This is a genomic window from Vreelandella titanicae BH1 (genome assembly GCF_000336575.1).
GTDB classification, from domain to species: Bacteria; Pseudomonadota; Gammaproteobacteria; order Pseudomonadales; family Halomonadaceae; genus Vreelandella; species Vreelandella titanicae.
Genome location: NZ_AOPO01000011.1, coordinates 1 through 112,786 on the forward strand (window position 1 = coordinate 1; position 112,786 = coordinate 112,786).

A 112,786-nucleotide genomic window follows, 5' to 3' on the forward strand; every position below is an offset into this window, starting at 1 on the left:
GTGGGATTTTTTGTAGTGCTTTCATACCATGTCGCTTTTTCAGTGCTGAGGATGTTGTTCGAACAGCTCAGCTTTGGCATGGCGCATCACATCTTCGCACGCCTGCTGTTGGGCTAACTGCGTTAGCAGGCGTTGAGTTACTTCGAAGCCCTTGCCTAAGCAAGTGTCGACTTCCTGTTGGCTAACCGCTGGCGTCACCCGGTAATCGATTTTTACCGTGCGCCCACCACCTTCCAGCCGATCCGCAACTCCCCTGAGCCGCCACGCGATTTTCTCTTTCCAAGTTGCTGATTCTTCCGCGCCTTCGTTTACGCTAAACGTGCACTGCCATTCCGGTTTAAAGACCTTCATAGGAGAACCTCCAAAAATTTTGGAAAGAATGATCGATCGTGTTTCGTACCCCATCGTCTGAATGTATTGCCCCACTACTATATACCTAACGCAGCATAAATATCGAACAATAGTGATACGCGTCGGGCGACGCGCATAGGACGTATCGGTTAGGCTATAAAAGATGTGACTAACGAGCTTTTCTATGACCTCCACAACTGATCCAAGTTGCCCCTGTGGTAGCTTATTAACGCTTGATAAGTGCTGTGGCCGTTATCACCAAGGCGGGCTTGCCCCCACGCCTGAAGCTTTGATGCGCTCTCGCTATGTGGCTTTTGTGCTAGGGCGTAGCGACTACCTGTTGGCGACATGGCACCCCTCTACCCGCCCTGCAGAGCTTGCGCCTGATCCTGACGCTGAGTGGAAGTCGCTATCTATCGTCTCCGCAGAACCGCCGCTCGACAATATCGGTTACGTGCATTTTTGTGCCTGTTTTTATGAAAGGGGGCGAGTGCAAAAAGGCTGGCATGTATTAGAAGAGGTCTCCCGCTTCGTTAAAGAGCAGCAACGCTGGTGGTATATAGACGGAACACCCACGCTTACCCGCCTGAAACCACGCCGCAACGACCCGTGCCTATGTGGTAGTGGGCGTAAATTAAAGGTATGTTGCGGTGAATAGTGGCATTGTTCAGCCTCACAAAGCCGAACCGCAATGGTATCTCTATTTGCTGGAGTGCCAGCGCGGCACCTATACGGGCATTACCAATAACCTGGCAAAGCGCTATCAAGCGCACTGCACCGGTAAAGGGGCGCGTTATACCCGTGCAAATCCGCCTGTTGCGCTGCTGGGTGCCGAACCGTTTGAAGACCGCGCCGCCGCAAGCCGGGCTGAATATCAGTTAAAGCAACAAACGCCGAGCCAAAAGCGCCGCTGGGCCAAGCAGTGGCCTGTACAATTAGAAGCTAACTAGTATCTTTACCGTTAGGCGTAGATTAAGGAACCCACATGCTGACGTTTTATTCAGAGGATAGCCGTTTACGCCAAGCGTGCACGGAGTTGCACGATGGCGCTTTGGTGATCCCGTTTGAGTGCCCTGAACGCCTTGATCTAGTGCTTAAGCATCTTCGACAGTCCGGGCTTGGGGATATTCGTACTCCTAGCGCCTATGGGTTAGCGCCAGTATTAGCGGTGCACGACAAAGAGTACGTGGGGTTTCTAGCCAACTGTTGGCAAGAGTGGCAGGCGGCTGGGCATGAGGGGGAGGCGATTCCCAATATTTGGCCCGCACGAACCATGCGTGGTGACCGCATTCCGCGATCCGTTAGCGGTCAGCTAGGCTACTACGCGTTGGCGGCGGAAACGTCGATCTCAGAAGGCACCTTTGAAGCTGCCATGGCGAGTAAAGATGTGGCGTTAGGCGCGGTAGAGCATACGCTGCAAACTGGCGAACCCAGTTTTGGTTTATGCCGGCCGCCAGGCCACCACGCCGCGTTTGATCAGTTTGGCGGTTACTGCTTCTTTAACAATGCCGCCATTGCCGCCCAGCGAGCCTTAGATACAGGCAAACGCCGGGTCGCCATTCTTGACGTCGACTTTCACCACGGCAACGGCACCCAGCAGATTTTCTACCAGCGTGATGATGTGCTGTTTATCTCACTGCACGGCGACCCTGAAGTCACCTTTCCTTACTATTTGGGCTACGCTGATGAAAACGGCGAAGGGCAAGGCGAGGGCTTTAACGTCAATTACCCGTTGCCGTCGGGCACCAGCGTTACCAGGTGGATGGCCACACTTGAGCTAGCCTTGGCGAAAATTAAAGCCGCGGAGTGTGAATGCCTGATCGTATCGCTAGGGGTCGATATCTTCGAAGGTGACCCGATAAGTGCCTTCACCTTTACCAGCGAAGATTTCACAGCGTTAGGTGAGCGCCTGGCCCAAGTAGGCTTACCCAGCGTATTTCTGATGGAAGGGGGCTATGCTGTAGATGAAATAGGTGTCAATGTAGTCAACGTGTTACAAGGTTTTGAACAGGCGCTATAAAACGGTCTGGAACTGCATCTAAACAAGGGTAAAGGTTAACCGTGACAGCGGCCCCTAAATCGGGCAGGCTATTGCCCTTTAAACGGGGCAGGGAGCTCAAGCGTGGCAGTGTATGGTGGAATTCAGGCACATGAATTGGAGCGTTGGCTTAATGCGTTAACCAACGCTGCCTATGACCGACGCTGCCCGCTGGTAAAAGTACACGGTGGCAACGCCCGTGCGCGTACCGCCCGTCAAGACCTCCTTCATTTGGCGAACGACTACCGCTGCGGCGATTCTAGCCGCGAAGAGAGCGCAGCCGACCTTGGTCGCTGGTGCCAAACCTACCTTTCAGAGGCCGAGTGGTACGTGCTGGTCGGCACCCGTCAAGCACCTTCCCAGCCGCAAAGCGAAGAAGAACGAAGCCTCACCGTGCTCAAGCAGCACCGGGTGGGGTAACAGCACCCATCAGCACTAACTGCGATCAAAAGCTCCTGCGATGGGGCTTTTTTTGTGCGCGAGATGTATGTCTTAACAGGTAGCCGAATTTTTTAATGGCAGAAGAATTAGTAGGTGCTTAATAACGATGTATTGACAAAAGTTTAATAAGATGAGTAGTTTGAAAGGATATGTCTACTCGACTAACGTTTTAAAAAAACGCTATCTAAGAGCAGGGGGCAATACATCTTGTGACCATTACACCAGCGCTATCGGTTCGCTCCTTGGGCGTGAATTTTGGCTCCAACCAGGTTGTTAAAAATCTGAGTTTTGATGTTTATCCCGGTAAAACGACGGCAATCGTTGGCGAATCTGGCTCGGGTAAATCGGTGACTTCACTGGCTATTATGCGCTTGGTGGAGTACATGAATGCTGAAATTACCAGCGGCACAATACTGTTCCACCGTGACGCCAGTGGCTCTCAACCGCAAGATCTTACCCAGCTTTCGGATAAGGCGATGCGCAAGATACGTGGCAAAGAGATTGCCATGATTTTTCAGGAGCCCATGACGTCGCTGAATCCGGTTTACACCATTGGCGATCAGATTACCGAAGTGCTGGTATTGCATGAGAAGCTAACCCAAGACGCGGCGCGGGTCGAAGCAGTAAAACTGTTAAAACTGGTGCGCCTGGCCGATGCTGAAGCGCTGTTAAAACGTTACCCCCACCAGCTATCCGGCGGCATGCGCCAACGAGTGATGATAGCGATGGCGCTGGCCTGCCGACCAAAAGTGCTGGTTGCCGATGAGCCCACCACCGCATTGGATGTCACCATTCAGGCGCAGATCCTTACCATTATGCGTGACCTGCAGCAGGAGCTAGGGATGGCTGTCATCTTCATTACCCACGATATGGGGGTGGTGGCGGAGATGGCCGACCAGGTAGTGGTCATGCGCCATGGCGAAAAGGTCGAGGAAGGGGCGGTGGAGGAGATTTTCGCCCGCCCCCAACACCCCTATACCCAAGCACTGTTAGCGGCGGTGCCTAAACTTGGCAGTATGCAGGGCGAAGCTCTTCCACGCATGGATCCATTAGTGGTGCTGGATGGAAATGTTGCGCGCACTCTGGGTGAAAGTCGTCAGCAGGATACCGCTAGAATCGATGAAGCCCCGGTGGTGGAGATAGAAAATTTAGTCACCCGTTTCGATATCCGAAAAGGGTTCTTTGGGGGGGTTAGCCATCGCGTCCATGCGGTGGAAAATGTCAGTTTCAGCATTTTTCCTGGAGAGACGCTGGCGCTGGTAGGCGAGTCGGGATCTGGCAAGTCGACCATCGGGCGCACCATTCAGCAGTTGCAGGAAAGCACCAGTGGCACGATACGCTTTGGTGGCAAGGCCGTGGCCGATATGTCCCGGGCAGAAAAAATGCGCCTGCGCCAAGAAGTGCAGTACATTTTTCAAGATCCGTTTGCCTCCTTGGATCCCCGCAAAACCGTGGGCTTTTCGATAGCCGAACCCATTCGTACGCACGGCTTGTTGCACGGTGCTAAAGCAATCCGTCAGCGCGTTAATCAGTTACTTGAGCGCGTTGGTTTGAGTGCTGATCAGGCTGAGCGCTATCCCCATGAATTTTCCGGCGGCCAGCGCCAACGGGTATGTATTGCCCGCGCTCTGGCTTCCAAGCCTAAGTTGATCATTGCTGATGAAGCGCTATCCGCCCTCGATGTTTCCATCCAGGCGCAGATCATTCACCTGCTCATGGAGTTGCAGCAAGACGAAGGCTTGGCCTATCTGTTCATTAGTCACGATATGGCAGTGGTGGAAAAAATGAGCCACCGCGTAGCGGTATTACACCTTGGCCAAGTCGTTGAGTTAGGCGAGCGCCGAGCGGTGTTTGATTCGCCTCAGCACTCCTATACACGCAAGCTGTTGAGCGCTGTGCCCGTGGCCGACCCCGCACAGAGGCGGGAGCGTACATTGCTGCAGGGCGATATTCTTAGCCCCATTCGTAAGGTCGGTGATGAGCCAGAACATTGGCCATTAGTGCAGGTGGCTAGCGGTCATTTCGTTGCCCAGGAAGTAGGCAGCGCCGAGCGTTTGGCATCATAGTTAGTTTCCTGATGGTATAAAAACTGTGAGACAACAACAGGAGTAATCCCATGAAGAAAAACAAACGCGTGCTCAATGGTGCCATCGCCGGTATGGCTCTGAGCGCTGCCTTCTCTGCCTCTGCGCAGGCTGGTTCATTAACGATTGCTTCGCCGCAAGATCCGGGTAGCTGGGATCCCATCGACACTTTTTTGGTGAATTGGGCCTCGGTTGCCACCAATATTTTCGATGGTTTGACTTATCGAGGCCCTGATTTAGAGCTGGTGCCCGGTCTGGCAACCGAGTGGGAGGAACTGGATGATGGTACCCGTATCCGTTTCACTCTGCGTGAAGGCGTCACCTTCCATAATGGCGAGCCCTTCAATGCTGAAGCGGTAAAGTTTACCTTTGATCGCTTATTAGGTGAGGAAGGTGGGCAGGGGCCCCAGCGCTCCAACTACACGGCGATTGAAAGCGTGGAAGTCATCGATGAGTACACAGTTGACTTCCACCTGAATGAGCCCGACCCAGTACTGCTCACTAAGCTAGCAGGCTACGGGGCGATGATTGTGCCACCGGAGTATCTGACCGAGCATGGTGATGAACACTTCAATACCCATCCGGTAGGCACTGGGCCTTTCAAAGTAGTGGAATATAATCCTCGTGAAGACGTTCAGCTTGAGGCCTTTGCTGACCACTGGGGCGGCGCGCCGAAACTTGACGAAGTGACTTACCGCTTTATCTCCGAGCCTTCCACCGCCGTGGCTGAACTGCAGGCTGGGCGGGTTGATATCGTTATTCCGCCGACGATTCCTATCGGCATGATCGACACCATCAATAACCACGACGGCGCCAGCATCGTTAGCGTGGCTTCGCCGACGGTGGAAGCGATTCGGTTCAACACCCAATCCGGTATTACCGCCGACGAACGCGTGCGTAAAGCCTTGATCATGGCCGTGGATCGACAGGCGATTATCGACTCCATCCTGGCTGGTGAGGGAGAAATGATCGCCAGCTTCCAGGGCGCTCAGTCCTTCGGCAACGACCCTGATATGGAGCCCCTGCCGTACGATCCGCAGCAGGCTCGCAAACTGCTGGATGAAGCGGGCGTCGAGCAAGGCGCAACAGTACAGATTGATGTGCGCGGTAACGACGCCACCTTTGGTGAGGTGGCCCAGGTAGTGGCGTCTTACCTACAAGGGGTGGGGATTACCGCTTCGATCCAGCCATATGAAACCAATGTGCTACTTAACGACATTATCCCGGCAGGCCGCACTGGGGAGATGTTCCAGCAGAAATGGGGCGGTTGGACGTTCGACTTCGACAATACCGCTTACCTGATGTACCACACGGGCGAACGCTGGAATCCTTATGATAGCGACGCTGAGTTAGATGAAATGCTCGAAGCCCAGCGCAGCATTACTGATCAGGAAGAGCGAGAAACGCTGCTCCAGGCGATTGCGCAGTATACCCAGGATCGCGCCTTGGAAATGCCGCTCTATAGCATCAATGCCCTCTACGGTGTCAGTGACCGGGTGGAGAGTTTTGAACCTGCCCCGGATAACCGTATGCGTTTAACCAACGTGGACGTTAGTGAATAAACGTGACGCCATCCGGCCGCTTGAAAGGGCGGTCGGCTCTTCACACTGACACTTCACAAAAGCTTCATGTAAGCGTTTCGGGCTTGGGGTCATAGTGGCAAAATTTCTTCTTTATCGAATACTGCAGGCCGTCTTTGTAGTGATCGCCGTGACGCTGATCGTCTCTTTTGCGATCAGGTTAACCGGTGATCCGGCGGTCATGCTGGCGCAAGGGGCGGGTAGTATTACCGAGGCGGATCTGGAAAGGATTCGTGAAGCCTTGGGTTTGAATCAATCCTTCCTGGCCCAGTACATCGGTTTCCTGCGCGGTCTGGTGGTGGGTGATTTTGGGCGCAGCTTTATGGGCGGAACCCCAGTGAGTGACTTGATTGGTCGCGCGCTGCCCGCCACCTTGGCGCTGGCTTTTGCCTCGCTGTTTGTGTCTATCGTGGTATCGATACCGCTGGGTATTAAGGCCGCGGTATCGCGGGGAAGGTGGCCCGACCAGATGATCAGGATTTTTTCCCTGATCGGGCTCTCTTTTCCTAACTTCTGGCTGGCCATCATGCTGGTGCTGCTGCTCTCCATCACTTTTAATCTGCTGCCGCCCAGTGGCATGGAGGGCTTCTCCAGCTTCATTATGCCCGCGGCGACGATGGGGATCATTCTAACCGCCACCAACGTGCGCCTTGTGCGAACCACTATGCTGGATACCCTCCGCTCTCAGTACATCATGGTGGCGCGGGCAAAAGGCCTTTCCAACACGGTCGTACTCTACAAACATGCGCTGCGTAACTGCTCCATTCCGCTGATCACCTATTTTGGTTTGCAGTTCGGTGGTCTGTTGGGCGGTATCGTGGTGGTCGAGCGTGTCTTTAACTGGCCAGGACTAGGCACCTTGGCTTTCGAAGCCGTATCGGCCCGGGACTATCCCGTCTTACAAGGCGTTATTACCGTGCTCTCGTTAATGATCATCTCCATTAACCTGCTTGTTGATATCGCCTATGGCCTGGTTGACCCCAGGGTGCGCAAGGAATAACCATGACCGCAGCTATTAAAACCGACAAATTGAAACGCTTTAAAAACCTTGAATTTATCCTTGGCGTGCTGCTTGTGGGCGGTATTGGTTTAGCGGTGATCTTCTCCGGCTGGCTATTTCCCGGAGGAGGTTCAGAGCTTAACTTAGCCTACCGTTTAACGCCGCCACTGGTGGAGCCTGGCTTTCCCCTGGGCACGGATCCATTAGGCCGGGACGTGCTCGCGCGGGTGATTATCGGCGGTGAAATCTCGCTAAAAGTTGGGGTCTACTCCGCCCTTGGGGCGGTGGTGATCGGCATCATTATGGGGTTGGTATCCGGCTACTACGGCGGGTTCCTGGATATGATCGTGATGCGCTTTGCCGACGTGCAGCTCGCGCTGCCCTTTATTCTGCTGGCAATTACCTTTATCGCCGTGATTGGTGGCGGGCTAACCAATATGATTATTCTGCTGATTATCTCCCAGTGGGTGCAGTACGCGCGCTTGGTGCGCGGCTCGGTGCTATCGCTGCGCGACCGCGAATTTATTCTGGCGGCCAAAGCGATTGGGGTGAAAGATATTCGTATTCTGTTCCAGCATCTGTTGCCGAATCTGATTGGCCCCGTCATCGTGCTGATGACCCTCAATGTGGCCAATAATATTCTGCTTGAGAGCAGCCTGACCTTTTTAGGCTTGGGCGTGGATCCAGTGATTCCCAGTTGGGGCGGCATGCTGGCGGAAGGGCGTACCTATCTGCAAACGGCGTGGTGGGTTAGTGTGTTCCCTGGCTTGGCTATTCTGTTAACCGTGCTAGGGCTGAACCTGCTGGGTGACTGGCTCCGGGATGCCTTGGATCCCACCGGACGCACCTCCTTATGACCAACGATCCCCGTATCGAGATCTTGTTAGAGCGCTCGTTTCCACGCACCACGCGATCTTTGCTTGATGAGTACGCCACGCCTGCCTATCAAGGCTATCAGTTGGAGGCGTGGGTCTTCGACGATGAAAGCGAACGCCAAGCCACAGAAACGGCCTTCAAGGCTGCTGGTATTAGTGCGCGCCTGCGCAGTGCCTATAAGCCCCTGGTGCACTTCTTTTTAGAGGAGTTCTCGTGGGCGTCGCTGCGGTCGCTGGTAATTGAGTACCCGGTGTTAGCACATGCGCCGCGCCGCTTTCTGCTGGAAGCCTACCCGCTGGCGGCGCTACTTCCGCAAGGTGTAGCGCTACGCTGGGAAGAAGTTGATGCTACGCCTGCCACTATTTCAACCACTATTTCTACACCTCTTCATTATCGCGTTCGTGTGGAGCGTAGCACTGGGGAGCGGGAAACGTATTGGGTTGATGCACCTAACCGTCAACATTTAGATCATGTAGATGAAGCACAGTGCTCACCCTGTGGCTGGCTGCGGCTCACCTCTCCCAATGGCGAGGTAAGCGAGTCAATTGTTGAGACGGACTATGAAGCGCTGTTTCAAGCGGCGATGGCGACGTTATCCTCAACCCAGTGGCAGACAGCATCGCCCTACTTTGAAGAGCTCAACTTTACGGTGCAGTTGCCCTGTAGTGACCGCCGTTTAGCGTTGGACGATGAGCATATCAGCCTTGCCGAGGCGCTCCATGAAGAGCTCTATTTCTCAGCGCTGGAGTATTTTCAGCGCCGCGCAGGTTTGGCGCTGGGGGATCGATCCATTCAGCCGGGGCAGATTGTGCCGGAAGTCTCCTCTCAGGGGGAGCGAGCCTATTTAAACGTCAGCCTACGGCCTTTGGATGCCTCCCAACTGCCGCGGGCCGAGGTCGAACTGGAGAGCGCTCAGCAGGCCATCGGCGTTGAACAAATAGAGGTGTTATTGGCAGCGCTGGGTGGTCAGGCGTTACACGCCAAGACACGAGCGGGGAGAGCGGTAGAGGCGCGTTATATCGTCGGCAGTGACCGCGCCGTTATGATCAGTGCGGGGCAGCATGCCAACGAAACCACCGGCGTGGTGGGGGCGTTGCGTGCTGCGGCGCAGCTTAGCGGTGAGCCTGAGGCCCACTTCGTCATTTCGCCGCTGGAAAACCCTGATGGCTACGCATTGCAAGGCCGGCTCGTCGCCACTCAGCCACGCCATATGCACCACGCGGCGCGCTATACCGCCTTTGGTAATGACCTCCAGAGCCAGCCGCTTGGGCAGCCATTTGAACATGCTATTCGTGAACAGGCATTTGCTTTCAGTAATGCCGGACTGCATATCAATCTGCACGGCTACCCGGCCCATGAGTGGACGCGGCCGTTAAGCGGTTACGTGCCCCGCGGCTTTGAGATGTGGACGATTCCCAAGGGCTTCTTTTTGATCCTGCGCCATCAGCCAGGCTACGAAACAGCCGCCGAGCAGTTGGTGGAAGCCGTTACCCAGCAGCTTGCGCAAGTGCCTGGGCTGGTCGAATTTAATGCCGCGCAAATTGCGTTATTTGAGACTCATGCAGGAGCGTTAACCTTCCCGATGTTGAACGGCTTCCCCTACCTAATCTCGGAAGATGCCAATCAATTAACGCCATTGATGCTGATCACTGAATACCCTGATGAAACCCTAACCGGCGAGCCCTTTGTGCAGGCGCATACCGCGCAAATGGCAACGGTGGTGGCGGCCTATAAGGCCTTTCAAACGCTCTTATTGAATAGTTAATATTCCTTTATAACTAGGTGCGAGGGCAGGTTGAAGCGAGGGGCTTTCGACAGGGCCGGAAAAGGTTCCTGACAATTCCGGCATTTCCGCCATCCATGGCGGTCAGATGTCGAAAGTAGCGCCCACGGAAGGGTTCATAGCGCCCTCGCGGAAACCTGTTGTCGGCACCTGGGTTGTACGGCATCGCCAGAGCACTGTTATAATGGATAAATGAACAGTGCTTTCGCGACACCTACCGCCTCCCTTGATGACCCCTTCTATTACCTGACGAACTTTCGCTTCGTTTTGGCCTGGGTGGGGGAGCGCCACGCTGATTTGCTCGCGGCAGACGAGCTCGCTTTTCTTGAACAGTTTGAGAGCTTACCGCAAGCCTCCCAAGCGCTGCTGGTGCGCATGGTGATGCGCAAGGGCGAGCTGTTTCGGCTCAGCAAATTAAGCTACGCCGAGGTTGGCGACAGTGCCAGCGCCATGGCGCCCTTGATGTCGCTAGGTTGGGTCGATAGTGAATCGGTGCTTAGCGTTGATGAGCTGTTTAACCAGCTACGCTTGGCCGAACTGCGCCAGGCGTTGGTAGCGGAGATACGCGCTGCCGGGCTGAGCGCCTCAAGCGCTAAAACCGTGCTCTACGACACGCTGGCGAGCCAACTCAATGAACCCAAGCGGTTATGCCAGTGGTGGCCCGAGGCAAACGATCCAGTTCTGCGGCTAACAGTCATGGAAACCTGCGACCGCCTGCGCCTGATGTTTTTTGGCAACCTGCGCCAGGACTGGGCCGAGTTCGTGTTAACCGAGCTTGGCCTCCAGCGTTTTGAAAGTGTGCCCTTCACGCCAGAGTCCCGCGCTTTCCAGTCGCGCCATGAAGTGGATACGTATTTAGCGCTCCATCGTCTGCGCCAACGTCTGGACGACGGCGAGCTGCCCGCCGATCTATTCCCTGAAATGCCACCGCCTGCGGATAACCGCTGGCTAGCCACACGGCGCGCGCGGTTACTGCTCCAGTTGGGCCGTGAGGCAGAGCGTAGCGGAGACGCAGCGCTAGCGCTGAGACTGTATCGCGAGTCCGCCAGTAGCGAAGCGCGCATTCGGCAGTTACGTGTGTTGGAGCGCCAAGGCGAACACACCGCGGCCTTTGAGCTGGCGACCCAAGCCCTTAATAGCAGCCCCAACGAAACCGAGCACCAGGCGCTGGTGCGGATTCTGCCGCGCTTACAGCGGCGGCTTAAACTGCCTGCTGAGCCGAGCGACTCCGAACCCACTCATGAGCGCTGGGACTTATCATTGCCCGGGCCGCAGTGGGTCGAACGCGCCGTGGTCGAGGCACTCAGCGAGCCTGGGGCGCCGGTCTACTACGTGGAAAACTCGCTGCTGACCGGGCTGTTTGGTCTGCTTTGCTGGCCAGCGATTTTCGCTCCATTACCGGGGGCTTTCTTCCACCCCTTTCACCATGGCCCAGCTGACTTGTACCGTGAGGACTTCGTGGTGCGGCGGCGAGACACCTTCGATGCCTGCCTGGCGCACCTGGAAGATGGCAGCTACCAAGAGGTGATTCGGGCGACCTGGAGGGAGAAACACGGCCTGGCGTCTCCCTTTGTGCACTGGGCGATTGTCGATGAACCGCTGGTTGAGCTGGCGTTGACGTGCATTCCCGCCGTGCACCTACGCCTGTGCTTTGAGCGGTTGCTGGGGGATCTGAAAGCCAACCGGGCCGGGCTACCGGATTTAATTCAATTTATGCCCGATGCGCCCGCTGGCGAGCCACGCTATCGGATGATTGAGGTCAAAGGCCCCGGCGATCGGCTGCAGGATAACCAGCGCCGCTGGCTTACGTTTTTTCACCGCCATGCCATGCCCGTGGCGGTGTGTTACGTGAGCTGGTCGACTGGCGACGAGCCTGAACCATGAGCGCGACCTATCGCGTGGCAGTGCGCGCGCTGTGCGACTTCACTGCTCGGCAGGGGGATCTCGATCACCGCTTTACCCCGGCGCCCAGTGCGCGCGAAGGGATGGAAGGGCATACGCTAGTGACCAGCCGCCGGGGAGAAGACTATCTCGCTGAACTGCCCCTGTCGGGGAAGTTTGAAGGGCTGATAGTTATCGGCCGCGCCGATGGTTTCGACCCCACGGCCAACCGCCTGGAGGAGATCAAAACCCACCGTGGCAGCCTGGAGCGCATGGCGGATAATCAGCGCGCCCTCCACTGGGCGCAGGTAAAAGTCTACGGCGCGTTACTGTGTGCTGAGCGTGCGCTGGAACAGATTACCTTGACGTTGGTTTATCTGGATATTGCCAGCGGCAAAGAGACCCTGATCAGCCAGGAAGCCACTGCCGACGAACTCCAGGCGTTCTTTGCCGATCAGTGCCAACGCTTCCTTGCCTGGGCAGAACAGGAGGCCGGGCACCGTCAGGATCGCGATAGCGGTCTGCAGACCCTGCGCTTTCCCCATGCTGCGTTTCGCCCCGGCCAGCGCGAACTCGCTGAAGACGTTTACAAAGCCGCTAGCACCGGGCGCTGCCTGCTCGCCCAGGCGCCCACCGGCATCGGTAAAACCATGGGCACGCTGTTTCCGATGCTTTCGGCCATGCCCCGCCAGCAGCTCGATCGGATCGCCTTTCTGACCATGAAAACCCCTGGCCGCCGTTTGGCGCTGGATGCCCTGGCTACACTGCGCACTAGTGATGAAACACTTCCTCTGCGGGTGCTGGAACTGGTGGCGCGGGAGAAAGCCTGCGAATACCCAGATCGCGCCTGCCACGGCGAGTCGTGCCCATTGGCCGCCGGCTTTTACGATCGCCTGCCTGCAGCACGCCAGGCGGCGGTGGATCAGGGATGGCTGGATCGCGACGCGCTGCGCGAAGTGGCGTTGGCCCACGATGTTTGCCCGTATTATCTCGGCCAGGAGCTGGCGCGCTGGGCGGATGTGATCGTCGGTGACGTCAATCACTGGTTCGATAGCCACGCCCTGCTGCACGGTTTGGCCCAGGCCAACGATTGGCGAACGGGCGTGCTGGTCGACGAAGCGCATAATCTGATTGAGCGCGCCCGCGGCATGTACAGCGCCGAGCTCGATCAGCAGCGTTTCAACCGGGTTCGCCGTGCTGCGCCCAAAGCGCTCTCCCGGCCCCTGGGTCGTTTGTCCCGCCAATGGCAAGCGGTGATTAAAGAAGCAGGGCTGGAAGAGGAGGGCGACCCCAGGAAACCGGCCTACCGGCTGCTTACGGTATTGCCCGACAAGCTAGTCACCGCTGCCCAACAGGTGGGCGCCGCCATCACTGACCACCTGGGTGAGCACCCCGAAGATGCCAGCCTGGAACTACAGGAATTGTTATTTGAAGCGCTGGCATTCTGCCGCCTGGCGGAGCGCTTTGGTGAGCACTCCCTGTGTGATCTTACCCGCTATGGGCGCGGTCGGGCGGTGTTGGGGTTACGCAATCTGATACCCGCCGATTTTCTGGCCGCACGGTTTAACGCGGCCCACTCAGTGGTGCTGTTTTCGGCGACGTTAAACCCTGCCCACTACTACCGGGATCTGCTGGGCTTGCAGGAAAACACGGTATGGCGGGAAGTGGCATCGCCCTTTACCGCGTGTCAGTTGGAGGTGCGTATACGCACGGATATCTCCACGCGTTTTCGGGATCGGGACGCCTCTATCGATCCTATCGTCGCGGCCATGGCGCAGCAGTATCAGCGCAAATCAGGCCACTATTTAGCGTTCTTCAGCAGCTTTGCTTACCTGGAGGCAGCGCTGGCGCGGTTTCGCGAGGCGCACCCGGAAGTACCCGTTTTCAGCCAAACCCGCGGGATGCCGGAAGCGCAGCGCGAGGAATTTCTGGCGCGCTTTGCACCCGGTGGAGAAGGCATCGGCTTTGCGGTGTTGGGCGGTGCCTTTGCAGAAGGCATCGACCTGCCCGGCGACCGATTGATCGGAGCCTTTATCGCCACCTTGGGACTACCGCCGTTTAACGACTTTAACGAAGCGCTTAAAGCACGACTAACCGCCCGCTTCGGCCAAGGTGACGACTATACCTACCGCATTCCCGGCATGATCAAAGTGGTGCAGGCCGCAGGTCGCGTTATTCGCAGTCCAGAAGATCAAGGGGTTGTGGTATTAATGGATGATCGTTTTGCCCAGGCCAGCGTACGTGCGCTATTGCCACGCTGGTGGGGAGCTTAATAGGCCATCGCTTTTGCTGATGGAGAGCCTGGGTAACGAGCGAATCTGCAGCAAGCTATATTGGCAGCAGATACTGACTGTCCAGTTCTCATGTTGCCACTGCCAAGCGTGGGCACCCCCACCGGGAAGCAGTCGAGAAAGACGAGTGCCTAGTACATGATGGGGCGTTTTACCGCAGAGGCTATCAAGCTTGAACAACGCCTCGTGAAGTGTCCAGGCTCGATAGAACATGCTTAAAGGGGCAGTGGACGCCATTATCTCATGGCGCACATCGGCTTCAGGCAAGCACGCTACCAGTCCGCTTAGCCGGTTTCTGTGTCGGGAACGCACTTGCTCGATATCAATGCCCACTGGCACCGTGGCGATCCCAGCGATAACGCGCAGGCCGCGATGGGAGAGGCACGCCCGCCAGGGGGAGGGAAGCGCGGGATGCCGCGGTGCGCCGCATCCTCTGGGCGTCCACTCATCCACTGGGCAGTGGAAACCGTGTGCTGCCGTGAGCTGCGAGAGCAGTTCTCTTCCCAGCCGTGATAGACAAGCCCCGCTGCTATCAGCGGGAGCTTGTACTAACAACATGTCGAGACGAGGCGTCATTATTAACGCAGGGTGACCACATCGCCGCGTAAGGCGACGCCTGCCATGATGGCCCCGGCATGGCACTCGTATTCAGTATTTGATGCCATCGGCTGACGGTCGTAAAAGCTTTCTATATTGACGACCGCATTGCCACCTTCGGCTTTGATACGATCTTGCAGGCTGATTAGCGCTGATAACATGACCCATTGACAGGCTTCTTCATCAGACTTATTGAAAGCATTGGTCTTTTTGCTGGTAACGAAGTTGCCATACTCGTTGGCGACCTCGCCGTGCGGGGTATCGGCAAAGAAAAAGCGGATGTTGGGATCGAGCCGTTCCCTGGCTGCAGGCGTATTCATGGCCTCTTCAATCGACAGCATGTGGGTGGTATCCCGTGCATAGCTAGTTGTGCTCAGCAGCAGAGCCCCCAGTAACATAGTGAATAAAATCAATCCTCTGGTCATTTAGCGTTCCTTTTCGCTGGGTTGTAAGCACCTGATACCAGGCACCTTGAGTGGCACGGTGTCGTGCCTTTAGAGCCAACGCCGGAAGATCAACGAAGTGTTGATACCGCCGAAGGCAAAATTATTGCTCATGACATAGTCGCAATCGATATGACGTCCTTGACCGCTTAGGTAGTCGAGTGCTGCACAGGCGTCGTCGAGCTGGTCAAGGTTAGCAGTGCCATGGAACCACCCTTCACGCATCATCTCGATAGCGACCCAGGCCTCCAGTGCGCCACAGGCGCCCAGTGTGTGGCCGGTAAAGCTTTTGAAGGCACTAATCGGGAGTTTTGAGCCGAAAACGGCATGGGTGGCATGACTCTCGGCGATGTCCCCACGGTCGGTGGCAGTACCATGGGCACTGACGTAGCCGATCTGTTCTGGCTGCAAGCCAGCGTCATCGAGCGCCTGGCGAATAGCCTGCTCCATGATGCGGGCGTCGGGCTGAGTAACATGGCGGCCATCGCTGTTGGTGCCAAAGCCCACTAGCTCGGCGTAGATGTTGGCCCCCCGTGCCAGGGCGTGCTCAAGCTCTTCAAGGATCAAGGTGCCAGCACCTTCGCCGATCACCAGACCGTCGCGCTCGGTATCGAAGGGACGTGGGGAGGTGTGTGGCGCATCGTTGCGGGTGCTGGTGGCAAATAGTGTGTCGAAGACAGCTGCTTCAGAGGCCGATAGCTCTTCACAACCACCGGCAATCATCGCTGTCTGGCGCCCGAAGCGAATGGCTTCATAGGCGTAGCCGATGCCCTGGCTACCCGATGTGCAGGCACTCGAGGTGGTATAGATGCGTCCGCGCACACCGAGGAACACACCAATGTTGACCGGCGCGGTATGGGCCATCATGCGGATATAGGAGTTCGCATTAAGCCCATCGGTCGACTTGTTGATTAACATGTTGCCGAAGTCGGCGACGGCGTCGGGCTCTCCCGCTGACGCGCCATAGGCGATCCCCATTTGGCCACTCCCTAAGAGCGTCGAGTCAAGTAGCCCTGCATCCTCTAGTGCCAGTTCGCTGGCACGGGTCGCCATTTGTGCTCCCCGGCCCATGCTGCGCAGTGCACGGCGATGGTAATGCCCGGGTAGTGTGAAGTCGTTGACGGGAGCGCCGAGCCGAGTGTTGAGACCTTCGTAGCTATCCCAGTCATCCATATAGCGAATACCATTTTGTAGTCGCTCGAGGCGTGCACGCATACTTGGCCAGTCATTACCGATCGGTGAGAAACCGGCCATCCCTGTAACCACCACTCTGCGACCGAGCCCATCCTGGCGTAATGTGTTGTTTGGCATCAGCACATTCCTCCATTGACGGCGAAAACCTGCCGCGTGATATAGCCTGCATCGTGCGAGCACAGGAAGCTCACCGTGGCCGCCACTTCTTCACAGGTTCCGGTGCGGCGCATGGGAATCAGCTTGAGTGCTTCTTCATTTACCAATTCATCTGTCATGTCGGTATCGATCAGCCCTGGGGCGACGCAATTGACCGTAATTCGCCGTTTGGCCAGTTCCACCGCCAACGCCTTCATCGCACCGATCAGTCCGGCCTTGGAAGCGCTGTAATTGACTTGGCCACGATTGCCCATCATTCCCGAAACGGAAGACATCACGACGATACGGCCGGGTGCCCGGCGGCGAACCATCGGCATGACCAAGGGTTTAACGACGTTGTAGAAGCCATCGAGATTGGTGTGAATGACGCTATCCCAGTCTTCATCGGAGAGAGCGGGGAAGGCGCCATCGGCGGTAATGCCAGCGTTGCAGACCACTCCATAATAGGCACCATGTGCTTCAATGTCGGTCTCTATGGCATGCCGTGCGGCGGCACGGTCAGCGACATCAAAACATAGCACGCGGGCACTGCGCCCCAGTGCGCGTATATCGTTGGCGACCGCTTCGGCGTCTGCCTGGCGTTGACGGCAGTGCAGCACGATATCAAAGCCATCCCGCGCCAGGCGCAGGGCAATGGCGCTGCCGATGCCGCGGCTTGATCCGGTGACCAGGATGGTATTCGTCATAAGGTGCTCCCTTGTTGAATAACGTCCAGCGCTTGCCGCGTTTCGGGCTGAAAGACGTTGAGTGTAGCGTTGGCGATAGGCTGATTATTAGCGTCAAACAAACGCCCATGAAAAGCGCCCAGGCCATTGTCAGCACGAAAATTGAGTTCAACTTCAATACGTATCGGCTGGTCGAAACTGAAAAACGGTGCCTGGCATTGATAGCGACGAGTGCCGAGCAAAAAGCCGATTTTCGGTTTGTCGCCACCCGCCACGGCCTGAATGCCAGCCCAGGCGGCAATCGCCTGGGCAAGCCACTCCAGTCCTACCCAGCCAGGTATGCCATCGTGGGTGGCAAACAGGTCATCGCGTTGAGGCGTTACGCTGGCATGCAGGTGTTCTTCGCCCACCGCGAGTAGCGTATCCAGTAGGCACATGCCATAACGATGCGGTACGTAAGGGGCGATATCGCAAGGCAAATCAGGTAAGCAGGAGAAGCGTGAATCATTCATTAAAACGTTCCAACAGCAAGGCGATGTTGTTACCACCAAAAGCAAAGGCGTTGCTGACAGCCCGATGGCAGTCGTGTTGGGTTGCCGTGGCGTAATTCAGCGATGGTAGTTGCGGGTCGATCTCACCATCGTGAACCTGGGGTGGAAGACGACCGGCGTTGAGCGTTAACCAGCAGAACGCTGCTTCCAATGCACCGCAGGCACCTAAGGTATGTCCCGTCAACGCCTTTGTTGAGCTACATGGCAGCTTATCGCCGAAGATATGCGCGACCGCAATGGCTTCCATGCTGTCGTTCTGGCGTGTCGCAGTGCCATGTAGGTTGAGGTAATCAATGGCCGTGGCGGGTAGTTGAGCCATCTTCAAGGCGGCTTGAATGGCGCGAATAGCGCCCTGGCCGTCGGGCCGTGGCGCTGAAATATGGTGGGCGTCACTGCTCTCGCCGTAACCACTGAGCTGAATACCGCCGGTTTCGGCGGTGACCAGAAACAGCGCTGCTGCTTCTCCGAGGTTGATGCCATCACGGTTGGCTGAGAAGGGCTGGGAGGGGTGATCGCTGAGCGCCTCAAGAGAGGCGAAGCCATTGACTGTCAAGCCACAAAGGCTATCGGCGCCACCAGCGATAACTGCGTCGCAGATACCGCTCGTCAGCAAGCGTTTGGCACTGGCGAGAGACCGGGCGCTGGAGGTGCAGGCAGTGGACAGTGTGTAGGCTGGCCCCTCAAGGCCTAGCCGCTCGGCGATGAACTTGGCCGGCGAGCCGATTTCATGGCGTTGATAATGGAAATCGCTAGGCCACTTGCCTTCTTTCATTCGCTCTCCCACAGCCATTTCGGTTTCACCGATTCCCGAGGTGCTGGTACCGAGCACCACGCCGATACGCGCTTGGGGGCTGCGTTTGCGAAAGGCGTCGAGTGTCGGTGCCAGCCGCTCTAGTGCAGCGGCCAGCAGTTGGTTGTTGCGCGAGCGGTGCTCCGGTGGTAAATCGCGGGCATCGGGTAATGCAGTGGTTACCCGTCCTAGTGGCAAGGAGCGGCCTGGTGTAAACACGTCGTCATACACCAGCCCACGCCGACCGTTGAACAGGGCGTCGGTGATTGCCGCTAAGTCGTCGCCAATCGAGCAGACCAGTGCTGGCGGCAGCAGGCGGCAGGGTTGCGCCTGAAAGGAAGTCACTGGGCTGAGCATGTGGCTGCCGTCCGGTCGGTGTCATCAAGTCGTGCAATATACAATCGGTAATTAGCCTCAATGTCTTCTATTACCCGACATGAGGCGTCACCACTGATACGAGCGATGACGCGCTGATGGTAGCGAATGGTACGACCCTTTTGATCCTCTTCCAGCGACCAGGCACTGGTGTGGAAGGCTTGGGAAATAGCTGTTGAGGGCCATAGGCTCCAGCTCAAGCGACTGGCGAGCCATTCGGCCGAAAAGGGTGGCTCGAACGAGGCATCGTGAAGAAAGCGGCTCCCATCGTCATCATGTACCAAGGTCAGCAAGCGCTGGCCTTGTGGGCTGAGTATGGCCAGACGCAACGACATGTCATCGTGGCGCAGCACTCCGATCATTTCATGCCGTTGGTCGTGATGGTAAAACGTCAGGCGTTGCATCTGCGTCTCCATCTCCGGCAACGTTGATAGCCCCGGAAGCGTAGCGACCGGCCGTCCGGCGCAGCCGGCCAGTAGTGTTATAGCGATGATCAGCCATGCCTGACGCACGAAAGGGGGTAACTTCATGGCCATCAACCCTCACCCGTGGCATGGCTCGAAATGTCGCTACAGGCCTCAGCTAAGCTGTGAAGGCGACGGCGACTGGCGGCGACAAATGGGTTCTCTTCATCCCAGGCATAGCCGGCGAGTACCGAACTGATCATTTCGCGTATGCGTGGTATCTGTTGATCGTTAAAGATAATGCGTGGCAGGCGACCATCGTACCAAGCGTCGACAAACTCGCGGAAGGTGGCGATGCCACGGCGTAGTGGTTGTTCAAACTGGCTATCCCAATCGATTTTTTCGCCAGCGAGCTGCCGCTCGACCAGGGGAGCGGCACGCAGGGCTGAGTCCAAGGCAATGGTTACCCCCGAGGAAAACACCGGATCAAGGAATTCGCCCGCATTACCCAAGAGAGCAAAACCGGGGCCGTGCAGTTGCTCGACATCAGCGGAATAACCTTCCAGGCGGCCGATATCGCGTATGGCTTTAGCATTGACCAACAGTTTGTTGAGCCTGGGCTCGGCATGGAGAAAATGCCATAGGCGCTCTTTGTCGTCGACACCGGCGGCTTCCAGCGTTGCTCGGTCGCCCACCACACCGACCGACGCACGCCCTTGGCTGAAAGGAATCAGCCAGTACCAGATGCCCGAATGTTCAGGGTGCAAACCGATCAGAATCTTGTCTCGATCATAGTGCGAACAATCGATACGGTCCTCAATGTGGGTAAACAGCGCACAGCGTGATTCGAGAGTCGAAGGCCGAGCAAGACCGGTGAGACGTGCTAAAACACGCCCATAGCCGCTGGCATCAAGTACGAAGCGGGCTTGTAGCGAGCGTTGCTCGCCATTGGCATCAACCAGTGTAAGGCTGGGTCGATCGTGGTCGGCAACGAAGGCCTCGACTTGTGTTTCAAACTCGACGCTAGCACCTGCTTGACGCGCGCCGTCGATCAGGCGCTGATCGAAATCAGCACGTTCGACCTGCCAGGTGGTGCCGGGGCCAGGGCTGAACTTGTCACGAAAATCGATGGCGGCATAGCGGTCTCTCCAGGTAAAGGCAGCGCCATTCTTAAACTGAAAGTCACCTGTCTGAACGGCGTCGAGCAGGCCGCAAGCCTCAAGATGTACCATGCATTGTGGCAGCAGACTCTCGCCGATGGAAAAGCGCGGAAAGCGCTGGCGCTCGATAACCCGCACATTGATGCCTCGCCGGGCGAGCCAAGCGGCCGCAGCGGCGCCGGAGGGGCCTGCGCCGATGATGGCGACATCGGTAGTGTCATGCGTCTTCATTTGTTTTGCGGCTCCTGTCGCCATCATGGTGGATTGCAGTGGGAAGAATTGTGCCGGGTGTTCGCCCTGGCGAAAGGCACCAGGGCCCACGCCGACGCAAGCCCAACGAGGCAGGTGAGCCCCAGGTAATGCAGTGCCGGAGTAGCGCTGAACGACAATAGGCCGAAGGCCAATAGGCTCGACGCACAGGATAGGCTGATGGCCAGCCAGGCCGCAGGGCTATCTGGGTGTTCCGTGCTAAATATGCCAGCGTCGAGGCCGATACCCAGTACCAGCAGCAGGCCCAGAAGATGGAATAGCGTCAGGCCGATATTGAGCGCGCTGAACAGTGCCAGGGTCGCTAACAGCGCACCCAGCGGGGGCAGCAATACGCGCCAAGCCTGCCCACGATAGCGCCAGCCGAATACCACCGCTAATCCTGCGACGGCGACAGCCAGCCATAGGGCGATCTGATCGCGTAGCCGTGACAAATGGTCGGATAACGTGACCACCCGATCCTGGTAGAGCACATATGCCGGTGCCGCAAGACGCATGAGCGCTTGCTGGGCCATGTTGTCGGCATCGCCCAATACCACCAGCGCCGCCATGTCAGAACGTTTGTCAGTGGCGACGTCGCCTAACCAGAGCGTGCTATCGGCACTTCCTGCGGGGGTTGTAAGCCATGTTTCGATGGTCAATAGCGGCACCGATCGCAACGGCTGTTGTGCGGCTTCCAGTAAATCCAGGGGAAGACCAGCTTTGGCGATCAGCTCGGGCAGGGCGTTGTCATAGGCTTGGCGCACTCGCTCCAGGTTGGCTTGCTGGGTCGAAGGGGAGGGTACCGCTTGGGCAAGATGACGGTACTGGCTCAAGTGCCCTTGGGTCTTCAGCTCTGCCAGCGTAGCCTCCAAGGCTTCCAGCCGTTCCAATAGCTCGGCTTCATGCTTGGCGGTGACGATCAGGTAACGACTGCCCGTGGGACTTGCCAATAGGCCCTGTACACGTTGCTGCTCAGCAATCAGCGCGGTGGGTGAAGGGTTGAGCTGACGCAGGTCGTCATTGGTTGTCAGCCGTGTGGCGACGATGACCACCGCCAGGATGCCAAGCAGGGCCAGCAGCCCCCAACGCAAGGGCGCTCGGGGTGGTAGCCGCAGGTGATCCAGCCGGGCTGCAATGCGTGCCGTCGCGGCATGGGGACGAGGAGTGAACCACGGTAGCCAAAGGCGCACGGTCAACCAGGCGCCGACCAAGCCCAGCGCCGCGAAAGTCGCCATTTGGCGTAGCCCCGGCAGTGGGGTCGCAAGTTGGACAAGATAGGCGACCAGGCTGGATATCAGGCCTAGCAACAGCCCTGGCCAAAGCCGTGCCAGTGGTTGTTCGGGCGCTAATTGGCGGGCGCACTGGAAATGCAGGGCGTAATCTATCGCGATACCGATCAAGCTGGCGCCGAATGCCAGCGTCAGCAGGTTGAGCGTACCAAACAGCACCCAGGTCAGTGGCAGCGCAAACAGCATGCCACAAGCGACCGGCAGCCATAAACTGGCCAGCATCGAACCACGCCGAAACGTGACCCATAGTAGTAAGCCGATACCCAGCAGCGAGCCCAGGCCGATAGTGGAGATTTCTCGCTTGGCCTGATCGGCGCCGGCAGCAGCATGAAATACCAGACCACTGCGTAATAGCTCGGCCTGGGGATGACCCTCGCCGAAGCGCGACAGCGCTGCCATAAGGCGTTGCTGCATGGCCATGTCGTAGGGGCTGGCTGATAGCTGGCCGCTGACGACGAACCAGTGCTTGTCGCCGTCGCTGACGGCCGGCAGGCCGTCGATCAATCGTATGGGGCCAGCAAGCCGTTGGTTCAGCCAGGCATCCAGTAGACCGAAGGGATCGCGGCGAGGATCCGCTTCGCTTCCCGGCGTAAACAGTTGCCTTAGGCCGCGCTGTACCCAGGCCCCATCACTGGCATCCGCCAGTGATGGGGTCAGCAGACGATAACGGTACGCCGCCAAGTCGCTGCTGGGGCGCTGCAAGCTGTCATCGTCGAAAGCCTTGACGCTTGCCGAATCTGTTAGCCGGGTTTTGAGTTCGGCGACCAGCCTGGCTGTGGACTCACCCCGAACCAGCAGCACGAAGCGGTCCTCAAAGGTGTGGGTTAAGCGCTGTTCGGCTTGCTCAAGCAAAGCCCCCTGGTGGGTTTCCGGCAATAGTGCAGTGATGCGCGTATCCAGTGGTGCCCCTCTGCCTAGCAAACCCGCCAGCAGAATGGCGCAGCCCAGCAACAGCCCGGCCCAACCGATAGCGGCTAGACGTTCTATTCTGCTCGGGTGCGTTGCCTTGCTCACAGTGAACGGTCACCCTCTTCGAGGCTGGCGCAATCCACAGCTGCCAGAGTCAGGTTGAGGCGGTCATCGTTGGTGAACATCAGCTCGACGTGCTCCACTTGCTGGTTGCCTTGAACGAGCAGTTGCGAAAGCCGTTCGGCGATGTGTACTTCACTGGGCGTCAGTTTGGCTTGCCAGTCGTCCAGCGCACCGCTGAGCTCGATGGTGAAGTGTGATTCCAGGCGCTGCCAGTTGCCTGACAGAAGACCACCAAGCACCGGTGCGACCACTTGAAACCCCATGGGCAGTTCGTCGTCGTCCTCGCTCATAACTACACGATCTCGCACGGGGGATGTCGTCTGCCAAACCAGGCCGTTTGCTTGCTGTTCAAAGTACCCACGGCTATCCAGCTGGGCATCAAGATCGGCCAGCCAGCGCGACTGATCGAAGCGGCCGCACTGCGGGGCGTGGGCAGCTAGACGTTCGGCGAGGGCGTCACCATCAAGGCCATCACCATTGAGGGCCGCCCACGTAGCGGGACTGACCATCAGGCTAAGGGCGACATAAACAGCTACATAAACAATCGAGTGGCGAATAGAGCGTGTCACTGATTAGCCTCCTGCCAGGCGAGAAGACGTTCGACCAGAACGGGCGGCGACTCCAGGCGCATTTCGCGATCCTCAATCCCGACAGCGACCTGTACGCTCCAGGCTCGCGTCAGGCGTTTGCGCGTCTGTGCATCGCGGATGGTGTAGTCGATCTTGAGGCGATTCTCCCATTCGCTAAGGCGCGCTTCGATGGCGATACGCTGGGCGAATAGCGCCGGAGCGGCGTAGCGTAGGCGTAGATCAATGACCGGCCAGGCGTACCCCGAGTCCTGCATTTGCGGGTAGTTGTAGTCAATGGCATCAAGCAGTTCGCAGCGGGCTATTTCCAGATAGCGCACATAGTGGCCATGCCAAGCCACCTGCATCATGTCGATATCATGGAAGGGGATTGTTAGCTCGGTCTCGCAACTGGGTAATGGGCGGTCGTTAGGCGTCATATAGGCTCCAGTGACGTTGGCGAATCAGGTCACAGAGTGTGCGCAGTTCGTGCTCCAGGGCGCGATCTTCGCCGAGAGCGGGAAAGGTCTGCCGACAGTCATCGAGAAATCCTGCCAGGCGCTTGGGTAGTGGAGGGGCATCTGCGAGTTGACCGCGCAGTTCGACGGCCTGGCAGGCAGCATGCAGGGTAGCGGCAGTCACCTGTTCGACCAGTGTTAGCACACGCAGTGCATCTCGCGCGGCGATGGTGCCCATGCTGACCTTGTCCTGGTTGTGGCATTCAGTGGAGCGCGAGAACACGCTGGCCGGCATGGTCAACTTTAGTGCCTCTGCGGTCCATGCCGAGGCGCCGATCTGTACGGCCTTGTAGCCATGGTTGAGGCTGGCCCGCGCGGGTGTGGCACCACTCAGGTTGCTGGGCAGGCCGTGATTGAAGCGAGCGTCGACCAGCAGCGCCAGTTGGCGATCGAGCAGATCAGCCAAGTTGGCACAGGCTTGCTTGAGGCTATCCATTACGAAAGCGACATGCCCACCGTAGAAGTGGCCGCCGTGCATCACCTTACCTTGTTCGGCGTCGATTAACGGGTTGTCATTGGCGCTGTTGAGTTCGTTCTCAAGAAACTGGCGCCACCAAGGTAAGGCATCCTCCACCACGCCGATTACGTGCGGGGCGCAGCGGGTTGAGTATCGATCCTGGAGGCGAGGCGAGTTGCGCGGTGTTTTGGCTGCGTGAAGATCTTCGCGTAGTCGCGCGGCGACTTTATTTTGTCCCGGGTGGGGTTTGGCGGCGAACAGTTCAGCATCGAAGTGATAGGGATTACCGTCCAGTGCATGTACGGATAGGGCTGTAATACGGGTGGCCAGCTGCGCTAAATAGACAGTGCGGGCGAAGGCGAACACACTCAGTGCCGTCATTACAGCGGTGCCGTTCATTAATGCCAAGCCTTCCTTAGGCTTTAGGCGATAGGGTACGAGGCCGTGCTCGGCGAAGACCTCGGCGGTGGGACGCCGCTGGCCGCCATAAAACACGTCGCGCTCACCGCATAGGACAGCAGCTAAATAAGACAGTGGCGTCAGATCGCCGCTGGCTCCGACGGATCCTTCCTCAGGAATAACCGGGATCACATCATGCTCTAGCAACCAGGTTAGGCGTTCGAGGAGCTCGACACTGACCCCCGAAACGCCGCGGCATAGCGAGACTAGGCGTACCATGATCACTGCTCGTGCGGCTTCCTCCGACAACGCCTCGCCCAAGCCACAGCCGTGGAAGGTATATAGCTGGCGCGGTAGTTGTTCCAGATCGGACGCGGAGACTTCACGGGTGCAGGAATCGCCATAGCCGGTGGTGACGCCGTAGATGACTCCCTCTTCCTTGAGTAGGCGTTCAAGGAAGGCGTTGCCGCGTGCAATGCGTTCACGGAAGTTCGGTGCCGTTGATAGGGTGACGCGACGGCGACCTTCAGCGACGGCCAGTACCTCCTCGAGGCTGACAATCGAACCATCCAGGATGAGAGGTTCGCTGGTGATAGAACCCGCCGCCGGGTCACGGAGTATCGTCATGAAGGTATCCAGTGTCGTTGTTCCAGAACGGATAAAAATTGAACCATTGCAGAGGGTGTCGCCGAACACGCTCGGCTAGATGATTGGCATGGTTCTGCATGGCGTCGGCAATCCATGTTTCGCGCTGGCGGCGTGGCAGTTCCTGGGTATCGCCGAGGCATTCAAAGTCGATTCGAAAGTTAGCGCCATCGCGCACGCAGGCCAGCGCATATAGCGGGCAACGGAGCAGCGTGGCCAGGCGGAAAGGGCCCTCGGGGAATCTTGCTTGACCGCCGAGAAAATCAAGCGTCTGCGTGCGCTGCCCTGACAGAGGAAGGCGGTCAGCCGCGATGACCACATAGCCGCCGGCGTTAATGCGCTCTGCCAAGGTCTGGGCGGTGGCAGGGGTGACCTCGCTGACTTCGAGTACCTGGGGGCGGGCTTTACCCGTGACACGCTCAAGCAGTGCATTGAACTTGCGGGCATTGCGCGTATGCATCATCACCGTCAAATCGAGTTTCGCGTGTCTCTCAGCGAGGGCATTGACCACATCGAGATTGCCATGATGGGCGACCAGAATTAATCCACCCCGACCGCCGTCGATGGCGGCACTGAAGTGCTCAATCCCAGTGCCGACCAAACGTTCGTCGGCGATATTTCCGCACCACGCCTCTACCTTGTCCATCAGGGCTTCGCCAAAGGCCAGGAAGTGGCGATAACTGTGCCACCATCGGGCCAAAATGCGTTGCTCAAGCTGGGGGTAGAGGCGCTGCAGGAAGGCTTGTGACGAGCGCCTTGCCGTGGCATGTATCAGGAAATACCACAGCATGACTGGCCATAACGCCAGCCGAAAGGGCCAGCGCCCCAAATGGCGCTGTATCACCACCATCAGGAACATGCCCGCTACCGTGCCACGCTCGCCTATCCGCGCCCAATGATGGCTCATCGGCTCACCTCGTGTTGCCTTCGCCAGCGTCGCGCCAGCAAGCGCGGTAGGCGTAGCAGCATGCCAAAGAACAGGCGGGTGTGCATAAGAGAGATTTGGCGGTTGTCACGCCACACGGCGAAATGACTCACTCCGTCGCGCGGGTAGTGTACGCGTACCGGGCGATGCGCCATATCACCCCCCGCCCAATGCCAGCGCACTAACACTTCCGTATCAAAGGTCATGCGGTTGCCGCAGCTATACTGGGCCAGTAGTCGGTTGAGCGCCGCGACCGGATAAAGTCTGACGCCACACATCGAGTCGCGGATATCCAGCGACAAGGTGTTGATCCATACCCAGATATGGGTCGCATAACGGCCGTAAAAACGTACTCTTGGCACGCTGGCATCATAGCGGGGATAGCCAACCACCAGCGTATCGGGTGCCGTATCCAGTTCGGCGAGAAAAGCGGGCAGGTCATCGATGCCATGCTGGCCGTCGGCATCAACCTGAAGGGCATGGGTGTAACCCAGATGCTGGGCTTGCTTGAGCCCAGCACGTACCGCGGCCCCCTTGCCCTGGTTGATATCCAGGCGCAGCAGGTGATGGCCGTTTGCGGCCAGGCGGTCAAGCTCGCTCGCGCACTCATGGTCACTACCGTCATCCACCAGTAGCAGGGGGATCTCCAATACAGCGAGCTCATCGCATAGCGGGCTGATCGTCGCTGGGTGGTTATAAACGGGGATCAAGATGCAAGGATGTGGGTCAGCCATGTTTACCCCCGTGGCTGGCTTGCAGGCGAATTTGACCGGCGCAATGGCGACCTTCATGAGATTCGATGGTAAAGGCGATACCGTCGTCGCGGCGCGTCAACTGCAAAGTGAAGCGTGCGCCGGGTTGTAAAACCCGCTGAAATTTTAAGCGCTCGATGCCCTGAAATTCTCCCAGCTCAGCGAAGCAGTCGTTGGCGCACTCGATGGCCCACTGCACCATCACGACACCCGGCACCAACGGATATTCGTCGAAGTGTCCTTCGAGAAAAATCAATCGCTCCGGTACTTCCAGGGTCAATAGACAAGAGTCAGCACCTGGTCGCTGCTCACCCAGCCAGCGCGGTATCTTGTGGTTATCGAGATCGGCAAACAGGCGATTGATCAGAGCGCGATCCAGCTTGCCCTGGGCATTGCTCGGCAGTGCATCGACAAAGCGCCAGTAGCGAGGAATGGCGATGGGTTCAAGGTGGTGCGAGAGATGGGCTCGCATACGTTGCACCAAGTCATGACGAGTATCGTGCTGGTGCGGAATGAACGCATCGTAGAGGGCGACCACGACCCCCATTCGGCCATCGGTTCGACCGAGATCGACGCAGCGTGCCTCTATTACTTCTTCCGCTGCGGCGAGGACGCGTTCAACATGATTCAGCGAGACTCGTTTACCGGCAATTTTGACCAGACGATCAGCGCGCCCCAGTAGCTCAAAGCCGTCTTTTGTCGGCACCACCCGGTCGGGCTGGTGCCACCAGTGCTGTGGTGTTTCCAGAAATGGCGACCGCAGGCGCAAGCAGTCGTCAAAAAATGCTAGCTCCACCCCTGGCAAGGCCTGCCAGACGGTACCCTGCGTTTGGCGCCGCTGGGCAATTCCGCCGCTCTCGGTGCTGCCATAGATCTCGATCACAGGCGCCTGGAGTAGACGCTCGGTGTGCTGGGCATGTTCCAACGCCAGGGGCGCGCCAGACGAGAACACGCGCGTGGGGCGGGGTGTCTCGCTCCACGGTAGGTGCTCCGGTAGGCGTGATAATTGGGCAGGGGAACTCACGATCACTGGCTTCAAGCCGGCCGCGCCGGCCTCTTGCAGGCGTGCGAAAAGGCCTTCCGGATAACGACACTCATCGCCACAGAAGGGGGTGCCGGTGCATAAGGGGTGCAATACCCCGGTGAGCAAGCCATAGATATGCTGATGGCTGACCTGAGAGATGACACCGCTATCAGCTAATGGCCATAGCTTGGCATGCGCCGTCAATTCCGCATCCAACTGGTTGAAACGCTTGGTCAGATGAACGGGCTCGCCGGTGGAGCCGGACGTGTACAGGACGACTGCCGTAGCCGTTGGGTCAAGTGCCTCGGGATGTGCGAATGGCGTAATGCTTTCAAGCTCACCGGGATCGTCGGGCAGCGTACCATCAACCTTTTCAAGGAGCAGGGCCAAGGTTTCTGGGCGATTGTCAGCGGGTAATACCGCGACCCGGTCACTTTCCCATAGTGCCGCCAAGGCTGCGCAGAACTCTAGAGGTTGCTGATGGCAGAGCAGCCAGTGGCCGCTGGGTTTGTCTGCTAACCAGAGGCGCCAGGCATTGATGCGCCGAGTGAGCGACGCTGGGGCGATCCAGTGATTCGGAAGTGCGTAATGGTTCGCAATCGTGTTACGCCAGGGCAACCGAGTAAGCGGGATGAAGGTCACGACAGACTCCTCCGCAGCCGGTGGCGTAGCAGCCATTCACCGACAAACATCAAGGCGATCAGCCCATAGCTGATGACGCCGTTGTATAACGACCAGGTGGCCAGGTCAGCGTACAGCGCCGTCCAGCCAGCGATGGCCCCGTTGAAGACAAAGAAGCCGCACCATGCCCAGGTGACGCGCCGGGTATAGCGCACTCCGGCGGGGGGCAGGTCAGGCTCGCGCAGGCGTGCTAAACGTTCCACGACCGGAATGCCCCGCCACAGGCTGGATAGAAAGATGGTCAGCATGATGGCATTGACGGCGACGGGGTAGGCACGCATACCAAGCTCGGCGTGCCCCAGGCCGCCTAACGCTAGCAACACTATCGCCACCATGATGGCGAGGTAGCGAGCCTGGGGCATTCTCCAGGCGAGCAGTGCGGCACCGACGACTAAAAGTGGCCAGCTGCCTACGTGGTCGTGCAGGACGAATACCAATATCGGCCAGATCAACGCCAGTAACATGCTTGCTTGTTTCGGCATCTCTTATCGTTGCATCAATTGTTCGACGACATTGACGACATCATCGATGGTACGCACTGACTTAAAGTCATCGGGTTTGATACGTCGCCCCGTGAACTGCTTGAGTTCAACAACCAAATCCACCGCATCAATGCTGTCGATGTCGAGGTCTTCGTAGAGGCGCGCTTTGGGTTGAACGTCATCGGCACTGAGGTCAAATAACTCGACCAGTGTTTTGCGGATATGCGCCAGTATCTGTTCGTGGTTACTGTCAGCGGTTTCAATTGTCACGACGGGCCTCCACCAGTGCCTGTAGGCTTGCCAGGCTAGCAAAATGACGACGGGTTTCCTCGGCTTCGGAGTCCAGCTTGATGCCGTACTGCTTTTGAAGTGCCAAGCCGAGTTCGAGGGCATCAATGGAGTCGAGCCCGAGGCCTTCGCCAAATAAAGGGGCGTTAGGGTCGATATCGCTAGGATTGATATCTTCAAGCTCTAGCGTGTCAATGATCAGGCGCTTGAGCTCAAGCGTCAGATTGCAGGTTTCGCTCATGATGAAAGTGATCCAATTCCCGGTTGAAGTGATCGCTCAGCCGTTGTGTTAGTTGTCTAGCGAGCTGCCCGGTCGGCTGTTGGCTATCTGATGTAACGGGCAAATCGTCGAGTACGTGAAGCTCCATCCTGACTTTGGTGGCTGGGATGTGATACCAAGGTTCACCTTTGGTCAGTGTTGTTGGCGTGCAGCGTATCAGTACTGGTGTGATCGCTGTCTCTGTGCGTAATGCAATGTTTGCCCCACCGCGTCGGAATTTGATCGGACGTTGCGGGCTGGTACGGGTGCCTTCGGGAAACAGGATTAGCGAATTCCCTTTCCGTAGGCTCTCACGTGCTGCGTCGAGTACTGCTTCGGGGGTGTCGTTGGTGATATAACCTGCCGCATGAATTGGCCCCCGCGTAAAAAGGTTGCGAGCCAGCCGACCCTTAACAATGCAATTGGCATGGGGCGTATGAGCCAATAGGAAAACGACATCGATCAGTGACGGATGGTTGGCTATCACTAATAACCCAGGACGCATTAGCCGTTCCTTGTTGCCTAGGCGGTAATCGAGGACTCCAAGGCCCTGCATCATCTTGATAAAAGCTAAGAAGCAACACTGGATAAGGCGCCGTGCTAAATAATGGCGCCGCTCGGTGTCACGCACACAGAGGCTCAGCAACGGGGCAACCACTAAACCAATAAAAAGGCCACCGACTCCGAAGGCTGTGAAAGAAAGAGCGGTGCCCAATCCGCGGTACCATCTATGTATATTCATTCCTGCCTCAACTGCCAGCGACTCCTACCATCCAGGAAGGGAGCATCTCCATTAAGCCAGTTCATTACTGTGATAGGCGTTGGGTAAGCACAATGCGTTGGCTTTGTAGCTGTTAGTTGTCGTCCCTGGTTCAGCGTTAATCGCATGCCAACAACGCATGCCGTACCGGGATGCTCAGTACACCCTTGATAAGCAGAGGGCAAAGGGCTTTCTGAGAAAGCGGCAATAACGGCAGGATATCCTTCCATGAGATATCCGAATGACTCGTAAAGTAGCGCGTCAAACTCATCGCCACAGGCGCCTAGCGCCTGTAAAGGCCGGTGATGAGACTGAGAGATGGAGTGAACACCCAAAATTGCATTATGCACCGACATTGAAAAACGGGTTGGGGAGACAGGGTGGCCGCCTTGCAAGTTTTCAAGCATCGCCAACGTATCGGCAGTGCCCCCATGCCGTGAGGCATGCACTAAGGGCAAACCGGCCTCTGGATCCAATTCTCGCAGGATGTCGCAGGTGGCCCGGCCCGTGTCATCAAGACGCCGTCGCAGCATGGCCGGCATCCCTTTGCCCAACTGAGCCGAGATTCGCCAGCTTGGTTTGCTGGTGGTAATCGCCCCTTCAGGAAGCCAACCCCGCCAATCTTCGAGATATAGGGAAAAAGACACAGTTCTAACGACCCACCCAAAAAAGTCGGCCACTTTAACTTAATTGAGGGGGCTATGAAAGCAGACTTAGTTAGCATGATCAAAGTGGTGCAGGCCGCAGGTCGCGTTATTCGCAGTCCAGAAGATCAAGGGGTTGTGGTATTAATGGATGATCGTTTTGCCCAGGCCAGCGTACGTGCGCTATTGCCACGTTGGTGGACGCTGGGAGATATCCACCCCTAACTTAGGATCCTAACGCGAACCATGACAGATCTACTCTGGTACCAGTATGCGCTGATCGGGCTAATTTTTGCCTGGAGCGGTTTTGTGCGAACCAGCCTGGGCTTTGGCGGTGCCGTGCTGGCACTGCCTTTCCTACTTTTGGTCGTCAACGAGCCACTGGTATTTTTGCCGATTATTGCCATTCACCTGCTGATTTTCTCCAGTTGGATCGCCTGGAGTGGGCATCGCCAGCTACAGCAAGCGGGCGTGGGCACCACATCGCCAGAGAGTAATATCGATTGGGGTTATTTAACCAAAGCCTTGAAAATCATGATCATCCCCAAGCTGATTGGGGTAGTGGGGCTGTTAACGCTGCCCGCACAAGTCATGACCAGTATCATTTTCGGCATTGTGATCATCTATGCCATTGGCTATGTATTGAATAAGCCGTTCAAAAGCAAGAACAAGTACGTGGACTACGTGCTGCTGGCGCTTGGTGGGTATGTCAGCGGTACGTCGCTGATTGGCGCGCCGTTGATTGTGGCGGTATTCGCCACTCACGTCGCCAAAGAGCAACTGCGGGATACCATGTTTGTGCTGTGGTTTATCCTGGTGATGATCAAGATGGTCTCGTTCCTGATTGCAGGCGTGGATCTTCAGTTAATTCACCAGCTGTGGCTGCTGCCCTGTGCCTTTATCGGCCATTTGGTGGGCGAGAAAGCCCATCGCTATATGCTCAAAGCGAACACCGGGCTGTTCTTTCGTGTGCTGGGCGCGGTGCTGATTCTTGTCAGTGTCGTGGGGTTGATTCACCCGCCCGCGTAAGTGCTGATGCTCAAAGCTGGCTGTCGGCCTTTAGCGTCGTCTTGCCTAGAATGATCAGGATAACGGCCAGCAGGCCGCACACGACTGCCATGCCGGTAAACACGTTACGCAACGACTCCAGCCAGATCACCGCCGGGGCGACCACCACCGGGGAGATAAACTGGCCAAAAAAGAAGGTCGAGGTAAAACCGCCAAATACCCGGCCCCGTACTCGCTGAGGAGTGATCCGCATCAGCCACGTGGTGGTATTGGGCATGAAGGCGCCAAGGCCAAATCCGGAGATCGCCGCACCCACGATTGCCATGGCGTAACTCTGGGTGAAGCCCACCACCAAAAAACCGGCTGCCGCCAGGAAAAAGCCGAGCACATAGATTGTCATCACCGACAGGAACGGCTTGTAGTAACCATAGCAAAACGCCACGATGCTGGCCGTCAGGGCTGCCATCGAGAGCGCCACGCCGATCGCTACGCCGCTGACTTGACCCTGCTGGGAAAGCAGAAAGGGCAGCTGCGCGGGAAACATATAAAACATGGTCATGCTGATCATGGCGATCAGGTAAGCAAGACAGGTACGTCCGTAGTCCACCGTTACCGGCGCATCGCTTGTATCGCGGCTGGCACCATCACTGGATTGAGGCTCTTGGAGAATCGCCCAGGCATAGGGAAGCAGCAGCACACCAGTCATATAGAGTAAAAACGGGCCGCGCCAACTCCAGTCGGAAAGTAGCCCGCCTAGGTTAATAAAGATTACCCCGCCCAGCGCCATGCAGCTGCTTTGCAGCCCCAAAAAACGGGCGCGTTCGGAGCTGTCAAAATAATCCCCCACCAGCGTGGTACTGATACTGAGAATACCGGCTACCGCAATCCCCATCAGTGCGCGGGAGCTTAATAGCAGATCCACGCGATCAATGAAAAAGCCCGCGCCCCCCGCAAAACCGTAGATGCCCAGCATCATCAGCAGCAATTTCTTGCGCCCAAACCGGTCAGCAAGATAACCCATCAGTGGACTGAACAGCGTAATCATCAGCGCAGGCAGGGTCAGAATCAGCTGGATCACTACCTGGGGCTGGTCGGGAAAATGGCGGCTGATGCCCGGCAGTGCAGGCGCGATAATTGCCCCCGACATCACGGTCATGGTGCTGGCAAACAGTAGTACGGCCTTAATATGCGTTAATTGGCTAATAGTCTTGTCCATATCAAGAGGAGGGGAGAGAGTGAAGAGCACAAACGCTAATCGTAGCATGTTTGTTAGCGTGCTATGTTTGTGTTTTTTACCTTCTACTTCTCAAGCAGTAAGGTTCGGCTACGAACCGTTAAGCGCTATGGGAAGAACCGACGGGGTAGCGGTCATCTTCATATTTCTTGATGAGCAAGGAGAGTGCCTCAAGCTCATTAGCCTCTGGAGTACCAGCATCTGCGGCCCATAGCTCTTCTAGGCGAGCAAATGCACGATCAGGATCGGCATCGTTATGGATAGGCTGGATATTCATCATACAGTCTCCGCATTTACTTGGTCGTACTGTTGATGTGTGCCAACAAATCTAATCCAAGCAATCTGCTGCGCTTATTCTATGAACCCAGGTCGAAAGCTATTTTTCTTAGCCGTCACCCTAATCCGTATACATCTTCATCAACTCATACCAATTCGTCGTATAGCGCGGGCTTCGATTCGCGCAGCGCAGATGCCAGGGGGCATTCTTTTCCGGTAGCCCTAGGCTTACCGTTCCCTTCCCCATCTTTTCGTTTAACACATCCATGGTGACCATGAGCTTGTAGCTGAATTGGCGTTTTTCTTCCGTTTGCGGTGTGCCCGTTAGGCTGAGCTGTTGGCGGTTCTCGTCAGTCAGGTCGATCTCTTGTAGCCGTACTTGGGCCGATAGATCTTGCGCAGTTTAAAGGGGGAGGCAGGCTAGGTGTTGGGTGGTGCAGGTGAGACATTACATTGAGTAACGTTAAATTACTTGTTTGCAACTTAGCCAAACTTTGCCATATTGAAGGTGTCGCCTAATAGCACGCGTTGCGAGAACGCTTCGCCAGAATAATGCGGCAATAAAAACCCTCGGCTATTTGGAGTAGCCGGGGGTTTTGTTTTGCTTGGGTTATGCGCCTTTGCGTGCTCTGGCCAGTTCGGCCATGGCGACGCGGGAGAGAAAGCCCGAGCGGGTTTTGTCGCCGGGGTGGCTGGCCACAAAGTCGTCAATTTGCTTAACCAGTAAATCAGGTAATGTGACGTTGATCTTGTGGCTTTTGCCCAGATAGGGGGTCAGGTCGATATCCACCACCGCCCAGATCCAGCCGGCGTATTCAGGGTTGTCCATGTGGTGCTCAATAGACGTTGCTTCGGGAATGGGGTCGCCATAGTCCACGGCTACTTCCAGCCATCCTTCGATCGCTGCTTTCACATTGGCTAACGCCTCTTCAAAGGTGTCACCCGCTGAAAAGCAGCCGTTAAGATCGGGTACTACGACGCCATAGGCGTGCTGTTCGTCGCCGCGCTCAATTGCAATGGGAAACAACATACGTTGATCTCCTTTATGGGGGGCAGCAGTGGCCAACCTCATAAGAGGCCGGCGCTTTTTCTGATTGCTCTTACCAAGCCCGTTTTCAAATCCTTTTTAGGATGTGGCACGGTGACCGTGCCGGGCTTGGTAGGGTGCCTGAAGTGGTGGTGGCTGCCGTTGACTCTGACCAACTCCCAGCCATCTTTCTTCAGCAGTGTTCTGCTATCCACCTCCTGCCCCTGTGCTGTTAATTACTGGGGTTACTATAACCCCAAGTTTAAAAAGGGTCAACTTCTATAACCCTGATAACCCCAGTTTACTCAATGGGTGGTTCCGTCGATTATCCGGTGATTGTCGGTGTAAGAGATCTTTTACAAATCTTGTCGGCAATGGCTTACATCAATGGGGGCTTGAGGAGCTGGCTATGACGCTTGGATGCGCGAGCTGGAAGGAGCCAGCTTTTCTGTAAGGAGACGGATACCAAAGACCATCGGCCATTGGATGGCCGGGGATTATGTTTTTAAAACAGGGCATTGGGAAAATGAAGCGGCTGAATTGCTTAAACAGAAAGTTCGTGTTCGATAGCGGTGGTTACAAACTGATTAAGGCTTTGTCCTTTGGTCGTGGCGGCGTGTTTGTGCAGTTCTTCCGGTAGACGCACCTGAAACTTGCCAGAGTAGGACTTGGTGGGTTTAATGCCGCGCTTTTGGCATTCATCCAGAAAAATACGCAGCGAGATTTTGCCTTCGTCGCGTAGCCTGGCAACGCTATCGGCGTAGAAGTCGGCCCCGCCGCTTAGCTCAATGCATTCGCCACGGAACATTTCAATGTCGGGGTCGTACTGGATGACGGCGCGATAGCCGTCAATGATCATGATGTTATTCATGGCGTCTCTCCGTTCTCTCCTAACCATTTGCGTATGCTGGCCACTGCGCCCTTATCGGTATCCGGTGATGGGTGCGGGCGATGAAAAACACGCACTTCATCAAACAATACAACGGCTAATGCGGTCAAAGAACCGTCCTTGACGCGCTGGCTCTGCGAGCGGATTCGGATTTCAAACCAGGCGTAGTGACCACCGTTCGAGTCTTGGCGTAGGCGATAGGTAAATCGGGTTAGCTTTTGCGATGTATTAGCCATTTGCTGCTAGCCCCTAATGTTTCTGCTTGGAACCTGGAGCTACTGCAAATAAAAAAACGGCCACTTGCTATATTAGCTAAGTGGCCGTTTTTTCCGGAATTTTTGGTCGGAATAGCAGGATTCGAACCTACGACCTCTGCCTCCCGAAGGCAGCGCTCTACCAAGCTGAGCTATATTCCGAAGGTTGCCGAGCAATGCTTATCTGTGCTCAACAACGGAGGTGGATCATACTTAGCCAGAGGTGTTTTTTCAAGTCCTCGGCGGTGTGATCTAGCAATTTTTATGCTTGGCGATCAACCGCTAAGCGGGCCAATTGGGCCATGCTGTCGCGGTAGACGCTGGGCGGTAGGGCGTCCAGTTGTTGCAGGGCTTTATCGGCCATCTCTTCGGCGCGCTGGCGGGTATAGTCGAGTGCGCCGGTGGCGTGAATAATTTCCAGCACGGCGTCGAGCTGCTCAAGACCGCCATCGCGAATCACCTGACGAATCAGCTTGGCCTGTTCCGGCGTGCCTTGCTCCATGGCGTGGATCAGTGGCAGTGTTGGCTTGCCTTCGGCTAGGTCGTCGCCAACGTTTTTGCCCATGGCATCGGCGTCGCCCTGATAATCCAGCAGGTCATCGATCAACTGAAAGGCGAGACCTAAGTAGCGGCCATAATATTGGAGAGCGCGCTCCTGTTCCGGCGTTGCTTCTGCCAGCACAGCACCGCTGTGGGAAGCCGCTTCAAACAGCATGGCGGTTTTGCCCAAAATGGTCTCGAAGTAGTCCTCTTCGGAGATGCTGGGGTTGCCGATGTTGGTCAACTGCAGCACTTCCCCTTCCGCGATGATGCAGGTAGCGCCGGAAAGGATCGCCATAATGCGCATCGAGCCCACATCGACCATCATCTGAAACGAGCGGGCGTAGAGAAAGTCACCGACCAGTACCGAGGGCGCATTGCCCCAGGCGTCGTTGGCGGTTTTCTTGCCCCGGCGCATATGCGATTCATCCACCACGTCATCGTGTAGCAGCGTGGAGGTGTGCATAAACTCTATTAATGTGGCCAGCGGAATATGCTTGTCGCCGGTGTAGTCGAGGGAGCGGGCGGCTAGGAGTGCCAGTAAAGGGCGCAAGCGCTTGCCGCCGCTTTCGGTAATGTACTGGCCGATCGTTTCAACCAGTGGCACTTTAGAGTTGAGCTGCTCGACAATTGTCCGATTGACGGCTGCGAAATCATCGGCCACCACGGCATGCAGCGGTGAAGGCGTTGGGCTGTCAGGCTGGGCTGAGGAGACGTTAGCGGTCATGGGATACGTTCATCGCGGCAGATTGAGGCGGTAACTCCCGCCCATAGTGGAGGTCATGCTATGGGGCTGCCTGTTAGGCGTCAAGACACGCGCTGTGGTCACGCTATGATATGCCGTTATAAGGAGATGGTCGTGTCAATTGACAATAGCCTATGGTCTTGTGGTAAGAGAAGATAGTCGTTATAATCCGCGACCCACTCATCTTGCTCCCTGTCAGATGGCTCCAAAAGGGGCGCCACTCGCAGCAGGTCGATAAGAGCACGACTCGAAAGAGCGTAGGAGATGAGTGCCGTTTAACCGTTAGAACGGCATTAACGACAGTCCGGAGAGCGACATGTACGCAGTTATCAAAAGCGGTGGTAAGCAATACCGCGTTCAAGAAGGTCAAACCCTCAAGCTCGAGAAAATCGAAGTCGCTACCGGCGAAACGATTGAGTTTGACGAAGTGCTGATGGTCGCTGATGGCGATGACTTCAACATCGGTGCGCCGATGATCAGTGGTGCTAAAGTCTCTGCCGAAGTGGTTTCCCACGGGCGCGGCGATAAAATCACCATCATCAAGTTCCGTCGTCGTAAGCACCACATGAAGCGTCAGGGCCACCGCCAGTGGTTCACTGAAGTCAAAATTACCGGAATTTCTGCGTAAGCGGTCAATTCCCTTAGGAGGATTTTGCAATGGCACATAAAAAGGCAGCCGGCTCCACGCGTAACGGTCGCGATTCCGAGTCCAAACGCTTAGGTGTAAAACTCTTCGGTGGCCAAGCGGCGACTGCAGGTAACATCATCGTGCGTCAGCGCGGCACGCGTTTCCACGCGGGCACAGGCGTAGGCCTTGGTCGTGACCACACACTGTTCGCACTGAGCGACGGTTTTGTGAAGTTTGAGACCAAAGGCCCGAAAAACCGCAAGTTCGTTAGCATCGTTTCTGCCTAAACGGCTAGTGCTATGCTCGCGGTTGCGAGAAAAAAGGCCCCGCTATGGCGGGGCTTTTTTGTCGGTTAAATCTCTTTTCCAATACGCTTTACCAGAATGCTGGGTTTTACCAAGATACTGGTGGGAATAAAGGTTGGAGAAAAAGTAGTGCATATATTAGGGCGGCGGAAGCGGCCGGGAGAATCCAATGCAGTTCGTCGATGAAGCCTCGATTATTGTTGAGGCGGGCAAAGGCGGCAATGGCTGTCTGAGCTTTCGCCGCGAAAAATATGTGCCCAGGGGCGGCCCCGATGGGGGCGATGGCGGTCATGGTGGTAGCGTTTACCTAATTGGTGACGATGCTCTTAACACCTTGATCGATTTTAAATTCCAGCGCTTCTATAAAGCCCAGAACGGGCAGGGCGGCATGGGCCGCCAAATGAGCGGTAAGGCCGGTGAAGACCTGCACGTCAAAGTGCCGGTGGGCACCACGGTGATTGATGAAGACACCCTGGAAGTCATCGCCGATGTGACCGAAATTGGCCAGGTGGTGCTGGTGGGCGAAGGTGGTCGCCGTGGTTTGGGTAATATCCACTTTAAATCGTCTACCAACCGCGCACCGCGTCGGACGACACCGGGTACCGACGGTGACCGCCGCAACCTGCGCTTGGAAATGAAGGTAATGGCCGATGTGGGCCTGCTGGGCATGCCCAATGCGGGTAAGTCTACGCTGATTCGCTCGGTGTCCGCCGCCAAGCCCAAGGTCGCCAACTACCCGTTTACGACCTTAGTGCCCAACTTGGGCGTGGTAAAACTGGGTATGCACGAGCACTTCGTAATGGCCGATGTACCCGGCTTGATTGAAGGAGCCTCTGATGGCGCCGGTTTAGGGTTGCGCTTCCTGAAGCACTTAACCCGCACGCGGCTGCTATTCCACGTGGTCGACGTCGCACCGTTTGACGAGTCCGACCCGGTGGAAGCGGCAAAAGCCATTGTTCATGAGTTGGGGCAGTTTTCTCCGGCGCTTTCTGAGCGGCCGCGCTGGCTGGTGCTGAACAAGTTTGACCTGCTGCCGGAAGATGAGCGCGAAGAGCGCGCCCAGAAGATTATTCAGGCGCTCAACTGGGAAGGCCCGGTGTTCCGCATTTCGGCGATCAGCAGCGATGGCACCGATAAGCTGGTTCAGGCAGCCTACCGCTGGTTGACCGAGCAGCGCCGCCTTGAGCACGAAGATGAAGAAGCGTTGGCCCGTGAAGAAGAGATGCGCCGCCGCATGGAAGAGGAGTCGGTCGCGCGTACCGAAGCTCGCCTGGGCCGTCGGCGCAAGCGGGACGATGAAGATGATGAAGACTTCGACGACGATGATTACGACGTTGAAGTTGAATACGCCCCTTAGTGGTATTGAGCGGGTGCATTCGGTAGTCAGCTAAAATCGGTAGTAAGCTAAAAGGGGGCTGCGTTCGCGCGGCCCCTTTTATGGGCATCTGATTAAGTTGCAAGTGGCTGATTTAGTGGTGAGTATCTGATTTAGTGGTGAGTATCTGATTTAGTGATGAGTGCCTGATTAAGTTGTTAGCGTCTGATTGAGGTGGGTCGCATGGAAAGTAACGAGCAAATCCTGGGCCGCAGCGCGCTCAGCCGTGCACGGCGGGTCGTGGTGAAGATTGGTAGTGCGCTGCTGACTAACGATGGCCGCGGCCTGGACGAACCTGCCATCGGTGGTTGGGTGGATCAAATTGCCGCTTTGCACCAGCAGGGCATTGAAGTGGTACTGGTCTCTTCCGGCGCCGTGGCGGCTGGCATGGTGCGCCTTGGCTGGCAGGTGCGCCCCAGCGCCGTACATGAGCTGCAGGCGGCTGCGGCGGTAGGCCAAAATGGCCTGACCCAATGCTACGAGCAGCACTTTGCCCGCCACGACATGCTCACCGCGCAGATTCTGCTTACCCATGACGACCTTTCCAACCGCAAGCGCTACCTGAATGCGCTCTCTGCGCTGCGTACGCTGGTAGAGATGCGCGTAGTGCCGGTGATCAATGAAAACGACACCGTGGTCACCGATGAGATTCGCTTTGGCGACAACGACACGTTAGGCGCGCTGGTTGCTAACCTACTGGAAGCGGATGCGCTGCTGCTATTGACCGACCAGGAAGGCCTGTTTGACGCCGACCCACGGCACAACCCCGATGCCCAGATGATTGCCGAAGGGCGTGCCGACGACCCACGCTTAGCCGCCGTGGCAGGCAGCGGTGGCGCGCTGGGGCGGGGCGGTATGACCACCAAGGTGCGCGCGGCGCAGTTGGCGGCGCGCTCCGGGGCGGTCACGGTGATTGCCAGTGGCCGCCAGCCCGACGTAATCAACCGGATAATGTCGGGCGAAGCGCTAGGCACGCTGCTGCGTCCTGACCAAGTGCCCATGGCGGCACGCAAGCGCTGGTTGGCGGGTCAACTGCAGGTGCGTGGCACGCTGGTGCTGGATGCGGGGGCGGTCAAGGTATTGCGCGATAAAGGCTCAAGCTTACTGGCAGTGGGCGTGCGCGATGTACAGGGCGGTTTCAAACGCGGCGATATGGTGGTGTGTGTGGATGAGCAGGGTGCGTCAGTGGCCAAAGGCTTGGTGAACTATGGCGCTGATGAAGCGCGCCAATTGGCGGGCCAGCCCAGCCACCAGATCGAAGCCATCCTCGGTTACGTGGAAGCCCATGAACTGATCCATCGCGATAACCTTGTCGTTATATAGAGGCTTATTCTGGTCGTTTTTCAGTCCCGAATGCGGGGCGGTAGAGGCACTTGCCGGGGCCAGTCATCAGGTACCAAAAATAGCCGCTCGTAGCGTTGTTCATTGTGCTCCCGCTCTGAGAAGCACAGCATTACTTGCTGGGGTGAGCGCCAGGCGTGAACCTTTTCGATAATGGCAGGCAACTGCTCCGCCGCAGGGCGAAAAGCGCTGAGGGGCGGCGGGGCTAGCCAGTGAGGTTTTTCCAACCACGCCATGCGCGGCATGGCGGGAAACCGGGCTGCCAGCGCAGGCCAGTCACGTAAGTAGCACCAGGTACCTCGGCGATGGTCTGCCGTCGCGCCTTCGGGCGCTGGCATGGCGGCGTGCCAGGGGTAGTAAAGTACGCCGGGCATCGCCAACCGCTGGGTTAACTGCTCGCCTAAACGCAGATCAGAAACACCCAGATCCCGTGGCGTTAGCCAATGCGTAAGCGTTTCCAGCGCAGGCGCCGTGGTGGAAAGGGGGAGCTGGTGACGTCTGAGGTGAGAGCACTTAAGCGCCAGGCTGTCTAACCCGCCGGGGCCAATCCAGCGGCTTTGACTATTGGCTGCCCCAGGCCCTTCAGGCAGCCCCAGGTAGAACTTAATAGCGACTTCTAAATGTATCGGTGCCGGGTTGTCGCGGGTTCTGTACAGCATATCCAGCTCGCCCAGGGTGTTGCGCTGGCGGGTGATGCGCACGTTCCGGGCGAGCAGCCGTGTATTCGGTGCGTGATCTAATAGCATATGCCACAGGCGTTCGTGGTAATGGCCCATGCGCGTTGCGCGGCTGCCGTTCAACGCGGTTAGCGGTGATAGGCCAAGCTTACGTAGCCAGGGCAATAGTGCTTTCTCCAGCCCTAACTCTTTAATGGTGGGCCGCCCTCCACAGGGAATCGGCGGAGGAAGCACCACAAGATCAGGCGTGGAGATCAGCCAAGCCAAATCTCTTAGCACTGACACCGTGTTGCCGAGTTCTACATTCTCCAGCGCGCCGTCAATGCCTTCGTTCAGCACGGATATCTCCTCAGCAACCTGATAAGGTCAGCACTATCACTTTAGCTACATGATTTGTCAGCCTACCATAAACGCAGCGGGCTCCCCGTGGGGAGCCCGCAAAGCGATTAGCTGGATAAATTAATCGCGGTCAATTTGAGTCACTTCGGAAGAACCCTGACGGACGCTGATTTCTAGCTCACGGCCATCTTCGCCGCGGCCTTCAATATCGATGATGCCGCTTTTATCGATATCGAGATCTTCAAATTCAACCATACCCTCCTGGCTAGCTACGTCCAGTGCTTGACGGATATCGTCTTCGCTCATACCCCAGGCACCGGTAATCAGGCGCTCGCGTTTCTCTTGTAGCGTTTCACCGTTATCAAGAGAAAATTCCACATCGGCGTACCACTCATCGTCCAGCCAACCTTCTACCTCTACGCGGCCACGGCTTTTAATGCTAACTTCTTCGTAGTGGCTGAAACCGTAGTTATTGGCGTGGGTCAATACGTCATCAATGCGATCCATCGGTAGCGAATCGTCGGCCTGCACACTCCCTGCAGCCGCAGCAAGCAGCAGCGCAGAGGTCGGGATCAGCAGCATTTTTTTCATGGTGTTCATGGCAAATTCCTTCTTTACGTATCTGTACGAGAATCTCTGTACGTCAATGTTTATACAACAGTGAATAAACGGCATTCAGCGAATGCGACAGTGAATTTATACCACCCCGATACTTTCCTTAAGCTGACAAAGCTGTTCATCTAACGTTCATGTTGCCTTTGGCATGCTGACCCTATGAGTAAAATCCTACGCCACTTTAAAAAGCTACTGCGCAGCGTCCCTCGCCGCAACGTCACTGGGTTAGCCTTGGTGCTGTTGCTGGCGGGTAGCGCGGTGGGTGACCAACATTGGGAGTCGCTACATGGCGAAGTGCGCCGCGGTGAGGTCGTGCCTCTCGACACTATTTTGGATTGGCTGGAAGCGCACTATATAGGGGAAGTGCTGGAGGTTGAGGTGGAACGTGAAGGGGGTTATGTCGAGTATGAGATCAAATTGCTTGGCCCCCAGGGCCAAGTGGTCGAGTTCGAGTTTGATGGCCATAACGGCCAATTGATGGCCATTGAAGGGGTGCGTATCAATGATATGCGCCGCTAGCCTGTTGATGTCACTTGCCAAAAAAGGGTAGTTAGCCGATGAAGTGTTTGTTGGTAGAGGACGACCAGGCGCTGGCTCGCGAGCTTAGCCAAGCATTGCGCGATGGCGACTGGCTTGTAGAGCATGCGGCTAACGGTCAGGATGCTGATTTTCTGGTACGCACGGAAGCCTACGACACGCTGATTCTGGATGTCGGACTACCCGATGGCGATGGCACTCGCTGGCTTTCGGCATGGCGGGAAGATGGTATCGACCTGCCGGTGTTGATCCTTACCGCCCGGGAACGCTGGGCCGATAAAGCCGCGGGTTTTACTGCCGGGGCGGATGACTACGTCACAAAACCCTTTGAGCCCGCGGAAGTACTGTTTCGCCTGCGCGCCCTTGTGCGCCGCAGCCACGGCCATGCCCATCCAGTACTGAAAGTGGGTGAGTTGAGTTTGGATACCCACACCCAGCACGTCACCTTGGCAGGGCGTCCGGTGGGATTAACCGCCCAGGAAACCCGACTGCTGGGCTATTTAATGCACGCCGCACCGCGGGTGGTGAGCCGCACCGAGCTCTCGGAGCACGTTTATGACCGCGACCACGAGCCGGACTCCAACGTGATCGATGTTCAGGTCAGCCGCCTGCGTCGCAAGTTGGGCAGTTGGCGAATTGCCACCCTGCGTGGCCAGGGCTATCGCTTATTAGCAGAAGAGCCCGCTACCGAATGAGTCGACTCAATTCGGTCTGGCCTGAACTTTGGGTAAGGCGCTGGGCAAAGCGCTCTATAAGCCTGCGGCTACTGCTGGCGGTGCTAGTGATGATAGGGCTAGCGCTGCCCGTTGCGGGCACGCTGCTTTCTCATCATTACCGTGCCTCGGCCACTCAGGCCTTTGATGAGCGCCTGGGGGCCACCCTCAACGTCATCATGGCGGGCGTTACCTACGACCGCATAGAGCAACAGCTTGTCCATGACCGGGCGCTGGGCGACCCGCGTTTTGACAATGTCTACTCCGGCTGGTATTGGCAAATCACCGATGGCGAGCAGCATACGTTGGCCTCGCGCTCGCTGTGGGATCAGCGCCTGCCGGTGATTGATAGCGACACTCTTAGCGCTCGCTCGATACCTGGCCCTCGGGGGCAGTCGCTGCGCGTGGTGGAGCGTGATATCTATTTGGCGCCGTTAGAAACGCCGCTACATATTAGCGTCGCCGCCCGGGACGATGTGTTGGCCAGGGACATTGGCGAATTTCAGCGCCTGCTGTGGGGCGGTTTAGTGGGCCTGGGCGTGTTGTTGCTTGGCGTATTGGCGCTCCAGGTACGCTGGGGGCTAGCGCCACTGCGCCGCATGCACGCCAACCTGCATGAGGTGGAGCAGGGGCGCGCCGAGCAGTTAGATACCCGCTTGCCCGACGAGCTGGCAACGCTTGCTGCCTCAATGAACGCGGTGCTGGCCCGCGATCAGCGCTTGATTGAGCGTGGCCGCCATACCGCTGGCAACCTTGCCCATGCGCTGAAAACCCCGCTGAGCGTGATGCGCCTGCAGCTACGCCAGTTGCCGGAAGCGAACCGAGCCGCCTGGGAGGTTGAGCTAGAACGCGTGGATAGCGCGGTACGTCATCATTTGGCACGCGCTTCAGCGGCGGGCGAAGGCGTTCGCTTTGCGCCCATTGATTTACATGCCACCCTGGCGCCGCTGCTCAATGGGCTGGCCAGGCTTGCCCAGCGGCGTGGCATTGAGCTGCGCCAAACCTGGGCGGGTGAGATTAAAGTCCATATGGATGGGCAGGATATTCAAGAGCTGGTGGGTAACTTAATGGATAACGCGCTGCGCTGGGCGCATAGCGATGTGCAGCTACAGCTAGAGAGTGACGGGCAGCAGTTAACCTTGACCGTTAGCGACGACGGCCCCGGTATGAACGAATCAGAGTGCCAGCAGGCGGTGCAGCGCGGTAAACGGTTGGATGAACAGCGTTCGGGCAGTGGCTTGGGTTTGGCCATTGTGACTGATCTTGTCGCTCTGTATAGCGGCCAACTGCAACTTAGCCGCGCCAGCACTGGTGGGTTAAAAGTCGTGGTGGAGCTGCCCGTCGTCGCGCGTAATCGTCTCGTATAAATAATGGAGACCGCACCGAATGAATCGTACAGATACGCTGCCCGATATAGTCGCCGGCCCCCTATTAAGACGTATCAGCACTACACGGCTGGTACTTTGGCTCGTCGCCACTCGGCCACTGAACATGGCATTAGTGCTGCGCCCAGGGCACGCCGATAGCCAGTCAATCGGCTTAGCGCACCACCAGCAGTGCATCCCCATCGGTCAGCGGGCCTTTATCTACCTAATTGATTGTGAGCTTGAGTCAGCGCTGCCCTGTGACGAGCGCATCGAGTACGACCTGCAGGTGGGAACACAGCAGGGCGAGTGGCGCTCTCTGCCCGAGTGGGCGCCGTGGCTCTGTTATGATGGCGCCGCCTATCCTGCCTTTGTGATTGCATCCCGCCATCACCGCCTGATGCATGGCTCCTGCCGCAAGCCCCATCACGACAGTGCCGATGGCCTGGTGCGCGCCGACAGTTGGCTTGCTGAGCAGCAGTCAGCGCCCACCGAGTGGCCCGCTTGGCTGCTGATGACCGGTGACCAGGTGTACGCCGACGACGTGGCCGGGCCGATGCTACGCGCCGTGCATGCGTTGATTGAGCGGTTAGGGCTGGTGGATGAGCGGCTGGAAGGCGCGACTGTCGACGATAGCCAGGCGCTCTACCGCTCGCCGGATAGCTACTATCGGCGCGCGGAGCTGCTGCCCGATGTGACCAGCAACGCGGCACTGCGCGAGCGCTTCTTCGGCGGTGTCAAAAAGCCAGTGTTTACCTCGGCGAATGCCCATAATCACTTGATGACGCTGGCTGAAATGCTCGCCATGTACTGCCTGGTGTGGTCGCCGGTGCCCTGGCAGGTGATTGCCCCTAAAGCGCCTGCCTTAGATGAAAAAGACGCCGAGCTCTATCGTCAGGAGCAGGCGGTAATCGATGCCTTTGCTGAAGGCTTGCCCCAGTGTGCTCGGGTGATGGCGCATCTGCCCAGCCTGATGATCTTCGATGACCACGACGTTACCGACGACTGGAACCTAACCGCCGACTGGGAGCGCGCCGCCTACGGTCACCCGTTCTCTAAACGTATTATCGGTAACGCTCTGGTGGCCTATCTGCTTTGCCAAGCCTGGGGTAACGATCCGGATAAATTGAACCCGTTAGCCCATCATGCCTTGACCCTGCTGGGTGATGGCGAACAACCGCTAGTCTGCGCTGAACAGGATGGGCTGATCGAGCGATTGCTGCGTTTTCAGGGCTGGGAGTTTCAGGTGCCCGGCACTCCCGCACTAATTGTGCTGGATACCCGCACCCGACGCTGGCGCAGCGAACGCAGCCCGCATCGGCCTTCAGGCTTGATGGACTGGGAGGCGCTAATGGAAATGCAGCAGGCGCTAATGGGGGCCAAAAGTGCGGTGATTGTCTCTCCCGCACCGATGTTCGGCGTCAAGTTGATAGAGGGAATCCAAAAGCTGTTTACCCTTGCCGGTAAGCCGTTGGTGGTGGATGCCGAAAACTGGATGGCGCACCGGGGAGCGGCCAATACGCTGCTGCAGATTTGGCGGCACTCCAAAACCCCAGGCAACTACGTGATTCTATCTGGCGACGTGCACTACTCGTTTGTCTACGACATTGTGGTGCGTCATCAGCGCCGTTCTCCCCATCTGTGGCAGATCACCTCAAGCGGGATCAAAAACACCTTTCCCAAAAATCTGCTCAATACCTTTGACCGGCTCAATCGCTGGCTCTATGCGCCGTGGTCGCCGCTTAATTGGTTCACCAAGCGCCGCAAGCTAAGCGTTCACCCCCGCGATCCTGACCGCGCCAGCGCGGGTGAACGGCTGTGGAACGCCAGCGGCATTGGCTTAGTAACGCTGGATGAAAAAGGCCACCCTATCGATATCCGACAGCTCGACGCCGACGGTAGCGAGGTGGTCTTTCCGGCGCGAGAAAAACCGCTCATTTAACGTCAGTGTAGCGTCAACTGACTGATGTCCTTGATGATTGTCATTATAGCGTCACAAAAATGACGCACGCTTGCTTGCAGCTTATCAACCAACTCCAGGGAAGGTGACACATCATAGGAACCACCGCTGGTTATTAGGGTGGCAGAATAGGGCAGCAGGCAAATGACCGCACAAGAATCGCAGTGGTTGCAAAAGATTATTGCAACAGAAGAGTTGCACGTGCTCTTTCAGCCCATTGTGGATGCCAGCCAGCAGGCGATTTATGGCTACGAAGCACTGATTCGTGGGCCTAAAACATCGCCGCTTCACTCGCCGTTACGACTGTTTGAAGTAGCCACTCAGGCCGGAAAGCTGGTGGAATTAGATATACTCTGCCGACGGTTAGCCATCTACCGCTTTGCAGAGCTCGATCTGCCGGGCCTGCTGTTTCTTAACGTTATGCCGTTGACGATCGTAGAGCGTGATTTTCGCGAAGGCTTAACGCTTGGCTTTATTCGTGACAGCGGCTTGCCCCCAGAGCGGGTGGTGATCGAGCTCACTGAACACGTGCCAATCCACGACTACGAGCTAATGCGCCAAGCGGTGGATCACTACCGCACCATGGGCTTCCAGGTGGCGCTGGATGACCTCGGTGCAGGTCACTCAAGCCTGCGCCACTGGTCGGAGCTGCGCCCGGATTTCGTTAAACTCGACCGACACTTTATCTCCGGCATTGACCAGGATCCTGCCAAGCGAGAGTTCCTGCGTTCGATTCTCGATGTGGCGCGTAGCCTGGACTGCCAAGTGATCGCCGAAGGGGTGGAGACCGCTGCTGAGCATCTTTGCTTGTGGGAACTCGACCGTGGGCTCGCACTACTACAAGGCTTCTATTTCGCCCGACCCAACCAGCAGCCGCCTTTAGAACTCAATATGGTGCTGCCAGCGAGCACCCAATTAAAAAGCCCTGCGGGTCGCACCACGCGCTCGATTTTACGGGCTACCGATGCCATAACTACGGATTGCGCAGTGCCGTATATCTCCGAGCGATTTCGCCAACAACCCAGTTTGCGCTGCGTGGCCGTGCTGGAGAATGGTAAGCCCGTGGCTGTGGTGCGACGCAACTCGTTTTTAACTCTATTTACCAACCCCTATAGCCATTCGCTTTATGCCAAGCGCCGTGTGCTGGACGTTGCTGATGCACGCATGCTGGTGGCCGAAGCGGATACTCCGCTTGAGATTTTGAGTCAGAAGTTGACCGACAGCCGGGATATTGAGCAAGAGGACTTTGTCATCGTTAACGCTAACGGTGACTACCTGGGGATGGGCAATATCGTTGACCTTTTGCGTGAGATTACCGCGATTCAGGTGCGCCAAGCGCGGCATGCCAACCCGCTCACCGGCCTGCCGGGTAATATCCTGATCAATGAAACCCTGGCGGCTTATTTGGCCTCCGGGCATGGGTTTGCTGCGGCCTATGTTGACTTGGATAACTTTAAAGCCTTTAACGATGCCTATGGCTACGCCCGAGGTGACCACATCATCATTTCGCTATCGCGGCTGCTGCAAGCACAGGTAGAGAATGCCGGGGGCTTTATTGGCCATATTGGCGGCGATGATTTTATGATGTTGCTGCCGCTTGAGTACTGGGAAAGTGTTTGTCAGCAAATTCTACACTCATTCGAGGTGATGGCTCCGGGCTTCTATGAAGAGGCTGACCGCCTTCAGGGCGGGATTCACATCGAAAACCGTCAAAATAGAATGACGTTTTTTCCCTTTGTGAGCGTCTCGATTGCGGTAAAACCCATCCATGATACGACTACCTGCCAATCGCTGGATATCGCAGGCGAGCTTTCTGAGCTGAAGCACCAGGCCAAAAAAATTCCCGGTAACAGCCTGTTTGTAGAGCGCCGCGGTCACGAGGCTTTTCAAGCTGTAGATTAACTGTCCTTCGCCAAAACGTCACGAAGTGGTCATATAAGTGCCCCATTTCTGTCATCTGGAGTCGTCAGGATGTTGTCATCTTTTAATAACTCTACAGAACGCTACAGGTGACCCATGCAGACATTATCCCTCTCCCGCACGTTAATCAGTGCCGCCGTTGCCAGTGCCTTCGCTTTGGCCGCAGTGAACGCCTCTGCGGATCTGTCTTCACGCTATGTGGATAACGATGGCGATATGGTCGCCGATGTCCCCAGCGACGAGTCACAGTGGGTTGACCCGGATACCTTGGTGTTTGCCTATACACCGGTTGAAGATCCTGCGGTTTACGCTGATGTCTGGTCTGGTTTTTTGGATCACCTGAGCGAAGCCACCGGTAAAAAAGTGCAGTTCTTTCCGGTTCAGTCCAACGCTGCCCAGCAGGAAGCGCTGCGCGCTGGCCGTCTCCACGTAGCCGGTTTCAATACCGGCGGCGTACCGGTCGCGGTTAACTGCGGTGGTTTCCGCCCTTTCGCCATGATGGCCGCGGAAGATGGCAGCTTTGGTTATGAGATGGAGATTATCACCTACCCAGGAAGCGGCATTGAAGCCGTTGAAGACTTGCAGGGTCGCCAACTAGCGTTTACCTCAGAGACTTCCAACTCTGGCTTCCGCGCCCCCTCTGCGCTGCTGCGCTCTGAGTACGGTATGGAAGCGGGGGAAGATTTTGAGACCGCTTTCTCTGGTTCTCACGACAACTCCATTCTCGGCGTGGTCAACGAAGACTACGACGCGGCGGCGATTGCTAACTCCGTGGGCAAGCGGATGATTTCCCGCGGTGTAGTGAACGAAGGTGATTACGACATTATCTACACCTCACAAACCTTCCCCACCACCGCTTACGGGCTGGCGAATAACCTGAACCCGGAACTTGCCGAGAAGATTCAGGATGCGTTCTTCAGCTACGACTGGGAAGGCACTGCCCTAGAGTCAGAATTCGCCAACTCCGGTGAAGCGCAGTTTATTCCGATTACTTATCAGGATAACTGGGCGGTTATCCGCACCATCGCTGACGCCAACGGCGTGACCTACGACTGCGATTAATCTTTAAGCAGTACCCCAATACGATCGGCCAGAAGGGCAACCTTCTGGCCGAACCGCTATGTAGATGAGGCACTTCCATGTTGACACTCACCGGCGTTGGTAAACGTTACCCTACCGGGGATCGAGCGCTGACGGATATTGAACTAACGCTGCCCAAAGGCCAAGTGATGGCGCTGATTGGTCCATCTGGCGCGGGTAAAAGCACACTGATTCGCTGTGTGAACCGGTTGGTTGAGCCTACTCAGGGCAGTATTCGCCTGGACGGCACGGAACTGACAAAGCTCTCGGGACATAAGCTGCGTCATGCCCGCCGCTCCATGGGAATGATTTTTCAAGAGTATGCGTTAGTAGACCGCCTAACCGTGATGGAAAACGTGCTTTCAGGTCAGCTCGGTTACGTGGGCTTTTGGCGCAGCTTCCTGCGCCGCTACCCGCAGGAGGCTGTGATTGAAGCCTTCCGTCTATTGGAGCGAGTGGGGTTGCCGCATGCCATCGATAAACGTGCCGATGCCCTGTCTGGCGGCCAGCGCCAGCGGGTGGGTATCGCCAGGGCGCTCCTGCAAAGCCCCAAGCTGTTGCTGGTGGATGAACCCACCGCCAGCCTTGACCCAAAAACTTCGCGCCAAATCATGCGTTTGATTCGTGAGCTGTGCGCAGAGCGAGAACTGGCGGCGATCATCAATATTCACGACGTAGCGCTGGCCCAGCAATTTGCTGACCGCATTGTCGGCCTGCGGGCGGGTGAAATCGTCTTTGATGGCCTTCCCAGCGAACTCACCAGTGAGATCCTCACCACGATTTATGGTGAAGAGGACTGGGACACCACGCCTGAGCCAATGGACGAAGAAGTCAGCGGCGATGAGACGACTAACACTGCTCCGATTAATCCTCCCTACGCGCGGGTGATGTCGTCAATCGAAGCGGGGGCAGCACGATGAGCGAGCAGGCACGCCAGCAGGCGGCGCAGCGCGGTCAGTGGCGGCGACTACCGCTAATTGACAGTCCTCGCTTGCGCTGGGGGCTTGCCATTGGTGCAGTGGTGTATCTGTTTTTAGCGCTTGCCTCGGTAGAGGTGAACTGGGAACGGGTGGCGGAAGGCGCGGGCCGGGCGGTTAATTTTTTAGGCGCCTTTATGCAGCCTGACTTTGTCAGCCGCTACGACGATATCGTTGCGGGCTTGCTGGAAAGTTTGACCATGACGCTCACCTCCACGGTATTGGGTGTACTGCTGGCGATCCCCGTGGGTTTAGGGGCAGCGCGTAACATTTCACCACTGCCGATCTACTTTGTGTGCCGCGCGATTATCGCCGTTTCGCGTACGTTCCAGGAGATCATCATTGCGATTCTGTTTGTGGTGATGTTCGGCTTCGGGCCCTTTGCGGGCATGATTACTCTGGCCTTCGCGACGATTGGCTTTATGGCCAAGCTACTGGCGGAAGATATTGAAGATTTGGATTGGCGGCAGGTAGAAGCAGTACGCGCCACGGGCGCCAGTTGGTGGCAAACCATGAACCACGCCGTGCAGCCCCAGGTCATGCCGCGTTTGATCGGGCTCTCCATGTACCGTTTGGATATCAACTTCCGTGAGTCCTCGGTGATTGGCATTGTCGGCGCAGGCGGTATTGGCGCCACGCTGAATACCTCGCTGAGCCGCTATGAGTACGACACCTCCGCGGCGATTCTGCTGATTATCATCGCCATTGTGCTGCTGTGCGAGTACAGCTCAAGCCATGTCCGCCGCTGGACGCAGTAAACGCTGATTCAGTAAACGCTGATTCAGTAACTGCTGGATCCGTAATTTCTGGCCCCTTAATTTGTCGAGAGTTTAAATGCCTGTTTCCACTACACCTCAGGGTCTGCCGGTTTGGCGGCGGCGCACTACTCGCGCTCAATGGTTGCAGTACCTGGCTTGGCTGGCAGGTGTCAGCCTATTTCTGCTCTGCTGGAAGATGATTTCCGACAATACCATGTGGGTGTTTGTGGAAGATGCCGGCCGCCAGGGAGCAGATCTGATCAGCCGCATGACCCCTCCCGAATGGGGCTACGCCAATGTGCTCTGGAAGCCCATGTGGGACACCATCAATATCGCCACTTTGGGCACCGCGTTAGGGATTATGATGGCGTTTCCGGTGGCATTTTTAGCCGCCCGTAACACGACGCCGCATCCGCTGGTGCGCAGTTTGGCGCTGATGGTGATCGTTTCATCGCGCTCCATTAACTCGCTGATTTGGGCGATGCTACTGGTCACCATTCTTGGCCCCGGCGTACTGGCGGGGATTATTGCCATTGCCCTGCGCTCCATCGGCTTTGTGGGCAAGCTGCTTTACGAAGCGATTGAAGAGATCCATCCCACGCCCGTTGAGGCGATTAGTGCTACCGGCGCGAGTCGACTGCAGGTGATGAACTACGGCGTGCTGCCCCAGGTGATGCCCGCGTTCGCGGGGATTAGCGTTTACCGCTGGGACATTAATATCCGTGAGTCGACGGTGTTGGGCTTGGTCGGGGCAGGTGGTATTGGTCTGCAGTTGAATGCCTCGATCAATAGCCTCGCCTGGGATCAAGTTAGCGTCATCTTTATTATGATTTTCGCTACCGTGCTGGTGTCGGAGTGGATTTCCGCACGCGTGCGTCACGCAATTATCTAAACTGCAAGCTGCCTAAATCGGCGAGGTTACCCCTATGCGCTTTCCTGAAGCCGAACAAACAACGATTGACTTACTGCGCCATGGTGAGCCGGTGGGCGGGCGTATGCTCCGCGGCTCCACCGACCATCCGCTGAGTGAAACCGGCTGGCAGCAGGTGACCGATGCAGTCATGAGGCAAACGGTCGACGGGCATTTGCCCTACGATGCGATCGTTACCTCGCCGTTAACACGCTGCCGCGAATTCGCCTTATGGCTGGGGGAAGAGTTTGATCTGCCCGTTCAGGTGGAAGACGATTTCGCCGAGTTGTATTTGGGGCAGTGGGAGGGCAAAACCCACGCTCAGGTGTTTGCCGAAGAGGGCACCGAGCGAATGAGTGCATTTTGGTACGACCCTGCCACGGTGTCGCCGCCCGGTGGTGAAAGCCTACAAGCCTTTGACGCGCGCCTGGCCGAGGCCTGGCAGCAGCTGCTAAAAAATCCACCGGGCAAGCATGTGCTGGTAGTGGCGCATCTGTTTGTCTGCAATGGCCTGCTGCGCCGGGTGATTGAGCAGCCGCTTTCGCGGGTACTGGCAATGGATTTACCCTACGCGGCAATGAGCCGGGTGCGGCATGAACGCCATGCGCTGGGTGAAACCAGCTTTGTCGAGTGGATTGGCCGCTAACCATTGGCGGCTAGGCATGCTTTGCGCCATCATGAAAGCACGTTGATTTATTGGAGTGGCTGCCCATGCTACTGGTTCGCCTGTGGCCTCTACCTTGCGGGTTGGCACCTTCTGGAAGGTGGCTGCTTACCTGCCTGTTACTACTGGCACTAGCGGGTTGTGCCAGCCGCGATCTTACCCCCATTGAGGCGCCTCCTAACCGTGCAGAACTCTCTATGGAGCGTGCGCTGATTCTCTCCCATGCTCAGCAGGCCATTGGCACACCGTATCGTTTTGGGGGAAATACGCCCGATGGTCTGGACTGCTCTGGCTTAGTGGAAATGACCTACCGGGCGGCGGGTATTCGTGTTCCGCGTTCCGCCGATGAACAGTTTCGTGCCTTGCCACAGGTGAAAAAACCACGCCCTGGTGATCTGCTTTTCTTTGGCGACCGTCGCAAAGCGACCCACGTAGGAATTTATCGTGGCAACGGCCAAATGATTCATGCACCTGGTAAGGGCCGTGCAGTAGTCAGCGTGCCGTTAGAGATCGATTACTGGCAGGCGCGCTTTTTGGGTGCCGCCAGTCCAGCGCCTTAAGGAGCGCTCAATTCAGCCGCTTGTTAGGCCTGAAAATCCGTCAGACTTTATGATTTGAATCAATATAGAGTTCCCCAAACGCCCTATACTCGCGCCGCTTGTCGTTATTTCATCCCCTAAAATTAATCGTATTTCACTAAACGGCAAAGTGCGGCAGACTTAGCTAAACGCGTCAGTTGATGCGGACAATAATAATCAAGCACGCCGCTTACCTCCCCAACGACGCTATCTGTTTGAGGCTAAGCTATGAAAACTATCGTTAACCGCATGTCGATGCGGTTTAAATTTGTCTGTGTATTGCTGCTTCCCTTGCTTGCCCTGGCTTGGTTTGCTGCGCGAGGCATTATGGAACGGCGCGAGACGGTGCAGGAGTTTGATCGTCTTCACGCCTTGACCCAACTGGCCCAGCGTGCCGGTGACGCCGTGCACCAAATGCAGCTTGAACGGGGCATGACCGCTGGCTTTCTGGGCAGCGAAGGTAATGCCTTTGGCGATCAGCTTAATCAGCAGCGTCCCAACACCGACGCCGCTGTCCAGGCTTTCCAAGCTCAGCGTGATGCCTTGGATCCAGCGCTGTTAACACCTGCTGTCCAGCAACGACTCAACGAAATCGACGCCCAGTGGCAGCGCCAGGCAGCCTTACGCAAGCGTGTCGATGGCCTTGATATGGCGATGGGTGATGCGTTAAGCCACTACACTGGCATCAACGGTCAACTAATGGCCTTTGTGGGTACGTTGTCGCATCTAACCAGCGAAGGGGGTATTGCTCGCCAGCTAAGTGCCTACTACCAACTGCTGGAAGCCAAAGATTTAGCGGGGATTGAGCGGGCTCTGCTTTCCAATGCCTTCGCCAGTGACGGCATGCCCGACGCTACGTTACGCCGTTTCTTGTCCTTGCTGGGCGAGGAACAGGCATTCTTGACAAGCTTCCGCCTGTTGGCTGGAGATGAAAGCCGCGACCAGCTTGACCAGGCATTGAGCGGTGCAGAGATCGAGCGTCTCTTGGCTCGGCGCGAATTGGCGATCAGTCAAGCGCAAGCCGGCGGTTATGGTGTCGACCCGGAACAGTGGTTTGAGTGGCAAACGGTGAAAATTGCCCGCCTTAAAGCGTTAGAGGATAGCGTGGCAGATACAGTGGTGGCCCAGACTGTCGCGCTGCGTGAGTCGGCCCAACAGGCACTTTGGCAGTATGCGGTAATTGCGCTCGTGGCCAGCTTGATGGCGATTATCGCTGCCGTATTGATCATACGCGTCATTACCCAATCGCTTAACCAAGCGCTAACCAGTATCGCGACCCGGGGTAGCGATTTAACACAGCGCTTAGTGGTGCCGGGTAGCGATGAGTTATCAAAGCTATATCAGGCGTTTAATGAATCGTCGGAAGTTACCGAAGCGCTGGTCGCTGACGTTAAGCGCAATGCGCAGTCGGTGGCGGTGGCCAGCAATCAAATGGCGCAGGGTAATCAGGATCTTGCCCAGCGAACCGAAGAGCAGTCCGCCTCGCTGGTGCAAACCGCGTCGAGCATGGAGCAGATCACCGCCACGGTGCGCCAGAGTGCTGAGAACGCGCAGCAAGCCCAGCAGATGACCGGTGAGGTGGTTCAAGAGGCAAAAGAAGCCACCGCAGTCGCTTCTCAAACCCAAGCCGCCATGCAGCTTATCCTGCAAGCCAACGAGCAGGTGACTAGCATTGTGGCGACCATCGATAACATCGCTTTCCAAACCAATTTGCTGGCGCTTAATGCCTCGGTTGAAGCGGCGAGAGCCGGTGAGCATGGGCGCGGTTTTGCAGTGGTTGCCGATGAAGTACGCAAATTGGCTAGCCGCAGCGCCCAGGAGGCCAGCCAGATTCGTCAATTGATCGATAATAATGTGACAAAAATTTCAGAAGGCGAAAGCCTGGTGACTACCACCAATGAAACTCTGGGGCGGATTGCTCAACGGGTAGGGCAAATGGCAAGCCTGATGGATGAAATGGCGTCGGCTACCCATGAACAGTCGGCGGGTATTGAGCAAATTAACCGTGCCATGGCCCAGTTAGAGGAGGTGACCCAGCAAAACGCTGCATTGGTTGAGGAAATGGCCGCGGCGAGCCGCTCCCTTGATGATCAGGCCGATGATATGACCCGCAAAGTGAGCGATTACCAAGTGCGCGATACAGCGTTGGCCACCCAGCGTTTAGCCCTCTCTCCCGCGTAGCTTACCTGTCATTATATTGAGCAAACTCTTTAACTAATTACCTCGTCAGCCGATAAGGTACTTTGCAGTGCAAAGTACCTTCGCCGTCATAGGGTGTTATTATGCCTAGCAATACTACTGTCTTCATAATAACGGCTCTATATAACAACGAACCTATATAGCGACGGCTCTATAAAAACGACGAGGAGAGCAAAGACATATGTATGAATCCTTGAATTTATCGAAGGAACAGTCTTTGTCTCAACAGCACTCCCAGCCATCGCCTTCACTGCCCCGCTCGAACGCGATGCCAACGGCATCTGTAAGCCATGCGGCGTCACCCGCTGAATCGGTATTTAGTTACGCCAACGAAGCGATCATTATTACTGATGCGGAAAATCGGGTGGTGGAGGTGAACCCCGCTTTTTGTGAATTAACGGGGATTACGCAGGGCGATGTACAGGGCAAAACACCAGAAGCGTTCAGCATTTTACCGCTGGACGATAGCCGCACCACGCGGTTGATGCGGGAAGAGCTGCAGTTGCGTGACCGTAGCAAAAGCCAGGTGAGCTACCGTAGTCACGATGGCCAGTTTTATCCCGGCATGATGTCGATCAATCGTGTGCGCAATGAGCACGGCGAGATCGATCACCATGTGATTGTGCTCGCAGATCTTTCGGCCATTCCGGCCCATGCCCGCCACCTTAATCGAGAAGTCTACTTTGATGCCCTCACGGGGCTACCCAACCTGCAACTGCTGACGCAGTTGATTCAAGAGTCCATGCAGCATGCAGAAGCCAAGCAGCTCCCCTTGGCGGTGTGTTCGCTGGATATCGACTTCTTCAAAAATATTAATGACCGGCTGGGTCCCACCGTAGGCGATGCGCTGCTGTCTTCTTTTTCACAGCGCATCAGCCATCTGCTGTTTGGCGATGACGTGCTGGCGCGGGTGGGTGGCGATGAGTTCGTGCTGTTACTGCACCACGGTGTCGACGATGACTTTTTCGAGAAGTTGCTGGGCTCCATTCGACAACCGATGATGATTGAGGGCCAGAGTGTTCATCTGACGGCGAGCCTGGGGGTTACGCTCTACCCTAATGACCACGTTCAGGGCGATGTGCTGCTGCGGCATGCCAATCAGGCCATGTATCGTGCCAAACAGCGTGGCCGCGACACGTTCCACCTGTTTGACCCTAACCATGACCGCTTGCTGCAGGTGCGCCATGAGCAGCGCCAGCGTTTTATTGATGCCCTCACTCACAATGAGCTGTGCCTTTACTATCAGCCCCAGGTCGACATGCGCAGTGGCAAAGTGGTCGGTCTAGAGGCGCTGATTCGTTGGCAGCACCCTGAAGATGGGCTGCTGGCACCTGGGCAGTTTTTACCCATCATCGATACCACGCCATTGGAGGTGGATCTTGGCGAGTGGGTCATTGAACGAGCGCTGCGTCAGTTGAGTGAGTGGCAAGTTCAGGGCATCGCGCTGCCGATCAATGTGAATATAAGCCCTACGCATCTGTTAGTGAGTGATTTTAGCCAGCGGCTTGGCGAGTTATTGGCACGCTACCCTGATGTACCGCCCGTAATGCTCAAGCTCGAAGTGCTGGAGAGCGCCGCAATGCACGATATCCAGGCTGCGCTGCAAAATATGGCGCGCTGCCAGTCGCTGGGGGTGAGTTTTGCTATTGATGATTTTGGCACCGGGTTTTCGTCGTTAACCCATCTGCGGCAGTTGCCGGTCAGCCTGATCAAAATTGATCAGAGCTTTGTCCGCGATATGCTCACCGATCAGGATGATATGGCGATTGTAGAAAGCGTCATTTACATGGCTAATCGCTTTAAGCGGCCCATGCTGGCAGAGGGGGTAGAAACCTTAGACCATGCCAAAGCCTTGATGGCGCTAGGCTGCGATTTAGCCCAAGGCTATGGTATTGCGCGGCCTATGCCCGCCGAGGCATTACCTACCTGGTTGGCAAATTGGCCTAGCCGTGAAGAGTGGAGCTCTCTTGCGCTAGCGGACAATTAAGCGGCTTGTTCCTCTGAAGGTTGCTCGTTAGCGGCTGATTCATCAGCAGAAGAAGTTGCCTCGGCGCCGTTGCTGCGGGCTTGCTCCATTTCACTGCGCTGCATGGACGCTTCGAGCTTGGCTTCCAACAAGTACTGACGCGCTTGGGCAGCCACTTGATGATCTTTGGGAGAGGGATCTGCAGGCGCCATGGCTGCGGCGATCACGGTTTGCATTTTTTCGATAGTGGCTTGGGGGTCATTGGGTACCGGGCCATAATCGATCGGTACTTCTCCCGCGACCGCGTAGCGCTTGCCATCGGGGCCAACTTCATACTCGTAGCTGGCGCCGCCTGCATAGGCACCGCCCACGGTTTGGTGCGCCATCTCGTGCTGGCGAACTTCGCGGTCGTTCTGTTTAAGCTGGTCTAGTAGCCGAATCTCATCCGGCGCCATGGGCGTACCGTCAGCCCGTTTGGGGCCAGCCTCGGCACTGCTGCTCTCTTCACTAGCACTAGTCGTTTTTGGGTCGTCGGTAGACGCCGTATCTTCTTCTAGAGCACGGCCTTTAGCGGCTTGCTCAACGCGCGGGGACATTGTATTCGCTGAAGGGTACGTCCCGGCAGCGTGAGAAACAGTGCTAATGGAAGAAACGGCCATAGGTCATTACCGACTAAGTACGAGTTGGGATACCATGAAGTATTAGCGAGCAACGCCGACAGTGCAAGTTTGCGCTGTGCGATGCCAACACTTTTCTGACACGATGCCAGCCTATGCCAAGTCTATCCCTGCCCTATGCAAACCATTGATGTGGTCATTAATCTTAATTATGATGAATGTCTAGCCCATTACGAAGGGCGTATCGCCAACGTGCGAACCCGCAGCGTAGATGGCCGTTGGGTGATATTTCCCGCCGAAGCAATTCGGCGGGTGGTGGGCCGGGACGGTGTGCGCGGTATTTATCGATTAAGTTTTTCTGAGCAGGGCCGATTTATTAGCATTGACCCCTTAACCGGACGTTGAACCGCCTATGCACCGCCATGGAACACCGATCACTTTAAATGACCTCATTTATTCCATTATTCCTAATTTAAACAGTGCTGAAAAGTTAGTTTTCGCTACGTTAGAAAGCTTGATCGAAGCCGCTTCAAATCCTTTGGACATCCTTAAACGCACCGATCAACGCCAAGCGTTTGGTCTGGAAGTTCATCGTATACGCATCAACCTGGAGCACCTGCTCGACCGTTACCGCACCGAGTTAGAGGCTGTGCTGCGTAGCGAAGGTGAGTATACCGGCCCGGTAGTAGAGCCCGACGCCCAAGAGGCCGATGCCATTCGCAGCGCTGTGGATATCTATGTTCATGTATGCGCCTTTCAACGCGGCGAGCGCCCCCACCCTGTGCCTGGGCGCGAATCCATGTCGCGCCAACGGGTATAGCGCATCATTCATCACATGGCATCAACATTGCTTGTATAATGTGCCAATTGGACTTTCAGGGTTATCCCCTTGAAAGCAAACAGCCTGCCTACCCGGCGCTGGCTGTCGACACATTAGGAGATATACCATGTCTGCCTCACCCGTCACGTTGATGGTGGCTCGTCGCGTTGAGCACGGCCGCTACGCCGATTTTAATCGTTGGCTTAATGAAGGGCGCGAACTGGCGGCCGACTTCGCTGGCTACCTCGGTTCTGGCGTACTGTCGCCACCGGCTGATGACGATGAATACCAGATTATATTCCGCTTTAGCAGCAGCGAGACCTTAGCCGCTTGGGAGCACTCCGCTTCACGGCATGCGTGGTTGGCGCGTGGTAAAGGCTTATATGAGGCGCCCCATGAGCACCGGGCCACCGGGTTGGATGCGTGGTTTCAAACCGGCAGCAGTGCACCGCCGCGCTGGAAGCAGGCCGTGGCTGTCTGGCTGGCTTTCTTTCCTATCTCGCTGATCTTTCAGTTTGTGTTCGGCGGCGTATTGGCTGATTGGGCGTTGCTGCCGCGGGTGGTGGTGAGTACCCTAATGCTGACGCCAGTGATGGTATTTGTGTTTATTCCGCTCTCTATGCGTTTACTAGCGCCCTGGCTGCAAGGTAAGTGGTCACCGCTGGATCTGCTGGCGCGTTGGCGCCATGCGCACCGTTTATAACGCACCTAATTAATAAGCATTAATTTTGACGTTGCGTTGATACTAATGCTCCTATGATGATGGGCTTTATGGTACTAAGCTAAATGTGCCATTAGAAAAGGAATACGTGTCGCCAGTGCAATGCTGGCGCGCGACTCAGCCCCACGGAGTGTTTATGATCCACGTTCACCATCTGGAAAAGTCTCGTTCGCATCGCATCCTGTGGCTACTTGAAGCCCTTGAACTGGACTACGAGTTGGTGGTTTACCAACGCGATGGCAAAACCCAGCAAGCGCCAGATTCGCTGAAAAAAATTCACCCGCTGGGTAAATCTCCGGTGATTACCGACGGCGATTTTACCGTGGCCGAATCAGGCGCCATCATAGATTACCTTGTTCAACGCTATGGGCAGGGGCGCTGTCAGCCTCCCATCGGTGATATGAGTGCGTGGGTGGACTACCGCTACTGGTTGCACTATGCCGAAGGGTCACTAATGCCGCTGCTGGTGATGCAGCTTGTGTTTAGTCAAATTCCCAAACAGTCGCCCTGGCTGATTAAGCCACTGGCTAAGGGAATTAGCGATACGGTAAGCAAGCGCTTCTTAGCACCGCAGCTTAAACAGCACCTGAACTTCATAAACCAGCACTTGTTGGCGCAGGGTAATTTTGCCGGGCCGTGGCCCAGTGGTGCTGATATTCAAATGAGTTTCCCGTTACAGGCCATGGCCGCCGTGCAGTCGTTGGAAAAGTATCCTGCCATCGCTGCGTTTGTGTCACGTATTGAAAAAGACGCTGCCTGGCAGCGAGTGGTCGAGCGGGCGGGCCCGCTGACCATGCCTGGCCAGTGAACAGCCACTATGTACTATTTTGCCTCGTCTGCAGCTCTTCCGGCGGAGCTTCTGCGCAGCATTGACAGCTACTTGGGGCGATGGGGCATCGCCTTGCTGCTTGTGTTCCTTCTTTTGGCGCTGCTGGGCAACCTGTTGCTCAAGCGGCGCATGCAGCATAACCGGGCGTTACTGCAATCCAATAAAGAGATGCTGGCGACTATTCTGGATAGCGTCGATGCCTTTATCTATATCAAATCCCCAAGCTTGGAGTATCAATACGTTAATCGTCGCATGAGCGATCTATTTGGCCTGCCTGCCGACAAAATTATCGGTAAGCGCGATGCGGCGTTTTTTGATGCCGGGAGCGCTGCGGAAATCAACCAGGTTGATCGCAACGTATTAGATTCGGGGAAAAAAGTAACGGTAGAAGAGAGCAACGTTTTGCGGGGTGAAAGCCAGGTAAGAACGTTCTTATCGATTAAAATGCCGCTTTCCATGTCCCCAGGCGCACCTCCCTCCCTGTGCGGTATTTCGACCGAGCTGACTGACTACCTCGAAATGCAGTCACGCACCCACTACCTAGCCTTCTATGACTCGCTAACCGGGCTGCCCAATCGGCGGCTACTGATGGACTCCTTAACGGCTACCATTGATCATGATGAGTGGACTATATTTTTCAGTGCGGTACTGGTGATCGACCTGGATAATTTTCGCTTAGTGAATGATATTCAGGGCCATGAGAGTGGTGACCAGCTTTTGGTCAGCGTGGCTGAACAGCTACGCCAGCGGCTTGATGAAGAGGTAACGCTAGCCCGCTTCAGTAGCGATGAGTTTGTGGTGCTGATCAAGAACCTGGGCGAGGAACAAAAAGACGCCGCACTAAAAGCCGAGCGTGTGGGGCGGCAACTGCTGGAAGTCATTGCGCAATTAAGAAGCAGTCACTCGTTACCAATCAGTGCCAGCATTGGCATTTCGCTGTTTACGGGAGCTGGCGAGTACAGTATGGATAGCGTGCTGCAACAGGCAGATATGGCGTTGCAGCAGGCGAAAAGCGCGGGCGGCAATACGCTGCGCTTTTTTAACAACGAAATGCAGACCAGCGTATTGGAACGGGCCAGTTTAGAAGCCGATTTGCATCAGGCGCTCAAGCGCAACGAGCTGGCGCTGCATTACCAAGTGCAGGTCGACCATCAGGGCGTGACTACCGGCGTTGAAGCGCTGCTGCGGTGGTATCATCCTCAGCGTGGCTGGGTATCCCCCGCAACGTTTATCCCGCTTGCGGAAGAGAATCGGTTGATTGTGCCGATCGGTTACTGGGTGCTGCGGTCAGCTTGCGAGCAGCTAGCGAAATGGTCTCATCAACCGGCCTATGCGCCGTTAAGTATTTCCGTCAACGTGAGTTCAGTGCAGTTTCAGCAGCCGGAGTTTGTACGTGATGTTGAAGAGCTATTAGCAGAAACCCTGGCGCCGCCGAACCGCTTGGTGCTTGAAGTCACCGAGAGCCTGTTGATGCACGAGCCGGTGAGGGTGCGTAGCACGATGTTGAAACTGCGTGCTAGGGGGATTCGCTTTGCGTTGGATGACTTTGGTACCGGTTACTCATCGCTGAGTTACCTGAAGCGCTTACCGCTGGATGAATTGAAAATTGACCAATCGTTTATTCGCGAGCTGCTGACCGATAAGACAGACGCAGCGATTGTCGATACCACGATTCTACTTGCGGTAAGTTTAGGCTTAACCGTGGTCGCGGAAGGAGTGGAGAAAAAAGAGCAGTTCGATTGGCTAAGAGGCCACGGCTGTTACCGCTATCAGGGCTATCTATTTGGCCGCCCGACACCCATTGAGTATCTTTTCGAAAGCTATTAAACGGCTATACCAAAACCCCTTTCCAGCACGCTGAAAAGGGGTAAAGAGATACAAGGAAAAGAAATAGTGCCATCTATTTCTCTTTTGATCGGGCTTAGCTGAAGAGCGTAAAGCTCTCAGCGTTGAGCCACATATGCACCAGAATACTGGCGATGTAGCCGAGCAGAATAACCGGCGACCAGCGCAAGTGGCCCATAAAAGTATAGGAACCCCTTGCCTGACCCATAACCGCCACACCGGCCGCGGAGCCTATCGATAGTAGGCTGCCCCCGACGCCAGCGGTTAAGGTAATCAGTAGCCACTGGCCATGGGACATATCAGGCTCCATGGTCAGCACCGCAAACATCACGGGGATGTTGTCCACCACAGCAGAAACAACGCCTAATACAATGTTGGCCGCGGTGGCGTTCCAGCCGGTATACAGCGCTTCTGAAAGCAAGCCGAGATAGCCCATAAAACCCAGCCCGCCAACGCACATAACGACGCCGTAGAAGAACAGCAATGTATCCCACTCGGCCCGCGCTACGCGGTTGAAGACGTCAAACGGCACCACGCTACCCAACTGCTCCAGCTTGCGGTTGTCCCCTTGCCGGCTATAACGCTCGCGCTTGCGCTCCAGCGAACGCGGCAGGCTGCGGCGCAGGTAGTAACCAAAGAACTGCAAGTAGCCCAGGCCGGTCATCATGCCCAACACCGGCGGTAGGTGGAGCACAACGTGACACAGTACGGCGGTCACGATCGTCAATAAAAACAGTAGCACAATGCGCCGGGCGCCACGCTTCATCCACACATCTTCATAAACACTTGCGGGCTTTTCATCCTTGATAAACAGGCTCATGATAGAGGCAGGAATCAGGAAGTTGACCAGGGCGGGGAAGAACAGAATAAAGAACTCCTGGAACTCCACCATGCCCGCTTGCCATACCATTAGAGTGGTGATATCGCCAAAGGGACTAAACGCACCCCCCGCGTTGGCGGCCACCACGATATTGATACAGGCCAGGTTGATATAGCGCTGGTTGCCTTCGGCCACCTTGGTCACCACCGCGCACATCAAGAGTGCGGTGGTAAGGTTGTCGGCAATGGGGGATAACACAAAGGCGAGACCGCCGGTCAGCCAAAAAAGGGTTCGGTAGTTAAAGCCTTTACGCAGCATCCAGGAACGCAATGCATCGAAGACCCGACGCTCTTCCATGGCATTGATATAGGTCATGGCCACCAGCAAGAACAGCATCAGCTCGGTGAACTCCAACAGCGTGACGCGGAAAGCGTACTCAGACGCGTCCGACATGCCGTTTTGGACATACACCCAGCCGATGAGGCTCCAGATGATACCGGCTGCCACCAACACCGGTTTAGACTTGCGCATATGGATCTTTTCTTCCGCCATGACTAATGCATACGCCAGGACGAAAATCGCAACAGCAAAAAAGCCAACGGTAGAGGTGGTTAGATCTAGTTCACCGGTCACTGCAAATGCACTGGGACTTACGCCTAATAGTAAGGCCGCTAACAAAAAAAGCCAGCGACGATATAATCGAGGCTGGCAAGAGGGTTGGCACAACGTAGGCATGTGACGTTCTTCCTCATGGTTAAGTTGTCAGGAGTGGTATAAAAGCGGCCTCATTTTATCAGTCTATATTGCGCCGCAATACCTTATTAAAACGAACGGAAGTAGTTCTTCTTAAGGTAATAGCATCTTTTTTTAGGAAATTAATCTTTTAGGTAATGGTAAATCGTGCAGTAATAGTTTTATAAAAAAGTTAATAGCGGTTTAAGAATTATACTATTGACGCATAGCATTGTTGAAAAAGATTCAGAATTTATATCTTTTTAAGCTAATATTAGATGTCAATAAAACACCCTGGAGGGCATGGGGAGGGCGACCGCGGAGAGTGCCTGTCCGAGGGCAGTCGTGCTATTTTAATGCGCACCACGCTCTCAGCTTGGTCATATAACAACTGGGTAAGATAAAAACGAGGCCGATTAGAAGTGGCCGCTGGATACGTTGAGGAATATAACGATGCGCAATCCCTTTCGCTCCCTACACCGCACGCTTTTCGTCTCGGCTACTACGTTAGTGCTGACAGGTGCCGCCTTCTCCGCCCACGCAGAAACGCGTGTGACCTATAAATCGGCTTCAGCGGGTACCGCCTATTATCAAATGGGCGTAGAACTCTCAGAAGCGATTCGCCAGGGAACCGATGACGCTATCATCCTTACCCTGGAAGAAAGCCAGGGTTCGGTACAGAACGTGATGGAAGTCATGGCTCGCCAGGGCAACTATGTATTTACCACGCCGCCCGCGTTAGTCGATCAGGCCATGGGTGGGGAGGGTGCCTTTGCCGAGCGTCAGAATCCGCGTTTTCAAGAGATCCGGGGGTTGTTCCCGATCCCCTCTATCACCATGCACTTTGTATTAGCCGGTGATGATGGCGTAACCGATATTTCCACGCTGGAAGGCAAGCACCTATTGATTGGTCGAGGCACCTTTGGCGCCCGTGAAGCGGCTCGTTACCTGGAACTGTTTGGTCTGGAAGAGAGCGTGAAAATTGCCGATGCAGCGATGGGCAGCGGCCCCGATGCGCTTAAAAATGGCCAGATTGATGGCTTTGTGACCGCCAGTTCCTTTCCCTCACCCAATGTGATTGAGACAGCTGCCAGCATGCCAGTGACCTTGGTTAGCCTGACTGATCAACAAATCGAGCAAACGGGAGCGCCACGCCAAACGATCCCCGGCGGCACTTATCCCGGCGTGGATAAAGACGTTGAAACCACATCGCTACCGGTGATCGCCTACACCACAACGTATATGGACGATGACACCGCCTACACGCTGACCAAAACGTTTTGGGAGCGCCGCGACGCCATGGCCGAAGAGGCGGCGTGGTGGAGCAGTATTAGCCCTGGTATGTTGGAAAACATGACCGGCACGCTTCACCCAGGCGCGCTGCGTTACTACGAGGAAGCGGGTGTCGAGGTACCTGACGCGCTGCGCTAGTCGTTTTCTTCCATTATCCATCTTCTTGCTGCCACGGTGCTTGCGCTGTGGCAGTCCTGTATTGATGCAGTATTGATAGGCAGTGTGGCATGCGTGTTTTTACCTCTTCACAGGCGTCGACCCCTGAGGATGATCGCTCAGTAGCGCCTGGCTGGATGGCGTTAGGCGCGGTCAGTGTAATATTCCATCTTGGCTTGATTTTTTATGGTTTAACGCCTGCGCTGGTCAGCCGGCCGTTGCATATGGCGCTGCTGTTGCCATGGGTACTGATTTATATGGCCAATACACCAGCGCAGCGAGTCAGCGGCTGGCTGCTGACGGTATTGGGTGTTGTTGCCTGTGGCTATATTGCGTTTAACGAAGCTGCGCTAGCCAACCAGTACGGCTTTATTGATACCCACCTACAGATGGGGATTGGCCTGTTTTTGATTGCTCTAGCGCTTGAAGCGGCGCGCCGAGCCATCGGTTGGCCTCTGCCGCTGGTTGCCTTGCTGGCGTTGATGTATGGCGCCTTCGGTCAATATATTCCAGGCGCTTTTGGTCACCCTGGGCTGCCGCTGGCCAGTATGGTGGGTACGCTCACGATTGCCGAAGGTGGATTATGGGGTTCGCTGACGGGGGTAAGCGTCAGTGTGGTGGCGATTTTTGTGATTTTCGGCGCGGTGCTCAATGCGGGAGAGGCGGGCCAGGGCTTTATGAACCTAGCCAGTGCGGTGGCGGGGCGGCTCACCGGTGGGGCCGCTAAAGTGGCGGTGATTTCGTCGGCGCTGATGGGCTCTATCTCCGGCTCGGCGTCTGCCAACGTCGCTTCCACTGGGGCAGTTACCATTCCCTCCATGGTGCGCCTGCGTTACCCGCGTTCGCTGGCGGGTGCGGTGGAAGCCGTTGCCTCCTCCGGCGGGCAAATTATGCCGCCGCTGATGGGCGCCGGGGCATTCGTGATGGTGGAACTGACGGGCACGCCCTATACCCAGATCATGGCCGCGGCGATGCTTCCAGCGGTGCTGTACTTTTTGACGGTCTGGGTGGGTATTAATGCCTATGCGACCCGGCATGATCTAAAGCCCGTGGCCGAAAGCGAGCGACCCAACGCGAAAGAGGTGCTGATTACCTCGCTGTTTTTTGCCATCCCCTTCGTGCTGCTGTTAGAGCGCATCTTTAATGGCGGTTTTACCCCTCAGTACGCCGCCAGTGTTGCGATTTTCGCGGGCATTGCGCTGCTCTTCTTTAACGTGACGCTGCGCTTTTCGCTCCCCGGCTTTGCCACCCGTTTATCCGACGCAGTGGTCACCGCTGGGCGTCAGATTGCCGTCATTGGTTCCATTATTCTATGTGCCTCGCTGGTGGTCGGCGTGCTGTCGTTGACAGGGTTGGGCGTCAAGATCACCTCGGGCATTCTATCGCTCTCCAACGACATGCTCTGGCCAGCCTTGCTACTAACGGCGCTCGCCTGCTTGATTTTAGGCATGGAGGTGCCCACCACCGCCGCCTATGTGATTTGTGTCTCTGTCGCCGGGCCTGCCCTGACCTCGCTAGGTTTGGAACCGCTTCTGGCGCACCTTTTTGTCTTTTGGTACGCGCTGCTCTCGACGATCACGCCGCCGGTGTGTGGCGGCGTGTTCATTGCTGCGGGCATGGTGGGGGAGAACTGGCTAAAAGTCGCATTCAAAGCCATGGCGTTAGGAATAGGGCTGTATATTATTCCTCTAGCCATGGTGGCCAACCCAGAGATGATCCAACTGGCCTTCAATCCTTCCGGCGCCTTGTTGTATGCGCTAAAAGTGGCGATTGGTTTAGGGGCGATCTCTTACGGGGTGATTGCACGAAAAGCACTTTGGCAGCGGAGCGCGTTGGCCGTGGGAGGGATTATCCTGATCTTTGTGGTTTAGCCCGGTTGTTTAAACGTCAGCGTCTAACCGTAGCGGCGAAGAGGCTGCTAGTGGAGTGGTGGCAAATATTACCCAGGTATCCAGCGCAGGCCCCAGTGATTGCACCAAACGCAGTTGCTCGGGGGCTTGGCCTAGCACCTCTTCAGCGCAAATGCCCGCCTCAAAACGTCCCGCAAGAAGCCCTTCTGCCACCGCCACTGTGGTGGGGGCGTCTATGATCTCTGTATAGGCCGTTAAGTCGGTGTAGTAGCGGGTCGCTGGTTGTAGCGCTACTTGGGTGGGGCGAACAGAGTCGCGCTGGGCAATCAGCGCCAGCGGCTTGCTGCCCGCTATAAAGGTGTCTACGGGATAGGCTCGATGCATATAGCGGCCCACGCAGTCGCTATGCGTTGCATGGGCGGTGCACTGTAGAACGTGGCTCACATGACCCGCGAGGAGCGCCTGAAAGGCCGCTTCAAACTGGCTAAACAGAGTCACGCTGCCTTCGCCTGAGCAACGCATTCTGAGATAGCGCTTGGCAATCAGTTCATGGTTATTGCCACTAGGCCCCAAGGTTGCAATGTGCACAGTGACGTTTCTCCACGATAAACAATCAAGTCATTGAGCCAAAAACGATGGGTTTTTGGCTCAGCGCAATCAATGATTAGGCCATCTCAAAAAATCGTAAAGCTTAACGCTATATAAGCGGCATAGCCTGCAAGCAGTGCGGCTCCCTCCCAGCGAGACAGGCGCATACCGGTATACAAAAACAGCACCAGTATGCCAGCAGCTCCCAGCATTACCCACTGGTCAAACAGGGCCACGCGTGGCGCAAGGGGCAGCGGCTGTAAAAACGCGGAGATACCCAGGATGCCTAACAGGTTGAAAATATTGCTACCCAGAATATTCCCGATGGCAACATCCGCATGACGTCGTAACGCAGCAACCACCGACACGGCCATCTCCGGCAGTGAGGTACCAACGGCGACGATGGTTAAACCGATGACTGCTTCGGAAATGCCCATGGCCTGGGCCAACCCAATGGCGCCATATAAGAGTAGCTGTGACCCGCCAATCAGCATGCCCAAGCCAATCACTAACGCTACGACGATCATCCAGCCTGTAGTGGGTAGTTTGGTCATCTCCTCCGCTTCTGAAGCGTGCATTTCCGCCGCGGGAATGTGCTGACGGCTTTCACTTAAGTAGGCCCAAACAAGATAGCCGACCAGGCCCGCTATAAAAATTGCTGCATCGATGCGACCCAGTGCGCCGCCGAAGGAGAGTCCAATAAACAGCAGGCTGGCCAATACCACGACCAGCCCATCCCGGCGCAGTGCTAAAGGCTGAACCACCATTGGGCAAATAACCGCGCATAGGCCTAGAATCAATAAGATATTGCCGATATTGCTGCCCACGATGTTGCCAACCGCAATGTCAGGCTGCTGGTTAATCGCGGCATCAATCGAGACGACAAGTTCAGGGGCCGAGGTGCCAAAACCAACCACCACCAACCCTGTTAACAGTGGCGAGACGCCGACTCTTCGCGCACCCGCCACCGCGCCGCGGATAAGCGACTCCCCTCCAAGTGTCAAAAGGGCGATACCCGCCAATAAACTAAGTCCGTATAGCATGTTGAAACCTCTTCCAGAATGCTCACCAGGCCGCGAATGAAGCGGGTTTTAGCGAGCAAGCAAAGCGCGCCAGGCGGTCGGATTAGTAGTGCCTGGCTCATTGGCAAGATTAAGGCTATTTTTGCGAATTTGCGCGGTTTTTAAACGGCTATAAGAGGCAGAACAACAAATTAAAAAGCACAAAGGCTTTGACCTGCGACTGCCCACGTGGCAGGATGTCGGCAGTTAGTAAGTTAGCAAGCAAGCATGGTTCCAGAAACATTCGAATTCTTTCGGTAGTCTGTAATTGTATTCCTTGTTCTACTCACTATTTATCTGGGTAATACCAGGATTTCTACAATTCGCGACTTGCGAAAAGGATTTAATATCATGGCAACTGGCACAGTTAAGTGGTTCAACGATTCTAAAGGTTTCGGTTTCATTGCTCCTTCTGACGGCAGCGATGACGTTTTTGCTCATTTTTCTGAAATTCAGTCTGATGGCTTCAAAACTCTGCCTGAAGGCGCTAACGTCTCTTTTGACGTTACCCAAGGTCAGAAAGGCCTTCAAGCTTCAAACATTAAGCTGCTTTCTTAATCCTAGCGATTATTTAAGTTCTCGAATCGTTTAGATTCGATGATCGGGCCCCGCTTAGGCGGGGCCCGATGCGTTTGTGCCTGCCAAAAAATATTTTCCATTAAGCACAGCTGCGCCTGTTATTAGATCAGCAAAAGCTCTGCGATCAATCCCTTAGCTTTATAGGTGTTTATTCGCGTAATGTAAAAAACGAGCTTGATTGGTTGGTATGTTATATTGTATCTTTTTTGGCGACTTGTTTCACGAGCAGCCAAAGGAAAACTGAATATGACACCATTGCCACTTAAGGCCGCCAGCGCGCTTGTATTGAGTGCACTGATACTAACGGGCGTTCAAGGCGTTAGCGCCAGCGATCATGACCATGAGCATGATCACGACCATACTCATAACGACCACGACCACGACCACGACCACGACCACGACCACGACCACGACCACGACCACGACCACGATAGCGATATCTATTCGGGCTATTTTGATGACGACCAGGTTGAGGATCGCACGCTATCTGACTGGGAGGGTGATTGGCAGTCCGTTTATCCCTACCTACAAGATGGCACCCTTGACGAAGTGTTTGCGCATAAAGCAGACAATGGTGACAAGTCCGCCGAAGAGTATAAAGCGTATTACGATACCGGTTATCAAACGGATGTAGAGCGTATCGTTATTGATGGAAGCGACGTCACTTTCTTTGAAAATGGCCAAGAGCGCACGGGTGAATACCAATACGATGGCTATGAAATTTTAACTTACCAAGCCGGTAACCGGGGTGTGCGGTTCATCTACGCGCTTGAAGAAGCATCCGATGATCTACCCCAATACATCCAATTTAGTGACCACAGTATTTACCCCACCGATGCGCATCACTTCCATCTCTATTGGGGCGATGACCGTGAGGCGCTGTTAGAAGAAGTTACCAACTGGCCGACTTATTACCCATACGAGTTGAGCGGTGAAGAGATTGTCGAAGAAATGATTGCGCACTAGCGGTTACCGCCTAAGCGAAAAACATCTTTTGATGTGTACCTAGAAAGCGCTGGCCGAGATGCCAGCGCTTTGCTTTATTAGTACAGGGTAAATACAGCTTCGTGGACATGTTCTAACTTTTTCCGGTTCGGATTTAACCAGCATCAAGAGGTGTCACTATGCGCTTATCGTCTCTCTTTCTGAGTGTCGGGTTTTTGCTATCAAATAGCTTTGCTACCGCGGATGATTCGTGTGCTAGCGCCAATACGCAAACCGAGCTAAACCAGTGCACGGCGCAGGCCTATCAAGCGGCGGATGACGAGCTCAACGCGGTTTACCAAACCGTTGTTAGCCGTCTGGAGGACAATTCAGCGTCACTCGAAAAGCTCAGAGCGGCGCAGCGGGCGTGGATCGGCTTTCGTGATGCTGAGTGCGCGTTTGAAAGTAGTGCTGTGGAAGGCGGTAGCGCCCAACCCATGGTGCGTAACGGCTGTCTGGAAACGCTGACAGCGGAACGTACCGAGCAACTGCGTGAGCATGCTAGTTGTGAAGAGGGCGATCTCAGCTGCTCTCGGTAAACGGCGGTCAAGCGCTAGAATGCAAACCGTTGCCCCGAGGTAAAGGTGTCATCCGTGCTCGGTCAGCCGAGCGAACAGCGGCATAAGCAGCGCGAACAGCTCCGCCTGGGAGGAGATGCAGCACTTGGCGTAGAGTTGGCGGCGGAAGACCTTAACTGTCTGAAGGCTGACGCCCAGGTGTAGGCTGATCGATAGGGATGAGTGGCCTCTTAGAATAAACAGCGCCACCTCTGCCTGGCGCGGGCTTAGCCGGATGCTGTGTTGCTGATTCAGCGTCTCTCTCAGACGTTCCTCTAAAGGGGCTGGTGCCGCTTTCATCACATCGTCAGAGCGGTAATCTTGCCAGTGTTTTTTCAGCAACGAGCTGAGGGTTAACTCGTACTGTTGCAGAACCTCAAGCTCACGCCTGTTAAAGGGCTTACCACTGGAACGATCCCTACCGAAACAAGCGGTTATCGTATCACTCTCAGTGATATTGGCGAAAACCGCTACCTCGTCTAGTAGTGTGGTCTGCTGGTAGTAATTCTTATAGTAATGCGTGCGTCGAAAGTGATCGGGCGCTATATCCCTCAATCGGCGTATACCCTGAACACCGCCTCTGAGGTGCTCGCGGTAAAACGGATCCAGCAGGTAATCTCCCCCTAGATATTGGCTATCCATCGGTAGATAAACGACAGGGTCGGTGTATTCCCGATAGAGCACCGCTGGCCGGTGTTCGCCGTGATAAGCGATGATGATCAAGTTATCGAATGCCGCTAGACGTTTCACCAATGTGGAGAAGTGTTGAGGCAACGCAGGGGTCGCCAACGCCATGAGGGTATTGGCCAGTACTTCGTCAATTTCGCTATGAGTCACCAATTCCACATCCGCAGGCCCATACCACGCTGGGGTTATATACGATCCGATGAGCTGCCAATACCGTTCTAGATAGGTTGGCTACTAGGCATCTCAGTCTAGCTGGACAGCTGCAACGCTAGCAACTGAGGGTTATTAGCCGATCATTAACGGTAGCAAGCTGGTCTAGCCTCGGCGGCTGGCTTGATAAACCACCTCTTCGTTTTGTGCCGACTCAGCGATTGCCCGCTGTCGGTTCCAACGTTTCCTGGAGATGGATCATGACGGATAACAATATCAAACTGGAAAGAACCCTATCCCTAAAAGCCGTGGTGTTGTTTGGCCTTGCCTACATGACGCCATTGATCGTGCTGGGCACTTTCGGTGTGATTGCCAGCACTAGCAATGGCGCCGTACCCACTGCTTACCTCATCACTACCGTCGCCATGCTATTCACGGCATACAGCTACGGCATTATGGCGCGTACTTATCCGGTAGCCGGGTCTGCCTATACTTACGCACGCAGAGCCATCGACTCGCGTGTTGGCTTTATGGTGGGGTGGAGCGTGCTGCTGGACTATTTCTTCCTGCCCATGGTGATCTGGTTGATCGGTGCTGCTTACTTGAACGCGCGTTTTCCTGAAGTGCCGAGCTGGATATTCCTGCTCGGCTTCATCGGTATCACCACCTTCTTGAATATCTACGGCATCAAGCTTGCTTCCAAAGTGAATTCGTTGCTGATGGTCTTCCAAATACTGGTGATCGCGTTCTTCGTACTGCTTTCAATTCGTCACGTATTTGCGACCGGTGGCACTGATTCGCTTTTTAGCCTGGGGCCGTTCTTGGGTGAAGAGGCTGGTTTCACCGCGATTGCCGCGGGCGCAGCGGTGGCCGCTTACTCTTTCCTTGGTTTCGATGCCGTTACCACGCTGACCGAGGAGACCATCGAGCCAAAGCGTAATATTCCCAGAGCCATCATGCTGACTGCACTGATCGGTGGCGGTATCTACGTGCTGGTAGGTTACACAACTCAACTGGTTCACCCAGGTGGCAGTTTCGTAAATGCCGACTCCGCTGCCTTTGAAATTGCCACGACCATCGGTGCGGATCTCTTCGGGGCTATCTTTCTGGCCGGTATGGTGCTTGCCCAATTCACGTCTGGCCTAGCCGCCCAAGCGAGTGCCTCTCGGCTGCTGTTTGCCATGGGGCGGGACGCGGTACTGCCGCCTAAGCTGTTCGGTGCGCTGCACTCGCGTTTCCATACGCCTGTATTCAATATTGTGTTAACGGGTGCCATTGGCATCATCGCTTTGTTTCTCGATGTATTATCTGCCGCCTCGTTCATCAACTTCGGTGCCTTCATCGCCTTTACGATGGTTAACCTGTCAGTGATCTTTTTGGTGAGCAAAGATGCCGATGCAAAGCGCCAGTATGGTGTGATTAGAGGGATGCTGGTGCCGCTCATCGGTGCCCTGGTTAACCTTTGGCTGATGAGTAAGCTGGATATCAACGCCTTTATTCTTGGGCTGATCTGGCTTTCCATTGGTCTCGCCCAGCTGGCCTACCTTACTCGATTCTTCCGTCGCGAACCGCCGGAAGTGGCCTTTGATGAATCCGAGCCCGAGTCAGCGCCCACCTCAGTAAAAGCGACCCTTTAAACGGAGATCTACCATGTCCAGAAATTTGCCTGTCCTTGTGGTGCAGGAGGCCTCGCGGCCGCACGGCATTGACTCCGAACTGCTGGACTTCGAGGCCGAGCTGGCGGTACACCTGAGTGACTTCGGTGCTGATTTTGAACAGCCAAGGATGGTGGTTTATCCGGAGCTTCATCTATGCGGTGCCACCGGTACGCCTCAGCAGCGCAGGGAGCAACTGGAAGCTGCTGCTGAACCGATCGATGGCCCCCGTGACCAGCACTTATCACGTATCGCCCGCAACCTGGGAGTATGGCTGCTGCCCGGCACAGTATGCGAGCGGGGAGAGGACGGGCATCTGTACAACACCGCGCCGGTGTATTCGCCCGAAGGTGAGCGAGTGGCCGCCTACCGTAAGTGTTTCCCCTGGCGGCCTTACGAGCCCTATCAGCCGGGAGATCGCTTTGAAGTGTTCGAAGTGCCGGGCATAGGCCGGGTCGGCCTGGCCATCTGCTACGACATCTGGTTTCCCGAGATGGTGCGTCAACTGGCGTGGCTGGGGGCGGAGGTGATCATCAACCAAGTGGCCACCACCACCTGCGACCGCGCTCAGGAGCAAATCCTTGTGCAGGCCAATGCTATTTTCAACCAGGTGTATATGGTGAGCGCTAATTCAGCCGCGCCTGCGGGGGAAGGTCAGAGTCTGATCGTCGACCCCGAAGGCCGCATCCGCGCGAGGATGTCCGGCGCTACCCCAGGCATTCTTACTGATGTACTCAACCTGGAGGAGGTTGAGCGGGTGCGTACCTTCGGCACTGCAGGCTTGAACCGCATGTGGTCTCAGTTCCGAGACGATGACCTAGTGCTGGAATTACCCATGTATGAAGGCCGCATTGATCCACGTAAGTGGAGGGGAAAGCGGTAAGCAGCCGACCACCAATCTCTCCAACCCCGCGTTATCCCCATCCCGTGCAACTATGCCATCACCCAGGTGATGGCTATTGCCTGCAATCAGTTAATTGCTGAGATAGCTGAGCAGCTAACCCGCCCAGCGTTAACGTTACTTCTTCCCGCATCTGCGTCTGAATATCCCAACCCGTTTGCGTCCTCGCAAGGGCAACGAATGGGCGCGGATATCGCGTTTACTGAGAGCTTTTTTTATCCCTAGCAGCTCCTGCTTAACTGACAGCGTCGGCGTTGAAAGCCGAAACTTAAGATCATCAGCTGTCCTAAGCACACTGTGCTAATCTGGATTGGGTAGGTGGATCAGTTAAAGCAGTAAGACAGGTAACCGCCCAAGGCGGAGGTGCCGGGCAATGCAGCAGTCGCGCGAATCTTGGATATTTTTCCTAATAAAAATTAGCAACCATGTCTATCAATGACTTAGAGTGGATTTTGTAGGCTGCATTTGTCGGATAAACGTGCCGGCACGTTTATCCAATCATAGGGTGGGCAGTCTAATACCTGTTAGAGCGAGTTGAGTTCAACCTTTTGGAGCCAGAATGATAGTAAAACGCATAGTCTCCAATATCGCGGCAGCTAGCCCATCAGAAGCAGAGAGGTTCTATGCGGACATCTTTGGGCTCAAGGTTGTGATGGATCATGGGTGGATAAGGACCTATAGCTCGGGCGAGGAAATGACCACTCAGGTAAGCGTGGCGTCGGAAGGTGGCTCTGGCACGCCAGTCCCTGATCTCTCTATAGAAGTCGATAACTTGGAGGTTGCTTTGGAGAGAGTGACAGGCGGAAATATTGCAATTGAGTACGGACCAGTAAGTGAGCCATGGGGTGTCCGCCGGTTTTATGTACGAGATCCATTCGGGAAGCTCATTAATGTCTTACAGCACGAGTAATCCTCGAGGATTCTCTAACAATGCGCGTCACTCGGATGCCCTTGTCTCCGCTTCGCTGCGCCAAGGCCACCGGTGCGCTCTGCGTTATGTGTAAGGGAAACCAAAATTAAAGGGGTCAGATCGATTTTATTTTGATCAATGTAAATGGGGCAGGTTGATTTGTTTTTAACCAAGCTGACTGATTTAAAATCTATCTGACCCCTTTTGGTTCATTGCCCCCCGTTCTTCGCCTAGCCCCTAAACTTGCGCGTAGCCCCCGTCAACGAACACCTCGCTCCCCGTCATAAAGCTGCTATCGTCGGACGCCAGGAACGCGACCGCGCCTGCGGTTTCTTTGGGATCGCCCAGACGCTCAAGCGGTACGGTCCGTTTCATCTCGCTCAGGGCTTCGGATGGGAGCAGTTCCGTCAGCTTGTCTGTTTTGGTCGGGCCAGGAGACATGACGTTCACGCGAATGCCGGTGCCCCTGAGATCATGGGCCCAACTGCGTGCCAGGTTTCGGACGGCCGCCTTGGAGGCGCTGTAGATGCTCATCGCGGGGGTGCCCATGCTGCCGACCGTGGAACCGGTGAGGATGATGGAGCCGCCGTTCGTCATCAGAGGAAGGGCCTTCTGGACGGTGAAGAGGGTGCCTTTGACGTTGATGTCGAAGATGTAGTCGTAGTGCTCCTCGGTGATCTGTCCCAGGCTGGCGAATTCGCCGACGCCCGCGTTGGCTACCAGTACGTCCAGGTGTCCTTTTTCTTTCTGGATCGTTTCGAAGACGCGGTCGAGATCCTCTAGCTTTGTCACATCCGCCTGGACGCCCTGGGCGCTGGATCCCAGTGCCTCAGCCGCGTTGTCGAGGACGTCCTGGCGCCGTCCGGCGATAAAGACGAAGGCGCCTTCGTCGATGAGGCGTTGGGCCGAGGCCAGGCCGATGCCGCTGGCTCCGCCTGTGATCAGTGCGATTTTACCGTTTAGCCGGCTCATGGTTGGGTCTCCGTGTGTATTGACTCGGTTCGCTTTTACGGTATATACCCACTTACAAATGTTCAAGTATGCACCTTTTGGTAAGTATCCGTTATGGCGAAAGAAAACTCAGAAAACCCACGTTTCATTTGCGGCCTGCATGCGACGCTGCACGTGATCTCCGGGAAGTGGAAGCCTTTGATTCTGTTCTTTTTAAACAAGGGCCCGACGCGTTACGGCGAGCTCAAGCGAAGCGTCCGAGGCGTGAGCGACAAAATGTTGATCCAGCAGTTGAAGGAGCTGGAGTCCGACGGCATCGTCCAGCGAACCGACTATGGGGAGATCCCGCTGCGCGTCGACTACTCGCTGACGCCCTTCGGGGCAAGTCTGGTGCGGGCCATGGAGCCGCTTTGCGGCTGGGGCGAGGAGAACGAAGAGAGCATCGCCGCAGCGATGGAGCACCGGAAAACTAGCCGGTAGGAAGCGAAGCCGGTTGGTGGACAGGCACCCAATCATGCCATCCGGCGAGTCCTCCGGGTAAACCTGCACATTCAGTGTTCTGGTTCGTAGCGCCATGGGTTCTGTTGGTGCAAAGTATCAAGGAGTCGGCATCCGGTATCGGGTGCCAAAACAATGGGTGAACGGGCCCATAACCAGGCGGTCAACCGGACACCATATCCCTTGCGGGCCCGGTTGACCACCGCGCGCGAGGCGTTGATGCTTGCTTCCTTCGACCTGGTCTTGCTAGACCGCACCCTGCCGGACGGGGCTGTCCCTCGTTCCTGCGATACGTGCGAGCAGTCCTGGTCTTCCATCTGGCTACGCTGATGGTCTCGTTCGCCATCCTTCTTGCTGTGACAATCCGCATCCACAGTGGTGGCCCGTACGTCGATGAGCAGATCACTCCGGTCATTGCCCGCGCCATAATACGCCAAGACGATGGCCAACTTGCCGTCCGCATGACGCCGGAGCTGGCAGAATTGCGCGAGACGACAGACGACTTATAGTTCGTTTTCGAGGATGACGCTGGTAGAAGTGTCACATTTGGGCAGGGCGAGTGGCCGCCTACCGAAAGTGCTTCCCCTGGCGGCATTACGAGCCTTATCAACCAAGAGATCGCTTTGAAGTATTCTAGGTGCCGGGGTGGATGTGATGATTATTAAGTCGTAGAAAGGCCAACGTGCGGGAGATAAGGCGGAATGAAAACGAGGCTCACGAATAAAGGGTGAAGGTTCTTGAGTCAGACCAGATTTTTTCTGTTTTCACACGGCCAGGACCCAAAGCGGCCATTCGTTACTTTAACTCTGTAAAGCAAAGTTAATTAAGGCTCAAAATTATTATGTCAGCTGCTTGATAGGCCTTAAAATTTTTACCGTGCAGTTCGTCAGTTTGGGTTGTCCATGATGTCATGACAAACAACCCATTTGAGGAAAATGTTGAGATCAAAATGTTCGGGCTAGTGCACTGTGGATAATATCCACAGTGCACGCCTGCGCGATTTATCTCCGATTTAGTCACTTAGATATTTTACTTAATAACTATCATCCTAAGTCGTAAAGCATTGCCGATAACGCTTACTGAAGAGAGTGACATCGCTGCTGCAGCAATTATTGGCGATAACAAAATGCCGGTGAAGGGGTACAAGATTCCAGCAGCAATGGGAATACCTGCCGCATTGTAGGCAAAAGCAAAAAACAGATTTTGGCGGATATTGCGCATGGTGGCTTTTGAAAGCTGGTGTGCCGTGGCAATACCGGTAAGATCCCCACGCAGTAGGGTAATTCCAGCACTTTCTATCGCCACATCGGTGCCGGTTCCCATGGCAATGCCGACATCTGCTGTTGCCAGTGCGGGGGCATCATTCACGCCATCGCCGGCCATGACAACAATGCGCCCTTCATCGCGGAGACGCTGAATCACCCGGCCCTTGTCTTCTGGAAGCACTTCAGCTTCGACCTCATCAATGCCTAGCCGACGCGCCACAGCTTCTGCGGAGGTACGATTATCGCCTGTCAGCATCACCACTCGAATACCGTCAGCCTGTAGTGAGCGGATGGCTTCTTCGGTGGTTTCCTTGACCGGATCGGCAATGGCGAGAAGACCAGCCAAATTCCCGTCGATGCTCGCAAAGATGACCGTAGCACCGTCACTGCGCAATTGATCGGCATGTGTGTCTTGAGACTGGGTGTTAACGCCTTCGCTTTCCATCAAGAGCCGATTGCCCAGGGCAATACGCTTGCCATCTATCTGGCCTATAACGCCCATGCCGTTGGGAGCCTCAAAGTCCAACGCTTCTGTTAATTTTACCTCTGCCTCTTTAGCCTTCTCGACTATCGCATGGGCCAAGGGATGCTCGCTGCCTCGCTCAAGGCTAGCTGCCAAGCTCAAAAGCTCCGATTCAGCAATGCCCTCAGTGAGAATCAACTCGGTCACTCGAGGTTTGCCTTCGGTAAGCGTGCCGGTTTTGTCGACGACGACGGTATCGACCTTCTCTAGACGTTCAAGAGCTTCGGCGTCGCGGATCAACACACCTAACTGGGCACCGCGCCCTACACCGACCATAATCGACATGGGGGTAGCGAGGCCTAGCGCGCACGGGCAGGCAATGATCAGAACACTAACCGCCGCAATCAGGCCAAACGCCATCGGCGGGGTAGGGCCCCACAATGACCAGGCGATGAAAGCCACAACGGCAATGAGAATAACGACGGGTACAAAGATGCTGGCGACTTTGTCGGCAAGCCCTTGAATGGGTGCGCGGCTGCGCTGGGCGCTGGCGACCATTTGCACAATCTGCGACAGCATGGTGTCCTGGCCCACCTTGTCAGCGCGCATGACAAAGGATCCTTGACCATTGATACTACCGCCAATGACGCCATCGCCGACTTCCTTTTTCACCGCTAGTGGTTCGCCGGTAACCATGGATTCGTCAACGTTGGAGCGACCTTCCATCACTTCGCCATCTAATGGCACCTTATCGCCGGGGCGCACCCGGAGACGGTCCCCTACCTGAACCTGGTCAAGAGAGATATCTTCCTCATTGCCCTGATCATCAAGGCGTCGAGCGGTAGCGGGTGCTAGGTCGAGCAGAGCACGAATAGCACCAGAGGTTTTTTCACGAGCGCGTAGTTCTAATACTTGCCCCAGTAAAACTAAAACGACAATCACTGCTGCAGCTTCGAAATAAACGGCCACCGAGCCATCGGCTTGACGGAAGGTGTCGGGAAAGATGCCCGGTGTGAGGGTGGCCAGCAAACTGTAGATCAACGCGGTGCCGGTACCGATCGCGATTAGCGTGAACATATTAAGGCTGCGATGCACTAACGAACGCCATCCGCGTATAAAGAATGGCCAACCTGCCCAGACGACTACCGGCGTTGCCAGCAGCAGTTGAACCCAGTTAGAGGTTTGCTGGGAAATAAAATGCATAAGGCCAAACACGTGGCCACCCATTTCTAGGGCAAACACGGGCAGGGTCAGTACGAGGCCGATCCAGAAACGCCGGGTCATGTCCTTGAGTTCGTCCGAAGGGCCGGTGTCGGCAGACACAGTCTCAGGTTCCAACGCCATGCCGCAGATTGGGCAGTCGCCTGGGCCTTCTCGTCGAACTTCTGGGTGCATCGGGCAAGTATAAATAGATCCCGAGGGTGCTGACGCTTGTGACTGTTTGCTTGGCTCAAGATACGCATCAGGCTTGGCAACAAACTTTTCCTGACACTTTTCTGAGCAGAAGTACCATGTCTTACCCGCGTGATTGGCACGGTGGTGAGTAGCATGGGGATCAACGTCCATGCCACAAACAGGGTCTTTCACTTTTGTCTCGGCATGGTCTTCAGACATCGTTCATTCCCCCGGTTTGGCGAACAAGGCGCACGACCTCGTGCTCTTTTAAGTTCTAATAGCTCTAATAGTCTAGAACTCATGTGCAGCCTTTAAGTCAAATATGTGGCATGGCAGGTGTTTGTATCAGCCTACTAAGAGATGTTGTATCTGGCGATTACACGGGGGATTTAGCAAAAAATGCCACCTAAAACATTAACCTGACACCCGCAACCACACCGGTGTCTTCGCTACTATCTCCACTAGCACGAGAAAGGTCGGCGGTATCGCCATACTCTTTTACCCAGTAAGCGCCCACGTACGGAGCGAAGCGGCGGGTGACCTCGTAGCCGAGACGCATCCCCACACGCACTGAGTTGAGCCCCTCGCCCACACCAAACTCCTCGACTTCACTGGCAGCAACGGCAATTTCAGTACGTGGTTGAAGATAAAGGCGTTGCGTCAGGCGCAGGTCGTATTCGCCCTCAAAGCTGGCGGCTAGATCGCCGTCATCGCTCAGCTGTAGGGCGACATCGGTTTCGATGCCGTAGGGCATCACCCCTTGCAGGCCCACCACGCCATAGGTGCGCTCGGCGTGGTCATCGGAAAAGACGCCACCCTGATAACCCACGCCGCCCTGTAACTCCCAAAAGTCGGCAACTAGGCGGCTGTACAGCAGTTCAAGGGATTCGAACTCAGCATCCTCGCCGTCGCCTTGGATGTTCTCGCCTTCCGATTTGAGGTACACGCGGTTAACATCGCCGCCGTACCAGCCTTGAAAGTCCCACACAACGGCCTCTTCGCCGTTGTCGGGCACGCTATATTCAAGGCGATCAAAGAGCGCCATCCCCATATTGTGTTCCATCATCGGGGCTGGCCAATCATTCGGCGCGTCGTAACCATCTTCCGCCTGGGCAGCGGTGGTCATGGCAAACGCTAAGCTAATGCCAGTGAAGTAGAACTTGGCTTTCATACTGCCTCCTTAAGAAACCTGAACAACGCGGAACATGCCAGCATCCATGTGATAAAGCAGATGGCAATGGAAGGCCCAACTGCCTTCGGCATCTGCCGTGATCAGCGCCGAAACCCGCTCGCCGGGCTTAACATTCAGGGTGTGTTTACGCGGAATCAGCTCACCCTGACCGTTTTCCAGCTCCATCCACATGCCGTGTAGGTGAATGGGGTGTTCCATCATGGTGTCGTTGATCAGTATTAAGCGCAGCCGCTCGTCTTTCTCGAAGTGAATTGGCCCAGTTACTTCGCTAAACTTCTTGCCGTCGAACGACCACATGTAGCGTTCCATGTTGCCGGTGAGGTGCAGTTCAAGCTCGCGTCTGGGCTCGCGGCGGTCGGGCCATGGCGGAAGGCCTTCAAGTCTCGGTAAACCAGAACACGACGCTCATCGGGGTCAATGCCTATGCCCACTTGACCATAGCGTGAGCCCGGCTGGGCGTCGCCAGCTGCCAACATACCGCTTGCGAGCATGTTGCGCTGCTCTCCGGCCATGCCATTGGAGTGATCCATGTTGTTCATACCCGACATATCCGAATGGTCTATTCCTTCCATGTTGGAATGATCCATACCCTCCATATTTGACATAGCCGAGTGATCCATTTCTTCCATGCTGGCGTGGTCCATCCCCTGCATGTTCGACATGCCCGAATGGTCCATTCCTTCCATAGTGGAATGATCCATGCTGGTCATGCCGTGGGCACCCATGGCTTCCATACCGCGGTCAGCAATTTGGCGATGGTCCGGAATCTCCGCCTGCATGCCTTCGCGCGGGGCTAAAGTGGCGCGAGCGTAGCCGCTGCGATCCATGGATTCGGCGAAGATGGTGTAGGCCTGATCGTCTTCGGGTGACACCAAAACGTCGTAGGTTTCGGCAACGCCGATTCGGAACTCATCGACAGGTACGGGCTGAACCGGTTGGCCGTCGGCGGCCACTACGGTCATTTTGAGGCCGGGTATACGTACATCAAAGTAGGACATTGCCGAGCCGTTGATCACTCGCAGTCGTACACGTTCGCCCGGCTTGAACAGCGCGCTCCAGTTTTCCTCAGGGGAATGGCCGTTGAGTAGGTAGGTGTAGGTGCTGCCAGTGACATCCGCGATGTCCCGCGAACTCATACGCATTTTGGCCCACATGCCGCGCATCTCGGCGGTGGGGGCCAAGCCGTTTTGCCGTACATCGGCGAAGAAATCGGCAACCGTGCGTTCCTGGAAGTTGTAGTAGCCCTCCATGGTTTTCAGGTTGCGAAACACCGACATGGGGTCTTCAAAGGTCCAGTCGGTGAGCAGTATCACGTGCTCGCGGTCATAGCGGAAGGTTTCGCGCTCGGCGGCGTCGATAATCAGCGGCCCCACGTGGCCTAGCTGCTCCTGCATGCCGGAGTGGCTGTGATACCAGTAGGTGCCATTCTGGCGCACAGGGAAACGGTAGGTGAAGGTTTCACCGGGCGCAATGCCAGCAAAGCTTACCCCTGGTACCCCATCCATTTCCGGGGGCAGAATTAAGCCGTGCCAGTGAATGGAGGTGGACTCATCGAGCAGATTGGTGACGCGCAGCACTGCGTCCTGGCCTTCCTTCAGGCGAATCAACGGGCCGGGGCTGGTGCCGTTGATACTAAAAGTGCTCGCTTCCTGGCCATCAATCGGAATGGATTCACGCCGGATGGCCAGCGATACCACCGGGCCTTCTTCCACGCCTTTGGAATAGACGTTTGTACGCCCCCAGGGGTTGGCCCAGGCGGGGCTTAAGCCTATTGCTGCGGCGGAACCTAACCCTAGCGCCGCGCCGCCTTTCAACACCTGGCGACGTGAGAGTGGGTGGGTGATGATGTTCGAACGCGTCATATAAAGCTCCCATCGCTGATGAATATCATCATCTTGGGGGAGCAAGCTGAATCAACGCTGAAAAACAGTTAAGCGGATGTCACTGCCGTTAATGGGAGCGTGGTGATAACCCGCAGACCACCCAGTGGGCTGCGCTCAAACTGGCAGTGACCGTGATAGCGTTCTACCAGCTGCGTCAAAATAGCAAGCCCCAGGCCGTAACCGGGATGGCGTTCATCCAGCCGAGTGCCACGCTCACCTAAACGAGGTATGTCGCTTTCCGCGACGCCGGGACCGTCATCATCAACAGTTAGCATGAGCGTTTGTGGCGTAACGTTGATATGGCAACAAATCTCTTGTTTGGCCCATTTGCCAGCGTTATCCAGCACAATGCCCAATATTTCGGAGTAATCGTGGGCATCAATAGGGACCTGGTCACGCTGATTAATTGCCTGCGTTAGTTCGAACGCCTGCTGAGGGTAGAGACTACGGAACATGCTCATTAGGCGTTGACTGTCGCGGATGAGGTGGGTCAAACGCCCCGCATGAGGGCCTGCGATACGCGCACGGCGAAGCTCGGCATCCAATTGTACGTTGATATCTTCTAGCCGCATCAGAAGCTTATGGCGGCGGCTGTCGTCAATTGGCCGGCTGCCCCTGAGCACTTGGGTGATCGCCGCCAACGGTGTTTTAAGCGCATGAGAAAGGTTGGCAACTGACTCCCGTGAGCGTTGCAAACGTAGGTCGATGTCATCCATAAAGCGATTGAGCTGCGCGACCAAGCCATCTAGCTCGGCGGGCGCGTTCAGAGAGAGTCGCTGACGCTCGCCTGCTTGCAGGGCTTCAAGCTGATCACGCAACTGCCACAGGGGCTGCAAACCACGGTTAACGGCCAACATGTTGAGCGCGACCAGAACCGAAAGTAAGCCTGCAGCAATACCGCCTACCCACCAGTGCAACGTGGCTAGCCCATTTTCTACCTGAGAAAAATCCTCACCAATCAGCAATACGCCGGTGCTGTCCTGCCACTCGAAATGCTGGCGATACACCAGCAAATGGCGCTTGCCACGCTTGACCTCGATGAGCGCATTACCTTCTTCGTTCAGTAACATTGCGAGCTGTCTCTGCCACTCTGGGTCTGAGGCGCTGGTCTCACCATTGAGACGTAGTACGTAAAGGTGATGAAATACTTGGTAAGTTTTGCTAGTCGAGACGAGCGATATGGGCATTGCCAACCGGTCATTTTCTAACTGTGATACAGCATGTACGGCTTCACGCTTGAGGCGTTCACCAAGAAAATCCTTAGCAAGCTTTTGCAGAAACACGCCGTGCAGCAACCATGTCAAGCCAACAACCAGCAACGCGACGCCGCCCAGCCAAGCTAGTAGACGAAACCGTAAGCTGCGTTTATCAACGTGAAACAAAAATATACCCCTGGCCGCGGCGCGTCTGGGTGATCGACTTGCCAAGGTAACGGCGCAGACGCGCCACGTATACCTCAACAAGGTTAGGTGCGGCGGCGTCTTGCTCCAACGCGTAAAGCTGTTCTAGCAGTCGCTCCTTGGAGTGAATGCGATCGGGGTGAAGCATCAGGTAACGCAGTAGCCGAAACTCGGTGGCAGTAAGCGAACGCCATGCTGATTCTTCGCTGCAAACACGTTGGCTCGCTTCATCCAAGGAGACACCGTTGAGAGTGATGACTTGGGATAGCTGGCCAGACCGCCTGCGCAGTAGTGCCTTTAGGCGTGCCATCAGTTCGGCTTCGTGAAAGGGTTTAGTGAGGTAGTCGTCGGCCCCGGTTTCCAAGCCAACTACCTTGTCTTCCCACGTATCGCGCGCGGTGAGTATCAAAACAGGAGTAGTACGTTTTTGTTTACGCCACTGGGTGAGTAGTTCAAGCCCCGAGCCATCGGGTAACCCAATATCTAGGATGACAAGCTCGTACTCTTCGGTTGCCATAAACGACGCAGCCGCCTTGACAGAGGCGGCTACATCGACGAGGTAACCGTTGTCTTTCAGACTTTCAGCTAGGCTCTCGGCTAACAGGTCATCATCTTCCAGAAACAACAGTTTCATAAGCTGATATCGCGTTAAAAGTTAATATCACCATACATTCCTGATTCATAATGACCAGGGATATTGCAGGCGTACTCCAGACTGTCAACATCTGAGGAAGCCGTCCATACCAGCGTTTTGGTTTCACCTCCCCCGATGGTGATAGACGGCATTTGCCCGCCATGCGCACCTTCCGCCATGTCGTGACCACCGTGTCCGCCATGACCTTCACCATGACCACTACTCATTTCTTGCATCATCTTACGGTGCTCTTCCTGGGCGGCTTTATCACCTATCACGAACTCATGCTCAAGATTACCGGTGTTGGAAATTTCAAATTTAATGGTCTCACCGGCGGTAACTTGGATATCTTCAGGATCAAACCACATATCGCCTGCTTCAAAGCTAATAGTGCGATCAACATCGGCAGAGCTCGCGTCATTGAGAGAACCATCATGTTCGCCCGCTGCCCAAGAGGTGGACCCCATAACACAGAGTGATATTGTCAGTAGACTGTAGGTCAGGTAGGTCTTGCGCATCATGTTTACCTCTTAGTGGTGTACCTAAGCGTTATAGCGTACCAACCTGAAATGAGCCTGAACCTCATGTCATTTAGTGTTAGTTGCCTAAGGACACCTTCAATACAGCGGTGAGCTCGCTGCGGATTAGTGTCACGTCCATCGCCTCAATGACCTGTCGTGCATCGCTTGCAGCGCGCGGATGGTATCGGCCTTGCCTTCCGGAGAGCGTTGCTTATAGCTATTAAGCTGGACGCTTAACTAACCAGGGGGATGTCCTTTCCTTAACCATTCGGTGATGTGACCCTTGTCAGCACCGCAGTGATCAGCAATATAACTGCGACCAGTACCATCTCCAGAGCAATACTGCGCTGTAAACGTCGTGGGGCTGTAGCGTCGCCGCTCTCAAAGGCCGGTACAAGTCGGCACTTGTTCGCGGCAGCAAATAACAGTAGCACCGCGACAATCAATACCTTGCCGATCAAGAGCTGTCCATATGCCGTGGTGAGCAGCGGCGTAAGACCGCCCGTAAGCAGCGTGGCCAAAGTGACGCCCGCCAGCACCAACAAGCCAACCCCGTCCATGGCGATTTGCCCGAAACGAGTCAGAATGCGGGCGCTATTGCCCTGGTTGTGACGCCGTCCCACTAAGTGGAACAGCGGCCACAGTGAGGCCACCCAGAATGCCGCTGCCATCAAGTGAAAGATCAGCAAACCAGACAGAACGAGGCGAGGGGGGGGCACTGTATGTCCCACCTGCACGAACGCTAACATCACCAGTAACACGCCTACTAGGCTCAAGCTATTGGCTGTTTTCGAGAGTAGTAAGTTATTGAGCTGAATCGCCTGGACCAGCAGCAAGCCAGTAACGGCCAGTATCAGCCGCGTCCCAGGCGCACCCTCGAACACGATCCCGAGCAGCATCGGGTTGGTTGCAGCAGCCACATTGCCGCCCCCAAGGTATCCGGCTTGCAAAGGCCACTGGAACAGAACCAGGGTAACCCCCGACCAAGCAGCGAAGACACCCATGCGGACAACGCGCCTCCGGTCGTGATCAGGGAGTTGCGGAAACGCTAGGCGAAACAGCACGGCCCCCGTTGCGACTAGGGCGCTAAGGTAAACCCCGGCCGCCACGAGGATCATCGTGACGATCCAGACGTCGAGGCTATTTACGGAGTACCACCAGGCCACGGGTCAGGGCTCGATCGAGAAGTTAAAACCGTCGGACATCATGTGCCCGTCATCCGATAGGCCTCGCCAACGCACCTGGTAGTTCCCAGCCGAAAGAACTTCACCGGGCTTTACGAAGTATGTTCACTACCTGGCTGACCATCAAGGGGAACTGAGCCATTCGGGCCTGTCACCTCAAACTGGGTGATGCGCATCACGCCACCAAACTCAATGCCAATTTTCGCAGGGGAGTCCTGAACGGTGTCACCATCCTTAGGCGAAGTGCTTGTGCGGCCTTCATGGACGGGTGCCGGGATTGCTAGCGAAATCAACAGTGTTGCTAAGGTAGCGTGAGCGATCAGGAGAGATCTCGTCTTCTTTTGCATGCCGATTCCTTATATGTTTTTTCAGGGTTGAATGGATGCCGTTTCTTCATCGCGGAGGCGCTAAAACTGATTCGGTTGAGCTTCAGAGGCCGTTCATTCGTCCTGTTTGGCGAACAAGGCACATAGCTTTGTGCCCTTTGGGAGCTAAGAGAGCGTCCAGGAACACTTTGGCTTCAGGGGTTTCCGCCTCTTGGGCGGTGAGGTATTTGAGCAGGCATTTGGACGCGCTCTTCTTCATGGAAGTAGCTCAGTTTTATAACGTGCCAACCTGAAACAGGGCTGAAAACGGCGGGAAAAATGACTTGTGACAACATTTAGGTATTGGGATTGGTTTCCCCTTTACCTTTGGGCTACCTATAGGTTGTAGGCTTATAACGTAAGCTAACTCCGCCTTCTTCTGTAGGAAAAGGCGATGTCTCGACCAGCAACATGAGAGGAAATATCATGGTTAAGCACAAGGTGATTTTTGCCCTTGGTCTGGCTGCAAGCCTCAGTGTCACAAGCAGCGTCATCTTCGCTCAAGGTATGAACCAAGGCGCCCAAGGTCAAGGCAATATGATGGGCGGCCAAGGCGGTATGGGTTCGGGCATGATGATGGGCAGTCAAGAAGGCATGTACCCAGGAATGATGATGGGAGGGCAAAGTGGGATGATGCCTTGTCCAATGATGGGAGGCATGGGGACTATGTCCGGCATGGTCGGTATGCTCGACGAGCAGCAGATGAGTACCATGCGTGAGATGCGTCAGGAACACCGCGTGGCCCAATTTGAGCGGATGGGCGAAATGATGAACCTTCGCGACGACATGATGCAAATCATGCAGGCTGAGCGACCAGAGCCAGAGGAAGTAAAGGCGCTGCATGCCCAAATGGCCAACCTTCATGGCGATATGATGGCTGATAATGTGCGTATGCATAATCAGATGCAGGACTTACTAACCGATGAGCAGCGTGAACAGATGAGGGGAAGCATGCGCAGCTACCATGGCCCGCAATAAGCCTTGGCGATGAAGTGAACTTCACCTCACGCCGGGTGAGGGCACCGAGTACAAACTGACAATGGAAGAAGGCGCTGTCGCGACATTCGCTTGGACCTCCGTTGGTGGGCCACTTAATTTCGACACCCACTGTGACGGAAATGGCAACTCGATCAGCGATGAGAAAGGGCGTGGTTTGCCCAAAGACGAAGGCGAACGTGAAGCTGACTTCACCGGTAACCAAGGTTGGTTCTTTCATAATCGCAATGATAACGACGTGACCGTGGTGTTGCGTGTTAGAGGGGACTATGTGGAGCTGAATAAGGTTTTCTAAAGCAGTGGCCTCTAGCGCTCTCCTGAGGGCTAGAGGTTTTCCTCCCATCAGCGTTGTTAAAATGATGGGTAAGCGTTTACAAAATTAGGTGAGACAGTAATTAATGGGTTATCTGGTTTAATAATATTTAGGCTTATATGCGAAAAAACTGAAAGTCTTCTTTTGGCCGAAGCGGGTGCAGCCAGGGCTTAAGCGAATTGGCTTTGGCAGTCTTCCTTCCGAGGACCAACGCCAAACAGTGGGTCGTGACACCCCGTAACGCTACGCATCCGTATTTTTCGTACTGAGATAATAGGAATCCAGCAGGAAGGCACCGGTTTTACTTGGGATGGTATTTGGGATGGGAAAACAAAAAAAGCACCCGTAGGTGCTTGATTTGCATAGTAAGGTGGTGGAGGCGGCGGGAATTGAACCCGCGTCCGCCAGCACGCGCCTATTGGCTCTACATGCTTAGATTTCGTCATTTGATTTAACGCAACTGACTCCGACGATCAGGATTCAGCCACGCGAGTCTTCTAAAGTTTAGCGCTTGGCGAGAAGACACCACCAAACGCGATCCTATCAGCTTTAGCTCGTATCCCCTCAGCGATGAATAGGCACATCACCTTGGGGCCAGACAAGAAGCTAACAGTGTTTAAGCTGCTAGCGCGCCTTGAGCGTAGTTTTCGTCATTTGCGACTATTTTTCGTGATGTGGGATTTACGAGATACATCACGCTCTCGGCATGCACCGCAAGGGTTGTCACCGGCGTCGAAACCATGTCGCCCCCTTATTTCAGTTGAGCATTCTAACGTGCTCACACCTGATTGACCAGTTATGCCTTGTTATGTTCCCGCATAATTCGACCTTTTTGGCGGCTCCAGTCGCGATCTTTTTCTGTTGCGCGTTTGTCATGCAGCTGTTTACCGGTCACTAGCGCCAGCTCGCACTTCACTTTATTGCGTTTCCAGTAAAGCTTGAGGGGCACACAGGTGTGGCCTTTGTCCTGGGTGATCGAAAAGATTTTGGCGATCTCTTTGCGATGCAGCAGCAGTTTGCGGGTGCGCGTCGGGTCAGCAATCTCGTGTGTGCTCGCAGTATTCAGCGGCATGATATGACTACCCAGCAGAAACGCTTCGCCGTTACGAACCAAAATATAGGTATCGGTGAGCTGAGCCTTACCGGCGCGCAGGCTCTTCACTTCCCAGCCAGCGAGCGATAGCCCTGCCTCGAAGGTCTCATCGATATGGTACTCAAACCGTGCCTTCTTGTTTTGGGCAATAACGCTGCTACCGGGGCCCTTACTGTTACCTTTCTTAGTGGCCATGGAACCTCATAATTAATCTGTCAGTGGCTTCCCCTTCGTTATTTGGGGAGGCGTGATACCATTTAGGGTCTGAAAAATGTTTCCCATGATACGCTTTGGGCACTGTGAAGTCAGCGGAGAGGTCAATGCCAACCGTCAATCGTTCCGCCTTAGTGCGGCACACCCCCCAGAAAATGTTCGATCTGGTTAACGACTTCGAACGCTACCCGGAGTTTTTGCCAGGCTGCCGCCAGGCGCGTTTGCTCGAACATGATGATGTGCATCTGATCGGCGAAATGACCCTGGGTCGTGCCGGTGTTGAGCAAACCATCACCACGCGCAACGAACTTTTTGCGCCCGAGCGTATTGAGCTGTCGCTGGTAAAAGGGCCGTTCAAGCGGCTTAAAGGTCGCTGGCTGTTTATCCCCATGGGGGAGGATGCCTGCAAGGTGAGCCTTGAGATGGAGTTTGAGTTCGCCAACCGGCTGCTCAGTATGGCGTTCGGCAAACTCTTTCAGCAAATCGCTGGCCAGCTAGTCGATGCCTTTACCAAGCGCGCAAACGAGCTGTATGGGCGCTGAAGCGCTTGCGGTTGAGGTAGCCTTCGCGTTGCCTTCCAAACAGCGCATAGTGGCTCTGCGCGTGCCTGAGGGCACTACGGCACGTCAGGCCGTTGCCTTGGCCGATTTGCCCACGCTCTTTCCTGATGTGCCCGGCGAAACCTTTGCTCAGGCGCCGCTGGGCATTTTCGGTAAAGCGCTACGTGAACCCGATACCCATCTATTACGCGACGGGGATCGGGTCGAAGTTTACCGGCCGTTGGCGATCGACCCCAAGGCCGCTCGCCTAGAGCGCGCTAAGCGTCAAGCGAGCGACCCGAAGCGTTAACCGCTTTTAAGGCTGTTGAACAGGCTGTGTGCCCTCAGGTGGCCGCGTCTGGGTGCTCTCTGTAGGGAGGGCATCCATTGGATCAACGCCTTCCGTTGCAGGCCCCATGCTGCTATCGCCTTCAAACGGTAGCTCTTTGGATAGATCCCCCTCTTGCTCAATGTTCACCAGGCGGCCCTGGGGATCGAAGGTGAGCGTTACGCGACGCTGCTCTACATCGCCATACGCTTTATCTAAACGAAACACATAATCCCACTGGCTGGCGTCAAAGGGCGCTTCCAGCAATGGCCTGCCCATTACGTAAGTCACCTGCTCTTGGGTCATGCCTGGCTGAAGCTGGCTGACCATTTCCTGAGTGACCAGGTTGCCTTGGGGAATATCGCGCTTGTACACGCCTACGTAGCTGCAGCCGCTAATGACAGTAAGGGCAACGGAGAGCGTGATGATTTGAGTCAATTTTTGCATTTGGGCCTATTCTTCACTATCGTGGTTTCGGTTGATCATACCCGACCTAACCAGTTACTGCGAAGAGCGACCATGGCCGATCAGAACCATGAATTGCGCAAAGCCGGTCTAAAAGTGACCCTGCCGCGCGTCAAGATACTTCAAATTCTCGAAAATGTTTCGGGTCAGCACCACCTTAGCGCGGAAGAAGTGTACAAAACACTGATTGATGCGGGCGAAGATGTTGGCTTGGCAACCGTATACCGCGTATTGACTCAGTTCGAGTCAGCGGGCTTGGTAATTCGTCATAATTTCGACGGAGGCCATGCGGTATTCGAGATGACCCAAGAGGATCACCATGACCACATGTGTGCCTTGAAAGCGGCGAAATCATTGAGTTCGTTGATGAAATCATTGAACGCCGTCAGCAAGAAATCGCTGAAGAGCACGGCTACGAACTAGTGGATCATGCTCTGGTGCTCTATGTACGTCCGCGCGGTTCCGACGTGACGCGCCAGGACAGCGGGCCGACGAACAAGAAATAGTGTTCGTAGGTCGCTGTTAGTCGCAGACCGTTAATCGCGGTTCGAAATATAAGCGCCCCTGAGCCATTTGGCCGAATTCCTGGTTAACTGAATTCGCCAAGTGGATCAGGGGCGTTTGTTTTGCTGTGTGCAGATGTGCTGTATAGCTGTGCGCTATAGAAATGCACAGAAACGGCGCAGGGCGCCCGCTCAATCAGTGCGGCGGGCGTTGGCTGGCGTGCAGCATCTCCCGAGCGTGGGCGAGGGTTTGGTCAGAAAGCGTGACGCCGCCCAGCATGCGCGCCAGTTCGCTGATGCGGCCCTGTTCGTCGAGTAGCGCCATCTGGGTCAGCGTTGTATCGCGCTTCGCCTGTTTCTCGATATGCAGGTGCTGGTGCGCCTGTGCTGCCACCTGGGGTAGGTGGGTCACGGTCATGACCTGGCCGTTTTCGCCCAGTTTGCGCAGCAGTTGGCCAACGATCTCTGCGGTGGCCCCCGAGATACCCACATCCACTTCGTCAAACACCAGGCTGGGCACGGTTGAGTGCGTCGCCGCGACCACTTGAATCGCCAGGCTAATCCGCGACAACTCACCGCCGGAGGCGACTTTGGTCAATGGGCGAGCGGGTTGGCCGGGGTTGGCGCTAATCAAAAACTGCACGCGATCGAGACCTTCAGGGGAGGGCGCGTCTTTAGCGGTGACCTCCACTTCAAAACGGGCTTTGCCCATGGCCAAAAAGCCCAGTTGCTGCTGCACCTCTTTACCCAAGCGAAGTGCGGCTTTTTGACGGCTCTCGCTGAGTTTTTTCGCCTCTTGGCGATAGTCTTCGCGTAGCTCGACGACCCGCGCACTGAGTGCCTCCAAGTCATTGCCACCCTCTTCTAACTGCGCGACTTCCCGCTGTAGGTCAGCATGCAGGGCGCATAGCTCATCAGGAGCAACGTGATGCTTGCGGGCAATCCGGTGTACGTCGGTCATTCGTTCTTCAACCCAGGCGAGCCGCTCAGGATCTAATTCGGTGGTGCTGGCGAGGCGGTTAAGCTCGCTGGAGGCCTCTTCCACTTGAATGCGCGCATCGCTCAGCATGGCAAGCGTGTTCGCCAGGGTGCCTTTGTCGCTACCTGGCAGTGCGCTTAAGTGGGTAAACGCTTGGTTGAGTAAGGAGAGCGCGCCGCCCTCGTCACTGGCGCAGCAGTCGGCGGCAAACTGGGTTTCGCGCAGGGTCTCTTCCGCGTGAGCCAGGGTGTGCTGCTCTTCCTCTAACGTGGCTAATTCACCTTCCGCTAAACCGAGCTGATCCAGCTCTTCTACTTGGTAACGCAGCAACTGCCGTTTGGCCTCAACTTCACTGCCTTCTTCGCTTAGCTTCTTCAAGTGCCGACGCGCACTGCGCCACTCGCGGAACGTTTCAGCTAATTGAGTGGTGGCATCGTTTAGGCCTGCGTAATCGTCCAGCAGGGCAAGGTGGGTCTCTTCGCGCATCAGCGCATGGTGAGCATGCTGTCCATGAATTTGAATCAGCTGCTCGCCGAGGGATTTTAGATCCGAGATAGTCGCGGGTTGGCCGTTAATCCAGGCTTTGGAACGGCCGTTGGCGGTGACCACACGGCGCAGCAAGCATTCCTCAGCGGGGAGCTCCCGCGCCGTTAGCCACTCGATGGCGGCGGGCAGGTGTTGAATGTCGAAGCGTGCGGAGAGGTCCGTACGCTCGCGGCCGTGACGCACGCTTCCGGCGTCGGCACGCTCGCCCAGGCAGAGCCCAAGGGCGCCTAACAGGATCGATTTGCCCGCGCCGGTTTCCCCGGTAATCGCGGTCATACCGCCGGTCAAGTCGAGTTCTAAGTGATCGACAATGGCGAAATCTTGAATAGCTAGCTGAGTAAGCATGGCGCCTCCTGAGGCGGTACAGCATAGAAGCTGGATACTTATCCAATAGTTGTTGATTTATACAGTAGTTAATAACTCACTTCAATGCACCTCTTGAGATGGAATTTATGGCCCCCATATAGCGTGCATGATCAGTCAAAGCGAGTGACTTAAAGCTTACTTCTTTGCGCGCCGCCCGCGTGGCCGCGCTCTACTTTTTAGGAGCACAACATGGCGAAAGAACCGCAAACACCAATGGACGATGAGCTGGCCCGCCACGAGCAAGACGCCGATGGCGCCGAGCAAGCAGCTGAGAAAGTTGCTGAAGAGCGCTTGATGGAGGGCGAGCTGGAAGGATTGATCAATGACGAAGAGGCGCTAGAAGACAGCGTCGACAACCCGGAAGCGGAAATGCTGGCAGCCCAAGTAGGTGAGTTAGAGCAGAGCTTGGCCGAAGCCAAGGATCAGGCCCTACGCGCCGCCGCTGAAGCGCAAAACGTGCGCCGTCGTGCGGAGCAGGAAGCGGAAAAAGCCCGCAAGTTTGCCCTGGAGAAGTTCGTTAAAGAGCTGCTGCCAGTGGTGGATAGCCTGGAAAAAGCGCTTGAGACCATGGAAGAGGGTGCATCGGAAGTTCACCGTGAAGGTGTTTCCATGACCTTGAAAATGCAGCTGGATGTACTCAACAAGTTCGGCGTTGAAAGCATTGAACCCCATGGTGAGCCCTTCGACCCGCAAGTGCACGAAGCCATGACCATGGTGCCTAACCCGGATCTTGATCCGAACACCGTGATGGACGTTATGCAGAAAGGCTATTTACTCAATGGACGCTTGGTGCGCCCAGCGATGGTTGTAGTGAGTAAAAAAGCCGATTAAGCCACTGGCGGCACAGAGTTTGAAAAAAGTGTGTGAAAAAAAGCCCTTGAAATGTCAGCGGCGGCCCCCAAATAAAGGGCAACCCCGCGGGGAAACCCGCAGACAAGCTTTAAAAACTAAATTTTCAGTTTTGTAACAACCGAATTCGAGGTATTGCTATGGGACGTATAATTGGTATCGACCTGGGCACCACTAACTCTTGTGTGGCCGTGCTCGATGGTGACAGCGCTAAAGTTATCGAAAACGCCGAAGGCGGTCGTACGACGCCTTCTATCATCGCCTACACCGATGATGGTGAAACGCTGGTAGGTCAGGCGGCTAAACGTCAGGCCGTTACTAACCCAGAAAACACCCTGTACGCTATCAAGCGTCTAATTGGCCGTCGCTTTAAAGACGACGTTGTCCAGAAAGACATCAAGATGGTGCCGTACAAAATCAGCGAAGCTGATAACGGTGATGCTTGGGTTGAAGTAAAAGGCAAAAAAATGGCACCGCCGCAGGTAAGCGCGGAAGTGCTGAAGAAAATGAAGAAGACTGCCGAAGACTACCTGGGCGAAGCAGTCACCGAAGCGGTCATTACCGTACCGGCCTACTTCAACGACAGCCAGCGTCAGGCGACCAAAGACGCCGGCCGCATTGCCGGTCTGGACGTTAAGCGCATTATTAACGAGCCGACCGCTGCCGCACTGGCCTACGGTATGGACAAATCCCGCGGCGACAAAACCATCGCGGTCTACGACCTGGGTGGCGGCACCTTCGATATCTCGATCATCGAAATTGCCGATGTCGACGGCGAAACCCAGTTTGAAGTGTTGGCCACCAACGGTGATACCTTCTTGGGCGGCGAAGACTTTGACTTGGCGCTGATCAACTACCTGGTAGACCAGTTCAAGTCTGACAGTGGCATTGATCTGTCTGGCGACAACTTGGCCATGCAGCGTCTGAAAGAAGCTGCCGAAAAAGCCAAAATTGAGCTGTCTAGCGCTCAGCAGACCGATGTGAACCTGCCTTACATCACCGCCGACAACACTGGCCCGAAACACCTTAACGTTAAGGTGACTCGTGCCAAGCTGGAGTCGCTGGTCGAAGAGCTGGTTCAGCGCTCGCTCGAGCCGTGCAAAATGGCCCTGAAAGATGCAGGCCTGTCTGCCTCTGAAATCGACGAAGTGATCCTGGTCGGTGGCCAGACACGTATGCCGATGGTGCAGAAGAAAGCCGCTGACTTCTTCGGCAAAGAAGCACGTAAAGACGTTAACCCGGACGAAGCGGTTGCCGTTGGTGCAGCGATTCAGGGCGGCGTACTCGGTGGCGACGTTAAAGACGTTCTGCTGCTCGACGTCACCCCGCTTACCCTGGGTATCGAAACCCTGGGTGGCGTGATGACGCCGCTGATCGAAAAGAACACCACCATCCCGACCAAGAAGACACAAACCTTCTCAACGGCGGATGACAACCAAACGGCGGTGACCATTCACGCCGTGCAGGGTGAGCGCAAGCAAGTGTCGCAGAATAAGTCGCTGGGTCGTTTTGATCTTGCTGACATTCCGCCTGCACCGCGCGGTGTGCCGCAGATCGAAGTCGCCTTCGACTTGGATGCCAACGGTATTCTGAACGTATCGGCAAAAGACAAGGCCACTGGCAAAGAGCAGTCGATTGTCATCAAGGCGTCTAGCGGTCTGTCCGAGGAAGAAGTCGAGCAGATGGTACGTGATGCTGAAGCTCACGCCGAAGAGGACAAAAAGTTCGAAGAGCTGGTGCAGCTGCGTAACCAAGCTGACGGCATGATTCACGCTACGCGCAAAACGTTGGAAGAAGCTGGCGACAAAGCGACTGACGACGAGAAGCAGGCGATTGAAACGGCCATCAGCGAGCTGGAAGAAGCGGTTAAAGGTGACGACGTCGATAACATTCAGAAGAAACTGGATGCACTGACCGAAGCCTCTGGCCAGCTAGCCCAGAAGATGTACGCCGAGCAGGCCGAAGCGGCGCAGCAAGAGGGCGGTGAAGGTGCCGAAAACGCGGGCACCAAGCCGGAAGAAGACGTGGTTGACGCCGAGTACGAAGAAGTCAACGACGATCAGAAAAAGCAGTAACATCCTCTTTCTGCCAAGGAAAGCGGTGACGCGGGAGCTTACTCCCGCGTTGCTGTTTCCGCGGCCAAGACGCACGTAGTTAAGTATCACGTAGTTAAATATACAGTTGAATACATAGCTAAATGTGCAGTTGAGTGCGTAGCTAACCAGGAGGCGTAGGGCCTATGTCCAAACGCGATTATTACGAAGTCCTGGGTGTCGAAAAAGGGGCCGATCAGAAAGAGATCAAGAAGGCCTATCGCCGTCTGGCGCAAAAATTCCACCCTGATCGAAATCCGGACGATACCACCTCCGCGGAAAAATTCCGCGAAGTGTCCGAAGCGTATGAAGTGCTTAGCGACGGCGAAAAACGCGCTGCCTATGACCAGTTCGGCCATGCGGGCGTTGATGGCCAAGGTGGCGGTGGTTTCGGCGGTGCTGGCGCTGGTGATTTCAGCGACATTTTCGGCGATGTGTTTGGCGATATTTTTGGCGGAGGTGGCGGTCGCCGCCGTGGCCCCAATGCCCCGGCACGCGGTTCCGACCTGCGTTATAACCTAGAACTGGATCTGGAAAACGCCGTTTCAGGCACCACGGTGGATATTCGTGTGCCGCGGCATATCGAGTGTGACCGTTGTGATGGTGGTGGCGCTGAGCCCGGCTCTTCTAAAGAGACGTGCCCTACCTGTCATGGCCACGGCCAAGTGCGTATGCAGCAAGGCTTCTTTGCCGTGCAGCAGACTTGCCCGACCTGTCATGGCTCTGGCCAGCACATTAAAGTGCCGTGCCATAAGTGTAATGGCGAAGGCCGTGTACGTGAGACACGCACGCTGTCCGTTAAGATTCCGCCCGGTGTGGATACCGGCGACCGTATTCGCTTGAACGGCGAAGGCGAAAGCGGCGTGAACGGTGGCCCGCCAGGGGATCTGTATGTGCAGGTGGCGATCAAGCCGCACCACATCTTCCAGCGTGACGGCAAGCACCTGCAGTGCGATGTGCCGATCAACTTTGTTGATGCAGCGCTAGGTGGCGAGCTTGAAGTGCCGACGCTAGATGGCCGTGTGAAGCTGAAGATTCCGCCGGAAACCCAAACAGGCAAGCTGTTCCGCCTGCGCGGTAAAGGCGTGAAGCCCGTGCGCGGTGGTATGCCCGGCGACCTGCTGTGCAAGGTGGTCGTGGAAACACCGGTGAAGCTTAACGACGAGCAGCGCGATCTGTTGCGCCAGCTGCAACAGAGCTTCGACGACAGCAATAGCCACAACCACTCGCCGAAGAAAACCGGCTTCTTTGATAGCGTGAAAAGCTTCTTTGAAGATATGAAGCCGTAAGTCTGAGATAATAGTAAGCAGTTAGGTGTTTAGTCCAAAAACCCTCGGTTCACCGGGGGTTTTTGCTGTTTAGGAAATACTGCACGCAATGGATCACCTTGAAGAAAGGCCCACCATGGGTATTTTGCTGCGGATACTGTCAGGTGCCCTGTTTACCGGGATGCTGGTGTGTATTAAGGCAGTCAGTGACGAAGTGCCTGTGGGGCAGTCGGTATTTTACCGCTCGCTGTTTGCGCTGCTGCCTATCGTCGTTTTCCTTTTGCTGCGGCGGGAGTTTCCACGTGGGTTGGCTACGCGCCGCCCGCTGGGTCATGCGCTGCGCTCTGGGTTGGGGGCGGCGGCGATGTTTGCCTCCTTTGCGGCGGTTGCGCTGTTGCCAGTGGCCGAGGCAACATTGCTCGCTCAGCTTACCCCGGTCTTTATGGCGATTGGTGGTGTACTGCTGCTGGGGGAGCGCTGCTCGCTTAATCGCGCGGGTGGTGTGGTGCTGGCGCTTGCCGGGGTGGCCGTGCTGATTTTGCCTGGACTCAATGCCAGTTCCAGTAACGGCCAAGCGGCCGGGTACGCGCTAGGGGCGTTGGGTGCGCTGCTAACGGCAGGTGCTTTATTAACTGTCAGGCGTATTTCACGCACCGAGACAGCGGCTTCAATCGCCTTCTACTTTATTTTAGTGGCCGCGCTAGCCGGGCTGGCAACGCTCCCACTGGGCTGGGCAGCACTCAACCGGGTAGAGTTTTCCCTGTTGGTGCTCTCGGGCCTGTTTGGCGGCGCCGCCCATATCGCGATGACATTAGCGCTGCGCTACGCCGAGGCGTCGCGGTTGGCGCCTTTTGAATATATTGCCCTGGTGTGGCCTGTGCTCGCCGACTGGGTGTTGTTTGGCATACCGGTCTCCAGCGGCTTCCTACTAGCGCTACCGCTGATGTTAAGCGGGGTAGCGCTAGCGGCGATGGAAGGGCGGTGGCTTAGGCAAAGGGCTAGATAGCGGCTTCGACGATAAGCTGCGGCTGACCTTTCGAGCAGGACTCGATACGCGTAGATACCCGATAAACCTGACGTAGCAGCGCAGGGGTAATCACTTCGGCAGTGGAGCCGCAGGCGATCAAGCGGCCATTTTCGAGCATCATGGCGGCATCGGCAAAACGTAGTGCATGCCCCAGGTCATGGAGCGCCACCAGAATCAGCATCTGGCGCTCATCGGCTAACCGTCGCAGCACCGTCAACAGGCTGATCTGACGGTTAAGGTCGAGTGCCGAGGTGGGCTCATCCAGCATCAGAATCTCGGGCTCTTGCACCAGGGCCTGGGCAGCGCTGACCAACTGGCGCTGGCCGCCGCTAAGGTCGCCAATATCCCGTTCGCCAAGGGCCGTAATGCTGAGTTCTTCCAGCGCGCGATCAACCTGCGCTAAATCCTCAGGCTGCACTTTTAATCCACGCCCCTGCATACGTGCCAAAAGCACTGATTCATATACCGTCAGTACGGCCTTGGCACCGGTGTCCTGGGGCATATAGCCCACGGGACGTGCGGCGCTGGTGCCGCTGATAATCACTTCGCCTTCGCCTTTCAATAGTCCTAATACGCGGCGAAAAAGCGTCGATTTACCTGCTGCGTTGGGCCCTAGCAGAGCGACGACTTGCCCCCCTTGAAAGCAGGGCGTGGTGATCTCTTCCAGAATAGGGCGACGCCCATAGCGGGCGGATACACGGTTCAGTTGTAGGGTTACCATGAGGCCTTCTTGTGGTTAAGCACCAGAAACAGAAAGAAGGGAATGCCCACCAGCGAGGTGATAATGCCAATGGGAATAATGGTGCCAGGAATAATAATCTTGGAGATGACCGAGCCAACGGAGAGGATCAGTGCGCCGCACAGGGCCGAGCCTGGTAGGAAGAAACGCTGATCCTCGCCCAGTAAAATGCGCGCGATATGCGGCCCCACCAAGCCAATAAACCCAATGGTGCCCACGAACGCCACCGCGATGGCGGCAAGTAGTGACACCAGCACCAGCACTTCCAAACGCAGCGCGCGGGGATTGACGCCCATGCTCTCGGCTTTGGCGTCGCCCAGGCGCATGGCCGTCAGCGCCCAACCATGCCGGGCAAGCAGCGGCATGGATAAGGCAAGAATGCTAAGGGCGATCCAGAACTTGGGCCAGGTGGCTTTGGTTAAGCTGCCCATCGTCCAAAACACCACCGCGGAGACCGCTTCCTGGCTGGCAAAGAACTGAATCAGCGCCATCAGCGAGTTGAAGATAAACACCATGGCGATGCCGAGCAGCACAATCGTCTCTACCGTCACGCCGCGCTTAAGGCTTAAAGCATGAATTAAGAACGCGGTGAACATGGCCATCACGAAGGCATTGATGGGCACCACAAACTCAATGGCTGCGGGAACAATGGCGACACCAAAAGCAAGCCCCAACGCGGCGCCAAAACTGGCCCCGGCGGAGATCCCCAGGGTGAATGGGCTGGCTAGCGGGTTGCTCAGAATGGTTTGCATCTGTGCCCCGGCCACCGACAAGCTGGCGCCTACTACTAGCGCCATCAGCGCCACTGGCATACGAATTTCCCACAGAATGACTCGCGCCTGCTGGCTAACGCTGTCTGGCGTAAACAGCGCTGCGATGACTTCACCCAGGCTATAGCGGGCAGGCCCCAGCGCCAGGTCAACACAGAGGCTAAAAAACAGCGCTAAAACCAGTGCCACCAGTATCATCTGGCGGCGGAAAACCTGGCTATGGTAGAAGGCGCGACCCTGTGAAACATGCTCTGCTAACGCAGTTTCTGGGTGCCTGGTCTCTGAAAGACTGGCTTCAGTGAACTTCGTTTCAGTCGTCATGGAGCGAGATCCAATAGCCGGGTTCATAATTGATGGGCAAGAAACGCTCGTGTAGCTCTTCCATCGTGGCGTTGGGATCCAGGTCTTCAAACAGCTCTGGGTGTAGCCATTTGGCTAACTGCTGCACGGCCACAAAGTAGTAGGGGCTATTGTAAAACTGGTGCCAAATGGCGTGGAAGTTACCGGATTCCACCGCCTTGATGCCGGTCATCGCGGTGCGCTCGGTCAGTGCTTCAAGCTTAGCGCGAGCGCTTTGCAAATCAGACCCAGGGCCTACGCCGACCCAGTTGCCACCCGGCACATAGGCATCCCAGTTGCCGCCGGTGACAACCACATGATCAGGGTTGGCAGCAATAATCTGTTCAGGGTTCAGGTTGCCGAAACTGTTAGGAATGATGCCCTCGGCAATATTGCTACCGCCAGCCAGGGTGACATAGTCGCCAAAGTTGGCAGGGCCAAAGCTCATGCAGCACTCGTCGGAGTAGCCACCGGCCCGGTCAATAAACACGCTGGGGCGCTCTGGGTTCGCTTCGGCGATGACATCGGTTACCCGTGCCAACTGTGTCTCGGCAAACTCGATGAACTCTTCCGCCGCTTCTTCATCGTCCATGATCTGGCCGATGATGCGCATGGAGGGAATGGTGTGTTCAATCGGGTCTTCGCGAAAATCCACATAGACGATGGGAATGCCGAGTTGTGCCAGCTTGTCGTCGTAGGCGGCGTCTTCTGTGGCGGCTTTGGCCTCGATGTTCATCAGCACTACGTCAGGATTAAGCGAAGCGGCCTGCTCTACATCAAAAGTGCCGTCTTTAAAGCCGCCAAAGGTGGGGATCGCTTCAATCTCTGGGAAGCGTTCGGCGTAACGGGCATAGTTGTCGGGATCCGCCTGAGAAAAGTCTTCGCGCCAACCGACCACGTGGGCAAAAGGAGCTTCAGGCTCGAGTAAACCGAGCAAATAAATTTGCCGCCCTTCGCCTAAAATAACCCGCTCGGCAGGGCCATCCAGAGTGATTTCGCGGCCAGCGACATCGGTGACGGTGATAGCGTCAGCCATAGCAGTGGCGCCGCAAGCAAACGTGATAAGCGTACCAAGCAGGATTTTTAAGCGCGGAGAATTGAGCATTTTTTAACTCGTTGGTCGATATTGGTTAACAGGGCGGCATCGCTGATGCGCATTAACGGTGATAGCACAGAGATGCAATTGCTATTGTAACTGATTAGCGTTTGGGCGGCATTATTAGGGTGCCGCGCTTAATGGTCAACATGCTACGCTTTACACTGAGCATTTATCCTACGGTGATGGCTTCACATATTTGGCTCTAACGGCTCATTGTTGAAGGATTACTTGGTTTGTAAGTACTTACATTTTTTGGAGAGGCCGCTATGCCTTTATCTCGTGTCGAAGTTGCCACGCCTTCCGCCGAGCGTTTAATTAATCGGCTCTGTAAACACTGGGCGCATAAGCTGGAGGTCGAGCAAAGCGATCAGCAGGCCACCATTACGTTTGCCACTGGCACCTGCTTAATGGTTGCTGAGGCCGATAAACTGGTGGTGGCCCTCGAAACCCTTGAAGAGGAGCATCTGGATGAGTTGGAGGGGGTCGTCGAGCGCCACCTAATGCGTATGGCCGGTGATGAAGAGTTGGCGATTGTGTGGGAGAACTAGATAACGACTGGTCAGCCATAAACGGAGAGCGTCGAAGGCATCGATGGGTCTGCTATAATCGCGCTGATTTTGAAACATAAGTCTTACGCACTGAAACTTAGAGCTCAGGAGTTCGCATGACCCGAATTGCCATTGTAGGCGTGGCTGGCCGCATGGGCCGTACGTTGGTAAATGCTGTAGAGCAAGATGCTGAGGCGACACTAGCCGGCGGGATCGTGGAGCCAGGTAGCTCCTTGGCGGGCGCTGATATTGGCGAGCTTGCGGGTGTCGGGAAGCGCGGTGTTGTCGCGGTCGATTCGCTCACGTCGATTGTCGATGAATTTGATGTGCTGATCGACTTCACGGCCCCTCAGGTCACGCTTGGTAATCTGGCGTTCTGCGCAGAGCACGGCAAACGTATCGTGATTGGTACTACTGGCATGAGCGATGATGAGTTGGCTCAGCTCGATAGCTACCACGACAAGGTAGCCATGGTGTTCGCACCCAATATGAGCGTTGGGGTTAATCTGACCCTGAAACTGCTCGAAACCGCTGCCAAAGCGCTGGGCGATGAAGGCTACGATATTGAAGTGATCGAGTCTCACCACCGCCATAAGGTTGATGCGCCTTCCGGCACCGCGATCAAAATGGGCGAAGTAATTGCCGACAGCCTGGGGCGTAACCTTAAAGAGCACGGCGTGTTTGAGCGAGTCGGGCAGTGCGGCCCACGCACCGACAAAGAGATCGGCTTTGCCACCGTGCGCGCGGGCGATATCGTGGGTGAGCACACGGTAATGTTTGCCACCGAAGGTGAGCGCATTGAAATCACTCACAAGGCCTCCAGCCGGATGACCTTTGCCAAAGGTGCGGTTCGCGCGGCGCGCTGGGTCGCTGGCAAAGAGAGCGGCCGTTACGACATGCAGGATGTATTGGGGCTAGAGTAAGGGATTGCCTGTCACTGCTTGAGCAGGGCGCTAGAACAGTCCTGCCATCAAGGGGTAGTCTTCGATCAAGAATTCCTGTAACATTTCAAAAATTTTGGCCGGGTGGCCTGGAAATCTTAAACGGCGCGCTTGTTGCGTTGGTCAACCCAAAGCCTGCCTCCTCAGGGTTTGCTGCTATAAAGCGGTGCTGCTGTTAAGCGTAACGCTAGAGGCTAAGCGAATCAGAAAGGCATCGAACAACAAGCGGGATGAAACCGATTCTTTTTATCGGCTTCGTCCCGCTTTTTTACGACCCCAGTTTTACTAGTGATAGTTTTTATTAGCGATAGTGTTACGTCGCGGATAATCAAGAAATTGCTGAGCCTGCGCCCCACAGGCTCCCACCAGCATGGGAGGATCTTGTTTTGAATAACCCCGCATTGAGCAAACCCGCAATATTGGCCCTGGAAGATGGCAGCGTGTTCCACGGCATTGCCATTGGCGCGGACGGATTAACAAGCGGTGAGGTGGTGTTCAATACGGCCATGACCGGCTATCAAGAAATCCTCACCGACCCTTCCTACACCCGCCAAATCGTTACCCTCACCTATCCCCATATCGGCAATACAGGCATTAACGCTGAAGACATTGAGTCAGCTTCTATTGCCGCAGCAGGTTTGGTGATTCGCGATTTACCGCTAATGGCCAGCAGCTTCCGCTCTGAGCAGTCGCTGTCGGACTACCTGAAAAGCCAGAACGTGCTGGGTATTGCCGATATCGATACCCGCCGTCTAACGCGCATTTTGCGAGATAAAGGTGCGCAGAACGGGGCGATTTTGGCAGGCGTTGATGCGGAAGGCGATGGGGCGGTCACACGGGCGCTGGAAGCCGCCAAGGCTTTCCCTGGCCTGAAGGGGATGGATCTGGCCAAAGAGGTGTCGTGTAAACAAGCCTACGAGTGGTCGGAAGGTGAGTGGACGCTGGGTGAAGGCTACGCTGATGCTTCCAAAAGCGAGCGCCCCTACCATGTGGTGGCGTACGACTACGGTGTGAAATTCAACATCCTGCGCATGCTGGCCGCTCGCGGCTGCCGCCTGACAGTCGTGCCCGCGCAAACGCCTGCTGCTGAGGTGCTGGCGATGAATCCGGATGGCGTGTTTTTAGCCAACGGCCCTGGTGACCCGGAGCCCTGCGATTACGCCATCAAGGCAATTCAGGACGTGCTGGAAACCAATATTCCGGTGTTTGGTATCTGCCTGGGCCACCAACTGCTGGCGCTCGCCGCCGGGGCGAAGACGGTCAAAATGAGCCACGGCCACCACGGTGCCAACCACCCGGTGCAGGATCTGGATAGTGGTACGGTAATGATCACCAGCCAGAATCACGGCTTTGCGGCGGATGAAGCGACCCTGCCCGCTAACGTGCGCGCCACGCACCGTTCGCTGTTCGACGGTACCTTGCAGGGAATCGAGCTTACCGACCGACCGGCGTTCAGCTTTCAAGGCCACCCGGAAGCGAGTCCCGGCCCGCGTGATGTGGCGCCGCTGTTTGATCGCTTCGTGGCTATGATGCAGGCACGCCGTTAACGCGTCCCTAGCATCACCGTATCGCCGTCTTTTGTCGCTCATCGTCACCATTTTTTGCGGGAACCGTTATGCCTAAGCGTACCGACATCAACAGTATCTTGATCATTGGCGCTGGCCCGATTGTGATCGGCCAGGCCTGCGAATTCGACTACTCCGGCGCCCAGGCGTGTAAAGCGCTGCGCGAGGAGGGTTACCGGGTTATTTTGGTTAACTCCAACCCCGCCACCATCATGACTGACCCGGCCATGGCCGATGCCACCTACATCGAGCCGATTACCTGGCAGGCGGTGGAGAAGATCATCGAAGCCGAGCGCCCTGATGCCATTCTGCCGACCATGGGTGGTCAGACGGCGCTGAACTGCGCCCTCGAGCTTGAAAAGCATGGCGTGCTGGAGAAGTTCGGTGTCGAGATGATCGGTGCCAACGCCGATGCGATTAACATGGCCGAAGACCGTGATCTGTTCGATCAGGCCATGAAGCGCATTGGCTTGGAGTGCCCGAAAGCGAAAGTCGCCCACACCATGGATGAAGCCTGGGAGATTCAGGCTGAACTGGGTTTCCCGACCATTATTCGCCCTTCCTACACCATGGGCGGCTCCGGCGGCGGCGTGGCGTACAACAAGGAAGAGTTCGAAGAAATCTGTACCCGTGGTTTTGAGCTTTCCAATAACCACGAGCTGCTCATCGATGAGTCGCTGCTGGGGTGGAAAGAGTACGAGATGGAAGTTGTGCGTGATAAAAACGACAACTGCATCATCGTCTGCGCGATTGAGAACTTCGACCCCATGGGCGTGCACACCGGCGACTCCATCACCGTGGCGCCGGCGCAAACGCTGACCGATAAAGAGTATCAGATCATGCGTGACGCCAGCCTCGCGGTACTGCGCGAGATTGGCGTAGAGACCGGTGGCTCTAACGTCCAGTTTGGTATGGATCCCAAAACCGGCCGTTTGGTAGTTATCGAGATGAACCCGCGGGTGTCACGCTCTTCAGCGCTGGCCTCAAAGGCGACCGGTTTCCCGATTGCTAAAATCGCCGCGAAATTGGCGATTGGCTATACCCTGGACGAGCTGCAGAACGATATTACCGGTGGTCAAACGCCGGCATCGTTCGAGCCGTCTATCGATTACGTGGTCACCAAAATTCCGCGCTTCACCTTCGAGAAATTCCCCCAGGCCAACGATCGCCTAACGACGCAGATGAAGTCGGTGGGTGAGGTGATGGCGATTGGCCGCACCTTCCAAGAGTCGCTGCAGAAAGCCCTGCGTGGCCTGGAAACCGGTAACGATGGTCTTGATCCGATCATTACCGATTTCACGCCGGACAACATGGCGATTATCCAGGGCGAACTGCAGGCCGCCGGTGCCGAGCGTATTTTCTACGTGGCGGACGCCATGCGTTCCGGCATGAGCGTCGATGACGTCTTTGCCCTGACCAATATCGACCCTTGGTTCCTGGTGCAGCTGGAAGATTTGGTGCTGACTGAAAACGCCGTTGCCAAGCGCTCGCTGGCTGACTTCTCGGCTCGTGAGCTCTATCAGCTCAAGCGCAAAGGCTTCGGCGATGCGCGCCTGGCCAAGCTACTGAATGTCAGCGAAAAAGAGTTCCGTCAAACCCGCCAGGCCGCCGGCATTCGCCCGGTTTATAAGCGTGTCGATACCTGTGCCGCGGAGTTTGCCTCTGATACCGCCTATATGTACTCCACTTACGAAGAGGAGTGCGAGGCGGATGTTTCTGACCGTCAGAAGATCATGGTATTGGGCGGTGGCCCTAACCGGATCGGCCAGGGCATCGAGTTTGACTACTGCTGCGTTCACGCCGCCTTCGCCATGCGCGATGATGGTTATGAAACCATCATGGTCAACTGCAACCCGGAAACCGTCTCTACCGATTACGACACCTCTGATCGTCTCTACTTTGAGCCGGTAACGCTGGAAGACGTGCTGGAAATCGCCGATAAAGAGAAGCCGGTAGGCGTGATCGTCCAGTTCGGTGGTCAGACGCCGCTGAAACTGGCCCGTGAGCTAGAAGCTGCCGGTGTGCCGATCATTGGTACCACGCCGGACGCTATCGACCGTGCAGAAGACCGTGAACGCTTCCAGGTGATGATCGACAAGCTGGGCCTGAAGCAGCCGCCCAATGCCACGGCGCGCAGCTTTGCGGAAGCCTTCGATAAAGCCGAAGCGATTGGCTACCCGTTGGTGGTACGCCCCAGCTACGTGCTGGGTGGCCGGGCCATGGAGATCGTCTACGACGCCTCCGAGCTTGAAAACTACATGACCCACGCGGTGAAAGTCTCCAACGACTCGCCGGTGCTGCTGGATCACTTTTTGAGTGCCGCGATCGAGATCGATATCGATGCGGTGTCGGATGGTCAGCAGGTAGTGATCGGCGGCATCATGCAGCATGTAGAGCAAGCGGGCGTTCACTCCGGCGACTCTGCCTGCGCGCTGCCGCCTTACTCGCTGCCTGCGGATGTGCAGGACGAGATGCGCCATCAGGTGAAGCAGATGGCGGTTGAGCTGGGCGTTAAAGGCTTAATGAACGTGCAGCTGGCCTGGCAGGATGGCGAGATCTATGTGATCGAGGTGAATCCCCGCGCTTCGCGTACGGTGCCCTTTGTGTCCAAGTGCATTGGCACCTCGCTGGCGCAGATTGCGGCCCGCTGCATGGCCGGTAAAACCCTGGCTGAGCAGGGCTTTGAGCAGGAAATCGTGCCGCACTTCTATAGTGTTAAAGAGGCAGTTTTCCCGTTCAATAAATTCCCCGGTGTCGACCCGATTCTGTCGCCGGAAATGAAGTCCACCGGCGAAGTGATGGGCTCTGGCGACACCTTTGCAGAAGCCTTCTTCAAGGCGCAGTTGGGGGCAGGTGAGGCCATTCCTGGACTTACCGGTGAGCGCAAGGCATTCCTTTCCGTGCGCGAACCGGACAAGGCGGGGATTATCGAAGTGGGGCGTTCTCTGTTAGCATTAGGCTTTACGCTATGTGCTACACGGGGAACAGCGGCTGCTTTGGAAGCTGCCGGGCTTGCCGTGGAACACGTCAATAAAGTCTACGAAGGCCGTCCCCATATCGTCGATCTGCTTAAGAACGACGAAATCGCCTACATTGTGAACACTACTGAAGGTCGTCAGGCTATTAACGACTCTTCGGTCATTCGCCGTACTGCTCTCTCGCGCAAGGTGCCCTATGCGACCACCTTGGCGGGCGCTAATGCTGTTTGCATGGCGCTTGAGTACGGTAGGGAGATTACGGTGCGGCGCCTTCAGGATCTGCATGCAGGAGCAAGTCAATGAACAAGGTCCCGATGACAGTTGCGGGAGAAAGAAGCCTTCGTGAAGAGCTCGACCACCTTAAAAGCGAAGCTCGTCCGCAGGTGATCGCGGCCATCGCCGAAGCGCGTGAACACGGTGATCTTAAAGAGAACGCCGAGTATCACGCCGCTCGCGAGCAGCAGGGGTTTATCGAAGGGCGAATTCAGGAGATCGAAAGTAAGCTCTCTGTCGCTCAAGTGATTGACGTCACCAAGCTGCCGAAAACTGGCAAAGTGATTTTCGGCGTAACCGTATCGCTAATGAATCTGGATACTGATGCGGAAGTCACTTACCGTATCGTCGGCGAAGATGAGGCGGATATTAAGTCTGGCCGTATCTCGGTTACCTCACCGATTGCCCGTGCCCTGATCGGCAAAGAAGAGGGTGATGTCGTGGTGGTCAAAACACCCGGCGGTGACGTGGAGTACGAAGTAGGTAGCGTCGAACACGTATGACAAAAAACGCCCCTTCGATTGACTCTGGAGTCAGTTGAAGGGGCGCTTTCGTACGGCGACTCTCTATTGCACGCGTTGAATTTAACGCTTAATGGCGGCCGTGGTGGTTCTCAAAGCGGGTAACGTTAGAAAGCTTCGGGTTCACCTGCGGATTTCTACGATAGAGCAGCGCCATTTTGCCAATGGTTTGCACCAAGTCGGCACGGCTGTTGGCGATCAGTTCGGCTATCATGGCAGCACGATCATCCCGCTCAGGAAGGGCAAGTTTCACTTTGATCAGTTCGTGATCAGTGAGTGCGCGGTTGAGTTCTGCGAGCAAATTTTCGGAGACGCCGTTCTCAGAAACGGTGACCACTGGGTTAAGATGGTGGCCAATGCTACGAAATGCTTTCTTTTGTGCCTGTGACAAGCTCATGGTATCTTGCGGTATCCCGGTTAGCGCTTAACGCTCCATCTTACGGTGAAACGTCACCGAGTGAAAGCGATCGCGTGAATGCGCCCATCTCTTATTCCAGTGTTAGACTCCCACATGCAGCAAAAGCCCCCGAACCGAAAACATTCCGTTAGCAAGACCAGCAATAACTGGAAGAAGGAGCATTTTGACGACCAGTACGTGAAGCAGAGCTGGCAAGATGGCTACCGTTCCCGTGCCAGCTATAAGCTGATTGAGTTGGATGAAAAAGATAAACTGCTGCGTCCCGGTATGACGGTGATTGATCTGGGCGCCGCCCCCGGCGGGTGGAGTCAAATTGCAGCGGAAAGGGTAGGGCCTGAAGGTGTGGTGATTGCCTCTGATATTCTGGAGATGGATGCACTGGCCGGGGTGGATTTTATCCAAGGTGATTTCACTGAAGAGGCGGTGCTGGAGGCGATACTAAAATGCCTGGATAATCGCCGTGTAGACCTTGTGATGTCGGATATGGCCCCCAATATGAGTGGTATGGCGGCGATTGATCAGCCCCAGGCGATGTATTTAGTGGAGCTAGCGTTAGAACTTGCCCGCGAAACGTTGTCACCTGGTGGCCGGTTTTTAGCTAAAGTATTCCAGGGGGAAGGGTTTGACGCCTATTTGAAAGAATTGCGCGGCAGCTTTAACAAGGTAGTAACCCGTAAGCCAGACGCCTCCCGGGCGCGTTCCCGTGAAGTCTATTTTCTGGCCGAAGGGTTTCGCGGGTGACTCTCCTTAACATGAGAGGCTGCCCGTGTGGTTCATAGCCAAGATTTATCAGCGCGATTGCCAGACAGGCAAGCGCAACGTGTGTCACATTAGTCGCCATAAGTGCGCGTGACACAGATGGCCCGAGGCATAAGACGCTTTGGCAATGGTTGAACGCTTGATGCTGATGTAATGTCGTATTACTAAGCTTATTGGTAAAAGACTTTATGAGGCACCAGGGTTTAACTGACGGATTCTTGTAATGAGGGTAGCCCCTTGAATGATATGGCGAAGAACCTGATTCTGTGGTTGGTCATCGCGGCCGTCCTACTGACAGTGTTCAACAATTTCAGTACGGAAAGCGCACCGCAAAACACAAACTATTCCCAGTTTGTGCAGCAGGTGCAAAATCAGCAGGTACGTAGCGTAACGATTGATGGTTACACCATCAGCGGTGAGCGCACGGACGGCACTCAGTTCCAGACCATCCGCCCAGCGGCGGAAGATCCGAAGCTGATGGACGACCTGTTGAGCAACAATGTGACGGTGGTGGGCAAAGAGCCAGAGCAGCAAAGTATCTGGACGCGGCTACTGATCGCCAGCTTCCCGATTCTGTTGATTTTGGGCATCTTTATGTTCTTCATGCGCCAAATGCAGGGCGGAGCCGGTGGTGGTAAAGGCGGCCCGATGAGCTTTGGTAAATCGAAGGCCAAGCTGCTCTCACAAGATCAGATCAAGACAACCTTTGCCGACGTGGCGGGTTGTGATGAAGCCAAGGAAGAAGTAGAAGAGCTGGTCGACTTCCTGCGTGACCCAACCAAATTCCAGCGCCTGGGCGGCACGATTCCCCGCGGCGTATTGATGGTAGGCCCTCCGGGTACCGGTAAAACGCTGCTGGCAAAGTCCATTGCGGGCGAAGCCAAAGTGCCGTTCTTCTCTATTTCGGGTTCTGACTTCGTTGAAATGTTTGTTGGTGTCGGTGCATCCCGTGTGCGTGACATGTTCGAGCAGGCCAAGAAGCAAGCGCCGTGCATTATCTTTATCGACGAAATCGATGCGGTAGGCCGTTCACGTGGCACCGGTATGGGTGGCGGTAACGACGAGCGCGAGCAGACGTTGAACCAACTGCTAGTTGAAATGGATGGCTTTGAAGCCAACGAAGGCGTCATTGTTATCGCCGCGACCAACCGTCCTGACGTACTTGACCCTGCGTTAATGCGCCCAGGCCGCTTTGACCGTCAGGTAACGGTCGGCTTGCCGGATATCCGTGGCCGTGAGCACATTCTGGGTGTTCATCTACGTAAAGTGCCGCTGGGTGATGACGTAAAACCGCAGCTGATCGCACGTGGTACGCCTGGTTTCTCTGGTGCGGATTTGGCCAACTTGGTCAACGAAGCCGCTCTGTTTGCCGCGCGCCGCAATAAGCGCCTGGTCAGCATGGAAGAGCTTGAGCTCGCGAAGGATAAGATCATGATGGGCGCTGAGCGCAAATCGATGGTCATGACCGACAAAGAGAAGCTCAATACCGCTTACCATGAGTCGGGTCACGCCATTATCGGTCTGGTCGTGCCTTCCCATGATCCGGTCTATAAGGTGACGATTATTCCCCGTGGCCGTGCGCTGGGTGTCACCATGTTCCTGCCGGAAGAGGATCGCTACAGCCTCTCCCGTCAGCAAATTCTGGGGCAGATCTGCTCGCTGTTTGGTGGCCGTATTGCCGAAGAGATGACGTTAGGCCCGAATGGTGTAACGACCGGCGCCTCAAACGACATCAAGCGTGCTACTGAGCTGGCCCATAACATGGTTGCCAAGTGGGGCTTGTCGGACGAAATGGGCCCGATCATGTACGACGAGGATGAGTCGCATCAGTTCCTCGGTGGCCCGGGTCAGGGTGGTGGCAAGATGAAGTCTGGTGACACCACCACGCGCCTTGATAAGGAAGTCCGCAAAATCATCGACGGTTGCTACGAGCAGGCACGCCAAATCCTGACCGATAATCGCGATAAGCTGGACGCCATGGCCGAGGCCTTGATGAAGTACGAGACCATTGATGCCACGCAGTTGAAGGACATCATGGAAGGTCGTGAGCCGCGCCCGCCGGAAGGTTGGGATGACGGTGACTCATCCGGTGGCGGTACGCCTGTCAACGATGACAAGCCGCAAGCGAAGGCTGAAGACGATGCTTCTTCAAACGCTTCTGGAGGCGATGCGTCCGGTGGTGACAGCGAAGAAGATGACGACGGGCCGCGTCGCCGTCCCTCAGACCCGCTAGGTGGCCCTGC

General features: G+C 55.8%; 111 protein-coding genes, 1 tRNA gene, 1 other RNA gene and 3 pseudogenes (1 of these 116 cut by a window edge). 61 read left to right on the forward strand and 55 right to left on the reverse strand.

Annotated features, from left to right (window positions below):
- Positions 1-39 precede the first annotated feature (39 nt).
- Positions 40-351 carry a hypothetical protein gene (locus HALTITAN_RS17355; protein ID WP_022520780.1) on the reverse strand — a complete coding sequence of 104 codons (312 nt, stop codon included), beginning with the start codon at positions 349-351 and terminating at the stop codon, positions 40-42.
- Positions 352-535: 184 nt separating this feature from the next.
- Here HALTITAN_RS17355 and HALTITAN_RS17360 point away from each other — a divergent pair, with 184 nt between their 5' ends.
- The 11 genes from HALTITAN_RS17360 to HALTITAN_RS17410 all read left to right on the forward strand — a co-directional run bounded on the left by HALTITAN_RS17360 (position 536) and on the right by HALTITAN_RS17410 (position 14,307).
- Complete coding sequence (locus HALTITAN_RS17360) at positions 536-1,009, forward strand: YchJ family protein (RefSeq protein ID WP_039859918.1); 474 nt, start codon at positions 536-538, stop codon at positions 1,007-1,009.
- On the forward strand, positions 1,002-1,301 hold the full coding sequence (locus HALTITAN_RS17365; protein ID WP_022520778.1) for a GIY-YIG nuclease family protein: 300 nt from the start codon (positions 1,002-1,004) through the stop codon (positions 1,299-1,301). Before HALTITAN_RS17360 ends, HALTITAN_RS17365 begins: the two co-directional genes overlap by 8 nt.
- A gap of 35 nt (positions 1,302-1,336) precedes the next feature.
- Positions 1,337-2,371, forward strand: coding sequence for a histone deacetylase family protein (locus HALTITAN_RS17370; protein ID WP_009287869.1), 1,035 nt, complete (start codon positions 1,337-1,339; stop codon positions 2,369-2,371).
- Between the two features lie 102 nt (positions 2,372-2,473).
- Positions 2,474-2,809: a hypothetical protein gene (locus HALTITAN_RS17375; protein WP_022520776.1), complete on the forward strand. Its 336-nt coding sequence runs from the start codon at positions 2,474-2,476 to the stop codon at positions 2,807-2,809.
- A 230-nt stretch (positions 2,810-3,039) separates the two neighbouring features.
- Complete coding sequence (locus tag HALTITAN_RS17380) at positions 3,040-4,896, forward strand: ABC transporter ATP-binding protein (RefSeq protein WP_051052111.1); 1,857 nt, start codon at positions 3,040-3,042, stop codon at positions 4,894-4,896.
- Positions 4,897-4,946: 50 nt separating this feature from the next.
- Positions 4,947-6,476 carry an ABC transporter substrate-binding protein gene (locus HALTITAN_RS17385; protein WP_009287870.1) on the forward strand — a complete coding sequence of 510 codons (1,530 nt, stop codon included), beginning with the start codon at positions 4,947-4,949 and terminating at the stop codon, positions 6,474-6,476.
- A gap of 94 nt (positions 6,477-6,570) precedes the next feature.
- Complete coding sequence (locus HALTITAN_RS17390) at positions 6,571-7,494, forward strand: ABC transporter permease (protein ID WP_009287871.1); 924 nt, start codon at positions 6,571-6,573, stop codon at positions 7,492-7,494.
- A gap of 2 nt (positions 7,495-7,496) precedes the next feature.
- Positions 7,497-8,351: an ABC transporter permease gene (locus HALTITAN_RS17395; RefSeq protein WP_009287872.1), complete on the forward strand. Its 855-nt coding sequence runs from the start codon at positions 7,497-7,499 to the stop codon at positions 8,349-8,351.
- Positions 8,348-10,135, forward strand: coding sequence for a M14 family metallopeptidase (locus tag HALTITAN_RS17400; RefSeq protein ID WP_009287873.1), 1,788 nt, complete (start codon positions 8,348-8,350; stop codon positions 10,133-10,135). Before HALTITAN_RS17395 ends, HALTITAN_RS17400 begins: the two co-directional genes overlap by 4 nt.
- 210 nt (positions 10,136-10,345) lie before the next feature.
- Positions 10,346-12,037 carry a VRR-NUC domain-containing protein gene (locus HALTITAN_RS17405; protein ID WP_039859922.1) on the forward strand — a complete coding sequence of 564 codons (1,692 nt, stop codon included), beginning with the start codon at positions 10,346-10,348 and terminating at the stop codon, positions 12,035-12,037.
- Positions 12,034-14,307: an ATP-dependent DNA helicase gene (locus HALTITAN_RS17410; RefSeq protein ID WP_009287874.1), complete on the forward strand. Its 2,274-nt coding sequence runs from the start codon at positions 12,034-12,036 to the stop codon at positions 14,305-14,307. The genes HALTITAN_RS17405 and HALTITAN_RS17410 overlap by 4 nt, the downstream gene beginning before the upstream one ends.
- Here HALTITAN_RS17410 and HALTITAN_RS24940 read toward each other — a convergent pair.
- From HALTITAN_RS24940 to HALTITAN_RS24945, 20 genes are all read right to left on the reverse strand, one after another.
- On the reverse strand, positions 14,281-14,901 hold the full coding sequence (locus HALTITAN_RS24940) for a 4'-phosphopantetheinyl transferase superfamily protein (RefSeq protein WP_141440139.1): 621 nt from the start codon (positions 14,899-14,901) through the stop codon (positions 14,281-14,283). The two genes, HALTITAN_RS17410 and HALTITAN_RS24940, sit on opposite strands and share 27 nt — an antisense overlap.
- A 2-nt stretch (positions 14,902-14,903) precedes the next feature.
- Positions 14,904-15,347: a hypothetical protein gene (locus tag HALTITAN_RS17415; protein WP_039859924.1), complete on the reverse strand. Its 444-nt coding sequence runs from the start codon at positions 15,345-15,347 to the stop codon at positions 14,904-14,906.
- 69 nt (positions 15,348-15,416) lie between these two features.
- The gene (locus HALTITAN_RS17420; RefSeq protein WP_039859926.1) at positions 15,417-16,676 is read right to left on the reverse strand and encodes a beta-ketoacyl-ACP synthase; all 1,260 of its coding nucleotides are present in this window, start codon (positions 16,674-16,676) and stop codon (positions 15,417-15,419) included.
- Positions 16,676-17,401, reverse strand: coding sequence for a 3-oxoacyl-ACP reductase FabG (gene fabG / locus HALTITAN_RS17425; protein ID WP_039859927.1), 726 nt, complete (start codon positions 17,399-17,401; stop codon positions 16,676-16,678). The genes HALTITAN_RS17420 and fabG overlap by 1 nt, the downstream gene beginning before the upstream one ends.
- The gene (locus HALTITAN_RS17430) at positions 17,398-17,892 is read right to left on the reverse strand and encodes a hotdog family protein (RefSeq protein WP_051052113.1); all 495 of its coding nucleotides are present in this window, start codon (positions 17,890-17,892) and stop codon (positions 17,398-17,400) included. The genes fabG and HALTITAN_RS17430 overlap by 4 nt, the downstream gene beginning before the upstream one ends.
- On the reverse strand, positions 17,885-19,078 hold the full coding sequence (locus HALTITAN_RS17435) for a beta-ketoacyl-ACP synthase (RefSeq protein WP_051052116.1): 1,194 nt from the start codon (positions 19,076-19,078) through the stop codon (positions 17,885-17,887). The genes HALTITAN_RS17430 and HALTITAN_RS17435 overlap by 8 nt, the downstream gene beginning before the upstream one ends.
- Positions 19,063-19,626: a DUF3261 domain-containing protein gene (locus HALTITAN_RS17440; RefSeq protein WP_236614970.1), complete on the reverse strand. Its 564-nt coding sequence runs from the start codon at positions 19,624-19,626 to the stop codon at positions 19,063-19,065. The genes HALTITAN_RS17435 and HALTITAN_RS17440 overlap by 16 nt, the downstream gene beginning before the upstream one ends.
- A 5-nt stretch (positions 19,627-19,631) precedes the next feature.
- Positions 19,632-20,891, reverse strand: coding sequence for an NAD(P)/FAD-dependent oxidoreductase (locus tag HALTITAN_RS17445; RefSeq protein ID WP_039859929.1), 1,260 nt, complete (start codon positions 20,889-20,891; stop codon positions 19,632-19,634).
- Between the two features lie 23 nt (positions 20,892-20,914).
- Positions 20,915-23,212, reverse strand: coding sequence for an MMPL family transporter (locus tag HALTITAN_RS17450; RefSeq protein ID WP_039859932.1), 2,298 nt, complete (start codon positions 23,210-23,212; stop codon positions 20,915-20,917).
- On the reverse strand, positions 23,209-23,799 hold the full coding sequence (locus HALTITAN_RS17455; protein ID WP_009287877.1) for a LolA-related protein: 591 nt from the start codon (positions 23,797-23,799) through the stop codon (positions 23,209-23,211). Before HALTITAN_RS17455 ends, HALTITAN_RS17450 begins: the two co-directional genes overlap by 4 nt.
- Complete coding sequence (locus HALTITAN_RS17460; RefSeq protein WP_039859936.1) at positions 23,796-24,236, reverse strand: acyl-CoA thioesterase; 441 nt, start codon at positions 24,234-24,236, stop codon at positions 23,796-23,798. The genes HALTITAN_RS17455 and HALTITAN_RS17460 overlap by 4 nt, the downstream gene beginning before the upstream one ends.
- Complete coding sequence (locus tag HALTITAN_RS17465) at positions 24,226-25,797, reverse strand: HAL/PAL/TAL family ammonia-lyase (RefSeq protein WP_039859937.1); 1,572 nt, start codon at positions 25,795-25,797, stop codon at positions 24,226-24,228. Before HALTITAN_RS17465 ends, HALTITAN_RS17460 begins: the two co-directional genes overlap by 11 nt.
- Positions 25,781-26,722 carry a lysophospholipid acyltransferase family protein gene (locus HALTITAN_RS17470; protein ID WP_039859939.1) on the reverse strand — a complete coding sequence of 314 codons (942 nt, stop codon included), beginning with the start codon at positions 26,720-26,722 and terminating at the stop codon, positions 25,781-25,783. Before HALTITAN_RS17470 ends, HALTITAN_RS17465 begins: the two co-directional genes overlap by 17 nt.
- On the reverse strand, positions 26,719-27,474 hold the full coding sequence (locus tag HALTITAN_RS17475; RefSeq protein WP_039859942.1) for a glycosyltransferase family 2 protein: 756 nt from the start codon (positions 27,472-27,474) through the stop codon (positions 26,719-26,721). The genes HALTITAN_RS17470 and HALTITAN_RS17475 overlap by 4 nt, the downstream gene beginning before the upstream one ends.
- On the reverse strand, positions 27,467-29,158 hold the full coding sequence (locus HALTITAN_RS17480; RefSeq protein WP_039859945.1) for an ApeI family dehydratase: 1,692 nt from the start codon (positions 29,156-29,158) through the stop codon (positions 27,467-27,469). Before HALTITAN_RS17480 ends, HALTITAN_RS17475 begins: the two co-directional genes overlap by 8 nt.
- Entirely contained in the window at positions 29,155-29,679 is a 525-nt protein-coding gene (locus HALTITAN_RS17485; protein ID WP_039859947.1) for a COG4648 family protein, read from the reverse strand. Before HALTITAN_RS17485 ends, HALTITAN_RS17480 begins: the two co-directional genes overlap by 4 nt.
- 3 nt (positions 29,680-29,682) lie before the next feature.
- The gene (locus tag HALTITAN_RS26080; protein ID WP_085947160.1) at positions 29,683-29,949 is read right to left on the reverse strand and encodes an acyl carrier protein; all 267 of its coding nucleotides are present in this window, start codon (positions 29,947-29,949) and stop codon (positions 29,683-29,685) included.
- Entirely contained in the window at positions 29,939-30,208 is a 270-nt protein-coding gene (locus HALTITAN_RS17495; RefSeq protein WP_039859949.1) for a phosphopantetheine-binding protein, read from the reverse strand. The genes HALTITAN_RS26080 and HALTITAN_RS17495 overlap by 11 nt, the downstream gene beginning before the upstream one ends.
- The gene (locus HALTITAN_RS17500) at positions 30,180-30,968 is read right to left on the reverse strand and encodes a lysophospholipid acyltransferase family protein (protein ID WP_039859951.1); all 789 of its coding nucleotides are present in this window, start codon (positions 30,966-30,968) and stop codon (positions 30,180-30,182) included. Before HALTITAN_RS17500 ends, HALTITAN_RS17495 begins: the two co-directional genes overlap by 29 nt.
- Entirely contained in the window at positions 30,965-31,633 is a 669-nt protein-coding gene (locus HALTITAN_RS24945) for a beta-ketoacyl synthase chain length factor (protein ID WP_201764700.1), read from the reverse strand. Before HALTITAN_RS24945 ends, HALTITAN_RS17500 begins: the two co-directional genes overlap by 4 nt.
- A gap of 75 nt (positions 31,634-31,708) precedes the next feature.
- On the opposite strand from HALTITAN_RS24945, the pseudogene HALTITAN_RS24950 reads away from it, so the two are divergent.
- Positions 31,709-31,855, forward strand: a pseudogene (locus HALTITAN_RS24950) (helicase C-terminal domain-containing protein); the annotation flags it as partial.
- A 21-nt stretch (positions 31,856-31,876) separates the two neighbouring features.
- Positions 31,877-32,659: a sulfite exporter TauE/SafE family protein gene (locus tag HALTITAN_RS17505; protein WP_009287879.1), complete on the forward strand. Its 783-nt coding sequence runs from the start codon at positions 31,877-31,879 to the stop codon at positions 32,657-32,659.
- 10 nt (positions 32,660-32,669) lie between these two features.
- On the opposite strand, the gene HALTITAN_RS17510 is transcribed toward HALTITAN_RS17505, so the two are convergent.
- From HALTITAN_RS17510 to ispB, 9 genes are all read right to left on the reverse strand, one after another.
- Positions 32,670-33,902 carry an MFS transporter gene (locus HALTITAN_RS17510; protein WP_009287880.1) on the reverse strand — a complete coding sequence of 411 codons (1,233 nt, stop codon included), beginning with the start codon at positions 33,900-33,902 and terminating at the stop codon, positions 32,670-32,672.
- Between the two features lie 70 nt (positions 33,903-33,972).
- Positions 33,973-34,152 carry a transcriptional regulator gene (locus HALTITAN_RS17515; RefSeq protein WP_176316341.1) on the reverse strand — a complete coding sequence of 60 codons (180 nt, stop codon included), beginning with the start codon at positions 34,150-34,152 and terminating at the stop codon, positions 33,973-33,975.
- Positions 34,153-34,269: 117 nt separating this feature from the next.
- Entirely contained in the window at positions 34,270-34,425 is a 156-nt protein-coding gene (locus HALTITAN_RS26395) for a DUF4113 domain-containing protein (RefSeq protein ID WP_083868833.1), read from the reverse strand.
- 333 nt (positions 34,426-34,758) lie between these two features.
- On the reverse strand, positions 34,759-35,178 hold the full coding sequence (locus HALTITAN_RS17520; protein ID WP_022520765.1) for a type II toxin-antitoxin system HicB family antitoxin: 420 nt from the start codon (positions 35,176-35,178) through the stop codon (positions 34,759-34,761).
- A gap of 38 nt (positions 35,179-35,216) precedes the next feature.
- Entirely contained in the window at positions 35,217-35,390 is a 174-nt protein-coding gene (locus HALTITAN_RS24960; protein ID WP_083868836.1) for a type II toxin-antitoxin system HicA family toxin, read from the reverse strand.
- Positions 35,391-35,719: 329 nt separating this feature from the next.
- Positions 35,720-36,046: a type II toxin-antitoxin system HicB family antitoxin gene (locus tag HALTITAN_RS17525; protein WP_039859955.1), complete on the reverse strand. Its 327-nt coding sequence runs from the start codon at positions 36,044-36,046 to the stop codon at positions 35,720-35,722.
- Positions 36,043-36,300 carry a type II toxin-antitoxin system HicA family toxin gene (locus tag HALTITAN_RS25850; RefSeq protein WP_201764701.1) on the reverse strand — a complete coding sequence of 86 codons (258 nt, stop codon included), beginning with the start codon at positions 36,298-36,300 and terminating at the stop codon, positions 36,043-36,045. The genes HALTITAN_RS17525 and HALTITAN_RS25850 overlap by 4 nt, the downstream gene beginning before the upstream one ends.
- A 103-nt stretch (positions 36,301-36,403) precedes the next feature.
- A tRNA-Pro gene (locus HALTITAN_RS17535) sits at positions 36,404-36,480 on the reverse strand.
- 100 nt (positions 36,481-36,580) lie between these two features.
- A complete protein-coding gene (gene ispB, locus HALTITAN_RS17540) occupies positions 36,581-37,585 on the reverse strand; it encodes an octaprenyl diphosphate synthase (RefSeq protein ID WP_009287882.1) in 1,005 nt (334 codons plus the stop codon).
- A 334-nt stretch (positions 37,586-37,919) separates the two neighbouring features.
- Here ispB and rplU point away from each other — a divergent pair, with 334 nt between their 5' ends.
- The 4 genes from rplU to proB all read left to right on the forward strand — a co-directional run bounded on the left by rplU (position 37,920) and on the right by proB (position 41,234).
- Positions 37,920-38,231, forward strand: coding sequence for a 50S ribosomal protein L21 (rplU, locus tag HALTITAN_RS17545; RefSeq protein ID WP_039859961.1), 312 nt, complete (start codon positions 37,920-37,922; stop codon positions 38,229-38,231).
- Positions 38,232-38,260: 29 nt separating this feature from the next.
- Entirely contained in the window at positions 38,261-38,518 is a 258-nt protein-coding gene (gene rpmA / locus HALTITAN_RS17550) for a 50S ribosomal protein L27 (protein WP_008957069.1), read from the forward strand.
- 187 nt (positions 38,519-38,705) lie between these two features.
- On the forward strand, positions 38,706-39,893 hold the full coding sequence (cgtA, locus tag HALTITAN_RS17555; protein WP_009287884.1) for an Obg family GTPase CgtA: 1,188 nt from the start codon (positions 38,706-38,708) through the stop codon (positions 39,891-39,893).
- 201 nt (positions 39,894-40,094) lie between these two features.
- The gene (proB, locus tag HALTITAN_RS17560) at positions 40,095-41,234 is read left to right on the forward strand and encodes a glutamate 5-kinase (RefSeq protein WP_039859963.1); all 1,140 of its coding nucleotides are present in this window, start codon (positions 40,095-40,097) and stop codon (positions 41,232-41,234) included.
- 20 nt (positions 41,235-41,254) lie between these two features.
- Here proB and HALTITAN_RS17565 read toward each other — a convergent pair whose 3' ends face one another.
- Positions 41,255-42,268, reverse strand: a complete 1,014-nt coding sequence (locus HALTITAN_RS17565; RefSeq protein ID WP_009287886.1) for a DUF1853 family protein — start codon at positions 42,266-42,268, stop codon at positions 41,255-41,257.
- A gap of 120 nt (positions 42,269-42,388) precedes the next feature.
- A complete protein-coding gene (locus tag HALTITAN_RS17570; protein WP_039859964.1) occupies positions 42,389-42,868 on the reverse strand; it encodes a hypothetical protein in 480 nt (159 codons plus the stop codon).
- Positions 42,869-43,042: 174 nt separating this feature from the next.
- On the opposite strand from HALTITAN_RS17570, the gene HALTITAN_RS17575 reads away from it, so the two are divergent.
- The 13 genes from HALTITAN_RS17575 (at position 43,043) to HALTITAN_RS17635 (ending at position 58,530) form a co-directional block, all read left to right on the forward strand.
- Positions 43,043-43,402, forward strand: a complete 360-nt coding sequence (locus HALTITAN_RS17575; RefSeq protein WP_022520757.1) for a PepSY domain-containing protein — start codon at positions 43,043-43,045, stop codon at positions 43,400-43,402.
- 38 nt (positions 43,403-43,440) lie between these two features.
- Positions 43,441-44,115, forward strand: coding sequence for a response regulator transcription factor (locus HALTITAN_RS17580; RefSeq protein WP_022520756.1), 675 nt, complete (start codon positions 43,441-43,443; stop codon positions 44,113-44,115).
- On the forward strand, positions 44,112-45,500 hold the full coding sequence (locus HALTITAN_RS17585; protein WP_039859967.1) for a sensor histidine kinase: 1,389 nt from the start codon (positions 44,112-44,114) through the stop codon (positions 45,498-45,500). The genes HALTITAN_RS17580 and HALTITAN_RS17585 overlap by 4 nt, the downstream gene beginning before the upstream one ends.
- Before the next feature lie 19 nt (positions 45,501-45,519).
- The gene (locus HALTITAN_RS17590; RefSeq protein ID WP_039859968.1) at positions 45,520-47,439 is read left to right on the forward strand and encodes an alkaline phosphatase D family protein; all 1,920 of its coding nucleotides are present in this window, start codon (positions 45,520-45,522) and stop codon (positions 47,437-47,439) included.
- 162 nt (positions 47,440-47,601) lie between these two features.
- Positions 47,602-49,359: an EAL domain-containing protein gene (locus HALTITAN_RS17595; protein WP_009287888.1), complete on the forward strand. Its 1,758-nt coding sequence runs from the start codon at positions 47,602-47,604 to the stop codon at positions 49,357-49,359.
- Positions 49,360-49,473: 114 nt separating this feature from the next.
- On the forward strand, positions 49,474-50,439 hold the full coding sequence (gene phnD / locus HALTITAN_RS17600; protein ID WP_009287889.1) for a phosphate/phosphite/phosphonate ABC transporter substrate-binding protein: 966 nt from the start codon (positions 49,474-49,476) through the stop codon (positions 50,437-50,439).
- 77 nt (positions 50,440-50,516) lie between these two features.
- Positions 50,517-51,377, forward strand: a complete 861-nt coding sequence (phnC, locus tag HALTITAN_RS17605) for a phosphonate ABC transporter ATP-binding protein (protein WP_009287890.1) — start codon at positions 50,517-50,519, stop codon at positions 51,375-51,377.
- Positions 51,374-52,192 (forward strand): phosphonate ABC transporter, permease protein PhnE, encoded by an 819-nt coding sequence (gene phnE, locus HALTITAN_RS17610; RefSeq protein ID WP_009287891.1) that lies wholly within the window; start codon positions 51,374-51,376, stop codon positions 52,190-52,192. Before phnC ends, phnE (HALTITAN_RS17610) begins: the two co-directional genes overlap by 4 nt.
- A 76-nt stretch (positions 52,193-52,268) precedes the next feature.
- Positions 52,269-53,084, forward strand: coding sequence for a phosphonate ABC transporter, permease protein PhnE (gene phnE, locus HALTITAN_RS17615; RefSeq protein WP_009287892.1), 816 nt, complete (start codon positions 52,269-52,271; stop codon positions 53,082-53,084).
- Positions 53,085-53,118: 34 nt separating this feature from the next.
- Positions 53,119-53,748, forward strand: coding sequence for a histidine phosphatase family protein (locus HALTITAN_RS17620; RefSeq protein ID WP_009287893.1), 630 nt, complete (start codon positions 53,119-53,121; stop codon positions 53,746-53,748).
- 65 nt (positions 53,749-53,813) lie between these two features.
- A complete protein-coding gene (locus tag HALTITAN_RS17625) occupies positions 53,814-54,326 on the forward strand; it encodes a C40 family peptidase (RefSeq protein ID WP_051052118.1) in 513 nt (170 codons plus the stop codon).
- Positions 54,327-54,572: 246 nt separating this feature from the next.
- Complete coding sequence (locus HALTITAN_RS17630) at positions 54,573-56,525, forward strand: methyl-accepting chemotaxis protein (RefSeq protein ID WP_009287895.1); 1,953 nt, start codon at positions 54,573-54,575, stop codon at positions 56,523-56,525.
- A 199-nt stretch (positions 56,526-56,724) separates the two neighbouring features.
- The gene (locus HALTITAN_RS17635; protein ID WP_009287896.1) at positions 56,725-58,530 is read left to right on the forward strand and encodes a putative bifunctional diguanylate cyclase/phosphodiesterase; all 1,806 of its coding nucleotides are present in this window, start codon (positions 56,725-56,727) and stop codon (positions 58,528-58,530) included.
- On the opposite strand, the gene HALTITAN_RS17640 is transcribed toward HALTITAN_RS17635, so the two are convergent.
- Positions 58,527-59,168, reverse strand: a complete 642-nt coding sequence (locus tag HALTITAN_RS17640; protein WP_009287897.1) for a putative metalloprotease CJM1_0395 family protein — start codon at positions 59,166-59,168, stop codon at positions 58,527-58,529. The two genes, HALTITAN_RS17635 and HALTITAN_RS17640, sit on opposite strands and share 4 nt — an antisense overlap.
- Before the next feature lie 135 nt (positions 59,169-59,303).
- Here HALTITAN_RS17640 and HALTITAN_RS17645 point away from each other — a divergent pair, with 135 nt between their 5' ends.
- The 5 genes from HALTITAN_RS17645 (at position 59,304) to HALTITAN_RS17665 (ending at position 63,323) form a co-directional block, all read left to right on the forward strand.
- Positions 59,304-59,531: a DUF2835 family protein gene (locus HALTITAN_RS17645; protein ID WP_022520746.1), complete on the forward strand. Its 228-nt coding sequence runs from the start codon at positions 59,304-59,306 to the stop codon at positions 59,529-59,531.
- A gap of 7 nt (positions 59,532-59,538) precedes the next feature.
- Positions 59,539-59,946 (forward strand): hypothetical protein, encoded by a 408-nt coding sequence (locus tag HALTITAN_RS17650; RefSeq protein ID WP_022520745.1) that lies wholly within the window; start codon positions 59,539-59,541, stop codon positions 59,944-59,946.
- 127 nt (positions 59,947-60,073) lie between these two features.
- Positions 60,074-60,649, forward strand: a complete 576-nt coding sequence (locus tag HALTITAN_RS17655; protein WP_009287898.1) for an antibiotic biosynthesis monooxygenase — start codon at positions 60,074-60,076, stop codon at positions 60,647-60,649.
- A gap of 154 nt (positions 60,650-60,803) precedes the next feature.
- A complete protein-coding gene (locus tag HALTITAN_RS17660) occupies positions 60,804-61,475 on the forward strand; it encodes a glutathione S-transferase (protein WP_027958206.1) in 672 nt (223 codons plus the stop codon).
- A gap of 9 nt (positions 61,476-61,484) precedes the next feature.
- A complete protein-coding gene (locus tag HALTITAN_RS17665; RefSeq protein ID WP_009287899.1) occupies positions 61,485-63,323 on the forward strand; it encodes a putative bifunctional diguanylate cyclase/phosphodiesterase in 1,839 nt (612 codons plus the stop codon).
- Positions 63,324-63,417: 94 nt separating this feature from the next.
- Here HALTITAN_RS17665 and nhaD read toward each other — a convergent pair whose 3' ends face one another.
- Positions 63,418-64,896 (reverse strand): sodium:proton antiporter NhaD, encoded by a 1,479-nt coding sequence (gene nhaD, locus HALTITAN_RS17670; protein WP_009287900.1) that lies wholly within the window; start codon positions 64,894-64,896, stop codon positions 63,418-63,420.
- 450 nt (positions 64,897-65,346) lie between these two features.
- On the opposite strand from nhaD, the gene HALTITAN_RS17675 reads away from it, so the two are divergent.
- Together HALTITAN_RS17675 and HALTITAN_RS17680 are read left to right on the forward strand one after the other, a co-directional pair.
- Positions 65,347-66,324, forward strand: a complete 978-nt coding sequence (locus HALTITAN_RS17675) for a TAXI family TRAP transporter solute-binding subunit (RefSeq protein ID WP_039859972.1) — start codon at positions 65,347-65,349, stop codon at positions 66,322-66,324.
- 89 nt (positions 66,325-66,413) lie between these two features.
- On the forward strand, positions 66,414-68,213 hold the full coding sequence (locus tag HALTITAN_RS17680; protein WP_009287902.1) for a TRAP transporter permease: 1,800 nt from the start codon (positions 66,414-66,416) through the stop codon (positions 68,211-68,213).
- A 9-nt stretch (positions 68,214-68,222) separates the two neighbouring features.
- Here HALTITAN_RS17680 and HALTITAN_RS17685 read toward each other — a convergent pair whose 3' ends face one another.
- Complete coding sequence (locus tag HALTITAN_RS17685) at positions 68,223-68,780, reverse strand: hypothetical protein (RefSeq protein WP_009287903.1); 558 nt, start codon at positions 68,778-68,780, stop codon at positions 68,223-68,225.
- An 86-nt stretch (positions 68,781-68,866) separates the two neighbouring features.
- Positions 68,867-69,823 carry a calcium/sodium antiporter gene (locus tag HALTITAN_RS17690; RefSeq protein ID WP_009287904.1) on the reverse strand — a complete coding sequence of 319 codons (957 nt, stop codon included), beginning with the start codon at positions 69,821-69,823 and terminating at the stop codon, positions 68,867-68,869.
- Positions 69,824-70,192: 369 nt separating this feature from the next.
- Here HALTITAN_RS17690 and HALTITAN_RS17695 point away from each other — a divergent pair, with 369 nt between their 5' ends.
- The 3 genes from HALTITAN_RS17695 to HALTITAN_RS17705 all read left to right on the forward strand — a co-directional run bounded on the left by HALTITAN_RS17695 (position 70,193) and on the right by HALTITAN_RS17705 (position 71,943).
- Positions 70,193-70,399 (forward strand): cold-shock protein, encoded by a 207-nt coding sequence (locus HALTITAN_RS17695; RefSeq protein WP_007111857.1) that lies wholly within the window; start codon positions 70,193-70,195, stop codon positions 70,397-70,399.
- A 267-nt stretch (positions 70,400-70,666) separates the two neighbouring features.
- Complete coding sequence (locus tag HALTITAN_RS17700) at positions 70,667-71,386, forward strand: metal-binding protein ZinT (protein WP_039859975.1); 720 nt, start codon at positions 70,667-70,669, stop codon at positions 71,384-71,386.
- A 158-nt stretch (positions 71,387-71,544) separates the two neighbouring features.
- On the forward strand, positions 71,545-71,943 hold the full coding sequence (locus HALTITAN_RS17705) for a lysozyme inhibitor LprI family protein (protein WP_027958212.1): 399 nt from the start codon (positions 71,545-71,547) through the stop codon (positions 71,941-71,943).
- A 48-nt stretch (positions 71,944-71,991) separates the two neighbouring features.
- Here HALTITAN_RS17705 and HALTITAN_RS17710 read toward each other — a convergent pair whose 3' ends face one another.
- A complete protein-coding gene (locus HALTITAN_RS17710) occupies positions 71,992-72,798 on the reverse strand; it encodes a LuxR family transcriptional regulator (protein ID WP_223828037.1) in 807 nt (268 codons plus the stop codon).
- Between the two features lie 260 nt (positions 72,799-73,058).
- Between HALTITAN_RS17710 and HALTITAN_RS17715 the strand changes: the two genes are divergently transcribed.
- From HALTITAN_RS17715 to HALTITAN_RS17725, 3 genes are all read left to right on the forward strand, one after another.
- On the forward strand, positions 73,059-74,435 hold the full coding sequence (locus HALTITAN_RS17715) for an APC family permease (RefSeq protein ID WP_039859977.1): 1,377 nt from the start codon (positions 73,059-73,061) through the stop codon (positions 74,433-74,435).
- A gap of 13 nt (positions 74,436-74,448) precedes the next feature.
- Positions 74,449-75,336 (forward strand): carbon-nitrogen hydrolase family protein, encoded by an 888-nt coding sequence (locus tag HALTITAN_RS17720; protein WP_009287906.1) that lies wholly within the window; start codon positions 74,449-74,451, stop codon positions 75,334-75,336.
- A gap of 577 nt (positions 75,337-75,913) precedes the next feature.
- Entirely contained in the window at positions 75,914-76,264 is a 351-nt protein-coding gene (locus tag HALTITAN_RS17725; protein ID WP_027958216.1) for a VOC family protein, read from the forward strand.
- Between the two features lie 237 nt (positions 76,265-76,501).
- On the opposite strand, the gene HALTITAN_RS17730 is transcribed toward HALTITAN_RS17725, so the two are convergent.
- On the reverse strand, positions 76,502-77,236 hold the full coding sequence (locus tag HALTITAN_RS17730; RefSeq protein ID WP_039859979.1) for an SDR family NAD(P)-dependent oxidoreductase: 735 nt from the start codon (positions 77,234-77,236) through the stop codon (positions 76,502-76,504).
- Positions 77,237-77,329: 93 nt separating this feature from the next.
- Between HALTITAN_RS17730 and HALTITAN_RS17735 the strand changes: the two genes are divergently transcribed.
- Together HALTITAN_RS17735 and HALTITAN_RS25620 are read left to right on the forward strand one after the other, a co-directional pair.
- Positions 77,330-77,695 carry a winged helix-turn-helix transcriptional regulator gene (locus HALTITAN_RS17735; protein ID WP_039859982.1) on the forward strand — a complete coding sequence of 122 codons (366 nt, stop codon included), beginning with the start codon at positions 77,330-77,332 and terminating at the stop codon, positions 77,693-77,695.
- Positions 77,696-78,069: 374 nt separating this feature from the next.
- Complete coding sequence (locus HALTITAN_RS25620) at positions 78,070-78,222, forward strand: hypothetical protein (protein ID WP_155705665.1); 153 nt, start codon at positions 78,070-78,072, stop codon at positions 78,220-78,222.
- Between the two features lie 520 nt (positions 78,223-78,742).
- Here the strand turns inward: HALTITAN_RS25620 and HALTITAN_RS17750 are convergent.
- The 9 genes and pseudogenes from HALTITAN_RS17750 to HALTITAN_RS17790 all read right to left on the reverse strand — a co-directional run bounded on the left by HALTITAN_RS17750 (position 78,743) and on the right by HALTITAN_RS17790 (position 87,997).
- Complete coding sequence (locus HALTITAN_RS17750) at positions 78,743-81,055, reverse strand: heavy metal translocating P-type ATPase (RefSeq protein ID WP_039859986.1); 2,313 nt, start codon at positions 81,053-81,055, stop codon at positions 78,743-78,745.
- A gap of 187 nt (positions 81,056-81,242) precedes the next feature.
- Positions 81,243-82,007, reverse strand: a complete 765-nt coding sequence (locus HALTITAN_RS17755) for a copper resistance protein B (protein ID WP_009287907.1) — start codon at positions 82,005-82,007, stop codon at positions 81,243-81,245.
- Between the two features lie 9 nt (positions 82,008-82,016).
- Positions 82,017-83,890: pseudogene (locus tag HALTITAN_RS17765) on the reverse strand (copper resistance system multicopper oxidase).
- 68 nt (positions 83,891-83,958) lie between these two features.
- On the reverse strand, positions 83,959-85,293 hold the full coding sequence (locus tag HALTITAN_RS17770; RefSeq protein WP_027958227.1) for an ATP-binding protein: 1,335 nt from the start codon (positions 85,291-85,293) through the stop codon (positions 83,959-83,961).
- Complete coding sequence (locus HALTITAN_RS17775) at positions 85,280-85,945, reverse strand: response regulator transcription factor (protein WP_039859992.1); 666 nt, start codon at positions 85,943-85,945, stop codon at positions 85,280-85,282. The genes HALTITAN_RS17770 and HALTITAN_RS17775 overlap by 14 nt, the downstream gene beginning before the upstream one ends.
- A 14-nt stretch (positions 85,946-85,959) precedes the next feature.
- On the reverse strand, positions 85,960-86,466 hold the full coding sequence (locus HALTITAN_RS17780) for a cupredoxin domain-containing protein (RefSeq protein ID WP_009287909.1): 507 nt from the start codon (positions 86,464-86,466) through the stop codon (positions 85,960-85,962).
- Positions 86,467-86,726: 260 nt separating this feature from the next.
- Entirely contained in the window at positions 86,727-87,584 is an 858-nt protein-coding gene (locus HALTITAN_RS17785; protein WP_217920622.1) for a copper resistance D family protein, read from the reverse strand.
- Between the two features lie 51 nt (positions 87,585-87,635).
- Positions 87,636-87,707, reverse strand: coding sequence for a hypothetical protein (locus tag HALTITAN_RS26400; protein ID WP_201764703.1), 72 nt, complete (start codon positions 87,705-87,707; stop codon positions 87,636-87,638).
- 35 nt (positions 87,708-87,742) lie between these two features.
- Complete coding sequence (locus tag HALTITAN_RS17790) at positions 87,743-87,997, reverse strand: copper resistance protein CopC (protein WP_201764702.1); 255 nt, start codon at positions 87,995-87,997, stop codon at positions 87,743-87,745.
- Positions 87,998-88,441: 444 nt separating this feature from the next.
- On the opposite strand from HALTITAN_RS17790, the gene HALTITAN_RS17795 reads away from it, so the two are divergent.
- Together HALTITAN_RS17795 and HALTITAN_RS17800 are read left to right on the forward strand one after the other, a co-directional pair.
- Positions 88,442-88,993 (forward strand): hypothetical protein, encoded by a 552-nt coding sequence (locus HALTITAN_RS17795; protein WP_051052121.1) that lies wholly within the window; start codon positions 88,442-88,444, stop codon positions 88,991-88,993.
- A gap of 61 nt (positions 88,994-89,054) precedes the next feature.
- Positions 89,055-89,306: a hypothetical protein gene (locus HALTITAN_RS17800; protein ID WP_051052124.1), complete on the forward strand. Its 252-nt coding sequence runs from the start codon at positions 89,055-89,057 to the stop codon at positions 89,304-89,306.
- Positions 89,307-89,695: 389 nt separating this feature from the next.
- Here the strand turns inward: HALTITAN_RS17800 and ssrA are convergent.
- Positions 89,696-90,075, reverse strand: a transfer-messenger RNA (tmRNA) gene (ssrA, locus tag HALTITAN_RS24970).
- A gap of 45 nt (positions 90,076-90,120) precedes the next feature.
- Positions 90,121-90,612: an SsrA-binding protein SmpB gene (smpB, locus tag HALTITAN_RS17805; protein WP_008958772.1), complete on the reverse strand. Its 492-nt coding sequence runs from the start codon at positions 90,610-90,612 to the stop codon at positions 90,121-90,123.
- Positions 90,613-90,737: 125 nt separating this feature from the next.
- Between smpB and HALTITAN_RS17810 the strand changes: the two genes are divergently transcribed.
- Positions 90,738-91,172, forward strand: coding sequence for a type II toxin-antitoxin system RatA family toxin (locus tag HALTITAN_RS17810; RefSeq protein WP_022520728.1), 435 nt, complete (start codon positions 90,738-90,740; stop codon positions 91,170-91,172).
- On the forward strand, positions 91,162-91,479 hold the full coding sequence (locus tag HALTITAN_RS17815; RefSeq protein WP_022520727.1) for an RnfH family protein: 318 nt from the start codon (positions 91,162-91,164) through the stop codon (positions 91,477-91,479). The genes HALTITAN_RS17810 and HALTITAN_RS17815 overlap by 11 nt, the downstream gene beginning before the upstream one ends.
- A gap of 6 nt (positions 91,480-91,485) precedes the next feature.
- On the opposite strand, the gene bamE is transcribed toward HALTITAN_RS17815, so the two are convergent.
- Complete coding sequence (gene bamE / locus HALTITAN_RS17820) at positions 91,486-91,944, reverse strand: outer membrane protein assembly factor BamE (RefSeq protein ID WP_022520726.1); 459 nt, start codon at positions 91,942-91,944, stop codon at positions 91,486-91,488.
- 72 nt (positions 91,945-92,016) lie between these two features.
- Here bamE and fur point away from each other — a divergent pair.
- Positions 92,017-92,468: pseudogene (gene fur / locus HALTITAN_RS17825) on the forward strand (ferric iron uptake transcriptional regulator).
- Between the two features lie 193 nt (positions 92,469-92,661).
- Here the strand turns inward: fur and recN are convergent.
- A complete protein-coding gene (gene recN, locus HALTITAN_RS17830) occupies positions 92,662-94,335 on the reverse strand; it encodes a DNA repair protein RecN (protein ID WP_009287912.1) in 1,674 nt (557 codons plus the stop codon).
- 210 nt (positions 94,336-94,545) lie between these two features.
- Between recN and grpE the strand changes: the two genes are divergently transcribed.
- The 4 genes from grpE to HALTITAN_RS17850 all read left to right on the forward strand — a co-directional run bounded on the left by grpE (position 94,546) and on the right by HALTITAN_RS17850 (position 99,572).
- Positions 94,546-95,187 (forward strand): nucleotide exchange factor GrpE, encoded by a 642-nt coding sequence (gene grpE, locus HALTITAN_RS17835; protein WP_009287913.1) that lies wholly within the window; start codon positions 94,546-94,548, stop codon positions 95,185-95,187.
- Positions 95,188-95,345: 158 nt separating this feature from the next.
- Positions 95,346-97,280 (forward strand): molecular chaperone DnaK, encoded by a 1,935-nt coding sequence (gene dnaK, locus HALTITAN_RS17840; RefSeq protein ID WP_009287914.1) that lies wholly within the window; start codon positions 95,346-95,348, stop codon positions 97,278-97,280.
- Positions 97,281-97,444: 164 nt separating this feature from the next.
- Positions 97,445-98,587, forward strand: a complete 1,143-nt coding sequence (gene dnaJ, locus HALTITAN_RS17845; protein WP_039859995.1) for a molecular chaperone DnaJ — start codon at positions 97,445-97,447, stop codon at positions 98,585-98,587.
- 88 nt (positions 98,588-98,675) lie between these two features.
- Positions 98,676-99,572, forward strand: coding sequence for a DMT family transporter (locus tag HALTITAN_RS17850; RefSeq protein WP_009287916.1), 897 nt, complete (start codon positions 98,676-98,678; stop codon positions 99,570-99,572).
- On the opposite strand, the gene HALTITAN_RS17855 is transcribed toward HALTITAN_RS17850, so the two are convergent.
- Genes HALTITAN_RS17855 through HALTITAN_RS17865 form a run of 3 tightly spaced genes read right to left on the reverse strand, consistent with a single transcriptional unit; the run spans position 99,565 to position 102,546 of the window.
- Positions 99,565-100,314 carry an ABC transporter ATP-binding protein gene (locus tag HALTITAN_RS17855; RefSeq protein ID WP_039859997.1) on the reverse strand — a complete coding sequence of 250 codons (750 nt, stop codon included), beginning with the start codon at positions 100,312-100,314 and terminating at the stop codon, positions 99,565-99,567. The two genes, HALTITAN_RS17850 and HALTITAN_RS17855, sit on opposite strands and share 8 nt — an antisense overlap.
- Positions 100,308-101,423, reverse strand: a complete 1,116-nt coding sequence (locus HALTITAN_RS17860) for a FecCD family ABC transporter permease (protein WP_051052127.1) — start codon at positions 101,421-101,423, stop codon at positions 100,308-100,310. Before HALTITAN_RS17860 ends, HALTITAN_RS17855 begins: the two co-directional genes overlap by 7 nt.
- Entirely contained in the window at positions 101,413-102,546 is a 1,134-nt protein-coding gene (locus tag HALTITAN_RS17865) for an ABC transporter substrate-binding protein (RefSeq protein WP_039859999.1), read from the reverse strand. Before HALTITAN_RS17865 ends, HALTITAN_RS17860 begins: the two co-directional genes overlap by 11 nt.
- A 260-nt stretch (positions 102,547-102,806) precedes the next feature.
- Between HALTITAN_RS17865 and HALTITAN_RS17870 the strand changes: the two genes are divergently transcribed.
- The 5 genes from HALTITAN_RS17870 (at position 102,807) to greA (ending at position 109,348) form a co-directional block, all read left to right on the forward strand.
- On the forward strand, positions 102,807-103,088 hold the full coding sequence (locus tag HALTITAN_RS17870) for a DUF2218 domain-containing protein (protein WP_022520719.1): 282 nt from the start codon (positions 102,807-102,809) through the stop codon (positions 103,086-103,088).
- A gap of 116 nt (positions 103,089-103,204) precedes the next feature.
- Positions 103,205-104,011 carry a 4-hydroxy-tetrahydrodipicolinate reductase gene (dapB, locus tag HALTITAN_RS17875; RefSeq protein WP_009287917.1) on the forward strand — a complete coding sequence of 269 codons (807 nt, stop codon included), beginning with the start codon at positions 103,205-103,207 and terminating at the stop codon, positions 104,009-104,011.
- Positions 104,012-104,430: 419 nt separating this feature from the next.
- Positions 104,431-105,576, forward strand: coding sequence for a glutamine-hydrolyzing carbamoyl-phosphate synthase small subunit (gene carA / locus HALTITAN_RS17880; RefSeq protein WP_027958243.1), 1,146 nt, complete (start codon positions 104,431-104,433; stop codon positions 105,574-105,576).
- Between the two features lie 68 nt (positions 105,577-105,644).
- Complete coding sequence (gene carB, locus HALTITAN_RS17885) at positions 105,645-108,875, forward strand: carbamoyl-phosphate synthase large subunit (RefSeq protein WP_009287919.1); 3,231 nt, start codon at positions 105,645-105,647, stop codon at positions 108,873-108,875.
- Positions 108,872-109,348 carry a transcription elongation factor GreA gene (gene greA, locus HALTITAN_RS17890; RefSeq protein ID WP_009287920.1) on the forward strand — a complete coding sequence of 159 codons (477 nt, stop codon included), beginning with the start codon at positions 108,872-108,874 and terminating at the stop codon, positions 109,346-109,348. The genes carB and greA overlap by 4 nt, the downstream gene beginning before the upstream one ends.
- Before the next feature lie 88 nt (positions 109,349-109,436).
- On the opposite strand, the gene yhbY is transcribed toward greA, so the two are convergent.
- Positions 109,437-109,763, reverse strand: coding sequence for a ribosome assembly RNA-binding protein YhbY (yhbY, locus tag HALTITAN_RS17895; protein WP_022520713.1), 327 nt, complete (start codon positions 109,761-109,763; stop codon positions 109,437-109,439).
- Between the two features lie 114 nt (positions 109,764-109,877).
- Here yhbY and rlmE point away from each other — a divergent pair, with 114 nt between their 5' ends.
- A complete protein-coding gene (rlmE, locus tag HALTITAN_RS17900) occupies positions 109,878-110,525 on the forward strand; it encodes a 23S rRNA (uridine(2552)-2'-O)-methyltransferase RlmE (protein WP_027958245.1) in 648 nt (215 codons plus the stop codon).
- A gap of 255 nt (positions 110,526-110,780) precedes the next feature.
- Positions 110,781-112,786, forward strand: the 5' portion of a protein-coding gene (gene ftsH / locus HALTITAN_RS17905; RefSeq protein WP_009287922.1) for an ATP-dependent zinc metalloprotease FtsH. Its footprint extends 10 nt past the window's final position; the window shows 2,006 of its 2,016 coding nt (coding positions 1-2,006); the start codon lies at positions 110,781-110,783; its stop codon lies beyond the right edge, outside the window.

What these genes read in the sequence shown, in the direction of transcription:
- cgtA (WP_009287884.1), top strand. Translation starts at nt 38,706, where the DNA reads ATGCAGTTCGTCGATGAAGCCTCGATTATTGTTGAGGCGGGCAAAGGC.
- HALTITAN_RS26395 (WP_083868833.1), bottom strand. Translation starts at nt 34,425, where the DNA reads ATGGTCACCATGGATGTGTTAAACGAAAAGATGGGGAAGGGAACGGTA.
- HALTITAN_RS17695 (WP_007111857.1), top strand. Translation starts at nt 70,193, where the DNA reads ATGGCAACTGGCACAGTTAAGTGGTTCAACGATTCTAAAGGTTTCGGT.
- HALTITAN_RS17525 (WP_039859955.1), bottom strand. Translation starts at nt 36,046, where the DNA reads ATGAATAACATCATGATCATTGACGGCTATCGCGCCGTCATCCAGTAC.
- HALTITAN_RS17465 (WP_039859937.1), bottom strand. Translation starts at nt 25,797, where the DNA reads ATGACGATACTCCGTGACCCGGCGGCGGGTTCTATCACCAGCGAACCT.
- HALTITAN_RS17870 (WP_022520719.1), top strand. Translation starts at nt 102,807, where the DNA reads ATGCCTTTATCTCGTGTCGAAGTTGCCACGCCTTCCGCCGAGCGTTTA.
- HALTITAN_RS17580 (WP_022520756.1), top strand. Translation starts at nt 43,441, where the DNA reads ATGAAGTGTTTGTTGGTAGAGGACGACCAGGCGCTGGCTCGCGAGCTT.
- HALTITAN_RS17585 (WP_039859967.1), top strand. Translation starts at nt 44,112, where the DNA reads ATGAGTCGACTCAATTCGGTCTGGCCTGAACTTTGGGTAAGGCGCTGG.
- HALTITAN_RS17510 (WP_009287880.1), bottom strand. Translation starts at nt 33,902, where the DNA reads ATGCTACGATTAGCGTTTGTGCTCTTCACTCTCTCCCCTCCTCTTGAT.
- HALTITAN_RS17405 (WP_039859922.1), top strand. Translation starts at nt 10,346, where the DNA reads ATGAACAGTGCTTTCGCGACACCTACCGCCTCCCTTGATGACCCCTTC.
- HALTITAN_RS24940 (WP_141440139.1), bottom strand. Translation starts at nt 14,901, where the DNA reads ATGACGCCTCGTCTCGACATGTTGTTAGTACAAGCTCCCGCTGATAGC.
- recN (WP_009287912.1), bottom strand. Translation starts at nt 94,335, where the DNA reads ATGCTTACTCAGCTAGCTATTCAAGATTTCGCCATTGTCGATCACTTA.
- HALTITAN_RS17470 (WP_039859939.1), bottom strand. Translation starts at nt 26,722, where the DNA reads ATGAGCCATCATTGGGCGCGGATAGGCGAGCGTGGCACGGTAGCGGGC.
- dapB (WP_009287917.1), top strand. Translation starts at nt 103,205, where the DNA reads ATGACCCGAATTGCCATTGTAGGCGTGGCTGGCCGCATGGGCCGTACG.
- HALTITAN_RS17795 (WP_051052121.1), top strand. Translation starts at nt 88,442, where the DNA reads ATGGTTAAGCACAAGGTGATTTTTGCCCTTGGTCTGGCTGCAAGCCTC.
- HALTITAN_RS17785 (WP_217920622.1), bottom strand. Translation starts at nt 87,584, where the DNA reads ATGATCCTCGTGGCGGCCGGGGTTTACCTTAGCGCCCTAGTCGCAACG.
- HALTITAN_RS17440 (WP_236614970.1), bottom strand. Translation starts at nt 19,626, where the DNA reads ATGAAGTTACCCCCTTTCGTGCGTCAGGCATGGCTGATCATCGCTATA.
- HALTITAN_RS17715 (WP_039859977.1), top strand. Translation starts at nt 73,059, where the DNA reads ATGACGGATAACAATATCAAACTGGAAAGAACCCTATCCCTAAAAGCC.
- HALTITAN_RS17675 (WP_039859972.1), top strand. Translation starts at nt 65,347, where the DNA reads ATGCGCAATCCCTTTCGCTCCCTACACCGCACGCTTTTCGTCTCGGCT.
- HALTITAN_RS17860 (WP_051052127.1), bottom strand. Translation starts at nt 101,423, where the DNA reads ATGACGACTGAAACGAAGTTCACTGAAGCCAGTCTTTCAGAGACCAGG.
- HALTITAN_RS17850 (WP_009287916.1), top strand. Translation starts at nt 98,676, where the DNA reads ATGGATCACCTTGAAGAAAGGCCCACCATGGGTATTTTGCTGCGGATA.
- HALTITAN_RS17640 (WP_009287897.1), bottom strand. Translation starts at nt 59,168, where the DNA reads ATGGCCGTTTCTTCCATTAGCACTGTTTCTCACGCTGCCGGGACGTAC.
- HALTITAN_RS17775 (WP_039859992.1), bottom strand. Translation starts at nt 85,945, where the DNA reads ATGAAACTGTTGTTTCTGGAAGATGATGACCTGTTAGCCGAGAGCCTA.
- phnD (WP_009287889.1), top strand. Translation starts at nt 49,474, where the DNA reads ATGCAGACATTATCCCTCTCCCGCACGTTAATCAGTGCCGCCGTTGCC.
- HALTITAN_RS17460 (WP_039859936.1), bottom strand. Translation starts at nt 24,236, where the DNA reads ATGACGCCTAACGACCGCCCATTACCCAGTTGCGAGACCGAGCTAACA.
- smpB (WP_008958772.1), bottom strand. Translation starts at nt 90,612, where the DNA reads ATGGCCACTAAGAAAGGTAACAGTAAGGGCCCCGGTAGCAGCGTTATT.
- HALTITAN_RS17590 (WP_039859968.1), top strand. Translation starts at nt 45,520, where the DNA reads ATGAATCGTACAGATACGCTGCCCGATATAGTCGCCGGCCCCCTATTA.
- rplU (WP_039859961.1), top strand. Translation starts at nt 37,920, where the DNA reads ATGTACGCAGTTATCAAAAGCGGTGGTAAGCAATACCGCGTTCAAGAA.
- HALTITAN_RS17630 (WP_009287895.1), top strand. Translation starts at nt 54,573, where the DNA reads ATGAAAACTATCGTTAACCGCATGTCGATGCGGTTTAAATTTGTCTGT.
- HALTITAN_RS17735 (WP_039859982.1), top strand. Translation starts at nt 77,330, where the DNA reads ATGGCGAAAGAAAACTCAGAAAACCCACGTTTCATTTGCGGCCTGCAT.
- HALTITAN_RS17750 (WP_039859986.1), bottom strand. Translation starts at nt 81,055, where the DNA reads ATGTCTGAAGACCATGCCGAGACAAAAGTGAAAGACCCTGTTTGTGGC.
- phnC (WP_009287890.1), top strand. Translation starts at nt 50,517, where the DNA reads ATGTTGACACTCACCGGCGTTGGTAAACGTTACCCTACCGGGGATCGA.
- HALTITAN_RS17650 (WP_022520745.1), top strand. Translation starts at nt 59,539, where the DNA reads ATGCACCGCCATGGAACACCGATCACTTTAAATGACCTCATTTATTCC.
- HALTITAN_RS17445 (WP_039859929.1), bottom strand. Translation starts at nt 20,891, where the DNA reads ATGAAGACGCATGACACTACCGATGTCGCCATCATCGGCGCAGGCCCC.
- HALTITAN_RS17705 (WP_027958212.1), top strand. Translation starts at nt 71,545, where the DNA reads ATGCGCTTATCGTCTCTCTTTCTGAGTGTCGGGTTTTTGCTATCAAAT.
- HALTITAN_RS17385 (WP_009287870.1), top strand. Translation starts at nt 4,947, where the DNA reads ATGAAGAAAAACAAACGCGTGCTCAATGGTGCCATCGCCGGTATGGCT.
- HALTITAN_RS17720 (WP_009287906.1), top strand. Translation starts at nt 74,449, where the DNA reads ATGTCCAGAAATTTGCCTGTCCTTGTGGTGCAGGAGGCCTCGCGGCCG.
- HALTITAN_RS17855 (WP_039859997.1), bottom strand. Translation starts at nt 100,314, where the DNA reads ATGGTAACCCTACAACTGAACCGTGTATCCGCCCGCTATGGGCGTCGC.
- HALTITAN_RS17645 (WP_022520746.1), top strand. Translation starts at nt 59,304, where the DNA reads ATGCAAACCATTGATGTGGTCATTAATCTTAATTATGATGAATGTCTA.
- HALTITAN_RS17755 (WP_009287907.1), bottom strand. Translation starts at nt 82,007, where the DNA reads ATGAAAGCCAAGTTCTACTTCACTGGCATTAGCTTAGCGTTTGCCATG.
- rpmA (WP_008957069.1), top strand. Translation starts at nt 38,261, where the DNA reads ATGGCACATAAAAAGGCAGCCGGCTCCACGCGTAACGGTCGCGATTCC.
- ispB (WP_009287882.1), bottom strand. Translation starts at nt 37,585, where the DNA reads ATGACCGCTAACGTCTCCTCAGCCCAGCCTGACAGCCCAACGCCTTCA.
- HALTITAN_RS17435 (WP_051052116.1), bottom strand. Translation starts at nt 19,078, where the DNA reads ATGCTCAGCCCAGTGACTTCCTTTCAGGCGCAACCCTGCCGCCTGCTG.
- HALTITAN_RS17355 (WP_022520780.1), bottom strand. Translation starts at nt 351, where the DNA reads ATGAAGGTCTTTAAACCGGAATGGCAGTGCACGTTTAGCGTAAACGAA.
- grpE (WP_009287913.1), top strand. Translation starts at nt 94,546, where the DNA reads ATGGCGAAAGAACCGCAAACACCAATGGACGATGAGCTGGCCCGCCAC.
- proB (WP_039859963.1), top strand. Translation starts at nt 40,095, where the DNA reads ATGGAAAGTAACGAGCAAATCCTGGGCCGCAGCGCGCTCAGCCGTGCA.
- HALTITAN_RS17515 (WP_176316341.1), bottom strand. Translation starts at nt 34,152, where the DNA reads ATGATGAATATCCAGCCTATCCATAACGATGCCGATCCTGATCGTGCA.
- HALTITAN_RS17485 (WP_039859947.1), bottom strand. Translation starts at nt 29,679, where the DNA reads ATGCCGAAACAAGCAAGCATGTTACTGGCGTTGATCTGGCCGATATTG.
- HALTITAN_RS17370 (WP_009287869.1), top strand. Translation starts at nt 1,337, where the DNA reads ATGCTGACGTTTTATTCAGAGGATAGCCGTTTACGCCAAGCGTGCACG.
- HALTITAN_RS17505 (WP_009287879.1), top strand. Translation starts at nt 31,877, where the DNA reads ATGACAGATCTACTCTGGTACCAGTATGCGCTGATCGGGCTAATTTTT.
- HALTITAN_RS17725 (WP_027958216.1), top strand. Translation starts at nt 75,914, where the DNA reads ATGATAGTAAAACGCATAGTCTCCAATATCGCGGCAGCTAGCCCATCA.
- HALTITAN_RS17865 (WP_039859999.1), bottom strand. Translation starts at nt 102,546, where the DNA reads ATGCTCAATTCTCCGCGCTTAAAAATCCTGCTTGGTACGCTTATCACG.
- HALTITAN_RS17660 (WP_027958206.1), top strand. Translation starts at nt 60,804, where the DNA reads ATGATCCACGTTCACCATCTGGAAAAGTCTCGTTCGCATCGCATCCTG.
- HALTITAN_RS17680 (WP_009287902.1), top strand. Translation starts at nt 66,414, where the DNA reads ATGCGTGTTTTTACCTCTTCACAGGCGTCGACCCCTGAGGATGATCGC.
- HALTITAN_RS17625 (WP_051052118.1), top strand. Translation starts at nt 53,814, where the DNA reads ATGCTACTGGTTCGCCTGTGGCCTCTACCTTGCGGGTTGGCACCTTCT.
- yhbY (WP_022520713.1), bottom strand. Translation starts at nt 109,763, where the DNA reads ATGAGCTTGTCACAGGCACAAAAGAAAGCATTTCGTAGCATTGGCCAC.
- HALTITAN_RS17655 (WP_009287898.1), top strand. Translation starts at nt 60,074, where the DNA reads ATGTCTGCCTCACCCGTCACGTTGATGGTGGCTCGTCGCGTTGAGCAC.
- HALTITAN_RS25850 (WP_201764701.1), bottom strand. Translation starts at nt 36,300, where the DNA reads ATGGCTAATACATCGCAAAAGCTAACCCGATTTACCTATCGCCTACGC.
- nhaD (WP_009287900.1), bottom strand. Translation starts at nt 64,896, where the DNA reads ATGCCTACGTTGTGCCAACCCTCTTGCCAGCCTCGATTATATCGTCGC.
- HALTITAN_RS17395 (WP_009287872.1), top strand. Translation starts at nt 7,497, where the DNA reads ATGACCGCAGCTATTAAAACCGACAAATTGAAACGCTTTAAAAACCTT.
- carB (WP_009287919.1), top strand. Translation starts at nt 105,645, where the DNA reads ATGCCTAAGCGTACCGACATCAACAGTATCTTGATCATTGGCGCTGGC.
- dnaJ (WP_039859995.1), top strand. Translation starts at nt 97,445, where the DNA reads ATGTCCAAACGCGATTATTACGAAGTCCTGGGTGTCGAAAAAGGGGCC.
- HALTITAN_RS17595 (WP_009287888.1), top strand. Translation starts at nt 47,602, where the DNA reads ATGACCGCACAAGAATCGCAGTGGTTGCAAAAGATTATTGCAACAGAA.
- greA (WP_009287920.1), top strand. Translation starts at nt 108,872, where the DNA reads ATGAACAAGGTCCCGATGACAGTTGCGGGAGAAAGAAGCCTTCGTGAA.
- HALTITAN_RS17780 (WP_009287909.1), bottom strand. Translation starts at nt 86,466, where the DNA reads ATGATGCGCAAGACCTACCTGACCTACAGTCTACTGACAATATCACTC.
- HALTITAN_RS17635 (WP_009287896.1), top strand. Translation starts at nt 56,725, where the DNA reads ATGTATGAATCCTTGAATTTATCGAAGGAACAGTCTTTGTCTCAACAG.
- HALTITAN_RS17360 (WP_039859918.1), top strand. Translation starts at nt 536, where the DNA reads ATGACCTCCACAACTGATCCAAGTTGCCCCTGTGGTAGCTTATTAACG.
- HALTITAN_RS17420 (WP_039859926.1), bottom strand. Translation starts at nt 16,676, where the DNA reads ATGCCAAACAACACATTACGCCAGGATGGGCTCGGTCGCAGAGTGGTG.
- HALTITAN_RS17800 (WP_051052124.1), top strand. Translation starts at nt 89,055, where the DNA reads ATGGAAGAAGGCGCTGTCGCGACATTCGCTTGGACCTCCGTTGGTGGG.
- HALTITAN_RS17815 (WP_022520727.1), top strand. Translation starts at nt 91,162, where the DNA reads ATGGGCGCTGAAGCGCTTGCGGTTGAGGTAGCCTTCGCGTTGCCTTCC.
- HALTITAN_RS17700 (WP_039859975.1), top strand. Translation starts at nt 70,667, where the DNA reads ATGACACCATTGCCACTTAAGGCCGCCAGCGCGCTTGTATTGAGTGCA.
- HALTITAN_RS17495 (WP_039859949.1), bottom strand. Translation starts at nt 30,208, where the DNA reads ATGAGCGAAACCTGCAATCTGACGCTTGAGCTCAAGCGCCTGATCATT.
- HALTITAN_RS17620 (WP_009287893.1), top strand. Translation starts at nt 53,119, where the DNA reads ATGCGCTTTCCTGAAGCCGAACAAACAACGATTGACTTACTGCGCCAT.
- HALTITAN_RS17400 (WP_009287873.1), top strand. Translation starts at nt 8,348, where the DNA reads ATGACCAACGATCCCCGTATCGAGATCTTGTTAGAGCGCTCGTTTCCA.
- HALTITAN_RS17415 (WP_039859924.1), bottom strand. Translation starts at nt 15,347, where the DNA reads ATGACCAGAGGATTGATTTTATTCACTATGTTACTGGGGGCTCTGCTG.
- HALTITAN_RS17575 (WP_022520757.1), top strand. Translation starts at nt 43,043, where the DNA reads ATGAGTAAAATCCTACGCCACTTTAAAAAGCTACTGCGCAGCGTCCCT.
- phnE (WP_009287891.1), top strand. Translation starts at nt 51,374, where the DNA reads ATGAGCGAGCAGGCACGCCAGCAGGCGGCGCAGCGCGGTCAGTGGCGG.
- fabG (WP_039859927.1), bottom strand. Translation starts at nt 17,401, where the DNA reads ATGACGAATACCATCCTGGTCACCGGATCAAGCCGCGGCATCGGCAGC.
- HALTITAN_RS17665 (WP_009287899.1), top strand. Translation starts at nt 61,485, where the DNA reads ATGTACTATTTTGCCTCGTCTGCAGCTCTTCCGGCGGAGCTTCTGCGC.
- HALTITAN_RS17730 (WP_039859979.1), bottom strand. Translation starts at nt 77,236, where the DNA reads ATGAGCCGGCTAAACGGTAAAATCGCACTGATCACAGGCGGAGCCAGC.
- HALTITAN_RS17520 (WP_022520765.1), bottom strand. Translation starts at nt 35,178, where the DNA reads ATGTTGTTTCCCATTGCAATTGAGCGCGGCGACGAACAGCACGCCTAT.
- HALTITAN_RS17430 (WP_051052113.1), bottom strand. Translation starts at nt 17,892, where the DNA reads ATGAATGATTCACGCTTCTCCTGCTTACCTGATTTGCCTTGCGATATC.
- HALTITAN_RS17475 (WP_039859942.1), bottom strand. Translation starts at nt 27,474, where the DNA reads ATGGCTGACCCACATCCTTGCATCTTGATCCCCGTTTATAACCACCCA.
- dnaK (WP_009287914.1), top strand. Translation starts at nt 95,346, where the DNA reads ATGGGACGTATAATTGGTATCGACCTGGGCACCACTAACTCTTGTGTG.
- HALTITAN_RS17690 (WP_009287904.1), bottom strand. Translation starts at nt 69,823, where the DNA reads ATGCTATACGGACTTAGTTTATTGGCGGGTATCGCCCTTTTGACACTT.
- HALTITAN_RS17570 (WP_039859964.1), bottom strand. Translation starts at nt 42,868, where the DNA reads ATGAACACCATGAAAAAAATGCTGCTGATCCCGACCTCTGCGCTGCTG.
- HALTITAN_RS17500 (WP_039859951.1), bottom strand. Translation starts at nt 30,968, where the DNA reads ATGAATATACATAGATGGTACCGCGGATTGGGCACCGCTCTTTCTTTC.
- phnE (WP_009287892.1), top strand. Translation starts at nt 52,269, where the DNA reads ATGCCTGTTTCCACTACACCTCAGGGTCTGCCGGTTTGGCGGCGGCGC.
- HALTITAN_RS17810 (WP_022520728.1), top strand. Translation starts at nt 90,738, where the DNA reads ATGCCAACCGTCAATCGTTCCGCCTTAGTGCGGCACACCCCCCAGAAA.
- bamE (WP_022520726.1), bottom strand. Translation starts at nt 91,944, where the DNA reads ATGCAAAAATTGACTCAAATCATCACGCTCTCCGTTGCCCTTACTGTC.
- HALTITAN_RS17790 (WP_201764702.1), bottom strand. Translation starts at nt 87,997, where the DNA reads ATGCAAAAGAAGACGAGATCTCTCCTGATCGCTCACGCTACCTTAGCA.
- HALTITAN_RS17410 (WP_009287874.1), top strand. Translation starts at nt 12,034, where the DNA reads ATGAGCGCGACCTATCGCGTGGCAGTGCGCGCGCTGTGCGACTTCACT.
- rlmE (WP_027958245.1), top strand. Translation starts at nt 109,878, where the DNA reads ATGCAGCAAAAGCCCCCGAACCGAAAACATTCCGTTAGCAAGACCAGC.